The sequence below is a fragment of the Caballeronia sp. AZ1_KS37 genome (genome assembly GCF_023631165.1).
Taxonomy (GTDB): domain Bacteria; phylum Pseudomonadota; class Gammaproteobacteria; order Burkholderiales; family Burkholderiaceae; genus Caballeronia; species Caballeronia zhejiangensis.
Genome location: NZ_JALQDP010000035.1, coordinates 1 through 114,869 on the forward strand (window position 1 = coordinate 1; position 114,869 = coordinate 114,869).

General features: G+C 63.5%; 101 protein-coding genes, 6 pseudogenes and 1 riboswitch (1 of these 108 running past the window's edge). Of the genes and pseudogenes, 43 read left to right on the top strand and 64 right to left on the bottom strand.

What is annotated here, in order from left to right; all coding sequences use genetic code 11:
- The 6 genes and pseudogenes from NCS00_RS23120 to glgX all read right to left on the bottom strand — a co-directional run.
- Positions 1–245, bottom strand: a pseudogene (locus NCS00_RS23120) (hypothetical protein); the annotation flags it as partial.
- Between the two features lie 21 nt (positions 246–266).
- Positions 267–494: pseudogene (locus NCS00_RS33525) on the bottom strand (DUF2950 family protein); the annotation flags it as partial.
- Between the two features lie 88 nt (positions 495–582).
- The gene (locus NCS00_RS23125; RefSeq protein WP_008348510.1) at positions 583–1,254 is read right to left on the bottom strand and encodes a VIT1/CCC1 transporter family protein; all 672 of its coding nucleotides are present in this window, start codon (positions 1,252–1,254) and stop codon (positions 583–585) included.
- A gap of 10 nt (positions 1,255–1,264) precedes the next feature.
- A complete protein-coding gene (locus tag NCS00_RS23130; RefSeq protein ID WP_008348512.1) occupies positions 1,265–2,260 on the bottom strand; it encodes a 2-hydroxyacid dehydrogenase in 996 nt (331 codons plus the stop codon).
- Between the two features lie 42 nt (positions 2,261–2,302).
- A complete protein-coding gene (locus NCS00_RS23135; RefSeq protein ID WP_175981183.1) occupies positions 2,303–3,892 on the bottom strand; it encodes an aspartate-alanine antiporter-like transporter in 1,590 nt (529 codons plus the stop codon).
- An 89-nt stretch (positions 3,893–3,981) separates the two neighbouring features.
- The gene (gene glgX / locus NCS00_RS23140; RefSeq protein WP_250441082.1) at positions 3,982–6,081 is read right to left on the bottom strand and encodes a glycogen debranching protein GlgX; all 2,100 of its coding nucleotides are present in this window, start codon (positions 6,079–6,081) and stop codon (positions 3,982–3,984) included.
- Positions 6,082–6,277: 196 nt separating this feature from the next.
- Here glgX and NCS00_RS23145 point away from each other — a divergent pair, with 196 nt between their 5' ends.
- The gene (locus NCS00_RS23145; RefSeq protein WP_250441083.1) at positions 6,278–8,014 is read left to right on the top strand and encodes a SulP family inorganic anion transporter; all 1,737 of its coding nucleotides are present in this window, start codon (positions 6,278–6,280) and stop codon (positions 8,012–8,014) included.
- Here the strand turns inward: NCS00_RS23145 and NCS00_RS23150 are convergent.
- From NCS00_RS23150 to NCS00_RS23160, 3 genes are all read right to left on the bottom strand, one after another.
- Complete coding sequence (locus tag NCS00_RS23150; protein WP_250441084.1) at positions 7,996–9,672, bottom strand: fatty acid--CoA ligase; 1,677 nt, start codon at positions 9,670–9,672, stop codon at positions 7,996–7,998. The two genes, NCS00_RS23145 and NCS00_RS23150, sit on opposite strands and share 19 nt — an antisense overlap.
- A gap of 16 nt (positions 9,673–9,688) precedes the next feature.
- Positions 9,689–10,813, bottom strand: a complete 1,125-nt coding sequence (locus NCS00_RS23155) for a porin (protein WP_175981191.1) — start codon at positions 10,811–10,813, stop codon at positions 9,689–9,691.
- Between the two features lie 162 nt (positions 10,814–10,975).
- Complete coding sequence (locus tag NCS00_RS23160) at positions 10,976–13,651, bottom strand: winged helix-turn-helix domain-containing protein (RefSeq protein WP_250441085.1); 2,676 nt, start codon at positions 13,649–13,651, stop codon at positions 10,976–10,978.
- Between the two features lie 137 nt (positions 13,652–13,788).
- Between NCS00_RS23160 and NCS00_RS23165 the strand changes: the two genes are divergently transcribed.
- Genes NCS00_RS23165 through NCS00_RS23180 form a run of 4 tightly spaced genes read left to right on the top strand, consistent with a single transcriptional unit; the run spans position 13,789 to position 16,967 of the window.
- Positions 13,789–14,520, top strand: coding sequence for a universal stress protein (locus NCS00_RS23165; RefSeq protein WP_008348524.1), 732 nt, complete (start codon positions 13,789–13,791; stop codon positions 14,518–14,520).
- Positions 14,521–14,558: 38 nt separating this feature from the next.
- Positions 14,559–15,539 carry a quinone oxidoreductase family protein gene (locus tag NCS00_RS23170; protein WP_175981196.1) on the top strand — a complete coding sequence of 327 codons (981 nt, stop codon included), beginning with the start codon at positions 14,559–14,561 and terminating at the stop codon, positions 15,537–15,539.
- 10 nt (positions 15,540–15,549) lie between these two features.
- On the top strand, positions 15,550–16,398 hold the full coding sequence (locus NCS00_RS23175; RefSeq protein ID WP_250441086.1) for a TauD/TfdA dioxygenase family protein: 849 nt from the start codon (positions 15,550–15,552) through the stop codon (positions 16,396–16,398).
- A gap of 11 nt (positions 16,399–16,409) precedes the next feature.
- Positions 16,410–16,967, top strand: coding sequence for an RBBP9/YdeN family alpha/beta hydrolase (locus NCS00_RS23180; RefSeq protein ID WP_175981198.1), 558 nt, complete (start codon positions 16,410–16,412; stop codon positions 16,965–16,967).
- Here NCS00_RS23180 and NCS00_RS23185 read toward each other — a convergent pair.
- Both NCS00_RS23185 and NCS00_RS23190 read right to left on the bottom strand, forming a co-directional pair.
- Positions 16,964–18,195, bottom strand: a pseudogene (locus NCS00_RS23185) (Zn-dependent hydrolase). The gene NCS00_RS23180 and the pseudogene NCS00_RS23185 overlap by 4 nt on opposite strands.
- A 21-nt stretch (positions 18,196–18,216) precedes the next feature.
- A complete protein-coding gene (locus NCS00_RS23190) occupies positions 18,217–19,164 on the bottom strand; it encodes a GlxA family transcriptional regulator (RefSeq protein WP_250436924.1) in 948 nt (315 codons plus the stop codon).
- 118 nt (positions 19,165–19,282) lie between these two features.
- Between NCS00_RS23190 and NCS00_RS23195 the strand changes: the two genes are divergently transcribed.
- Entirely contained in the window at positions 19,283–20,095 is an 813-nt protein-coding gene (locus tag NCS00_RS23195) for an SDR family NAD(P)-dependent oxidoreductase (protein ID WP_008348538.1), read from the top strand.
- Here NCS00_RS23195 and NCS00_RS23200 read toward each other — a convergent pair.
- Both NCS00_RS23200 and garD read right to left on the bottom strand, forming a co-directional pair.
- The gene (locus NCS00_RS23200) at positions 20,081–21,292 is read right to left on the bottom strand and encodes an MFS transporter (protein WP_250441087.1); all 1,212 of its coding nucleotides are present in this window, start codon (positions 21,290–21,292) and stop codon (positions 20,081–20,083) included. The genes NCS00_RS23195 and NCS00_RS23200 overlap by 15 nt on opposite strands.
- Positions 21,293–21,456: 164 nt before the next feature.
- Positions 21,457–23,049 carry a galactarate dehydratase gene (gene garD, locus NCS00_RS23205; RefSeq protein WP_250436816.1) on the bottom strand — a complete coding sequence of 531 codons (1,593 nt, stop codon included), beginning with the start codon at positions 23,047–23,049 and terminating at the stop codon, positions 21,457–21,459.
- Positions 23,050–23,253: 204 nt separating this feature from the next.
- On the opposite strand from garD, the gene kdgD reads away from it, so the two are divergent.
- Together kdgD and NCS00_RS23215 are read left to right on the top strand one after the other, a co-directional pair.
- Positions 23,254–24,171, top strand: a complete 918-nt coding sequence (gene kdgD / locus NCS00_RS23210) for a 5-dehydro-4-deoxyglucarate dehydratase (protein WP_008348545.1) — start codon at positions 23,254–23,256, stop codon at positions 24,169–24,171.
- Between the two features lie 119 nt (positions 24,172–24,290).
- On the top strand, positions 24,291–25,643 hold the full coding sequence (locus NCS00_RS23215; RefSeq protein ID WP_008348547.1) for an MFS transporter: 1,353 nt from the start codon (positions 24,291–24,293) through the stop codon (positions 25,641–25,643).
- A gap of 60 nt (positions 25,644–25,703) precedes the next feature.
- On the opposite strand, the gene NCS00_RS23220 is transcribed toward NCS00_RS23215, so the two are convergent.
- Together NCS00_RS23220 and NCS00_RS23225 are read right to left on the bottom strand one after the other, a co-directional pair.
- The gene (locus tag NCS00_RS23220; protein WP_008348548.1) at positions 25,704–26,036 is read right to left on the bottom strand and encodes a DUF2322 family protein; all 333 of its coding nucleotides are present in this window, start codon (positions 26,034–26,036) and stop codon (positions 25,704–25,706) included.
- An 82-nt stretch (positions 26,037–26,118) separates the two neighbouring features.
- The gene (locus NCS00_RS23225; RefSeq protein ID WP_008348550.1) at positions 26,119–26,565 is read right to left on the bottom strand and encodes an SRPBCC family protein; all 447 of its coding nucleotides are present in this window, start codon (positions 26,563–26,565) and stop codon (positions 26,119–26,121) included.
- 164 nt (positions 26,566–26,729) lie between these two features.
- Between NCS00_RS23225 and NCS00_RS23230 the strand changes: the two genes are divergently transcribed.
- From NCS00_RS23230 to NCS00_RS23255, 6 genes are all read left to right on the top strand, one after another.
- Positions 26,730–28,214, top strand: coding sequence for an MmgE/PrpD family protein (locus NCS00_RS23230; RefSeq protein ID WP_175981210.1), 1,485 nt, complete (start codon positions 26,730–26,732; stop codon positions 28,212–28,214).
- A gap of 214 nt (positions 28,215–28,428) precedes the next feature.
- Positions 28,429–29,304, top strand: coding sequence for a glycine betaine ABC transporter substrate-binding protein (locus NCS00_RS23235; RefSeq protein WP_175981212.1), 876 nt, complete (start codon positions 28,429–28,431; stop codon positions 29,302–29,304).
- Between the two features lie 153 nt (positions 29,305–29,457).
- On the top strand, positions 29,458–30,819 hold the full coding sequence (locus NCS00_RS23240) for an MFS transporter (RefSeq protein ID WP_250441088.1): 1,362 nt from the start codon (positions 29,458–29,460) through the stop codon (positions 30,817–30,819).
- Between the two features lie 13 nt (positions 30,820–30,832).
- Positions 30,833–31,804, top strand: a complete 972-nt coding sequence (locus tag NCS00_RS23245; protein WP_008348557.1) for a dipeptidase — start codon at positions 30,833–30,835, stop codon at positions 31,802–31,804.
- A gap of 75 nt (positions 31,805–31,879) precedes the next feature.
- Complete coding sequence (locus NCS00_RS23250) at positions 31,880–32,440, top strand: PAS and helix-turn-helix domain-containing protein (protein WP_008348559.1); 561 nt, start codon at positions 31,880–31,882, stop codon at positions 32,438–32,440.
- A gap of 201 nt (positions 32,441–32,641) precedes the next feature.
- The gene (locus tag NCS00_RS23255; protein ID WP_008348560.1) at positions 32,642–32,824 is read left to right on the top strand and encodes a hypothetical protein; all 183 of its coding nucleotides are present in this window, start codon (positions 32,642–32,644) and stop codon (positions 32,822–32,824) included.
- A gap of 77 nt (positions 32,825–32,901) precedes the next feature.
- Here NCS00_RS23255 and NCS00_RS23260 read toward each other — a convergent pair whose 3' ends face one another.
- Positions 32,902–34,881, bottom strand: a complete 1,980-nt coding sequence (locus NCS00_RS23260; protein ID WP_250441089.1) for a PhoX family protein — start codon at positions 34,879–34,881, stop codon at positions 32,902–32,904.
- Between the two features lie 163 nt (positions 34,882–35,044).
- Between NCS00_RS23260 and NCS00_RS23265 the strand changes: the two genes are divergently transcribed.
- On the top strand, positions 35,045–35,404 hold the full coding sequence (locus NCS00_RS23265) for a hypothetical protein (RefSeq protein WP_250441090.1): 360 nt from the start codon (positions 35,045–35,047) through the stop codon (positions 35,402–35,404).
- Between the two features lie 109 nt (positions 35,405–35,513).
- On the opposite strand, the gene NCS00_RS23270 is transcribed toward NCS00_RS23265, so the two are convergent.
- Complete coding sequence (locus NCS00_RS23270; RefSeq protein ID WP_250441091.1) at positions 35,514–35,846, bottom strand: double zinc ribbon domain-containing protein; 333 nt, start codon at positions 35,844–35,846, stop codon at positions 35,514–35,516.
- Positions 35,847–35,873: 27 nt separating this feature from the next.
- Entirely contained in the window at positions 35,874–37,937 is a 2,064-nt protein-coding gene (locus NCS00_RS23275) for a heavy metal translocating P-type ATPase (RefSeq protein WP_250441092.1), read from the bottom strand.
- A gap of 202 nt (positions 37,938–38,139) precedes the next feature.
- Here NCS00_RS23275 and cadR point away from each other — a divergent pair, with 202 nt between their 5' ends.
- Entirely contained in the window at positions 38,140–38,571 is a 432-nt protein-coding gene (cadR, locus tag NCS00_RS23280; RefSeq protein WP_008348568.1) for a Cd(II)/Pb(II)-responsive transcriptional regulator, read from the top strand.
- A 20-nt stretch (positions 38,572–38,591) separates the two neighbouring features.
- Here cadR and NCS00_RS23285 read toward each other — a convergent pair whose 3' ends face one another.
- Genes NCS00_RS23285 through NCS00_RS23295 form a run of 3 tightly spaced genes read right to left on the bottom strand, consistent with a single transcriptional unit; the run spans position 38,592 to position 42,521 of the window.
- On the bottom strand, positions 38,592–39,620 hold the full coding sequence (locus tag NCS00_RS23285) for an alpha/beta fold hydrolase (RefSeq protein WP_034472629.1): 1,029 nt from the start codon (positions 39,618–39,620) through the stop codon (positions 38,592–38,594).
- 39 nt (positions 39,621–39,659) lie between these two features.
- Positions 39,660–41,165, bottom strand: coding sequence for a M81 family metallopeptidase (locus NCS00_RS23290; protein WP_250441093.1), 1,506 nt, complete (start codon positions 41,163–41,165; stop codon positions 39,660–39,662).
- A 30-nt stretch (positions 41,166–41,195) separates the two neighbouring features.
- A complete protein-coding gene (locus tag NCS00_RS23295) occupies positions 41,196–42,521 on the bottom strand; it encodes an MFS transporter (RefSeq protein ID WP_250441094.1) in 1,326 nt (441 codons plus the stop codon).
- A 135-nt stretch (positions 42,522–42,656) separates the two neighbouring features.
- Between NCS00_RS23295 and NCS00_RS23300 the strand changes: the two genes are divergently transcribed.
- Complete coding sequence (locus NCS00_RS23300; RefSeq protein ID WP_250441095.1) at positions 42,657–43,616, top strand: LysR family transcriptional regulator; 960 nt, start codon at positions 42,657–42,659, stop codon at positions 43,614–43,616.
- 50 nt (positions 43,617–43,666) lie between these two features.
- On the top strand, positions 43,667–43,924 hold the full coding sequence (locus tag NCS00_RS23305) for a hypothetical protein (protein ID WP_033536295.1): 258 nt from the start codon (positions 43,667–43,669) through the stop codon (positions 43,922–43,924).
- A 5-nt stretch (positions 43,925–43,929) separates the two neighbouring features.
- Here NCS00_RS23305 and NCS00_RS23310 read toward each other — a convergent pair whose 3' ends face one another.
- From NCS00_RS23310 to NCS00_RS23330, 5 genes are all read right to left on the bottom strand, one after another.
- Positions 43,930–44,553 carry a YajG family lipoprotein gene (locus NCS00_RS23310; RefSeq protein ID WP_250441096.1) on the bottom strand — a complete coding sequence of 208 codons (624 nt, stop codon included), beginning with the start codon at positions 44,551–44,553 and terminating at the stop codon, positions 43,930–43,932.
- Between the two features lie 152 nt (positions 44,554–44,705).
- A complete protein-coding gene (locus tag NCS00_RS23315) occupies positions 44,706–46,985 on the bottom strand; it encodes a putative bifunctional diguanylate cyclase/phosphodiesterase (RefSeq protein ID WP_250441097.1) in 2,280 nt (759 codons plus the stop codon).
- 76 nt (positions 46,986–47,061) lie between these two features.
- On the bottom strand, positions 47,062–49,182 hold the full coding sequence (locus tag NCS00_RS23320; protein ID WP_250441098.1) for an ATP-binding protein: 2,121 nt from the start codon (positions 49,180–49,182) through the stop codon (positions 47,062–47,064).
- A gap of 97 nt (positions 49,183–49,279) precedes the next feature.
- Positions 49,280–49,918 carry a Vgb family protein gene (locus tag NCS00_RS23325; protein ID WP_250441099.1) on the bottom strand — a complete coding sequence of 213 codons (639 nt, stop codon included), beginning with the start codon at positions 49,916–49,918 and terminating at the stop codon, positions 49,280–49,282.
- Between the two features lie 36 nt (positions 49,919–49,954).
- Positions 49,955–51,175, bottom strand: a complete 1,221-nt coding sequence (locus NCS00_RS23330) for a helix-turn-helix domain-containing protein (protein ID WP_250441100.1) — start codon at positions 51,173–51,175, stop codon at positions 49,955–49,957.
- A gap of 90 nt (positions 51,176–51,265) precedes the next feature.
- Between NCS00_RS23330 and NCS00_RS23335 the strand changes: the two genes are divergently transcribed.
- Positions 51,266–51,577: a hypothetical protein gene (locus tag NCS00_RS23335; RefSeq protein ID WP_250441101.1), complete on the top strand. Its 312-nt coding sequence runs from the start codon at positions 51,266–51,268 to the stop codon at positions 51,575–51,577.
- Here the strand turns inward: NCS00_RS23335 and NCS00_RS23340 are convergent.
- The gene (locus tag NCS00_RS23340; protein ID WP_175981236.1) at positions 51,519–52,517 is read right to left on the bottom strand and encodes an FUSC family protein; all 999 of its coding nucleotides are present in this window, start codon (positions 52,515–52,517) and stop codon (positions 51,519–51,521) included. The genes NCS00_RS23335 and NCS00_RS23340 overlap by 59 nt on opposite strands.
- A gap of 287 nt (positions 52,518–52,804) precedes the next feature.
- Here NCS00_RS23340 and NCS00_RS23345 point away from each other — a divergent pair, with 287 nt between their 5' ends.
- The 5 genes from NCS00_RS23345 to NCS00_RS23365 all read left to right on the top strand — a co-directional run bounded on the left by NCS00_RS23345 (position 52,805) and on the right by NCS00_RS23365 (position 58,088).
- Positions 52,805–54,361 carry a methyl-accepting chemotaxis protein gene (locus NCS00_RS23345; protein ID WP_284504422.1) on the top strand — a complete coding sequence of 519 codons (1,557 nt, stop codon included), beginning with the start codon at positions 52,805–52,807 and terminating at the stop codon, positions 54,359–54,361.
- 232 nt (positions 54,362–54,593) lie between these two features.
- A complete protein-coding gene (locus NCS00_RS23350) occupies positions 54,594–55,889 on the top strand; it encodes an MFS transporter (RefSeq protein WP_250441103.1) in 1,296 nt (431 codons plus the stop codon).
- 454 nt (positions 55,890–56,343) lie between these two features.
- A complete protein-coding gene (locus NCS00_RS23355; protein WP_250441104.1) occupies positions 56,344–57,150 on the top strand; it encodes a hypothetical protein in 807 nt (268 codons plus the stop codon).
- Positions 57,135–57,515, top strand: coding sequence for a DUF7079 family protein (locus NCS00_RS23360; protein WP_250441105.1), 381 nt, complete (start codon positions 57,135–57,137; stop codon positions 57,513–57,515). Before NCS00_RS23355 ends, NCS00_RS23360 begins: the two co-directional genes overlap by 16 nt.
- A 3-nt stretch (positions 57,516–57,518) precedes the next feature.
- On the top strand, positions 57,519–58,088 hold the full coding sequence (locus tag NCS00_RS23365; RefSeq protein ID WP_250441106.1) for a PAAR domain-containing protein: 570 nt from the start codon (positions 57,519–57,521) through the stop codon (positions 58,086–58,088).
- A 54-nt stretch (positions 58,089–58,142) separates the two neighbouring features.
- On the opposite strand, the gene NCS00_RS23370 is transcribed toward NCS00_RS23365, so the two are convergent.
- Positions 58,143–59,066 carry a LysR family transcriptional regulator gene (locus tag NCS00_RS23370; RefSeq protein WP_008348596.1) on the bottom strand — a complete coding sequence of 308 codons (924 nt, stop codon included), beginning with the start codon at positions 59,064–59,066 and terminating at the stop codon, positions 58,143–58,145.
- 153 nt (positions 59,067–59,219) lie between these two features.
- Here NCS00_RS23370 and NCS00_RS23375 point away from each other — a divergent pair, with 153 nt between their 5' ends.
- From NCS00_RS23375 to NCS00_RS23395, 5 genes are read left to right on the top strand one after another with little or no spacing between them, the layout of a single operon-like run.
- Positions 59,220–60,395: an L-rhamnonate dehydratase gene (locus NCS00_RS23375; RefSeq protein WP_250441107.1), complete on the top strand. Its 1,176-nt coding sequence runs from the start codon at positions 59,220–59,222 to the stop codon at positions 60,393–60,395.
- Between the two features lie 46 nt (positions 60,396–60,441).
- On the top strand, positions 60,442–61,740 hold the full coding sequence (locus NCS00_RS23380) for an MFS transporter (RefSeq protein WP_175981250.1): 1,299 nt from the start codon (positions 60,442–60,444) through the stop codon (positions 61,738–61,740).
- A 24-nt stretch (positions 61,741–61,764) separates the two neighbouring features.
- A complete protein-coding gene (locus tag NCS00_RS23385) occupies positions 61,765–62,766 on the top strand; it encodes a 4-hydroxythreonine-4-phosphate dehydrogenase PdxA (protein ID WP_008348602.1) in 1,002 nt (333 codons plus the stop codon).
- A gap of 4 nt (positions 62,767–62,770) precedes the next feature.
- Positions 62,771–63,727, top strand: coding sequence for an amidohydrolase family protein (locus NCS00_RS23390; protein ID WP_250441108.1), 957 nt, complete (start codon positions 62,771–62,773; stop codon positions 63,725–63,727).
- A 24-nt stretch (positions 63,728–63,751) separates the two neighbouring features.
- Entirely contained in the window at positions 63,752–64,672 is a 921-nt protein-coding gene (locus NCS00_RS23395) for a dihydrodipicolinate synthase family protein (RefSeq protein WP_250441109.1), read from the top strand.
- Here the strand turns inward: NCS00_RS23395 and NCS00_RS23400 are convergent, their stop codons facing one another.
- A complete protein-coding gene (locus tag NCS00_RS23400; RefSeq protein ID WP_250441198.1) occupies positions 64,673–65,584 on the bottom strand; it encodes a LysR family transcriptional regulator in 912 nt (303 codons plus the stop codon).
- A gap of 94 nt (positions 65,585–65,678) precedes the next feature.
- Between NCS00_RS23400 and NCS00_RS23405 the strand changes: the two genes are divergently transcribed.
- Positions 65,679–66,779, top strand: a complete 1,101-nt coding sequence (locus NCS00_RS23405) for an NADH:flavin oxidoreductase/NADH oxidase (protein WP_008348610.1) — start codon at positions 65,679–65,681, stop codon at positions 66,777–66,779.
- A gap of 42 nt (positions 66,780–66,821) precedes the next feature.
- Here NCS00_RS23405 and NCS00_RS23410 read toward each other — a convergent pair whose 3' ends face one another.
- The 16 genes and pseudogenes from NCS00_RS23410 to NCS00_RS23485 all read right to left on the bottom strand — a co-directional run.
- Positions 66,822–67,508, bottom strand: a complete 687-nt coding sequence (locus tag NCS00_RS23410) for a substrate-binding domain-containing protein (RefSeq protein WP_250441110.1) — start codon at positions 67,506–67,508, stop codon at positions 66,822–66,824.
- 5 nt (positions 67,509–67,513) lie between these two features.
- The gene (gene ligK / locus NCS00_RS23415) at positions 67,514–68,197 is read right to left on the bottom strand and encodes a 4-carboxy-4-hydroxy-2-oxoadipate aldolase/oxaloacetate decarboxylase (RefSeq protein ID WP_008348612.1); all 684 of its coding nucleotides are present in this window, start codon (positions 68,195–68,197) and stop codon (positions 67,514–67,516) included.
- 1 nt (position 68,198) lies between these two features.
- On the bottom strand, positions 68,199–69,224 hold the full coding sequence (locus NCS00_RS23420) for an amidohydrolase family protein (protein ID WP_008348613.1): 1,026 nt from the start codon (positions 69,222–69,224) through the stop codon (positions 68,199–68,201).
- 15 nt (positions 69,225–69,239) lie between these two features.
- Complete coding sequence (locus tag NCS00_RS23425) at positions 69,240–70,589, bottom strand: MFS transporter (protein ID WP_034472432.1); 1,350 nt, start codon at positions 70,587–70,589, stop codon at positions 69,240–69,242.
- 74 nt (positions 70,590–70,663) lie between these two features.
- Positions 70,664–71,965 carry a gallate dioxygenase gene (locus NCS00_RS23430; protein WP_008348615.1) on the bottom strand — a complete coding sequence of 434 codons (1,302 nt, stop codon included), beginning with the start codon at positions 71,963–71,965 and terminating at the stop codon, positions 70,664–70,666.
- Positions 71,966–72,243: 278 nt separating this feature from the next.
- On the bottom strand, positions 72,244–73,233 hold the full coding sequence (gene dhaK, locus NCS00_RS23435) for a dihydroxyacetone kinase subunit DhaK (RefSeq protein ID WP_250441111.1): 990 nt from the start codon (positions 73,231–73,233) through the stop codon (positions 72,244–72,246).
- A gap of 14 nt (positions 73,234–73,247) precedes the next feature.
- On the bottom strand, positions 73,248–73,883 hold the full coding sequence (gene dhaL / locus NCS00_RS23440) for a dihydroxyacetone kinase subunit DhaL (RefSeq protein ID WP_008348928.1): 636 nt from the start codon (positions 73,881–73,883) through the stop codon (positions 73,248–73,250).
- A complete protein-coding gene (locus NCS00_RS23445) occupies positions 73,880–74,899 on the bottom strand; it encodes an ABC transporter ATP-binding protein (RefSeq protein WP_250441112.1) in 1,020 nt (339 codons plus the stop codon). The genes dhaL and NCS00_RS23445 overlap by 4 nt, the downstream gene beginning before the upstream one ends.
- The gene (locus NCS00_RS23450; RefSeq protein ID WP_250441113.1) at positions 74,892–76,007 is read right to left on the bottom strand and encodes an ABC transporter ATP-binding protein; all 1,116 of its coding nucleotides are present in this window, start codon (positions 76,005–76,007) and stop codon (positions 74,892–74,894) included. Before NCS00_RS23450 ends, NCS00_RS23445 begins: the two co-directional genes overlap by 8 nt.
- Before the next feature lie 3 nt (positions 76,008–76,010).
- The gene (locus NCS00_RS23455) at positions 76,011–76,205 is read right to left on the bottom strand and encodes a hypothetical protein (protein ID WP_008348936.1); all 195 of its coding nucleotides are present in this window, start codon (positions 76,203–76,205) and stop codon (positions 76,011–76,013) included.
- On the bottom strand, positions 76,202–77,155 hold the full coding sequence (locus NCS00_RS23460) for a carbohydrate ABC transporter permease (RefSeq protein ID WP_008348938.1): 954 nt from the start codon (positions 77,153–77,155) through the stop codon (positions 76,202–76,204). Before NCS00_RS23460 ends, NCS00_RS23455 begins: the two co-directional genes overlap by 4 nt.
- On the bottom strand, positions 77,152–78,108 hold the full coding sequence (locus NCS00_RS23465; RefSeq protein ID WP_008348939.1) for a carbohydrate ABC transporter permease: 957 nt from the start codon (positions 78,106–78,108) through the stop codon (positions 77,152–77,154). Before NCS00_RS23465 ends, NCS00_RS23460 begins: the two co-directional genes overlap by 4 nt.
- Positions 78,109–78,180: 72 nt before the next feature.
- Positions 78,181–79,512 (bottom strand): ABC transporter substrate-binding protein, encoded by a 1,332-nt coding sequence (locus tag NCS00_RS23470; protein ID WP_175982597.1) that lies wholly within the window; start codon positions 79,510–79,512, stop codon positions 78,181–78,183.
- Between the two features lie 114 nt (positions 79,513–79,626).
- Entirely contained in the window at positions 79,627–80,646 is a 1,020-nt protein-coding gene (locus tag NCS00_RS23475; RefSeq protein WP_175982598.1) for a LacI family DNA-binding transcriptional regulator, read from the bottom strand.
- A gap of 254 nt (positions 80,647–80,900) precedes the next feature.
- Complete coding sequence (locus NCS00_RS23480) at positions 80,901–82,046, bottom strand: alpha-hydroxy-acid oxidizing protein (RefSeq protein WP_250441114.1); 1,146 nt, start codon at positions 82,044–82,046, stop codon at positions 80,901–80,903.
- 157 nt (positions 82,047–82,203) lie between these two features.
- Positions 82,204–82,449: pseudogene (locus NCS00_RS23485) on the bottom strand (MFS transporter); the annotation flags it as partial.
- Here NCS00_RS23485 and NCS00_RS23490 point away from each other — a divergent pair.
- The 4 genes and pseudogenes from NCS00_RS23490 to NCS00_RS23505 all read left to right on the top strand — a co-directional run.
- Positions 82,437–83,702: pseudogene (locus NCS00_RS23490) on the top strand (ABC transporter transmembrane domain-containing protein); the annotation flags it as partial. The pseudogenes NCS00_RS23485 and NCS00_RS23490 sit on opposite strands and share 13 nt — an antisense overlap.
- Positions 83,703–83,722: 20 nt before the next feature.
- Positions 83,723–84,481, top strand: coding sequence for a site-specific integrase (locus NCS00_RS33530; RefSeq protein ID WP_250441115.1), 759 nt, complete (start codon positions 83,723–83,725; stop codon positions 84,479–84,481).
- Positions 84,482–85,263: 782 nt separating this feature from the next.
- Positions 85,264–85,395 (top strand): annotated as a pseudogene (locus tag NCS00_RS33715) (RHS repeat-associated core domain-containing protein); the annotation flags it as partial.
- A gap of 348 nt (positions 85,396–85,743) precedes the next feature.
- Positions 85,744–85,896 (top strand): hypothetical protein, encoded by a 153-nt coding sequence (locus NCS00_RS23505; protein ID WP_250441116.1) that lies wholly within the window; start codon positions 85,744–85,746, stop codon positions 85,894–85,896.
- Positions 85,897–86,214: 318 nt separating this feature from the next.
- Here the strand turns inward: NCS00_RS23505 and NCS00_RS23510 are convergent, their stop codons facing one another.
- The gene (locus NCS00_RS23510) at positions 86,215–86,397 is read right to left on the bottom strand and encodes a SymE family type I addiction module toxin (RefSeq protein WP_250441117.1); all 183 of its coding nucleotides are present in this window, start codon (positions 86,395–86,397) and stop codon (positions 86,215–86,217) included.
- A 746-nt stretch (positions 86,398–87,143) separates the two neighbouring features.
- On the opposite strand from NCS00_RS23510, the gene NCS00_RS23515 reads away from it, so the two are divergent.
- A complete protein-coding gene (locus tag NCS00_RS23515) occupies positions 87,144–87,458 on the top strand; it encodes a hypothetical protein (RefSeq protein WP_250441118.1) in 315 nt (104 codons plus the stop codon).
- Positions 87,459–87,474: 16 nt separating this feature from the next.
- The gene (locus NCS00_RS23520) at positions 87,475–87,735 is read left to right on the top strand and encodes a PAAR domain-containing protein (protein ID WP_250441119.1); all 261 of its coding nucleotides are present in this window, start codon (positions 87,475–87,477) and stop codon (positions 87,733–87,735) included.
- A 56-nt stretch (positions 87,736–87,791) separates the two neighbouring features.
- Here the strand turns inward: NCS00_RS23520 and NCS00_RS23525 are convergent, their stop codons facing one another.
- Entirely contained in the window at positions 87,792–88,415 is a 624-nt protein-coding gene (locus NCS00_RS23525) for a LysE family translocator (protein WP_250441120.1), read from the bottom strand.
- Positions 88,416–88,418: 3 nt separating this feature from the next.
- The gene (locus NCS00_RS23530) at positions 88,419–89,045 is read right to left on the bottom strand and encodes an FMN-binding negative transcriptional regulator (protein WP_250437057.1); all 627 of its coding nucleotides are present in this window, start codon (positions 89,043–89,045) and stop codon (positions 88,419–88,421) included.
- Between the two features lie 86 nt (positions 89,046–89,131).
- Between NCS00_RS23530 and pdxR the strand changes: the two genes are divergently transcribed.
- The gene (gene pdxR / locus NCS00_RS23535; protein WP_250441121.1) at positions 89,132–90,589 is read left to right on the top strand and encodes a MocR-like pyridoxine biosynthesis transcription factor PdxR; all 1,458 of its coding nucleotides are present in this window, start codon (positions 89,132–89,134) and stop codon (positions 90,587–90,589) included.
- A gap of 31 nt (positions 90,590–90,620) precedes the next feature.
- Here the strand turns inward: pdxR and alr are convergent, their stop codons facing one another.
- The gene (gene alr / locus NCS00_RS23540) at positions 90,621–91,724 is read right to left on the bottom strand and encodes an alanine racemase (protein ID WP_250441122.1); all 1,104 of its coding nucleotides are present in this window, start codon (positions 91,722–91,724) and stop codon (positions 90,621–90,623) included.
- Positions 91,725–91,898: 174 nt separating this feature from the next.
- On the opposite strand from alr, the gene NCS00_RS23545 reads away from it, so the two are divergent.
- Positions 91,899–92,330 carry a DUF6632 domain-containing protein gene (locus NCS00_RS23545; protein ID WP_250437054.1) on the top strand — a complete coding sequence of 144 codons (432 nt, stop codon included), beginning with the start codon at positions 91,899–91,901 and terminating at the stop codon, positions 92,328–92,330.
- On the opposite strand, the gene mntP is transcribed toward NCS00_RS23545, so the two are convergent.
- Entirely contained in the window at positions 92,296–92,865 is a 570-nt protein-coding gene (gene mntP / locus NCS00_RS23550; protein WP_250441123.1) for a manganese efflux pump MntP, read from the bottom strand. The genes NCS00_RS23545 and mntP overlap by 35 nt on opposite strands.
- A gap of 8 nt (positions 92,866–92,873) precedes the next feature.
- Positions 92,874–93,040: riboswitch (yybP-ykoY riboswitch) on the bottom strand.
- 100 nt (positions 93,041–93,140) lie between these two features.
- Complete coding sequence (locus NCS00_RS23555) at positions 93,141–94,841, bottom strand: outer membrane protein assembly factor BamB family protein (RefSeq protein WP_250441124.1); 1,701 nt, start codon at positions 94,839–94,841, stop codon at positions 93,141–93,143.
- A gap of 128 nt (positions 94,842–94,969) precedes the next feature.
- Here NCS00_RS23555 and NCS00_RS33385 point away from each other — a divergent pair, with 128 nt between their 5' ends.
- Complete coding sequence (locus NCS00_RS33385) at positions 94,970–95,092, top strand: hypothetical protein (protein WP_268811544.1); 123 nt, start codon at positions 94,970–94,972, stop codon at positions 95,090–95,092.
- A 41-nt stretch (positions 95,093–95,133) separates the two neighbouring features.
- Here NCS00_RS33385 and NCS00_RS23560 read toward each other — a convergent pair whose 3' ends face one another.
- From NCS00_RS23560 to NCS00_RS23570, 3 genes are all read right to left on the bottom strand, one after another.
- Positions 95,134–97,635 (bottom strand): glucose/quinate/shikimate family membrane-bound PQQ-dependent dehydrogenase, encoded by a 2,502-nt coding sequence (locus NCS00_RS23560; protein ID WP_250441125.1) that lies wholly within the window; start codon positions 97,633–97,635, stop codon positions 95,134–95,136.
- Positions 97,636–97,793: 158 nt separating this feature from the next.
- Positions 97,794–98,117 (bottom strand): hypothetical protein, encoded by a 324-nt coding sequence (locus tag NCS00_RS23565; RefSeq protein ID WP_175981977.1) that lies wholly within the window; start codon positions 98,115–98,117, stop codon positions 97,794–97,796.
- A gap of 52 nt (positions 98,118–98,169) precedes the next feature.
- Positions 98,170–98,418 (bottom strand): hypothetical protein, encoded by a 249-nt coding sequence (locus NCS00_RS23570; RefSeq protein WP_034472230.1) that lies wholly within the window; start codon positions 98,416–98,418, stop codon positions 98,170–98,172.
- A gap of 121 nt (positions 98,419–98,539) precedes the next feature.
- Between NCS00_RS23570 and NCS00_RS23575 the strand changes: the two genes are divergently transcribed.
- A complete protein-coding gene (locus tag NCS00_RS23575; RefSeq protein WP_250441126.1) occupies positions 98,540–98,911 on the top strand; it encodes a hypothetical protein in 372 nt (123 codons plus the stop codon).
- A 4-nt stretch (positions 98,912–98,915) separates the two neighbouring features.
- Here the strand turns inward: NCS00_RS23575 and NCS00_RS23580 are convergent, their stop codons facing one another.
- Entirely contained in the window at positions 98,916–100,115 is a 1,200-nt protein-coding gene (locus NCS00_RS23580) for an amino acid aminotransferase (RefSeq protein ID WP_250437046.1), read from the bottom strand.
- A gap of 49 nt (positions 100,116–100,164) precedes the next feature.
- Positions 100,165–101,466, bottom strand: coding sequence for an amino acid permease (locus NCS00_RS23585; RefSeq protein ID WP_250441127.1), 1,302 nt, complete (start codon positions 101,464–101,466; stop codon positions 100,165–100,167).
- A gap of 418 nt (positions 101,467–101,884) precedes the next feature.
- Here NCS00_RS23585 and NCS00_RS23590 point away from each other — a divergent pair, with 418 nt between their 5' ends.
- Positions 101,885–102,145, top strand: a complete 261-nt coding sequence (locus NCS00_RS23590) for a hypothetical protein (RefSeq protein ID WP_008347402.1) — start codon at positions 101,885–101,887, stop codon at positions 102,143–102,145.
- A gap of 86 nt (positions 102,146–102,231) precedes the next feature.
- Positions 102,232–102,384, top strand: coding sequence for a hypothetical protein (locus NCS00_RS23595; protein ID WP_162483411.1), 153 nt, complete (start codon positions 102,232–102,234; stop codon positions 102,382–102,384).
- A gap of 50 nt (positions 102,385–102,434) precedes the next feature.
- On the opposite strand, the gene aroQ is transcribed toward NCS00_RS23595, so the two are convergent.
- From aroQ to NCS00_RS23610, 3 genes are all read right to left on the bottom strand, one after another.
- Positions 102,435–102,872: a type II 3-dehydroquinate dehydratase gene (aroQ, locus tag NCS00_RS23600; protein ID WP_250441128.1), complete on the bottom strand. Its 438-nt coding sequence runs from the start codon at positions 102,870–102,872 to the stop codon at positions 102,435–102,437.
- Positions 102,873–102,908: 36 nt separating this feature from the next.
- Positions 102,909–103,967, bottom strand: coding sequence for a Gfo/Idh/MocA family protein (locus tag NCS00_RS23605; RefSeq protein WP_350029729.1), 1,059 nt, complete (start codon positions 103,965–103,967; stop codon positions 102,909–102,911).
- 85 nt (positions 103,968–104,052) lie between these two features.
- On the bottom strand, positions 104,053–105,471 hold the full coding sequence (locus NCS00_RS23610; RefSeq protein ID WP_008347399.1) for an MFS transporter: 1,419 nt from the start codon (positions 105,469–105,471) through the stop codon (positions 104,053–104,055).
- 390 nt (positions 105,472–105,861) lie between these two features.
- Between NCS00_RS23610 and NCS00_RS23615 the strand changes: the two genes are divergently transcribed.
- Positions 105,862–107,430, top strand: coding sequence for a sensor domain-containing diguanylate cyclase (locus NCS00_RS23615; protein WP_063828776.1), 1,569 nt, complete (start codon positions 105,862–105,864; stop codon positions 107,428–107,430).
- A gap of 6 nt (positions 107,431–107,436) precedes the next feature.
- On the opposite strand, the gene NCS00_RS23620 is transcribed toward NCS00_RS23615, so the two are convergent.
- The 5 genes from NCS00_RS23620 to NCS00_RS23640 all read right to left on the bottom strand — a co-directional run.
- A complete protein-coding gene (locus NCS00_RS23620; protein ID WP_250441129.1) occupies positions 107,437–109,779 on the bottom strand; it encodes a bifunctional diguanylate cyclase/phosphodiesterase in 2,343 nt (780 codons plus the stop codon).
- A gap of 13 nt (positions 109,780–109,792) precedes the next feature.
- Positions 109,793–110,383, bottom strand: a complete 591-nt coding sequence (locus tag NCS00_RS23625) for a methylamine utilization protein (RefSeq protein ID WP_250441130.1) — start codon at positions 110,381–110,383, stop codon at positions 109,793–109,795.
- A 2-nt stretch (positions 110,384–110,385) separates the two neighbouring features.
- Positions 110,386–110,805, bottom strand: a complete 420-nt coding sequence (locus tag NCS00_RS23630) for a group I truncated hemoglobin (protein ID WP_250441131.1) — start codon at positions 110,803–110,805, stop codon at positions 110,386–110,388.
- A 2-nt stretch (positions 110,806–110,807) separates the two neighbouring features.
- Complete coding sequence (locus tag NCS00_RS23635) at positions 110,808–111,710, bottom strand: DUF3034 family protein (protein ID WP_250441132.1); 903 nt, start codon at positions 111,708–111,710, stop codon at positions 110,808–110,810.
- A gap of 215 nt (positions 111,711–111,925) precedes the next feature.
- Positions 111,926–114,869, bottom strand: the 3' portion of a protein-coding gene (locus tag NCS00_RS23640; RefSeq protein WP_250441133.1) for a hybrid sensor histidine kinase/response regulator. 272 nt of this gene lie beyond the right edge of the window; the window shows 2,944 of its 3,216 coding nt (coding positions 273–3,216); its start codon lies off the right edge, out of view; its stop codon occupies positions 111,926–111,928.

The following is a 114,869-nucleotide window of genomic DNA, read 5'->3' on the forward strand; positions in this document are numbered from 1 at the left end:
CCGCCGACGCGCTCGCCGCCGCCCACAGCCGGTCCGCCTTGCGGTGGCGGCGCCGCCGATGCCGTCGCCGGGTCGATGCCCGTGTTGCTCTTCGCCCAGCTGTAGCACGCGCCGTCGTCGCTTTGCTGCTTCTGCGCGCTCTGTCCCTTGGCCGGATAAGCGATCGGCTTGCTCTGCGCAATGGCGTCGAGCGCCATCACGGCGATCACGATGGCGCAGCCGGCACGCAATCTCGTTGCATTCATGGCGACTCCTTGCCTGATTTCCAGAGTTGGCGATTCAAGATTCTTTTGATACACGACGCCGTCGTTATTGACAATGAAAGTCATCGCGCCGCTTGCGCCGGATTGCACGCGATAGTCTGCAATACAGACCACACCGGATTCAGGAAGCGAACGCGTGAAGAACCTCTGACCAGAACAGCAAATTTGTATTCTCGTGTTGCCGTTTGTAGCTTGATGCGCGCCGGACGCAGCGCCGCGAAAAACATGCATATTCGAAGATATGCGAACGTCCTGGCGAATTCAAGAATCGCCGCATAGGTGTTTGTTCGCTGATTTGTCGAACGACTCGGGCTTTTAATTACCCGCCTAAAGCGATGATCGCCATCGTCAGAAGCACGCCGAGCGCCATCATCGCGAGACCGGCTTTCCAGCCGCGCCAACCCGCATAACCGCCCAGCGCGAAGCCGCAGCAAAACAGCATCGCGAGCGTGAGCACGCGCGATATGAAGAGCGCGGTCGGAACGTGCTTGACGAGAACAAAAGGCGCGGCGACCGGAAAGGTCGACAGTACGATGATGATGAAGATGCCCAGCGCCGCGAGAAAATCGTCGCGCACGAAGCGCGCGCGTTCCGGCAGGCTGTCGCTCGCGGCGATGCGCTTGCGGATGGATTCGAGATCGTCGTCGGAGATGAACGGATCGAGCGTCGCGGATACTCTCTCGCGCAACATGCGCACGCCCGCCGCCGCGTCGCGCTCGCGCTGGATCGCAAGCGCGAGCGCGTGCCTGCGCGCGCGGTCCGCGATCGTGCGAACGAGATACATGACGGCATCGGCGAGACCCCACGCGAGATTGCAGCCGAGCGCCGTGTAGAGCATCTTGTGTCCCGCCGCCTCGCCGCCCGTCGCCGCCGATACCGTGCCGACAAACGTCAGCGCCATGAAGAGGCCGAAGCACAGCTCCGACACGCGATCGACGGTGTCGAGCACCGGCGCTCGCGTGCGTTTGCCCGGCGAAGTCTCCTCGTGCATGAGCGCGCGGCTATCCGACCTTCACCTCGTTTTCCAGGGGTTGATTGTTCTCGAAAGCCGTGATGCTCTGCAGCGTGGTTTCGCAGATCGTCGTCAACGCTTCGCGCGTCAGATAAGCCTGATGCCCCGTCACGATCACATTCGGAAACGACACGAGCCGCTGGAAAACGTCGTCGGTGATGATTTCGCTCGAGAGATCGCGGAAGAAGAGATCGGCTTCCTGTTCGTAGACGTCGATTGCGAGGCCGCCCAGTTGTCCCGTCTTCAGCGCTTCGATCACCGCTTCGGTGTCGATCAGTCCGCCGCGGCTCGTATTGACGAGCAACGCGCCGTGCTTCGAACGCTTGAGCGATTCCGCGTTGATGATGTGATGCGTCTCTGGCGTCAGCGGGCAAAAGAGCGCGACGATGTCCGCCTTCTCGCCGATCTCGCCGGACGTCGCGTAACGCAACCCGAGCGCCTCGAACTGTTTCGACGGATACGGATCGTAGCCGATCACGTTGCAGCCGAAGCCCTGCATGATCTTCGCGAACACGCAGCCGATCTTGCCCGTTCCCACGACCGCGACGGTTTTGCCGTACAGATCGAAACCGATGAGGCCGTCGAGCGAGAAGTTCGAATCGCGCGTGCGGTTGTATGCGCGATGCACTTTGCGATTGATCGCGAGCAAGAGCGCGACCGCGTGCTCCGCGACCGAGTTCGGCGAATAGTTGACGACGCGAACCACCTTGATGCCGAGCTTCGCGGCGGCCGCGAGATCGACGTTGTTGAAGCCGGTGCAGCGCAGCGCCACGAGACGCGTGCCGCCTTTGTGCAGCGCTTCGAGCACTTCGGCATTCGCCGTATCGTTGACGAAGATGCAGACCGCGCCGTAGCCCGCCGCGAGCTCGACGGTGTCCATGTCGAGCGACATGTCGTGGTACCGGAGCTTGTGGTTTTCCTTCTTGTTCGCCTGGTCGATGTACTGACGCTCGTAAGGGGTCGAACTATAGATCGCCACTTCCATGATGCACTCCTTGAAAATTGTATTGACGGGTCGGTCAAGAGCCTAACCCGCGGCCAGCGATATGGCGATCTGCACGAATAACACCTTGACGATGGTCATCGACGGAAAAATCATCGCGTACATGATGTCCGGCTGATCCGTCGGCGCGACGCGGTTCGCGAACGCGAGGATCGCCGGATTGCCGGTCGCGCCGCAGATCACGCCGATCGACGTGTCGAACGGCAGCCTGAAAATCCACAGGCAGCATATCGCCGTGACCGCCACGAGCACGAATACCGTGATGATGCTGAAGACGAGCAGAATCGGCCCGGCGGTGCCAACGGTGTCGACGAACTTCGGCCCGCACGAAATGCCCACTTGCGCGAGAAAAATCGTGAGGCCGAGATTGCGCAAGACGAGATTCGCGGACAGCGGCATCACCCAGACGAACGGCCCGTTGCGGCGCGCCTTGCCGAGACACAGCGCGACCAGGAGCAGCGCGGCGAGACCCAGACTGAACGCGCCGAGGCCGGGAATCGGCAGCGGAATCGCGCCGGCCAGCAAGCCCAGCGCCGCGCCGATGCCGAGGCAGATGAAGCTCAGGTCCGCCGTGCCCTTGATCGAATCGCCGAAGAACGTCCGCATGGTCGCCTGATGCGCGCGATTGACGAGCAGCCCGACGCGATCGCCCGCTTCGAGGATGAGATCGGGCGTCGAGAGCATGTCCGCGTCGCCGCGCCGCACGTGCGCAATGGCGCAGTTCACGCCATCGGGAAAGCGGATGTCGCCGAGCGCCATGCCGACGACCGCCGGATTCGACGCGAACACGCGCATGTAGTCGAGGTCCTCGCGATGGCTCGTCATGCGGCCCGGCTGCATTTCGCCGCAGAGCGCGGCGGCTTCTTCGAGCAGACGGCGATCGGTGCTCGTGGCGAGCAGCACGTCGTCAGCGCGCAGCGTGAGGTCGGCGGCGGGCAACTGATTGTGATGCGCGCGCCGCACCGCCGCGATCGCCACGCCCGAGGGCAGCCGGCTCGACAGCTCCGACAACCTGAGGCCGATGAGGCCCGCGTTTCGCAGCGCGATTTCGGCCGTTTCGAGTATCTTCGCGGGCGGCTTCTGAATCTTTACCTTCAGCGCAACGTTGAGCAGATAGATGAGCAGGATCGGCCCGGCGACGCCGAACGGATAGGAAATGCTGTAGGCGACGGCCGCATCGTTGCTTTTCATCGATGCGATCGCGACCTGCAGGCTCGCCGTGCTGGTTCCGCTGCCGGCGAACATGCCGAGCGCATCGGCGAGCTTGATGCCGAAGTGGATGAAGCCGCACGCCACGAGGCCCGCGACGATCACGCCGACGCACGCGGCGATGTTCGCCTTCATGCCCTCGCGGCTCGTCAGTCCGCGAAAGAACTGCGCGCCGTACTGAATGCCGATGCCGTATAAAAACAGCAGCAGCCCCAGCGTGCCGAGCAACGGCGGCGGTGCGGACTTCGGCGCGAATGCGCCGATCGCGAGCCCGACGAACAGCACCGCGCCGGAGCCGAGGGCCACGCCTTTGATGTTGATTTCACCGATCAGATAGCCCAGCGCGATCGTCAGAAAAAGCGCGAACAACGACTGATTCTCGAGGAAGGTTCTGACTGCATCCATGCCGCCTCCTGTGGGTGGACAAAGCAACTCGGCAGTACACGAACATTAAAGGCGCTTTGCGTCGCACAGTCCAGCACCGCCGTGCGTATTCAACGGGACTGAAGCACGACGACGCTGCGCGCCTCGACGCGGCACGCACCGCGCTCGACGAGCGCCGTTTCGACATTCGGAACAATGTCGTTCGGCGATTCGGCAGATGTATCGACGACGCGCAGCCAGCTCGAATTGTCCACCGCCGGCAGCGCGGCCTCGCGCGCATCGTCGTTCATGTTGAGGACGATGTGCAGCATCGGCTCGCCCGGCGCGTGGCCCGCGAGCGTGAACGCCACGAAGCGCGCGCCGGGGTCGTGCCACGCGGGCGCATCGAGACGTTCGCCGTGCCATGCGACATCGGGATGCGTTTGTCCGTTCGCCGGACGTCCCGTCAGAAAGCGTCGGCGGCGCAGGCTCGCGTGACGCTTGCGCAGCGCGATCATCTCGCGCGTGAAACGCAACATGTCGCGCGCGTCGTCGGAAAGTTGCCAGTCCATCCACGAAAGCGCGTTGTCCTGACAGAACGCGTTGTTGTTGCCGCGCTGGCTGCGCAGGAGCTCGTCGCCGGCGAGAAGCATCGGCACACCTTGGCTCAGCAGCAGGATCGCGATGAAGTTGCGCGCCTGCCGAAGCCGCAGTTGGATGATCGCGGGATCGTCCGTCTCGCCTTCCGCGCCGCAATTCCACGACAGATTGTCGTTGCTGCCGTCGCGATTGTCCTCGCCGTTCGCCTCGTTGTGCTTCGCGTCGTAGCTGACGAGATCGGCGAGCGTAAAGCCGTCATGGCACGTCACGAAGTTGATGCTGTTCGCGGGCAGCCGGCCATCGTCCTCGTAGAGGTCCGCGCTGCCCGCGATGCGCGTGCACACTTCGCCGACGATGCCCGGCTCGCCGCGCACGAAGCGCCGGATCGCGTCGCGATAACGCCCGTTCCACTCGGACCAGTCCATGCCGGGGAACGTGCCGACGTGATAAAGACCGCCCGCATCCCAGGCTTCGGCGATCAACGGCACGCGCGCGAGGATCGGCGATGCTTCCATCGCCCAGGGTAACGGCGGCGTGCGCAGCAATTCGCCGTGCTCGCCGCGAGCAAAGACGCTCGCGAGATCGAAGCGGAAGCCGTCGACGCCGAGTTCGCGCACCCAGTATTCGAGGCAACGCATGATGAACGCCGACACCAGCGGATGATTGCAATTGACCGTATTGCCGCAGCCCGTGTAATCGAGGTATCGCCGCGAATCGTTCGGGTCGGACTGATAGAAGGCGTCGTTGGCGAAGACCTTGAAGTGGATCAGCGGGCCGTTGTTGCCCGCCTCCGACGTGTGATTGAACACGACATCGAGCAGCACGCGAATGTCCGCCGCGTGCAATGCGTCGACGAGTTCGCGAAATTCCTGCGGCGCCCGCGCGGGCTCGACGCAATAGCGCGGATGCGGGCTATAGAAGCCATATGTGCTGTAGCCCCAATAGTTGCGAAGTCCGCGCTCGGCGGCGAAGGCGGGAAGGTCCTGTTCGTCGAAGGCCATCACGGGAAGCAGTTCGACATGCGTGACGCCGAGCGCCTTCAGATAGGGAATCTTTTCGATGAGACCTGCGAACGTGCCCGGATGACGCACGCCGCTCGACGCATGCCGCGTGAAGCCGCCGACATGCAGTTCGTAGATGATCGCGTCGTCGAGCGTGCGGATGTCCACGTCGTCGACGGGCCGATTCAACGGCTCCGTCACGATGCCTCTGAGCGACGCGTGTTCGGCGGCGTGCACAGCGGCGGCCTGCGCGCGATCGTAGAAGCGGTCGCTCACGCCGCGCGCTTGCGGATCGAGCAGTTCCTTCCGGCTCGCGGCTTCGTCGCTCATCTGGGGCACGTCGAGCGGGCCGTATGCGCGCCACGTATAGCAGCAACGCAGCGGCAGATCTTCGACGAACACATGCCAGAAGAAATACGTGCGGTTCGTTTCGCTCGTGAGCGCGATGACCTGAAACGGTTCGACGCTCTCTTCCGATGCGTACAGCAATAGTTCGACGCGCGTCGCGCGCCGGCAGAACGCGCAGAAGTTGACGCCGCCCGGCATGACCGTCGCGCCGAGCGGGAAGCGCGAGCCGGTCCGCGTGCGATAGCCCGCGTGATCGTGCGCGACTGCAGGAACATCGCTCATGGTCGTCTCCCGCTTCGCTTCGTCACACTGAGCAAGGATATGTGAGGCGTCGCGGATTACAAGTGGACGGCTCGGGCGCGCGTCGCATCCGCGGGTGTTAAGCGTTTCAATATTTCTGTCGGATCGTTTCATCCGCTTGACCCCATTCGGATTCCGGCTACAACGGAATCAGTGCACACGTTGCGTGGAAGCGGTCATGCCATCCGAACAAACGTTACAAGAAGGGTCGAGCGGCGGCGGCGTACAAGGCTGGTCGCGTCATGTGCCGTTGATCGCGTTGCTGCGCGACTATCGCGTGGGGTGGCTGAAGAACGACATCATCGCCGGACTCGTGCTGACGACGATGCTCGTGCCCGTCGGCGTCGCATATGCGCAGGCGTCGGGCGTGCCGGGCGTGTGCGGCCTCTATGCGACGATCGTCCCGCTACTCGCCTACGCGATCTTCGGCCCGAGCCGCATTCTCGTGCTCGGCCCCGATTCCGCGCTCGCCGCGCCCGTGCTCGCGGTCGTCGTGCTGAGCGCATCCGGCGATCCGTCGCGCGCGATCGCCGTCGCGGGCATGATGGCGATCGTCTCCGGTTTGGTGTGCGTCGTTTTCGGCCTGCTCAAGCTCGGCTTCGTCACCGAGTTGCTCTCGAAGCCGATTCGCTACGGCTATATGAACGGCATCGCGCTGACCGTGCTGATCAGCCAGTTGCCGAAGCTCTTTGCGATATCCATCGAAGATCACGGGCCGTTGCGCGATCTCGCGACTCTCGCCAAAGGCATCGCCGCTGGCCAGTCGAACTGGTACAGCTTCGCCGTCGGCGCGGCGAGCCTCGCGCTCATTCTCCTGCTCAAGCGCTTCGAAAAGGTGCCGGGCATTCTCATCGCCGTCGTGCTCGCGACGCTATGCGTGAGCGTGTTCCATCTCGACCAGCGCGGCGTGAAAGTGCTCGGGACCATCCCGCAAGGACTGCCCGCGTTCTCGCTGCCGTGGCTGAGCGATGCCGATTTCGTGCGCATCGTGCTCGGCGGCTGCGCGGTCGCGCTCATCGCTTTCGCCGATACCAGCGTGCTGTCGCGCACCTTCGCGGCGCGCGCCAATACGCGCGTCGATCCGAATCAGGAGATGATCGCGCTAGGCGTCGCCAATCTCGCGACCGGTCTGTTTCAGAGCTTCCCGGTCAGCAGCAGTTCGTCGCGCACGCCTGTCGCGGAAGCGGCGGGCGCGCGCACGCAGGTGACGGGCATCGTCGGCGCGGTGGCGGTGGCGGCCGTGCTGCTCGCCGGGCCGAATCTGCTGCGTCATCTGCCGAGCAGCGCGCTCGCGGCCGTCGTGATTGCCGCGGCCATCGGACTATTCGAGTTCAGGGATCTGAAGCGCATCTATCGCATTCAGCAATGGGAGTTCTGGCTGTCGATCTGCTGCTTCGCCGGCGTGGCGGTGTTCGGTGCGATTCCCGGCATCTGCATCGCCGTGGTGATCGCGGTCATCGAATTCCTTTGGGATGGATGGCGGCCGCATTACGCCGTGCTCGGGCGCGTGGAAGGACTGCGCGGTTATCACGACACGATGCGATACCCGCAAGCGGAACAGGTTCCGGGCCTGCTGCTGTTCCGCTGGGACGCGCCGCTTTTCTTCGCGAACGCCGAGCTGTTCCAGCAGCGCGTGCTCGAAGCGGTGAAGCAGGCGCCGACGCAAGTCAAACGCGTCGTCGTGACGGCCGAGCCGGTCACGAGCGTCGATGTCACGTCCGCCGACATGCTGCGCGAACTGCATCGCGCGTTGCAGGAACGCGGCATCGCGCTGCATTTCGCCGAGATGAAAGACCCGGTTCGCGACAAGCTCAGGCGCTTCGAACTGACGCCGATCTTTCCCGATGCGTGCTTTCATCCGACGATAGGCAGCGCCGTCGACGCCTGGCTCGCCTGTCAGACGCCCGCCGCCTGAATGTCGGCGAAGCGCGCCCGGAGCGTCTTCTTGTCGATCTTGCCGACGCTCGTCTTGCTGATCGCGTCGATGAAGCGCACGTCGCGCGGCACCGCATAGCGCGAGATGCGTCCGGTTTCGGCGATGCCGCGCAGATATCGCGTGATCATTTCCTCCGTGATCGGCGCCGCGCAATCCGGCTTCTGCACGACGAGCGCGAGCGGGCGTTCGCCCCACTTCGCATCGGGCACGCCGATCACCGCGACCTCGGCCACGCCCGGCAACTGCGAGATCAGGCTTTCGACTTCGAGCGACGACACCCATTCCCCGCCCGACTTGATGACGTCCTTCGCGCGATCGGTGATGCGCAGATAGCCGTCGGCATCGACGTTGCCGATGTCCTGCGTATGCAGCGCGCCGCCTTCCCACAACGTCGCGGATGCCTCGTGATTCTTCAGATAGCCTTGCGTGAGCCACGGCGCGCGCGCGACGATCTCGCCGCACGTGCGGCCATCGCGCGGCGCTTCGCGCAGTTCGTCGTCGACGATGCGCAAGTCGACGAGTGGAATCGCGCGGCCCGTCGTGCAACGCAGGCGCACTTGCTCGTCGGCGTCGAGCGTGTCCGCGTGCGGGGGCAATTGCGCGAGACTCAGCAGCGGACCGCTCTCCGACATGCCGTATCCCGAGAACACGTCGATGCCGCGTCCGAGCGCCGCGCGCGCGAGTCCTTCGGTCAGCGCGCCGCCGCCGATCACGACCTTCCATCGGCGCAAATCGACGGCTTCGGCATCCGGGCATGTCAGAAGCATATGCAGGATCGTGCCGACGCAATGCGAGAACGTCACGCCTTCTTCCTCGATCAGGCGCATGATGTTCTGCGGCACATAGCGGCCGGGGTACACCTGTTTCACGCCGAGCATCGTCGCGATGTAGGGCATGCCCCACGCGTGCACATGGAACATCGGCGTGAGCGGCATGTAGACATCGCCGCGATGAAAGCGCTGGCCGCTCGCCGGGCTCGCGAGCGCGGCCATTCCGGCAATCGTATGCAGCACGAGCTGGCGATGCGAAAAGTACACGCCCTTGGGCTTGCCGGTCGTGCCGGTCGTGTAGAACGTCGTGGCGCGCGTGTTCTCGTCGAAATCGGGAAACTCGCGCACGGGATCGGCGGCGGCGAGCATCGCTTCGTATTCACGCGCGAACCCGATGCCGTGCTCCGGAACCGCGACGCCTTGCTCATCGATCCAGATGAAAGTACGCACGGTTTCGAGGCGCGTTCTGATCGCGTCGATCACCGGCAGGAAATCGGTATGCACGATCAGCATGTCCGCGCCCGCATGATTGAGCGTGTACAGAATCTCGTCCTGCGAAAGCCGCACGTTCACCGATTGCAGGACCGCGCCCATCATCGGCACGGCGAAATAGCATTCGAGATAGCGATGGCTGTCCCAGTCCATCATCGCGACGGTGCTGCCATGCTTCGCGCCGAGCGCGTCGAGGGCATTCGCGAGGCGCGCGACGCGCTCCGTCATCGTGCGATACGACTGCCGCACCGCGCCGCGATAGACGATCTCCTGATCCGGCGAATTCGCGAGCGGCGTGTGCAGCAACTGCTTGATGAGCAACGGGTACGAATACGCGTCGGGCGCGGCGTGCGGGTCGAAATACGTGTCTTGCATCCTTGTCTCCAAATATTCAGAAGTTGTGGCGCAGGCCGAGCATGGCCGCGGTCGTCGACTTGCCCGGCGCGGTCGGCTGGCCGTAGGCGATCATCTGGTTCATCGTGCCGTTGTTGTCGACGTGGCCGACTTCGGCATACGCGAGCGTGCGCTTCGACAGGTTGTATTCCGCGCCGATCGCGAATTCCAGTGAGTGATTCGACGACTGGTTCTTGTCCTTGATGTAGTAGACGCCGGTCGTCACGTTGAGATTGGGCGCGAAGCGATAGCCAAGACCGCCCGAGTACATGTCGAAGTTCGCGCGATCCGAATCGGCGGGGTTCTTGCCGTTCGCGTAGGACATCGAGATCGAGAAGCCGTGCGTCGTGTACAGGCCGCCGAAATACATCATGCGATTGTTGTTGAGTCCGGTGGGCACGGAGCCGGGCGCGGGATTCGCGTCGTGGCCGTTGTAGTAGACAGCCGTCAGCGTCAAGCCGAAGTTCGAGTACTTCAGCACCGCCGATTCGCGCGTGCCGCCCTGAAACTGTCCCGCCACGCCGCCGGGAGCATATTCGAGCGATGCCGACAAACCCGCATACGTCGGCGACTGATACACGAGCGCGTTGCTGTCGTAGAGCGCGCCGATCGAGCCGTTGGTGCTCGTGCCGGGCCAGCCGGCCGCCGTGTTCATGCCGAGCCATGCGGTCAGCACGCTGCCGAAATACTGCGCGCGGCGCACGTCGGTGTCGTACATCGCCCAGATCATCGGCACGATCTGGCGGCCCGCGTTGAAGGTGCCGAACGGGCCGGACACGCCGATCGTCGCGTATTGATTGAACATCGCGGTGGCGCCGGGCGTATCGGAGAGGCCGGTCTTGCCGGTGCCCGAATCGAACGAGCCTTGCAGCTTCACGTTGATGAAGTAGCCGCCGCCGAGATCTTCGCTGGCCTTCAGGCCCCAGACGCTCGAATAGATGCCGCCGTCCTTGAAGCGATACACCTTCCCCGTGTCCCGCGCGTTGCGCGCGAAGCTCGCCGCCGACGTGCTCTGATACATGAGGCCGGCGTCGAGCACGCCATAGAGCGTCACGGTGGATTGCGCATGCGCGCCGCCGGCGGCCAGCACGAGCCCTGCGGCAGTGGCGAATCTGAGCTTCATCGAGTCTCCTGATCTTGTTCTGGATGCGCCGCGCACCGATAGGGTCGCGGCGTCAGGAGGCAAGAATACGCATCGGCCAAGTGCCGAACCCCTCTCACGGAGAGAGGGGTAGGGATTGCGAGAGAGGCGGGAAAACCCTGCTGAAAACGCTTGAAAAAGGCGCTATTGCACGCCTTCGAGCAGGCCGAGCGCGATGGCGCGGCGCACCGCGTGCTTGCGCGAACTGGCGTCGAGCTTGCCGAAGAGATTCTTCAGATGCCACTTGACGGTGCCCTCGCCGACCGCCGCCGCGAGCGCGATTTCCTTGTTGCTCAAGGTGCGCGCGAGCAGTTCGAGAATCTCGCGCTCCTTCGGCGTGAGGATCACGCTCGGCAACGCGCGCGGCCCGCCTTCGCCCGAACGCGGCGGCACGCGCACGACATGCGGCGGCACGACCGGGCGCTCGCCGGCATCCACGCCGCCCGCTTCGCTCACGCGCCGCGCCCAGTCGGCGAGACCGGGATGCGCGTCGATCAACACGCGCCCGAGGTGATACGTGCGTGCGAGGTTCAGCGCTTCGAGAAACGGCGCGTGGCCGTCGCCCGTCGCGCGTTCCTGGGCGAACGCGCGCAACGCCATCAGCTCGATGCGCTCGCGTCCGCGCTTCATCGTCGCGGCGATCTGTTCCGCGCGCGCGAGCGGTTCGACCGCAGCCGGCCAGTCCTGACGCGCGAGCGCCGCGCCGCCGTGCGCCATCGTCTGCAGCATCTGCACGGAGCGGCTCCAGATCGGCCCGCGCGTGGCGATGTGTTCATCGACGATCGCGTCGATACGCTCGACGAGCGCATCGCAGGTCTGCGCGCGATAGCGTCCCGCATGCGCGCTCACCTGCTCCGCGAGGCTCGTCACGCAAAGACGCGGCAGATTGCGCGCGACGCCCATCGCGTAAAGCATTTCGAGCAGATCGAGCGCGCGATGCTCGTCGCCGCGCAACGCCGCGATGCGCGCCGCCGTGCGATACGCGAGCACGACGGTCTCCGGCAACGCCGCGCGTTCGAGCACGTCGAGACGGTTGGCGAGCAGCGCGGCGGCCTCGTCGATGCGATCGTCCTCATACGCGATCGACGCGCACGTCGCCGCGAACATGCACGTCAGCGGATGACGCCGCCCGAGGTCTTCTTCGGCGCTCGCGAGCGCGGGCAGCAGGACGCTTTCGGCGAGCTTCACCTGTCCTTCCTGAAGCCACGTCAGGCCGACCATGTGATCGCCCCAGCGCACGACATAGCCGAGCCCCTTGCCGATCTGCGCGCGCGTCACCGCCTGTTGCAGACGCCGCGCCTGCGCCGGCTCGCCGAGCAGCATCGCGCGGGCGGCGAGGCGGTTCGCATGCGACTGCGCGAGCCACGAGTCCTTGGGCGGCGGCGTCTGCGCCCACGGCTCGAAAAGCGTCAGGAAGCGGTCGGGATCGTCGGCGTACCACGCGGCCGCGCTCAGGATCAACGCGCATTCGTAACGCAAGGCGTCGTCCGCACCCGGCGATGCAAGCACGCGCTCGACCTGACGCTGCGCCTCGTGATGACGTTCGCCCAGCGCGAGCGCCCACGCGACCGCCAGACACAGGCGCGGACGCTTTTCCAGTTCCGCTTCCGGCAGACGTTCCAGCCACTCGAGCACGGTGCCGAGCTGGCCTTGCTTCACGGCGTCGTGCAGCGACTGCTCCGCGAGTTCGTACGCATGTTCGCGCTCGCCCGCCGCATGCGCGTGGCGCGCCGCCTGTTCGAGCATGCCGCGCGCGCCGAGCCAGCGCGCCGCGCGCCGATGCAGTTCCGCGCGCGCATCGTCCGCGAGCGCGGCAAAGCGCGTCTGCAGCACGTCGCGCACGAGCGGATGCAGGCGGCACCAGTCGCTCTCCTCCGCCGTCACGAAGACGGGCGTATCGCGCGTGAGACGTGCGAGGCGTTGCGGCGCGTCGGCGTCGCCGGTCAGGGCTTCGCACAAGTCGGGATGCAGCACGTCCACGACGCTGATGTCGACGAGCAGGCGTTCATCGGCGGATGACAGCTCGCTCAACAGCGCCGCGACGAGCGGTTCGCGCAAGCCGCGCGGGCCCGCCGCGAGATTGTCGAGCGCCGTGCGCGGGTCCTGCGCGCGCGCCATCGCGGTGAGCGCGAGTTGCAGGCCGAGCGGCCAGCCGCCGGTGATTTCGAAGAGGCGCGCGGCGGCATCGGCGTCGACGCGCGCGCCGAAACGCTGCGAGACGAGCGCGATGGTTTCATCGACGCGAAAACGCAGCGCGTCCGGCGCGACGAGTTCGGCCTGTCCGTAGGCGAGCAGTTCCGCCGCGGGCTTGTCGAGCCCCTGCCGGCCCGCCGCGACGATGCGCAGATTCTGCGGCGCGTTGTGCATCACGTAATCGAGCAGTTGCGCGCCGGGTTCCGGCAGACGATCGGCTTCGTCGACGATCAGCACGACATCGAGCGATAGCTGCGCAAGCTCCGCCAGCCACGCGGTGGCGAGATCGAACGCGCCGGCGGGCACGCCCGGATTTTCCGCGATGAGACGCCCGAACGAGGGCCGCGCGCAGCATGTCCGGATCGCGTGGACGAGCGCGCGCAGGAAGCGCTCCGCGTCGTCGCGATCGTCGGCGAGCAGCCACGCGACCGCCGCGCCGTGCGCCAGAAACTCGCGCCGCCATTGCGCGAGCAGCGACGTCTTGCCGTAACCCGCGCCGGCCTGCACGAGCACGATCTGGCTGCGTGCGGTGTCGGCGTTCAAACGGGCGCGCGCGAGCAGCCCGGACGGCGCGCGCGGCGCCATCGTCTTCAGAACGAGCTCGGTGGATGGGGAGTCGGTGGGCATCGGTAATTTTTTGTCTTCCATCTAGGATGGTTCGGATCGCGCGCGTGCGTCAAGCCCCTCCCGCCGCGAGAGGGGCGCTCGGCCGCCGCCCGCACTACGATTCGATCAACCGTGCAATTGAAACCCGAAGGATCACCATGTACCGACATCTGCTCGTGCCCGTCGAGCGCAACGACGCCAGCGTCGAGGCGACTGGCCATGCGGCCGAGCTCGCGCGCTCGCTCGGCGCACGCATCACGTTCGTCAGCCTGCATGCGGGCGCGAGCGACGATGCGGCGCAGCATCGCCGGATCGCGGCCGCCCTCGCCCGCGCCGAAGCCGCCGCTCGCGCGCACGGCGTGCCGGCGACGGTGCTCGGCGTGCAGGGCATCGATTCGGCGGCGGCGAACGATTACGACCTCGTGTGCATCGCGCAAGGCAGCGCGGTGCCGCCCTTGCCGGGCGTGGCCGTGCTGATCGCGCCGAGCGACGCGCGCCCGATGGTCACGAAGGCGGCGGGCGCGCTGCTCGCCGTGCATCGGATGCGCTCGGACGCTTACGACGATGCATTGCGCACTTCGCGACCCGATGCGCGGACGATCGAGCGTCTTCGCGAAACACATCACGAAGAAACCGCGCTGACCACGGCATTGCGCGAGCGCACATCGACGCTCGATGCCGAACTCGACGAACTCGCGCGCCTCGCCGAACGCGAAGCGGCGCTGCTCGCGCGCGTCGCGGCATCGATCGCGAATGGCGAGGTCATCGACGACACATTGCTTGCGAGCGCGCGCTTCGCGTGCGAACGCATGGGACGCATCGAAGGCGTCGTGCTGCCGGCCGCGCGCCGCTATCTGCGCGACGCCGACTGGAACGCGCTCGCGCGCTGAACGCCATACAGGAAACAGAGACTCAAGGAGACGAAACAATGGCACATGCAATCCGCTTTCACGAAACCGGCGGTCCGGAAGTGTTGCGCTGGGAAGAAGTCGCCGTGGGCGAACCCGGCCCGTTGGAGGTCCGTCTGCGTCACGAGGCCGTCGGGCTCAATTTCGCGGACACGTATTTCCGCTCGGGCCTCTATCCGGTGCCGCTGCCTTCGGGCATGGGCGTCGAAGCGGCGGGCGTCGTCGAGAAGGTCGGCGCGAACGTCACGCATCTGAAGGAAGGCGATCGCGTGACCTACACTGGTTTCATCAACACGCTCGGCGCGTACAGCACGGAGCGCATCATTTCCGCCGCGCCGCTCGTCAAGCTGCCCGATGCGATCGACTGCACGCGCGCCGCCGCCATGACGATGCGCGGCCTCACCGCCGCCTATCTGATGACGCGCATCCGCCGCTTCGAGCGTGGCGACACGCTGCTTTTGCACGCGGCGGCGGGCGGCGTCGGGCTGATCGTGTCGCAATGGGCGAAGCTGCTCGGCGTGACGGTGATCGGCACGGTATCGAGCGAAGAGAAAGCGCGCGTGGCGCGCGAGCATGGCGTGGCGCACACGATCGACTACAGCCGCGAGGACGTGGCCGCGCGCGTGCGCGAACTGACCGATGGCAAGGGCGTGAACGCGGTATTCGACAGCGTCGGCAAGACCACTTTCAACGCATCGCTCGATTCGCTCGCGCGCCGCGGTCTGATGGTGTGCGTCGGCACCGCATCGGGTCCGATTCCGCCGTTCGATCCGCAATTGCTCGCGATGAAAGGCTCGCTCTATCTGACGCGCCCGGCGCTCGCGGATTACATCGCCGATCCGGCCGAGAAGAATGCGCTCGCCGCCGAACTCTTCGATCACGTCGCGAGCGGGCGCATTCGCATCGAGATCAACCAGCGCTATGCACTGCGCGACGCGGCGGACGCTCATCGCGATCTCGAAGCGCGCAAGACCACGGGTTCGTCCGTGTTCGTCGTCTGAGGAGACATTCATGCGTATCGAACAACTTACTTGCGCGATCGGCGCGGAACTCACCGACGTCAATCTCGCCGACGCCCTTCACGACGACGCCCTCTTCGCCGAAATCCGCGCCGCGTTGCTCGCGCATCGCGTGCTTTTTCTGCGCGATCAGGAAATCACGCGCGCGGAGCACGTCGCGTTCGCGCGGCGCTTCGGCGAACTGGAGGATCATCCGGTCGCGGGAAGCGATCCGGACCATCCGGGGCTCGTGCGTATCTACAAGTCGCCCGATCAGCCGAACGACCGCTACGAAAACGCGTGGCACACGGACGCGACCTGGCGCGTCGCGCCGCCCTTCGGCTGCGTGCTGCGCTGCGTGGAAACGCCGCCCGTCGGCGGCGACACGATGTGGGCGAACATGGTGCTCGCGTATGAGAAGCTGCCCGCGCACGTCAAGGAACAGATCGCGGATTTGCGCGCGCGGCACAGCATCGAGGCGAGTTTCGGTGCGGCGATGCCTATCGAGAAACGCCTCGCGCTGAAGGCGCAGTTTCCCGATGCCGAGCATCCCGTCGTGCGCACGCATCCGGAAACGGGCGAGAAGGTGCTGTTCGTCAACGCCTTCGCGACGCACTTCACCAACTATCACACGCCGGAGCGCGTGCGCTTCGGGCAGGACGCGAATCCCGGCGCGGGGCAGTTGCTCGCGTATCTGCTGAGCCAGGCGTATATCCCGGAATATCAGGTGCGCTGGCGCTGGAAGAAGAACAGCATCGCCATCTGGGACAACCGCAGCACGCAGCATTACGCGGTGATGGACTATCCGCCGTGTCATCGCAAGATGGAGCGCGCGGGGATCATCGGCGACGTGCCCTTCTGATGGATCGACGCATGAACGCACCGACGATACTCATGGTCCCCGGCCTGCGCGATCACGTCGAGGACCACTGGCAGACGCATTACGCCAACGCGCATGACAACGTGCGTACCGTGCCGCCGCTGCAACGCGACAAGCTCGATCGGAGCGCGCGGGTCGCCGCGCTCGACGCGGCGCTCGCGCAGATCGACGGACCGGTCGTGCTCGTCGCGCACAGCGCCGGCGTGATGATTTCCGTGCACTGGGCGCAGCGGCATCGTCGCGAGATTCAGGGCGCGCTCTTCGTCACGCCGCCCGATTTCGATTCGCCGCTGCCGGAAGGCTATCCGTCAGTCGATGAACTCGAGCTGCACGGATGGCTGCCCACGCCGCGCGAACGCCTGCCGTTTCCGTGCGTCGTCGCGGCGAGCCATGACGATCCGCTCGCGCGCTTCGAACGCGTCGCCGGCATGGCGCACGACTGGGGCGCGCGGCTCGCCGATCTCGGCCGCGTCGGGCACATGAATCCGGCGTCGGGATTCGGCCTCTGGCGCGACGCCGGGCGATACATCGCGGAGATCACCGAGCGTTAAGCCGACAAGCTCGCGAGGATATTCGCCGCTGCCCGCGCCGCCACTTCGCAGCCGAGCACGATGTGCGACTCCGCCGTGTCCTCGATGAAATCGTGACTCACTCCGCCGATGCTCGGCACGAACAGCATGCACGCCGGCACATGATGCGCGATCACCTGCGCATCGTGCGACGCGCCGCTCGGCATGCGTTCCCACTGACCCGGCGCGAGCGCTTCGGCGGCCTCCGCGATATGCGCCTGCAAGGCGGCGTCCATCACGACGGGCGCTTCGGGCGGCTCGCTGTCCGTCATCGCGACACCGATTTTCCCTTCGGCATTGAAGTCGCGGATCAGCGCGGCGAGCGCGGCTTCCATCGCGCGCAAACGCTCCGCGCTGGCGTCGCGGAATTGCAGATACATGTCCGCCGCGCCCGGCACCACGCTGAACGAACCCGGATCGAGCTCGATGCGCCCGACGGTCCAGACGGTATCGGCATCGGCGATTGCGCGAAACGCTTCGTCCATGCGCGCGATGAACGCAACGAGCGCCGCGCCCGCATCGCGCCGGATCGACATCGGCGTCGTGCCCGCGTGATTGCGCTGCCCGGTGAAGCGCAGCTTCAGCTCGCGTATGCCGACGATCGTCGTCACCACGCCGATCGACTTGCCGTGCGCCTCCAGCCGTCCGCCCTGCTCGATGTGCGGTTCCAGATACGCCTTGTGCCGCGCCCTGTCGATACGCACGCGCGCCGCGCCGATGAGTCCGGCTTGCGCGAGCGCATCGCCGAGCAGGACGCCCTCGCGATTGCGCGCGTGGCGCAGGGCTTCATCGACGGCATCGCCGACGAAACTGCGGCTGCCGAGAAAGCCCGAGAACGTGCCTTCCTCGTCGATCCACGATGCGACGTCCACCGCGAAATGACGCGTCGTTTCGCATTCGGCGAGCGCCCGCGCGATTTCGAGGCCGTAAATGACGCCGAGCGCGCCGTCGAGCCAGCCGCCGGTCGGTTGCGTGTCGGTGTGCGAGCCGATCAAAAGCGCCGGGCCCGCGTTGCGCGAGCGGCCGAACACGGTGCCGACGCCGTCGATCGTCGCGGCGAGTCCCGCTTCGTTCATGCGGCCCGCGAGCCAGCGGCGCGCGTCCATATCGACCGATGACAGCGAGAGGCGCACGACGCCCGGACCGGTTGCGCCGAACGTGCGCAGATGACGGAGGTCGTCGAGCAGGCGGCGGGATTGATCTTCAGCACTGTTTGTCCTCGATGTAGTCGTTACGTTTGAGTGCGCGCCTCGCGCCGCACTTCCTGCGGCGGCACGCCGAAGCCGCGCATGAATGCTTCGCGCATGTGACGGCGGTCCCTGAAGCCCGTTTCCTGCGCGATCGTTTCGAGCGAATGCCGGCTTTTCTCGATCATCAGACGCGCCGCTTCGAGCCGCAATCCTTCGATGGCTTTCGCCGGCGACTGCCCCGTCTCCAGCGTGAAGACGCGGCTGAACTGACGCGGGCTCAGATGCGCCTCGCCCGCGAGCTCCTCGACCGTCAGCGGCCGGTTCAGATTCTTGCGCGCATAGTTCAGCGCATTCTGGATGCGATCGGACTTCGGCGCGAGATCGAGCATTTCCGAATGCTGCGACTGCCCGCCCGCGCGACGCTGATGCATGACGAGCTTGTGCGCGACCGAACGGGCGATATCGGCGCCGAGATCCTTCTCGACCATCGCGAGCGCGAGATCGAGCCCCGCGGTCATGCCCGCCGACGTCCAGACCGGGCCATCGACAATGAAGATGCGGTCTTCTTCCACTTGCACATCGGGATAAAGCCGCTGCATGTCGCGCGCGTAGGCCCAATGCGTGGTCGCGCGGCGATTCGCGAGCAGGCCCGCTCCGGCCAGCACGAATGCGCCCGTGCAGATGCCCGCGATACGCCGCGTGCGCTTCGCCGCGCGGCGCAGGAACGCGAACACGTCGGCGGGCGGCGCGATCGTGAGCGGCGTGGTGACGCCGACCGCGATCCAGGTGTCCATCTGCGTGCGCGCGGTGATCGCTCGCGTGTCGATCTTCATGCCGAGCGACGAGCGCACTTCGCCGCCCGCCGTCGAATAATTTTCGATGCCGTAGAACGCCTCGCCCGATACGTCGTTCGCCATTTCGAAAACCGTCTGCGAGGCGAGCGCCATGATCTGGAAGCCGTCGCTCAATAAATAGCCGATGCGGTGCATGTCGTTTTCCTGCCGCGCGATGTCACGAATCACTACCCTATACGTCATTTGCGTCACGGTCAAATCCGGCCAGAATTCACTCACGCAATCAACCACTTGTTTTCTGACGGAGTGAAACATGACGCAGACACACCTCGGCACCGCGCTCGTCACGGGCGCGTCTTCCGGAATCGGCGCGGTCTATGCGGAGCGCCTCGCGCGGCGCGGCTACGACCTCATTCTCGTCGCGCGCAATCGCGACAAGCTCGCGGCGCTCGCCGAACGCATCACGAACGAGACGCGCCGCAGCGTCGAGATTCTCGATGCCGATCTGAACGACCGCAGCGCGCTCGCCACTGTCGAAGCGAAGCTGAAGAATGACGCGAGCATCACGCTGCTCGTGAACAACGCGGGCATCGGCACGCATACGCCTTTGCTCGACAGCGACGTCGACGCGATGACGCGCATGATCGATCTCAACGTGACCGCGCTCACGCGCCTCGCTTACGCGGCGGTGCCCGGCTTCGTCGCGCGCGGCCGTGGCGCGATCATCAACATTGCGTCGATCGTCAGCATTGCGCCGGAGATCCTCAACGGCGTGTATGGCGGCACCAAGGCGTTCGTGCTCGCGTTCAGCCAGTCGCTGCATCGAGAACTGGCGGGCAAGGGCGTGCGCGTGCAGGCCGTGCTGCCCGGCGCGACGGCCACCGACTTTTGGGAAACGGGCGGCCTGCCGATCGAGAATCTCGACAAGGCGATCGTGATGTCGGCGGGCGATATGGTCGATGCGGCGCTCGTCGGCTTCGACCGCGATGAGCTCGTGACGATTCCGTCGCTGCACGACGGCGCGAAGTGGGACGCGTACGAAGCGGCGCGGCAGGCGATGGCGCCGGAGTTGTCGGCGAACAAGCCGGCTGCACGGTATGTATCGGGCGCTTCAAGCCTTTCGTGACGCGGAATCCGCTCGCCGTGGCGCGAAGCACATGACGAGCGGTATCAGCGCGAGCGCGGCGCCGGTGTAGAAGGTCGCCGGCGCGCCATGGCGATCCCAGATCCATCCGGCGATCGCGCTCGCCAGCACCATGCAGACGCCGCTCGCGAGATTGAACACGCCGAATGCGGTGCCGCGCAGGGAAGGCGGCGCGGATTCGGCGACCATCGCCGCGAGAATGCCTTGCGTGAAGCCCATGTGCAGTCCCCACAAGGCGACGCCCGCGAACAGCGTGAGCATCGACGATCCCGCGCCGAGCAGCACATCGGCCGCGATCAGCAGCGCCAGGCCGCAGGCGAGCAACGCGCGCCGGTCCCATCGATCGGACAGCACGCCCGCCGGATACGCGCTCGCCGAATACGCGAGGCTCATCACGACCATCACGGCGGGAATCCACGCGATATCGAGTCCTGTCTGCTGCGCGCGCAGTACCAAGAACGCCTCGCTGAAGCGCGCGAGCGTGAAGGTCGCGCCGATCGCGACGACATACCAGTAGCGCCCCGAAAACTCGCGCATCGACCGCCAGTGCAGCGGCGAGCGGAAGCTCTCGCCTCGTGCGGACGCGCTTTCCGGCTCACGCACGCCGAACAGAATGATGATGACGGCGATGAACGCCGGCACCGTCGCGAACCAGAGCACCGTGCGGATGTGATCGGAGAACGCGAGCATCAGCACGATGGCGAGCAACGGCCCGGCGAACGCGCCGATCGTGTCCATCGACTGCCGCAGGCCGAAAGCGGCGCCATGGATTTCCGGCGGCGCGACATCCGCGACCAGCGCATCGCGCGGCGCGCCGCGAATGCCCTTGCCGAAGCGATCGACGAGACGCGCGGCCACGACCAGCGCGGGCGTTTCGGCGAGGGGAAATAGCGGCTTTGTCAATGCCGCGAGGCCGTAGCCGAAGAGCAGCAGGCCCTTGCGGCGTCCGAGCCAGTCGCTCAGCGCGCCCGAAAAGACTTTCACGATCATCGCGGTTGCTTCGGCTGCGCCTTCCAGCGCGCCGAGTGCGGTGACGCTCATGCCCATGGTCGTCACGAGGTAGATCGGTAGAAGCGCATGCACCAGCTCGGAGGACAGGTCCATGAACAGGCTGACGAGGCCGAGCGCCCAGACGGTGCGGGGGATCGGCGGGCGCGGTGTGGCGAAAGGAGATGGCATGGGCTCGATTCGTGTCATCGATTCGATGTCATCGTGCCAAAGAATGGCCCAGCGTGGCGGTCCGATCGCGCATTCCGCTCGCTCATCCGCCTCACACCGCGCCCGCAAAAAAAATCGCCCCGCTCAAAGCGGGGCGATTTCGTTTCCGGCGAGCGCGCATCGAATCACGTCACCGGCGCCGGATTGAACAACACAAGCGCGTTGTGCAGCTTCAACGCCTCGGCCTTCGTCTGCTTCTTCCCGCTCGCGACATCGAGCATCAGCCGGAACAGTTCCCAGCCCACATCGGCGATGGTCGCCTCGCCCGTCGCGATGGTTCCCGCGTTCACGTCCATCAGATCGTGCCAGCGGCGCGCGAGATCGGAGCGCGTCGCGACCTTCAGCACCGGCACTTCGGCGAGGCTGTACGGCGTGCCGCGCCCCGTCGTGAAGACATGAAGGTTGATGCCCGCCGCGAGCTGCAGCGTGCCGCAGATGAAATCGCTCGCAGGCGTCGCTGCGTAAATCAGACCCTTCTGCTTCACCTTCTCGCCCGGCGACAGCACGCCCGAAATCGTCGATGACCCCGACTTGACGATGGAACCCATCGCCTTCTCGACGATGTTCGACAGCCCGCCCTTCTTGTTGCCCGGCGTCGTGTTCGCGCTGCGGTCCGCGCCGCCGCGCTTCAGATAATCGTCGTACCACTGCATCTCGCGGATGATCGCCTGCGCCACCTCACGGTTCGCCGCGCGCGCCGTCAGTTGCGCGACGCCGTCACGCACTTCCGTGACCTCCGAGAACATGACGGTCGCGCCCGCGCGCACCAGCAGATCGGTCGCGAAACCGACCGCCGGATTCGCCGTCAGCCCGGAAAACGCATCGCTGCCGCCGCACTGCACGCCGACGACGAGATCCGCCGCCGAACACGTCTCGCGACGGCGATTGTTGAGGCGCTTCAGATGCGTCTCGGCCATCCGCATGATCGACTCGATCATCGAGCCGAAGCCGACGTGCGCCTCGTCCTGCAACACGACCGTGCCGCCGTTGTCGTCGTGCGTGTTGTCGCCGATATCGGCCACGTCTTCCGTTTCCGCCGATGCCGCCGCGATCGGAATCGTGCCCGGCGGCATCAGGCGTTCCGGCTGGAGCTTCTCGCAGCCGAGCGACACCATCATCACTTCGCCGCCGAAGTTCGGATTCAGCGCGATGTTGCGCACCGTGCGGATCGGCACCATCGCGTCGGGCGCGTCGATGGCCACGCCGCAGCCGTATGTGTGACCGAGGCTCACGACGTCATCGACATTCGGATACCGCGGCAGCAGTTCCGCCTTGATGCGCGTCACCGCGTGCTGCACGACGTCCGCGACGCATTGCACCGTCGTCGTGATCGCGAGGATGTTGCGCGTGCCGACCGAGCCGTCGGCGTTCCGATAACCCTCGAACGTGAAGCCTTCCAGCGGCGATTCGTCCGGCGCCTTGATCGTCGCAATCGGCAGGTCGTGCAGCTCGGGCGGCGTCGGCATGCGCGTGACGTGCTCGTTGATCCAGCTTCCCTTCGGGAGCGCCTTCGTCGCATAGCCGATCACGACGTTGTAGCGGATGACCGCATCGCCTTCCGCGAGATCCTTCAGCGCGACCTTGTGGCCCTGCGGCACGCGTTCGCGCAGCACGAGGCCATCGGCGAACGTGGCGCCTTCGCCGAGACCGCCGTCGTTCACGACGATCGCGACGTTGTCGTCCGGGTGGACGCGAATATAGAGAGGGGACTGATTCATTATGACGAATCCTTGAGCAAACATACCGCGCGGCTGCGGCTTGAGTTATGTCATCCTACAACATAGACAATCACAATTGGTTAGTATTTACCCGTATCCATTGATTTTGCACGCGTAAATAGATTGTCTGACGTCAGTCTATGTTGTACGATGACTTACGAGATCGGCAATCGGCCGGTCGCCGAACATCGAGACTTCATCACCATGACGACACCGCAAGAACTGAAGCAAATCGTTTCCGAAGGCCTGCTCTCCTTCCCCGTGACGGATTTCGACCAACAAGGCAACTTCCGCGCGAACACGTACGCGGAGCGCCTCGAATGGCTGGCTCCTTACGGTGCTTCAGCGCTGTTCGTCGCGGGCGGCACGGGCGAGTTCTTCTCGCTGACGCAACCCGAATATTCGCAGATCGTGAAGACGGCCACCGAAGTGTGCCGCGGCAAGGTGCCGATCCTCGCCGGCGCGGGCGGCCCGACGCGCACGGCCATCGCCTTTGCGCAGGAAGCGGAGAAGCAAGGCGCGCAAGGCGTTCTGCTGATGCCGCACTATCTGACCGAAGCGTCGCAGGAAGGCATCCGCGCGCACGCCGAGGAAGTCTGCCGCGCCGTGCCGAACATGGGCGTCATCATTTACAACCGCGCGAATTCGAAGCTCAACGCCGACATGCTGGAGCAACTCGCGGATAGCTGCCCGAACCTGATCGGCTTCAAGGACGGCGTCGGCGAAATCGAGAACATGGTGACGATCCGCCGTCGCCTCGGCGACCGCTTCTCGTACTTGGGCGGCCTGCCGACGGCCGAAGTCTACGCAGCCGCGTACAAGGCGCTCGGCGTGCCGGTGTACTCGTCGGCGGTGTTCAACTTCATCCCGAAGACCGCGATGGAGTTCTATCGCGCAATCGCCGCCGACGACCACGCGACCACGGGCCGCCTGATCGACGAATTCTTCCTGCCGTACCTGAAGATCCGCAATCGCCGTGCGGGCTATGCGGTGTCGATCGTCAAGGCGGGCGCGAAACTCGTCGGCCACGATGCGGGCCCGGTGCGCGCGCCGCTGACCGATCTGACCGAAGACGAGCTCGAGCAACTCGACGTGCTCATCAAGAAGCTCGGCGCGCAGTAAAGGCACAGGCAGGAGACGGGCGAAGCGAGGACGCACGACGCCGTGTGACGCTTCGCCGATGAGGGCCGCGCGAGCGGCCCTCCGTGCATCTCGCACGTACGGAAAGAAAGGGGAAGTCCATGTCGATGAGCCGCACCGCGAATCCCGCGGACGTCATGAAGCGCACCAAGGTGCGCTATCTCATTCTGTTGCTGATCTTCGTGATCACGACGTTCAACTATGCGGACCGCGCGACCTTGTCGGTGACGGGCTCCGCGATGCGCGCCGAATTCGGTTTCGACGCGATCCGCATGGGCTACATCTTCTCGGCCTTCAGCTGGGCGTATGTGCTCTCGCAAGTGCCCGCGGGCTGGCTGCTGGATCGCTTCGGCGCGCGGCGCGTGTATGCGGCGAGCATTTTCCTGTGGTCGCTGTTCACGTTGCTGCAAAGTTCGATAGGCCTCCTCGGCAGCGCGGCGACCGCCGTGACCGCCCTCTTCGTGCTGCGCTTTGCGATGGGCGCGGCGGAAGCGCCCGCGTTTCCGGCCAATGCGAAGGTCGTCGCGAGCTGGTTCCCGACGAAAGAACGCGGCACGGCATCGGCGATCTTCAACTCGGCGCAGTACTTCGCGGCCGTCGTTTTTACGCCGTTGATGGCGTGGCTCACGCATGCTTTCGGCTGGCATCACGTCTATATCGTGATGGGCGTTGCGGGTCTCGCGCTCGCGCTGACGTGGCTCGCCGTGATGAAGAATCCGGCGGATCATCCGCGCGTGAACCGGCAGGAGCTGGAGTACATCGAGGAAGGCGGCGGTCTCGTGCGCGGTCATCAGCGCGCGGGCGGCGTGGCGCGTGGCACGTCCCACAGCGTGGGCTGGCCCGTCGTCAAGCAGTTGCTGACCAACCGGATGCTGCTCGGCGTGTATCTCGCGCAGTACTGCATCAACGTGTTGACGTACTTCTTCCTGACGTGGTTCCCGATCTATCTCGTGCAGGCGCGTCACATGACGATTCTGCAGGCAGGCTTCGTCGCGTCACTGCCGGCAATCTGCGGCTTCACGGGCGGCGTGCTGGGTGGCGTGATCTCCGATGGCCTCATCCGTCGCGGCAAGTCGCTCACTTTCGCGCGCAAGGTGCCGATCGTCGGCGGCATGCTGCTGTCGTCGTGCATCATCGGCTGCAATTACGTCGACACGGACTGGATCGTCGTCGCGCTGATGTCGCTGGCGTTCTTCGGCAAGGGCATCGGTGCTTTGGGATGGGCCGTGGTCGCGGATACGTCGCCGAAGGAAGCCATCGGGCTTTCGGGATCGATCTTCAACATGTTCGGCAATGTCGCGGGCATCGTGACGCCGATCGTCATCGGCTATCTCGTCGCGCAGTCGGGCTCGTTCAATGGCGCGCTGGCGTTCGTCGGGATCAATGCGCTGATCACGGTGTTCAGCTATCTCGTGATCGTGAAGGACATCAAGCGGGTGGAGTTGAGGGTCTGATCCGCTGCAAGCGATGAATCGGAAAAGCCCGTTCTGCTCATGGCAGAACGGGCTTTTGCTTTACTGCGCCCGAACCACGTCGACCCGCAACGCCTCGCCGCCATCGACGATCGCAATCAGCCGATCCACATTCGGATGCGCGCCCGGGCGATTGCGCGCATCGGCGGTATGTTCGGCGAACACGGCGAGACCATGCTCGGCGGCTTGCGCGTCCAGCGCGCCGAACGCCTGCTTCAGATAGTGATAGACCGCGAGCGAGCCCTGCTTGCCCGGCTTGTTCTCGATGCTCGCGACCACGTCACCTTTGCCATCGACCAGATCGATGCGCTCGATGCCGTCGATGGCGGGCAATTGGGCGAGGTTATCCTTGAATACGTTGCTCGGCTGGATCACGAAAAGCACTCCACGTTATGAATTGAGGTTGCGGGGCGCCGTATCTTATCCGATCAACGAAAGGGCTCGATCGCGCGCATCGTCACTCGGGGATCACAGGCTCGACGAGCCGCGCGAGTTGCTCCAGCGACTCTTGCCAGCCGAGATAGCACATCTCCACCGGAATGACTTCGGGCACGCCCTCCTGAACGATGCTCAACTCGGTCCCGCACACGACCTGCTTCAACGAAACGGTGACCTGCATTTCGCCGGGCAGGTTCGGATCGTCGAAGCGGTCCGTGTAGCGAATCTTCTCGAACGGCACCAGCTCGACGTACTCGCCACCGAACGAGTGACTATTGCCCGTGCCGAAATTGCGGAACGACATCTTGTGCGTGCCGCCCTGGCGCGCATCCATGTGATGGACCTGACATGTGAAGCCGTAAGGCGGAAGCCACTTCGCGATCGCATCGGGTTCGAGGAACGCGCGATAAAGACGCTCGGGCGTCGTACGCAAGACACGGTGAAGGCGGATGGTTCCGGTGGCCATGGTGTGCTCTCCTTTCGCGGAAAAATTGGACACATCTCTACGACGATGCATCGAAGCGTGAATCGACATGCAAGGGAATCGGGAAAACCCTTGGTTCGCCTCGTTGCCGCGGAATGATACTTGCGCGCGGGTTCCCACTTGTGCCATTTCAAGGAAACGACTCCATGCCCAACATCGATCGCCGTAGCTTTCTCATGACCAGCGCAGCAGGCGCTTTCGCATCGGCGGCAGGCACGACAGCGTTCGCGCAGACAAGCAATGCCGCGTCTGCATCCGCTTTCGCATCGGCCAGTGGGGCGAATGGGAAGCCGCCGCGCGTCACGCGCATTCTTGCGGACTTCATCGTAAGAACGGGCTATGGCGATCTGCCCGCGCCGGTGCGCAAGGAAGGCGTCAGGACGTTGATGAACTGGGTCGGCGTCGCGGTCGGCGGATCGCACGACGAGACCGTGAATCGCGCAGTCGCCGCGCTCACGCCGTTCTCCGGTCCGCCGCAAGCGAACCTGCTCGGCCGGACCGAGCGCTTCGACATCATGAACGCGGCGTTCATCAACGGCGTGAGCAGTCATATCTTCGACTACGACGACACGCATCTGAAGACGATCATTCACCCGGCGGGACCGGTCGTGTCGGCGATATTGGCGTACTCGCAATATCGCGCCGTCACGGGCAAGGACTTTCTGAACGCGCTCGTGCTGGGCGTCGAAACCGAGTTGCGAATTGGCAATGCGGTGTATCCGAATCATTACGATGTCGGCTGGCACATCACCGGTACGTGCGGCGTGTTCGGCTCGGCGGCGGCGACGGGCAAGCTGATGGGACTGAGCGTCGAGCAGATGGTCTGGGCGCTCGGTCTCGCCGCCTCGCAGCCGGTCGGCTTGCGCGAGTCGTTCGGCTCGATGAACAAGAGCTTCAATCCCGGCCGCGCCGCCGCGAACGGCATCTTCGCGGCACTGCTCGCGGGCCAGAACTACACGAGCTCGGACGGCATGATCGAAGCCAAACGCGGCTGGGCCAACACGATCAGCACGAAGCAGGATTATCGCGAGATCACGGAGGGCCTCGGTTCGCATTGGGAATCGACGTTGAATACGTATAAGCCTTTCGCGTGCGGCATCGTCATTCATCCGTCGATCGATGCAGCGATCCAGTTGCGCAATCAGGAACACTTGAGCGCGGATCGGATCGCGCGCATCGATCTTCGCGTGCATCCACTCGTGCTCGAACTGACGGGCAAGAAGACGCCGCAGATCGGGCTCGAAGGCAAGTTCAGCATCTATCACGCGGTGGCGATCGCGATCATCGACGGCGCGGCGGGCGAGAAACAGTTCAGCGACGCCAAGGTACGCGACCCGAAGACAATCGAGCTGCGCGACAAGGTGAACGCGATCGTCGATCCGTCCATCAAGCCGGAACAGGTCGACATGACGATCACGCTGAAGGATGGCCGCAAGCTGCACAAGTACATCGAACACGCGATCGGCAGCACGCAAGTGCCGATGACCGACAAGCAGCTCGAAACCAAGTTCTCCGATCTGGCGGACGGCATCCTCACGCCGGAGCAAACGCGCGCGCTGATCGATAAATGCTGGCACGTCGAGCAACTGGACAGCGCGAGCGAAATCGCGACTTCGGCGCTGCCGCGATGATCGTTCATGCGAAGAGCGCCAGCTCGATGTATCGACCTTCCATCCGACGATATAAGCAAAGAACATTGACGTCGCGTTAATGCGCCCGAATACTGCGGGCTGCAGGGCGTCGCCTGCAACTGCTTAATCATCCGTCGCAAATGAATGCGTTATAGATCAGGAGAATCGATCGCGTCGCGTCTTCCATAAAACCTGTCGATGCAAGGAAACGTCAATGAAGAATGCCTTGTCCGTGAGCTTCGCCATGAAAGCTGCCGTTGCAGTCTCCACTGTCACGTTCGCGATGTGCGCGAGCGCCGTCGAGCCGATCAAGATCACGCTAGCCAATTGGGCCGATACGCAAGCGGTCGTCTATACCGCGAAGTACGTTCTCGAAACGAAGCTGCAACAACCCGTTACCCTGACCACGGCGGACCTCGGCATTCAGTTTCAGGGCATCGCGCGCGGCGATGTGGACCTGATGCTCGGCGCGTGGCTTCCGGTCACGCACGCGGCCTACTACGCGCGCTTCAAGAACGACATGGAAGATCTCGGCGTCATCTATTCCGGCGCGAAGATCGGCTGGGCGGTGCCGGATTACGTGCCCGAGAGCGAAGTGGCGTCCATCGGCGATCTGAACAAGCCCGAAGTCAAGAGCAAGTTGAACAGCACGATTCAGGGCATCGAACCGGGCGCGGGCGAGATGGTCGCTTCGGAAAAGGCGCTGAAGGAATACGACCTCGCCGGATATAACCTCATTCGCGCAAGCGAGGCCGGCATGTTGACCGCCGTTGCGCGCGCGTATCAATCGAAGAGCTGGATCGTCGCGACGGTCTGGAGTCCGCACTGGCTCTGGCAGAAGTACAAGATGCGTTATCTGAAAGATCCCAAGGGCGTGCTCGGCGGCGACGAGCAGATTCACGGCTTCTCTTCCAAGCAGTTCGCGACGAAATTTCCGCGCGCGAATGTCTTCATCCGGCACTTCAAGCTGACGCTGGCGGATGTCGAATCGATCGAGCTCGACGGCAACGCATCGAACGACTGGAGCGCGGCGGCGAAGAAGTTCGTCGACAGCCATCCCGAGAAGGTCCAGGCGTGGCTCCAGCAATAGGCGCGAAGCCGCGCCCGGCCTTGCACGCCGGGCGCGGCGGCGTCGTCGGAGCGCCGATTACCTAGGTAATTGGCACGTATGGACCTAAGTAATTTGGGCACTTACGCTCCTTCAATCCGGATCGAATCCGACACGCGAAAGGGGTGAAGCGCCATGCCACATCAAGCAACTCACGAGGTCGATACCAAAACGCTGAGACGTGTCATCGCGGCGGCGTCGATCGGAAACTTTGTCGAATGGTTTGATTTCGCGGCGTACGGCTTTCTCGCGACCATCCTGACGCGCGAGTTCTTTCCCAGTGGCGATCCCACGGTCGGTCTCCTGAAGACGTTCGCGGTCTTCGCGGTCGCCTTCGCATTCCGTCCGCTCGGCGGCCTCTTCTTCGGCGTGGTCGGCGACCGCATCGGCCGCAAGCGCACGCTCGCTTTCACCATCCTGTTGATGGCCGGCGCCACGACGCTGATCGGGCTGCTGCCGACTTATGCGAGCATCGGCTATTGGGCGCCGCTGCTTCTCACGATCATCCGCTGCGTGCAGGGCTTTTCCGCAGGCGGGGAATACGCGGGCGCGTGCGCCTATGTGATGGAGCACGCGCCGCGCCGACGCCGCGCGTTCTTCGGCAGCTTCGTTCCGGTCTCGACGTTCTCTTCGTTCGCATGCGCGGCCGTTGTCGCCTATGCGCTCGAATCGTCGCTTTCGCCCGCGGCGATGGTCGACTGGGGCTGGCGCGTGCCGTTCCTGATCGCGGCGCCGGTCGGTCTCATCGGCGTGTATCTGCGCGTGAATCTGCACGAGACGCCGGCATTCCAGGCGCTCGAAGGCAAGCATGAAGTCGCGCATGCGCCGCTGATGGAAACCCTGCATTCGCAGTCCGGAAACATTCTGAAGCTCGGCGCATTCGTTTCGGTGACGGCGCTTTCGTTCTACATGTTCACGACGTATTTCGCGACCTACATGCAGGTCGCCGGACATCTGACGCGCGGAACATCGCTTCTCGTGACCGTGCTCGCGCTCTTCTTCGCCGCGGCGCTGTGCCCGCTCGCCGGTCTGTTCTCCGACCTCGTGGGCCGCCGCGCGACGATCGCGACGACGTGCATCTTCATCATCGTCTCGGTCTATCCCGCCTTCGCGCTCGGCGGATCGGGAAATCTGTCGCCTTCGCTGCTCGGCGTGGCGCTGCTCGCGGTGGGCGCGGTGCTTTCGGGCGTGGTCACTGCTCCGCTTCTTTCGGAAGTGTTCGCGACGAAGACGCGATACACCGCATCCGCGATCACGTACAACCTCGCGTACACGATCTTCGGCGGCACCGCGCCGCTCGTCGCGACGTGGCTGATCGCGGAAACGGGAACGAATCTGTCGCCGGCGTATTACCTGATCGCCGTATCCATCTTCGCGATGATCGGCGGCCTCTCGCTGCGCGAAACGTCGAAGACCGCGCTCGAAGAAGCAGGTTCGTCGAACAGGAGCGCAAGCAGTGGCCCGGCCGTCGAGCGCGGCATCAAGAGAACCATCTGAACGGATACACGCGATGAATAGCCTTCACGATTCGAGCATCATCATCGACGGACTGAACATCTCGAAGTTCGAGCGCTCCGTATTCGAAGACATGCGAAAGGGCGGCGTCACCGCCGTGAACTGCACCGTGTCGGTGTGGGAAGACTTCCAGAAGACCATCGATAACATCGCGGAAATGAAGCAGCAGATCCGCGAATACAGCGAGATTCTCACACTCGTACGCACGACCGACGACATCCTGCGCGCGAAGAAAGAGAACAAGACCGGCATCATCTTGGGCTTTCAGAACGCGTATGCGTTCGAGGACAACCTCGGCTATATCGAGGTGTTCAAGGAGCTGGGCGTGAATGTGGTCCAGCTTTGCTATAACACGCAGAATCTCGTCGGCACGGGTTCTTATGAACCGGATGGCGGCTTGTCGGGATATGGCCGTGAAGTGATTCAGGAGATGAATCGCGTCGGCATCATGGTCGATCTTTCGCATGTGGGCGCGAAGACTTCTTCCGATGCGATCGCCTGCTCGAAGAAACCCGTCACCTACTCGCACTGCTGCCCTTATACGTTGAAAGAGCATCCGCGCAACAAGACGGATGAGCAATTGAAGGAGATTGCCGAAGCGAACGGTTTCGTCGGCGTGACCATGTTCATGCCCTTCCTGAGACGAGGCGCCGATGCGACCGTCGACGATTATCTCGAAGCTATCGAATACGTCATCGATCTTATCGGTGAAGACAAGGTCGGTATCGGAACGGACTTCACGCAAGGCTATAGCACCGAGTTCTTCGACTGGATCACGCACGACAAGGGCCGTTATCGCCGTCTGACGAACTTCGGCAAGGTCGTGAATCCGGAAGGCATTCGCACGATCGGCGAGTTTCCGAACATCACCGCCGCGATGCAAAAGGCCGGCTGGAGCGAATCTCGCATCAGGAAAGTGATGGGCGAAAACTGGCTGCGCGTATTCGGTGAAGTCTGGAACGGTTGAAGCGAAAGTCCGTGCGAAAAGTGCCGAACCTCGGTGTTACAGTAACTTTTCGCCAGACGCGACAATCTTCCCGACATGACCGATTCGCCCAAGCTCGACTACGAGGACTTGTTCAGGCATTTGCCCGTGGCCGTCATCGTCGCGAGAGAGCGGATCATGGTCGACTGCAATGCACGCGCGCTGGAACTCTTCAGGGCAAAACGCAGCGATATCATCGAGCAGTCGTTCTCGAAGCTCTATCCCGAGCAGAAGGATTTCACCACCACCGGTCATCGTCTGGCGCCGCTGCTTGCAAAGCATGCCGTATTCAGCGATGACCGCATCATGCGGCGCGTCGACGGAAGCTATTTCTGGGTGACGGTCGGCGGCTTCGGCTATAACCCGAAGCGGCCTTTCGAGCTTGCGGTCTGGACGTTCACGGATCTGTCGCAAGGCACGAAGCAATCAGACAACGCAAGCCTGCTGACCGAGCGCGAGCGCGACGTCGCCGCGCTGCTCGTGCATGGCATGACGAGCAAGGAGATCGGCAAGGAGTTGAACATCAGCCCGCGCACGGTCGACATCCATCGTGCAAGCCTGCTGCGCAAATACGGCGCGCGAGCCACACAAGACCTGATCGCGCGGCTCCTGGCCTGAATCGGCGCGAACTGCCGCAATATTCAGACGAAAGCGCTCGCATAAAGAAACATTCTCCGATGCCGATAACCTGAAGCAGAAGGAGCCGGACGCCAGATCGTTCGCGCCTTTTCGACATTCATAACGCGTGTTCCGCAGCCATACGGCGCGGGCCGACGACATCCGGAAGAGAAAGAAGCAATGGTCTTCAGCTACAGGGACATGATGGTCACGCCGGCGGCGGTCCGGCACGGCGACGCGTTTGCCGCGACGGCGCGAATCCAGGATTTGAACGGGATGGAGCGTTCGGTGCGCTTGGCCGGCGAGTTTCCGAACGTGGAAGAAGCGATCCGCTATGCGATTGCGGCCGGCTTCGAATATATCGATTACGAGCAAAGCTGCTGAACTCCGCGAGGCGCGCCGCGTCCGCGACGCACCTCGAAGCTACGCATCGAGGGAAGCGTTGCGCTTCCCCTGGCTCGTCAACTCAGCTTGACCGAGGTTGCATCGGCGGTCAGATAGCCCACCGCCGCGCCGTAGCGATCCTTGTAGTTCGCGCGGATCAGCGGATCGAGCGTCGCCTGCACCTTCGAATGCAGCGGCGTTTCCCAGTCGCCCGCATGCTGGAAGTTGCTCATGATGTAGGTCCAGCCGTTGATCTCGTCGACCGCGTGCAGGCCCGTCGATTCAGCGCCCGACGGCGCCGACAGAATGCGCGACAGCGACTTCGTATCGACGTTGTATGCCCACAGGAAGTTGTTGACGTGCCGGCCGCTGTCTTCCCCGATGAACAACGTGCGCAGCTTCTCGGAGAACTTGAGGTTATCCGGATTCGCGATGCGCTCCGGGTTGCCGATGTTGCCGAGCGCATCGGCGGAAATGTCTTCGCCGACGAGCGCGGCGGGCGCGGCCATGTCGACCGGAACCCATTCGCTGTTGATCGCCGCGCCGGTCAGATCCTTCTGTCCGCCCTTCAGATTGAACGCGTACACCGCGCCGGAGTTGATGGTCTTGTCGACGGCGAATTCGGCCGCGTGCGCGTCGCCCTTGACCATCGACTTGACGATCTGCGACATCGCCGAGTACACGATCTTGTCCTTCGCGTTGACCGTCGTGCCTTCGAGCTTCGTGAAGCACATGCTCGCGCCGCGCAATGCCGCGTAGCGATGCGTCTCCAGAAACGCGGCCGCCTTCTCCATGCCCGGCTTGATGCGAATCCAGTTGAACGCGCCGTTGTAGTTGATGCGCGTATAGCTCGCATCGAGCGTCGCGCCGACGGTCGCATCGCTGACGACATCCATGATGTCGGCGAGCGTCAGCGTGTTGGCGAGGTTCTCGATTTCATCGCTCGTCGCGTGGCCGAGGTTCATCCACGTCAGATTGGCCGAGCCCGCGCCCGCCGATGACGTCATCGCGCATTTCGCGACGTAAAGCGTGCCCGCGGAAAGATCCGCTTCCTTGTCCGCGACGAACATGAAGACGCCGCCGTTGGTCGCGTCGTCGCCCATCATGACGGTGCGCTTGTCGGGCATCACTTGAATCAGCTCGTGCGAGATGCGGCCGAGGCAATAGTGCTTCTTGATCGTGCCGGTGCCGTCCGGGTTGACGGTGACTTCGGGCACATGGCCGTAGTGATACGGACGGGCCTTCGTTTGATCGCCGTAAAGGTTCCGGCTATACGCGAGGAACTGCGCGTCCTTCGAGCCGAGCGCCGCATCCGGCTCGTACTCTTCGCTCGACAAATGCGTGTTCCACGGCGAGAGGCTCGCGCCGCACGTGATCCACAGACCGTTCGCCTTCGAGGTATCGACGTTCGCGTAGCTCACGAGCGTCAGCTTGCCGGTGGCCGGATCCTGATCGAGCGTCAGCACCGCGATCGGCGACGGCAGGCGGCCGTACATGCTCGCGGCATTCTGGTCGCGCGTCGTGTATTCGAACTGCACGACGGCGAACACGGCGTTGCCCTTCACGCCCTTGACGGTCGTCTTGTCGAGCTTGATGAGCGACGTGCCGTCCGGGCAGTCCGAGAAGAACTGGCGCTCCTTGCCCGCCACCGACTTGTCGATGATCGGCTGATTGTCGATATCGAAATAGCCGCCCGCGACGATGGTGCCGCCGGCCGTGTTCGGCACGACATCGCCCGTCACGAAGAACGGCTGATACGCGAGCTTGTACGCGCGATTGCTGCCGTCGCTGAAGTTCACGGTCATGGTCGAGCCGACGGTGGTCTTCGCCATCGCCGCGGGATCGGCGAGCGTCGGCGCGGCCATGCTGCTGAACGTCGCCGTGGTGAACGCAGCCGTCGACGCGGGCGCGGACGCGTTCGTCGCCGCGTTGCTGTCGCTGCCGCCGCATGCGGTGGCGAGCAGCGAAGCGGCGGTCGCGCCGCCGAGCGGCAGCATCGGTGCGCCGGCGAGAATCTTGAGAGCTTTGCGGCGGGAGAGGTCGAGTGGCAGCGCCATGTGTGGTTCGAGTCCTTGATCGTGGGTTTGTACCGGCGATGAATGTCCCTGCTTCGGGCCGTTGCAGCCCGATGTGCCGGTTGACGCGCTACTTTAGGAAAGAAATGTGAAATTTGTTTGACAGGACGCTGTAATCTATTGATTCCTCGACCGGAACGTAGAAATGTCCGCTGAGGCTTTGCCATCGGGCCGCTGGACCGACGGTTCCGATTCCGGCGGCGGCAATTTCAACGCCAACCAGGGCGCGCATTACGTCGTCGGCAATCGGCTGACGCTCGCCAAAGGCACGGGCACCCTCGCCTGCACCAATCTGATGGCCACGTCGCCCGATCGGATCCGACAGCAACGCAAGCGTCACGAAGGACCCGTCTTCGCGGGCGGACAGGTCATGGGCGGCGGCATGAACGTCATGTCGCGACTGATGGGCAACGATGCGACGCATCCTCTCATCGCGATCGTGTCCGCCGCGAAGCTGCCCAACACGGGAGACGTCACCGGCGCCGTCGTGCTGGCGTGCAACTGATCGCCGCGCGACCGTTCTGATCGCATCGCGAAGAAAGGCCACTCATCAGTGGCCTTTTTTTTGGCTTCCAGTCTTGCGAAGGCGGCGCGTTCCCCACACGCTCCGACAATCAAACCACGCGCTTCCCGCAACTGACGCAGTACCGCGCGCCCGCCTGGATCGACGTGCCGCACGTCGGGCATCGGCTGGGATCGAGCGGCGTGTCGCACTGCTTGCAGACGGCCGTGTCCGGCGGATTCGACTTGCGGCATTGCGGGCAGATCACATCGGGCGGCAGCGGCGGAATCGAGCCGGGATGACGGCCCCACGATTCATCGCCGTCGTATTCCTGATAGCCGTCCCGATGACGCCGGTCATGCTCTCTCCGATGGCTGCCGTGCCCGCCGTGCCCGCCATGTCCGCCGAAGTGACCGTTCTCGAACAGCTTCCGCAAGAAACTCATGATTTGCTCCTTTTGCTGGTGAGGTGCTCAGTTGAAGCGCTTGTGCAGAATGCGCAGCCCGTTGCCGACGACAAGCAGGCTTGCGCCGACATCCGCGAACACGGCCATCCACATCGAACCGAGTCCGGCCACGGCGAGCGCGAGAAACACGCCCTTCACGACGAGCGCGAACGCGATGTTCTGCACGAGAATCGCGTGCGTCGCCGACGAAAGACGGATGAACGCGGCGATCTTGCGCAGGTCGTCGTCCATCAGCGCGACGTCGGCGGTTTCGATGGCCGTATCGGTGCCCATCGCGCCCATCGCGAAACCGATGTCCGCGCGCGCCAGCGCAGGCGCGTCGTTGATGCCGTCGCCGGCCATGCCGACCGCGCTGCCGTCCGCGCCGAGACTTTCGATGGTGCGCAGCTTGTCCTCGGGCAACTGGCCCGCCTCGACGCGATCGATGCCGACCGCGCTCGCGATGGCGCGCGCCGTGTGCGGGTTATCGCCCGAGAGCATCGCCGTCTGCACGCCGAGCGCGTGAAGCCGGGCGATCGCGTCGCGGCTCGATTCCTTCACGGTGTCCGCCACGGCGAAAAGCCCGAGGACGTTGTCCGCATCGGCGAGCATCACGACGGTCCTGCCTTCACGCTCCAGCGCTTCAGCCCGGCGCTTCGCATGGCTCGCGCCGCGTCCGATGTCTTCCATCATTCGCTGATTGCCGAGCCAGTAAACACGGCCTTCGACGACACCGCGAACGCCGCGCCCCGGCACCGCTTCGAACGCCTCCACCGCGATGCGCGGCCCGCCGTCCTGGCTCGCGGCCTGCGCGATCGCGAGCGAAACCGGATGATCGGAACGGCCCGCGAGACTCGCCGCGATCGCGCGCACGCGGCCTTCGTCCATGCTCCGGTCGAGCAGCGCGAAATGCGTCTGCACCGGCTTGCCGTGCGTGATCGTGCCGGTCTTGTCGAACGCGAGCCAGCGCAGGCGCCGTCCGCGTTCGAGAAAGGTTCCGCCCTTCACGAGGATGCCGTGCCGCGCCGCCGCGGCGAGTCCGCTGACGATCGTCACCGGCGTCGAGATGACGAGCGCGCACGGACACGCGATGACGAGCAGCACGAGCGCGCGATAGATCCACGCGTACCACAACTCGTCGAACGCGAGCGGCGGCACGACCGCGACCGCTATCGCCACGAGAAGCACGAGCGGCGTATAGATGCGCGCGAAACGATCGACGAAACGTTGCGTCGGCGCCTTCGCACCTTGCGCGCTTTCGATCGCGCGGATGATGCGCGCAAGCGTCGTGTCCTTCGCCGCCGCCGATACGCGAAACTCGAACGAGCCGGTTTCGTTGACGGTGCCCGCGAACACATCGTCGCCCGGCGACTTTTCGACGGGCAGGCTTTCGCCGGTGATCGGCGCCTGGTTGACGGCGGAGCGCCCGGACGTGACGACGCCATCCAGCGCGATGCGCTCGCCCGGCCGCACGCGCACGACGGCGCCGCGCGTGACGGCGCTCGCTTCCATCGCGCGCCACAGGCCGTCGGCTTGCAGAACGGTCGCCGTGTCGGGCGCGAGCTTCATGAGTCCCGCGATCGCGTTGCGCGCCCTTTGCAGCGACTTCGCCTCGATGAGTTCGGCGATCGTGAAAAGCGCCATGACCATCGCGGCTTCCGGCCACTGTCCGATGACCATCGCGCCGGTCACGGCGATGCTCATCAGCGCGTTGATGTTGAGGTTGCCGTTGCTGATGGCGATGAAGCCCTTGCGATACGTCGAGAAGCCGCACGAAGCGATCGCGGCGAGCGCGAGCGCGACGACGAGCCAGGACGGTCCGCCGAACCCGCTCGCAGCCTCCGACGCCGCCGCCGCAACGCACGCGAAGGCGAGCATCCACACCGCGCGCTTGCCTGCGGGCGCGTCGTTGCGGGGTTCGGTGCGCGGCGTGAAGCCCAGTGCGCGCAACGCATCGAGAACGGATGCGAGCGCGTTGGCATCGTGTTCGACGGTCAGCACGCGACGCAGCAGATTGAACTCGACCGATCCGACTCCCGGCATGCCCGCGAGCTTCTTGCGGATCAGCGTCTCTTCGGTCGGACAATCCATCTCGTCGACGACGATCTCCGTCCGAACCGAAGCTTTCGTCTTTATTTCGTATTCCTTTAAATCATTTCGGACACGACGATCAGCCGGCTCAGGCCGGGGCTTGCCGATGCTCTCGGGACGTAACATACTGGCTCCTTTTCTTGACTTTTCCCGAATTGAACACCTTGGAGCCACTCCAGGGTCAAGAAAAAAGGATGCCGAAATGAAGATAGGGGAACTGGCGCGCATAGCGAATTGCACGCCCGATACGATCCGCTTCTACGAAAAGGAAGGGCTGATTCCGCCGCCTGCAAGGACGGACGCGAATTACCGGACTTACGACAAGACGCATGTCGAACGCCTGCGCCTTATCCGCAATTGCCGCGAGCTCGACATGACGCACGACGAAGTGCGCGCCCTGCTCTACGCATTGCAGGCGCGCTCGCCGGATTGCCGCGAAATCGATGCGCTCGTCGATGAGCATATCGGCCACGTAAGCGCGCGCATCGACGAATTGATGAGGCTGCGCGACCGGCTCACCGCATTGCGCGAGACATGCCGCGGCGAGCACGCCGTCGATTCGTGCGGGATCGTGCACGAACTGACATCGCAGAAGACGCCGGGACGCAGAACGAAGAAGTCACACGTCGGCTAGCGCTTCGTCCTGCATGCGCGTTACATGCGGCTTGCGTCGATGACCGCATCGGCGAATGCTTTCGGCGCTTCTTGCGGCAGATTGTGGCCGATGCCGCCCGCGACGTTCCGATGCTCATACTTGCCCGTGAACTTCTTGGCATACGCCGACGGATCGGGATGCGGCGCGCCGTTGGCATCGCCTTCCATCGTGATCGTGGGCACGCCGATCGTCGGCGCGCTCGCGAGACGCTGTTCGAGCGCGTCGTATTGCGCTTCGCCCTGCACGAGCCCGAGACGCCATCGATAGTTGTGAATCACCACGGCGACGTGATCGGGGTTATCGAACGATTTCGCGGAACGGTCATACGTCGCGTCGTCGAAGTTCCATTTCGGCGATGCGAGTTGCCAGATCAGCTTGTTGAAAGCATGACGGTTCGCCTCGTAGCCCGCCTGGCCGCGCTCGGTCGCGAAGTAGAACTGATACCACCATGCGAGCTCGGCTTTCGGCGGCAGCGGCGCGCGATTCGCCTGCTGGCTGCCGATCAGATAGCCGCTCACCGAGACCATCGCCTTCACGCGTTCCGGCCACAGCGCCGCGATGATGTTCGCGGTGCGCGCGCCCCAGTCGAACGCGCCGAGCGTGGCCTGCTGAATCTTGAGCGCATCCATCAACGCGATGATGTCCACCGCGACCACCGCCTGCTGTCCGTTGCGCGGCGTGTCGGCGGAAAGAAAGCGCGTGGAGCCGTACCCGCGCAGATACGGCACGATCACGCGATAACCCTGCGCCGCGAGCATCGGCGTGACTTCCGCGAATGCGTGGATGTCGTAGGGCCAGCCGTGCAGCAGGATCACCACGGGACCGTTCGCCGGACCCGCTTCCGCATAGCCGATGTTGAGCGCGCCCGCGTCGATCTGGCGAATGCCGGCGAAGCCCGCACTCGACGATGCGCGCGGCGCGGTCTGCGCGCGCACGAGGTCGCTGAAACCGAGCTGCATCGCGCCTACACTCGCGACCGCCGTGCCGAGCAAGCGTCGGCGCCGCGCGTTGATCTGATCGTCCGGCATCTTTTGATTCTCCTTGTCCATGTAGTCGATGAAAAACGTTCACGCAGCCGATGCGCGCAGTTCGGCGAGCGTCGGCCCGAGCGGTCGCACACGCATGCGCGAATCGAGATTGCGCCAGGGCAGATCGGCCGGATCGGCGGCCATCGGGCCGGGCGCTTTCGCGACGAGCACGCGCTCGGCGATCGGCTCGAAATCGGCGCGGAAATGCACCGAGCTCTTGTTCACCAGAATCTTCATGCGCTCGGGCTCGATGCCCGCAACGCGAAAGAGATTGCGGTCGAAGACCTGCATCTTGATGCTGCTCACCGCGATACGCACGCCGCCGATACGCAGGCAAGCGGTCGGTCCCAGTTCGCCCGACATGCCATTGAGCATCGGGCCGTCGAAGCGAAAGCGGCCATCCGACAAATACTCGACTTCGAACTCGCCTTCAAGCGGCGCGTCGCCGGGCACGTTCGAGCCGCCGCCCAGCGCTATCCTGATGCGCGCGCCGACGCCCGCGCGATGCGCCGCATGCGCCGCCTTCTCGTCCCAGATAACGCCTACCGCAGCGTCGCGCGCGTCGTGGCGCAGCAGTGCGCGGACCATGCCCATCGTGTTCGAATCGCCGCCGACGCCCGGATTGTCCTGCGTATCCGCGATGATGACGGGCTTGCCCGCATCGCGGCTCGCGTCGATCGCTTCACGCGCGGCTTCATCGGGAGAGAGGAACGGCACGTTCCAGCGCGCTTCTTCGTCCACGAGTTGCGTGTATAGCTTGTCGACCGCGAAGTCCGCCGCCTCGCCGTCGAGCGCGTAGCCCCAGAACACCGGACCGCATTCGTCGAAATCCGATGCCGGAAAGCCCGGCGCGAACGACAGCGACACGACATCCTTCTCCAATGTCTCGAGCATGGCGTACATGCCGCGCGCCGGTTCGACGAGCGTGCACATGCCGTTCACCGGAATCAGAAACGGGATGCGCCGCATCGCGCGCGCGAACGGCTTCCCGTGTTCGATGCGCTTTGCCAGCAGATGCGCCGCGCGCAAGCCCGTTTCGGCCATATCGACGTGCGGATACGTGCGATACGCGACGAGTGCATCCGCGAGTTCGACCATGCGCGCCGTGACGTTCGCATGCAGGTCGAGCGAAACGACGAGCGGCATCGCATCGCCGACGATGCTGCGCACGCGCGCCAGCAGTTCGCCTTCGCCATCGTCGAGATGTTCGGCGACCATCGCGCCGTGCAGATCGAGATAGATCGCATCGAAGCCGCCTGCCTGCACGCGATCGACGATCGCGCCCGCGATGCGCTCGTATGCGTCCTGCGTCACATGCGCCGATGCGCTCGCGCCCGCCCAGATCACCGGAATCGGCTCGTGCCCTTGCGCCTCGGCCCATTGAATGAAACCGCCGATCGGCACGTTCACGTCGCGCAGCTCGAGGACATCGTCGCCGTGCGCCATCGGCGGAAAGCCTTCGCCCTGGATGAAGCTCTGGTAGCTCGCCTTCGTCGGCGCGAAGGTGTTCGTTTCGTGCTGGAATCCTGCGATCAGAATCTTCATGACCTTGTCCTTTCGAGTATCGATTGATGTTCAGGCCGCGCGTGCCGTGGCCGCGGCAGCCGTGCGCCTGTTCGCGAGAATCAGCACGCAGGACAGCGCCGCCATGCACGCCATCACGACGAGGCCGCCGTTCGTGCTGCCGGTCGCGGACTTGACCCAGCCGATCATCGCGGGGCCCCAGAATCCGCCCGACAAGCCGATCGTGTTGATGAGCGCGATGCCGCCCGCCGCCGCGGGGCCGGAAATCGTTTCGGAAGGAATCGCCCAGAACACCGTGTAGGCCATCCACATGCAGGCGGTGGCGAGCGTGAGCAGCGCGAGCGTCGCGACGACGTTGCCGTTCGCATACGGCGTCATCACGAGCAGCGCGGCGGCGGCGAGCGCGGGCACTGCGCTGTGATAGCGGCGCTCGCCGACCTTGTCGGAACGGCGGCCCGCTGCGTACATCGCGACGGCCGCGGCGACATACGGAATCGCGACGTACCAGCCGAGGCGGATCGTGTCGTGCATGGAGCCGCTGAGACCCTGCTCCTTGATGAGCGTCGGCAGCCAGAAGCTGATCGCGTAGATCGGAAAGATGATGCAGAAGTACGCGATCGCCAGCAGATAGATGCGCGGGTTCTTCGCGATCTCCGCGAACGATTCGATGCGATGCGACGCGCCGCCGTGATGACCGACTTCCGCCTCGACGAGCCGCTGTTCGTCCTGCGTGAGCCAGCGCGCATCGGCGGGACGATTGGCGAGCACGCGCCACACGAGCGCGCCGAGCGCGATGCACGGCAGGCCTTCGACGAGGAACATCCACTGCCAGCCCGCGAGTCCGCCGACGCCGCCGAGCGACGCAATCAGCCACGCCGACAGCGGCCCGCCGACGACACCGCCGAGCGGCCCCGCGACGAACACGAGCGCGATCGCGCGCGCCATGCGCTTCGGGCCGTACCAGTTCGAGAGGTAATAGATCATGCCTGGCGCGAAACCCGCTTCGAAGACGCCAAGCAGGAAGCGCATCGCGTAGAACGCGGGCACGTTGCGCACGAAGAGCATGCACGCCGACGTGATGCCCCACAGCACGAGAATGCGGCTGAAGGTGAGACGCGCGCCGATCTTCGGCAACATCAGGTTGCTCGGAATCTCGAACAGCACATAGCCGATGAAGAAAATCCCCGCGCCGACGCCGTACGCTGCATCGGAGAAGCCGAGATCGTTTTGCATCTGAAGTTTCGCGAAGCCCACGTTCACGCGGTCCAGATACGCGAACATGTAGCACGCGATGAGGAGCGGCAGCAGCCGCCAGTTGATTCTGCTGTAGAGCGCCGAAACGGCATCGCCGCTGCGCAGGGTCTGGATCGTCGACATCCGCGTCTCCTTGTCTCGTCTTCCCTTTCTCGGGTAAGGCGATGTTGAGCGCGTGCGACCGTGCGAGCAAGAGCAACAAAGTTCACGTATCGTTGCTCTGCGAGCAACGCATTCCTTCCCATACGGACGACGACCATGCGCGAAATCAATCAGCAACGTCTGCGCTATTTCCACGAAGTGCTCACGCACGGCACGATTCGCGGCGCGGCGGATCATCTGAACACGTCGCCGTCGGTGATCGCGCGGCAGATCAAATTGCTGGAAAACGAACTCGACACGACGCTCTTCGAGCGCGAGCCGCGCGGCGTGCGGCCGACCGAAGCGGCGTTCCATCTGCTCGAATTCTGGCGCGGCTATCGTTCGCAGCAGGAGAAGTTCGAGGATCAGCTGCATGCGCTCAAAGGCCTGCAGCAAGGGCAGATTCGTCTCGCGGTGAGCGAAGGCTATGTCGATACGCTCGTCGACGATGTGCTCGCGCCGTTCTGCGCGCGCTATCCGCGCCTCGAAATCGACGTGCAGATGCTCGCGGTCGACGATCTGCTCGAAGAAGTCGCGCAGAGCCGCGCGCATATCGGGCTCGCGTACAACCCGCCGCCGCACGAGCGCATCGAGATTCGGGCAAGCTCGCCGCAGCCGGTCGTGCTGCTCGCGCGGCGCGATCATCCGCTGGCGGTGCGCGGCGGCGTCGCGCGGATTCGCGATCTGCTCGAGTATCCGCTCGCGCTGATGCCGCCCACGTTCGGCATCGGCCATGTCGTGAAGATGCTCGAAACCACCGACGCTCTCGCGATCCGCCCGACGCTCACGACGAACTCGCTCGGCGCGCTGAAGCGCTTCGTGGCCGCGGAAAATTTCATGACGCTGATCGGCGAATTCGCCGCGTATCGCGAGCTCGCGAGCGGCGAGCTGACGACGATACCGGTCGCGCATCCGCTTTTCGAGAGCGCGCAGGCGAAGCTGCTCGTGAAAGCCGGACGTCCGCTCGCGGCCGGGCCGCAGGAACTGCTCGACTGGATTCTGACCCGCATGCCGATGTTCGCGCATGCGGGCGCCGCGCCCGTCAGACGAACGCGCGCTCGGGCACGTCGCAAGTGATCGCGGAACGGGGCTTGCTGCGTTACCGAAAACATCTTCAGGAGAATGCGATGAACCGCGAACCGTCAGATCCCGTGCAGCGCGCCGACGAACGCCGCGAGGCGCTCGGCGAGGGCGACGTCAAAGAAAAGAGCGATGGCACGATCGAGCAGCGCGAGCACGGCAATATCGATCCGACGCTCGTTCCAAAGGGCAAGGATCATCCCGAGCAAGGGCCGTACACGCCCGAGCACGATCTGAAGGATCCCGACACCTCGCCGGACGCAAGCGCCGACCATCCGAAAGGCAAGCGCGACTCGGAGGCGTGAAACGCCTATTGCCCGCCGTCGAGCTTCGCCTTCTCCGCCGCGATCTGATCGGCGATCTTCGCGGCGAGCGCATCGAGCGAGGCAATCGACTGAACCTCGTTGATGACGAAGCGCGCCGCGGCGCCGTAGGGCTTCGGCGCGGCCGCCGATTTCTGCCCTTTCAGTTCGCCGCTCGTGTCGATCTGCGCCGGCGCGGCGTCCGGGCTCGCCGCAAGATTGGCGAGCTGCACGGTGACATGCGTGTTGGGCGTCTTGTCGGATGAACCCATCGACGGCAACGCGGAGCCGAATCCGCTCGACAGCGTTTCGTCGAACTCCCCGCTGACGAGCCAGCCCGATGCCGGCGGCGGCGAATCCGCCGTCACATGGCAAGCGGCGAGACCTTTCCCGTTCAGCGCCTTGACGATGCCATCCGCCAGCGCCGATGCGTTCTGACCCACTTTCACCGCATTGCGCGCCGACCGCAATCGCGAGCCGAGCACATGCGACGCGCCGCTTTCACGGCTGACGGCCGTGAAGTCGCGTACCTGTATCAGTTGGCCGGCCGCGGGCGGGCACTGCGGCGCGGACTGGGCGCATGCAAGCGAGCCGATCGCGGCCAGCGCAACGCCCAGGCAAAAGGTCTTCATCGGTGCTCTCCGTCGGAGAACGATCGTCGTCAACCGCCGCAGCAACACGCCCAACGCGAAGATCAGGTGGCTCATTGCGTCCATCCTCCGTTTCCGGCCCGCATCCGCGAATGCCGCGATGATAACGCCGGGCGGCCCGCGCGGGCACGCGTTTAACGCACGGTCGCGGCGTCCTCTGCGTCTGTCCGCATCATCAGGCTCGCGAGCAGGACGGGGCGGCTCAACAGAAAACCCTGCACCTTGTCGCAGCGCACGTCGCGCAGCGTGTCGAGCTGCTCCTGCGTCTCGACGCCTTCCGCGACCACCGTCACGCCGAGCTTGTGCGCGAGATCGATCACGCCTTCGACGACCGTGCGCACCATCGCGTCGGTGGCGATGTTGTCGACGAAGGATTTGTCGAGCTTCAGCACGTCCGGCCGGAAGCGCGCGAGATAGCTGAGACTCGAATAGCCGGTGCCGAAATCGTCGATGGCGATGCGTACGCCCATCGCGCGAACGTTCGACAGCACGACCTGCGCATCATCGACGTTGTCGATCAGCGCGGATTCGGTGATCTCGAGCGTGATGCGGTTCGAATCGATGCCGGCGCGCCTGATCGCGTGCCGCAGAACCGACACGAGGCGCGGATCGCGGAACTGTTTCGGCGACACGTTGAGCGCGACCGAGCAAGCCTGCGGCAGCGCGAGCGCGAGTTGCGACCCGGCCTGCACGGCCTCGCGAATGACCCAGTGCCCCGCCTCGACGATCAGCGCGCTCTCTTCGAGCACCGGCACGAACGCGCCCGGACCGAGCAGCCCGAGCTGCGGATGATTCCAGCGCAACAGCGCCTCGACACCGACAAGCGCACCCGAATCGACGCGATATTGCGGCTGATAATGCAGCACGAACTCGTTCTCGCGGATCGCGCCGTGCAGTTGCGCTTCGAGATGCGCGCGCGCGAGATCGTCCTTCTCGCGATCGCCGAACACGCGAAACGTGTTGCGGCCCGCGCGCTTCGCGGCGTACATCGCCATGTCGGCGCTGATGAAAAGCGCTTCGGGCGTGCGTCCGTGTTCGGGATAGAGCGCGACGCCGATCGAGCACGTCATCGTCACGCTCTTGCAGTCGATCTCGATCGGACGATGGCACGCGAGCGAGAGCTTGCGGCACGCGCGCTCGATGCTTTCCTGATCGAAGCTGCCGGGCAGGATCACGGTGAACTCGTCGCCGCCCGGCCGCGCGGCCACGGCGCCATCGGGCAGCGTTTCCGCGATGCGTCGCGCGATGGTGCGCAGCACCGCATCGCCGGCGATATGACCGGCCGTGTCGTTGATCGACTTGAAGCGATCGATGTCGATGAAGAGATACGCGAACGGCGCGACCGCTTCACAGCGCTTCACGAGCGCGTCCATCATCGCGTTGCGATTGGCGAGTCCGGTGAGGCTGTCGGTGTTCGCGAGCCGATGCAGTTCCTGAAGGCGCTCGCGCTCGTCGGTGGCATCGACGCACACGCTCACGACGCGCGACACCGCGCCGTCCTCGATGACCGGATAAATATCTGCGCGCACCCAGCGCGTGCGACCGTGCGGCAGGCAGAGACGAAAATAGCTCTGCGTGGCCGCGCCCGTGTTCACGGCGGTACGCATTTCGTCGCGCAGCGCGGGCAGGTCTTCGGGATGCACGCTTTGCGACCAGGCGGTCTGATCGGCTTCGAGCGCGGACATCGGCATTTCCCACATGCGTTCGAACGCGGAGCTCACATGCAGAAGCTCGCGGAAATCGCGCGTCGCGGTCCAGAAGACGGCATCGACGTGATCTTCCATGTCCTTTTGCACGCGCGCGTTGCCGCGCAATTCGTCGATGAGATTGCGCTCCGCCGTGATGTCGCGCGACTTGCACAGCACCGCGCTCACCCGTCCGTGCTCGCCGTAGACGGGCGCGAAGGTCGACGTCCACCATTTCAGCGTGCCGTTCATCGTGCGGCAGGCTCCGGAGAACGACGTCGATTCACCCGCTTTCGCGCGTTCGAAGGCACGCCGCGCGTCGGGGCCGTCCCAGAGCGCGAGCCAGTCGACGCCGATGAGATCGTCTGCGTGATCCGCTTCGATGAGCTGCCCGCCGACCTCCGAAATGCACATGATGCGGCCTTCGAGCGACAGCAGCTTGAGACAGTCCTCGGCGATGGCGAGCAGCCCATGCGCGACCTGACGTGCGACGAAGATCTTGCGATTCGCTTCGTGCATGCGATGCACGACGAACGCCGCGCCGAAGACGAGCACGCCGAGCAACACGTTCCACGGCAGCGGCACGAAGATGGTTCCGCACGCGGCGGCGAGCACGCCGAGCGGCGCGGGACCGAGCGCACCGAAACGGCGTGCGCGTTCGATGTAAGGCCGGTTCCTGGCGATGGTCTCGCCGATGGTCCCGAGGAAATCGTTGGCGCCTCTCTGCACCGTTCTGGCCCTGTTCTATTGATGGGTTTGATCGGTGTTTATCGGCGCGGAGAAGAAAGTCTTGAGAAAGGAACCGCTACGCCGCGGCCTGCAGCGCCCCCGCGATTTCCTTCGCCAGCGCCTCCGCGCGATACGGCTTGCCAAGCAAGGTCACGTTCGGCCGCAGCACGCCATCGCGCGAGATGATGTCGCGCGTATAGCCGGAGACGTAGATCACCGGGACGGGCCGCTCCTGCGAAAACGCCCATTCCGCGAGATCGGCGCACTTCACTTTGCCGGGCATCACGACGTCGGTGAGAATGAGGTCGACGTTCACGCCGCTTTCGAGCACGCTCATCGCGGCATCGCCGTTAGCGGCGCGCAGCACCGTGTAATGCATCGCTTCGAGTATCGCGACCGTCGACATCAGCACGGCGGGATCGTCATCGACGACGAGCACCGTCGCGCCGCCCGTGTGCCCCGTCATCGCATCGACGCGCAGTTGCGCGGTTTCATCGTCGAAGCTGCGCGGAAAGAACATCTCGACCGTCGTGCCCACATCGACCGAACTCGACACCGCGATATGCCCGCCCGACTGCTTGACGAAGCCGAACACCATCGAGAGGCCGAGACCCGTGCCGTGCCCTTCCGGCTTCGTCGTGAAGAACGGCTCGAATGCGCGTTCGAGCACGTCGGGCGCCATGCCCGCGCCGGTGTCCGATGCGGACAGCTTCACGTATTCGCCCGGATGCAGATCCTTGCCCTCGCACGCCGCGGCATCGAGCGCTTCGTTCGAGCAGACGAGCGTGAGCTTGCCGTCGCCGCGCATGGCATCGCGCGCGTTGATCGCGAGATTCAGCAGCGCGTTTTCCAGTTGATTGCGGTCGACGCAGAAGTTCCATGCGTGCTCCGCGAGCAACGTGTTGATGCATACCGACGGTCCCACTGCATGCCGCAAGAGCTCGCGCATCTCTTTGAACAGGCGCTGCGGATTGATCACGACCGGCGACTGCGGTTGCCGCCGCGCGAACGACAGCAATTGCGAAGCGAGCTTCGCGCCGCGCTGCACGGCTTCCATCGCGGCGTGTACGCGCTCGGGCACGCGGCTGTCCGTCGGCGGCAAATACTGCAGCAATTGCAGGTTGCCGCTGATCGCCTGCAGCGTGTTGTTGAAGTCGTGCGCGACGCCGCCCGTCATCGCGCCGAGCGCTTCCATTTTCAGGCTCTGACGCAATTGCGCCTCCACCGCGATGCGCGCGGCCACGGCTTCGGAGATCTTGTCTTCGAGACCGCGCGTCAGTTCCCGCAAGGTCTCTTCGGCGATCCTGCGATCGTGAATGTCGATGATGACGCCGGGAAAGCGCATTGGTCTGCCGGTTTCGTCGTGGTCGCAGCGGCCGGTGGCGAGAATCCAGGTCCATCGCGCATCGCCTGAAAGGATGCGGTATTCGGCGCGAAACGGCTCGCCGTGCTGCAGCGTGCGCACGATAAGCCCCCTGACGCGTTCCAGATCCTCGGGATGGATCTTCGCGAACGCCGCCTCGATCGGCATGCCGCGCGCCACTTCGTCGAGCGAAAACGAAAACGTGCGCGCGAAGCGCTCATCGCCTTTCACGCGATTGTCGGGAATGTCCCACACGAACGTGCCGAGCACCGCGCCGGAATTGAGCGCGAGCTGCAAGCGCTCATCGGCTTCGCGAAACGCGCGTTCGGCTTCGGCGCGCGTGCGTTCGAGCAGCACGCGCCCGGTCGTTTCGACGACGATCGCGAGCACGCCGACGGGCACGCCTTCGTTCGACGCGACCGGGCTGTAATGCAGATCGAGCCACACTTGCGCATCGCGACCGTCGCGCGGCAACGTAAAGCTCATGTCGCGATACGAAAGCGATTCTCCGCGCAGTCCCGTATCGAGCACATTGCGATTGAACTCGGCCGCCTCGGGCCACGCTGCTTCGATCGGCATGCCGAGAATGCGCGGATGACGCCCGCCCGAAAAATGCGCGTATGCGTCGTTATAGAGCAGCGTGCCTTCGTCGCCCCATAGCACGGCCATCGGCAACGCGTTGCGCAGCATCATCTGCACGACGGAGCGCAACACTTGCGGCCATGCATCGATGGGACCGAGCGGCGTCGCGCGCCAGTCGTAGTCGCGAATGGCGCGCGCTGTTTCGCCGACCCAGGAATCGAGCTGACGGTGATCGGAGATATTCGAAGTCAAAACCGGCCTTAACTGTCTGAAGAATCGCGTGGTCGTTCGCGAATTCGACAGCATAAAGGCTATTCGTTTAGACCTGAAGCGCTACCCGCCATGCCTCTTATCCGCGCTTCGGTTTGCGCACCGCGCGCACCTTGCCCGTGCGCCCGCCGCCGCAGAAAAAGCGGTCGCGTCCATCCGATTCGAGTCCCGACACGCCCACGCCTTCGGGCATGTCGAGCCGCTCGATGACTTCGCCCGATTGCGCATCGATGTGCCGCAACTCGCTTTCGTCGCCTTCCCACGTCGCGTGCCACAGTTCGCCGTCGATCCACGTCACGCCCGTCACGAAGCGATTCGACTCGATCGTGCGCAGGATCGCGCCATCGTCCGGATCGATCTGATGAATCTTGCGTTCGTTGTACTGCCCGACCCAGAGCGTGCCCTCAGCCCACGCGAGCCCCGAGTCCGCGCCGCCGCCCGGCGCGGGAATCGTCGACACGACGCGACCGGTTCGCGGATCGATCTTCTGGATGCGGTCCTCGGCGATCTGAAACAGATGCTCGCCGTCGAACGCGGTGCCCGCATGCGCCGCGACTTCGAGCGTTCGCGCCTTCTCGCCGCTTTCGGGATCGAAGGCGTTGAGCGTATCGCCGGCGGCGAACCACACATGCTCGCCGTCATACGTGACGCCATGCACGCCGTCGATATCCGGAAAAGGCCCATATTCGCGGATGATTTCCGCCTTCGCGCGTTTCATCGCCGTCCTCCTGATGATTGATTCGATGGCTTCATGCTAATCACTCGCGAGATCGACGGGGAGTAACAAGGCCGTCGCGAATCCGGGCATCGGCGGCGTGGTCCAGCGGCGCGCACGGCCGCGACCGAATGATTGCACCTTGCCGCTCGCGGCGAGCGCATCGAGCGATCGCTGCACCGTGCGCTGACTCGCGCCAAGCGCAATGGCGAGCGCGGAGCTGGACCACGATTCGCCATCGGCGAGAAACGCGAGCAGCGGCGCATGTTCGTCTTCGACGGGCAACGCGAGCACCGCAACGTCGCGCGCGTGACGCGGCTTCAGCACGAAGCCGCGCGGCGTCGCATCGATGTTCGCGTGTGCGCGCAGCATCGTGCGCAGCCGGCCCATCTCGACGCGCAAGCGCGCGCGATGCGTTTCGTCCGCTTCACGAATGCGAAACGCGCGCAGGATCAGCGCGTCGCGAGGCACATCGCCGGGCCACGCTTGCGCGAGCATGCGCGCGAGCGTGAAGAGCACGGGGCGCGTCGCGAGCGACATCGACGTGCCGTTTTCGCGCACGCAAAGACGGCACGCATCGACGACGAAGGCATTCGATGCGAACAGCGCTTCGACTTCATCGAGCCGGAGCAGCCGCTCTTCGCCCTGCGCGATGAGACGCGCGGCGGGCGCGTTGAGGATGCGCCACGCGCTGTCGACTTCGGCGGCGAGCGCGGGAATCGCAGCCTCACGCGCGGCGAGCGTCGCGCGTTCCAGCGCCGCGCGCGCCGCGTCGGTCTGCAGACGGCGCATCGCGATGCCCGCATCGATGAGTTCATGCGCGGCCCGCGATGCAGCGGGCAGCGTCGCATGATCCAACTCGACGAGCATGCGTTGCGCATCGTCGATCCGTCCGATGAGAAGCGCGCGCCGCACTTCGAGGTAGCGCGCGTGCGCGGCGTTGACGTGATCGCCGTGCGCTTCGAGAATCGCGCGCGCCTGATCGAGCGCCTTCGCGGGCCACGCGAGATCGCGCGATGCGAGCGCGATTTCCGCTTCCGCAACGATGCAGCGCGAACGCGCCAGCGCCTCTTTCGCGCCGAACGCGCACGCCGCGCTTTTGACGAGCGTGCGCGCCCGAACGAAGTCGCCGAGCTGCGCCATCGCGATGCCGCGCAACGCGAGCGCATTCGCATCCTCGCGCAACGCGATGCGATTCAGCGCGCCGAGCGGATCACCCGCCGCGAGCGCGCGCGCCGCCGCCGTGATCAGCGAATCCATGCGAATCCCGACACACTTGTCACTCCTTTGCCGTGCACGCCCGCGACTAATCTAACACCGTACTCGACGTGCCTTGGCAGGAAGGACATCATGAACATCGAACGAGAGAGCAGCCGCTTCGTCGCGATCATCGCGCTCGTCGTCGTGGCGAGCGTGATCGCGATTCATGCGATGCACATGCCGATGTCACCGATGAGCGAGTGGCCGATGCCCGGCGGCTGGATGTCATCGCCCGCCTTCACGCCGATGTGCCGCCGCGCATGGTTGCGCGCGATGGCGGCGTTCATCGGCATGTGGCTCGCGATCGTGAAGGCGACGCGCTTCGTCTTCGATCCGCGGACATTCAACGCGACATGCGACGCGCCAGCACATGCGCGCCCAGCACGCACACGATGCCGATGACTCCGCCCGCGAGCACATGCGTGAGCCGCTCGAACGCATCGGCGGCGGACTGATTCGCCAGCATGATTGCAAGCGCAACGAACATGCAGCGAAAGAAGTATCCGACGATATAGCGCTGAAATGCGACGAGCGTGAGGAACGCGGCGAGCGTCGCGAGCGTGACGGCCATGCCCGAATGCGGCACGACGAAGCGCCCGAGCACGATGCCGATCGGCACGCCCGCGATCACGCCCCACGCGCGGTTCCGCAGCTTCGTGCGCGCCGTATCGACCGAACCGGTGACGATGCTCGCCGCGCCCCAGATCACCCAGTTCGCGTGATCCATGTGCGCGTACACGACCATCATCGCGGCAATGCCGACGCTTGCGAGCATCGCCGCGAGGTCTTCGCCGAAGGGCGCGCGTTCGCCGAAATCATCGAGATTGGACCAGCGTGACGCGGGCTTGCCACGCGAGCGCATATGCGCCGACAACATCGCTGGCACGAGCGCGGCAAGGAGATAAGGCAACCAGGCGGGCGCGGCGTGCAACAACGCATCGACGGTGCGTCCGCCGTGCAGTTCGTTCGCGAGAATGAGCACAGGAATGAAAGTCCAGTTGCCGACCGTGCGAAGTTTCGACCCGCGCGATGCCAGCAGAATCACGCACGCCGCGAGCGTCATGCACGCAACGACGAAGAACGCCGGCACGAGTTCGGCAAGCAGCAGCAGATACGTCCCGGCGATGACCGCGAGTCCGTGCGCGACGACGCCAGGCGGTCTCAACGCGAGCTGGTCTTGCGCGATGGTCGTGGCGATCGCGAGCAGCGACGCCTTCATCCATAGCGCGTTGCCGGTGGCGAGCGCAAGCGCGACGAAAGGCAGCAGCGCGATCGTCGCGTGCGCGAGCGGCCAGAGCTTGATCTCGCTGGCGATACGAAGATGCGGTGCATCGGCGGACATGCGCTGTGGCCTCTTCGTGAGTTCGCATGAAGTTTAGTCGTCGGTCCGGGCCGATGTGAACAATCGCTCGCAATGCGCCGTCGATTCCCGGTTCGATCCGGCAAAACCCTTGAAACAAGGCTTTTTCGCATGACCGTGCTAAAACATCATTTAAACGTTTTCTAAAGGACTTTGCGCTGCGGTCGTTATACAGATCAGCCGATGCACTCATCGGCGGCGCGGCAGACGAAGCATCGCCGTCACCGCTCGCGCACGCGCCCTTGCGATGCAGCCACCTTGAGAGAGCTATGTTTTCCACAATCAAAGGCCGACTGGCCTTGGCCATGATGCTTCTGAGCGCACTTCTGATCGCGGTCGGCATGGTCGGACTGATCGGCATGACTCAGTCCAACACGGTCACGCACGACCTCTTCACGAATGAAATGCCGAGCGCGGTATCGGTCGGCAATGCGGAAATGTTCGTGGCGCGCGAGCGTCTCTCCTTCGATCGGGCGGCGCTGAACGTGGGCACGCCCGCGGCGGAAGAAGCGATCGGACGCGGCGCGTTGATGCGCAAGTCTTCCGACGAAGCCTGGACGAAGTACTCCGGATTGCCGCAGGGCCCGGAAGAGAAAGTGCTCGCCGAGAAGTTCGGCGCGCAGCGTCTCGCAGTGCAGAAGCTGCTCGACGAAGGCTATGCCGATATACGCGCGCAGGATCAGGCGAAGATCGTCGCCGATGCGAACGCGATGCAGGTCTCGTTCAACGAGCTGGCGAAGACGGGCATCTCGCTGCGCAAGCTGCAATTCGATCAGGCGAAAGCCGCCTATGACAACGGCCAGCAAGTCTTCGGCATGTTCCGCATGGCGTCGATCATCGCGATCCTCGTGGGCATCGCCGCTTCGTTCTATTCGTGGGTGTCGCTGCGCCGTCGCATTTCGCGTCCGCTCGATGTGGCGCTTGCGCAGTTCGATGCGATCGCGAGCGGCGATTTGCGCAGCAACGTGAAAGTGACGTCGAACGACGAAATGGGCCAGTTGTTGCGCGGTCTCGCGACGATGCAATCGAGCCTCATCGATACGGTGCGCACTGTGCGCGGCGGCAGTGAGTCGATTGCGTCCGCAACCAAGCAGATCGCGGCGGGCAATGTGGATCTTTCGTCGCGCACCGAAGAACAGGCGTCGGCGCTTCAGGAAACCGCGTCGAGCATGGATCAGCTGACCGGCACGGTCAAGCAGAACGCCGACAACGCGCGCCAGGCGAGCGTGCTTGCTGCGAATGCGTCGGAGATCGCGGGCAAGGGCAGCCATGTCGTGTCGCAGGTTGTGACGACGATGGGCGAGATCAACCATAGCTCGTCGAAGATCGCGGACATCATCACGATCATCGAAGGCATTGCGTTCCAGACGAACATTCTCGCGTTGAACGCAGCCGTCGAAGCGGCGCGCGCCGGTGAAGAAGGCCGCGGCTTCGCGGTCGTCGCTGGGGAAGTGCGCTCGCTCGCACAGCGTTCGTCGGCGGCGGCGAAAGAGATCAAGGAGCTGATCGACAACTCCGTCGAGCGCGTGCAATCGGGCGCCGCGCTCGTCGATGAAGCCGGCCGCACGATGACGGAGATCAGCACGGCGGTGCAGCGTGTGACCGACATCATGGGCGAGATCGCGGCGGCGTCGGAAGAGCAAAGCAGCGGCATCGAGCAAGTGGCGCGCGCCGTCACGCAGATGGATGAAGTGACGCAACAGAACGCGGCGCTCGTCGAGGAAGCGGCGGCGGCTGCGCAATCGCTGGAAGATCAGGCGGGCGCATTGCGCACGGCGGTGGAGACCTTCCGTCTTCACGATGAAGGCATGCGCGCGACGGCCTGACGCCCTTTCGCGTCTCGATGATGCACGGCTCGCGATCCTTCGGGACGCGAGCCGTTTGTCTTTTGCCGAGCCATAACCGCCGGTAATCACCTCATGAGGCGAATTCAATAGACGGCTATCGCTGTTTTCGCGAGACTGCGGAGCGTCGGATCGACATGCGGTCCGTCCTCGATAAAAGAGCGCGCGCAACGAATCAGCCAGCGCGCAACAAGCCTCGGAGGAGACATAGAAGATGCTGCATCGACCCAGAGTCACCCGCTCCGTGCTCGCGCTGATGTGCGCGATGTCGTTCATCATGTACCTCGATCGCGTGAACCTGTCCGCTGCGGCGGGCCTCATACGCGACGATCTTCATCTCACCAATACCGATGTCGGCCTCGTGTTCGGCGCGTTCGCCTATACGTATGCGATCTGCCAGGTGATCGGCGGATGGTTCAGCGATCGATTCGGCGCGAAGACGACGCTCGTGCTGTGCGCGTCGATCTGGATCGTCGCGACGATCGCGACGGGTTTCGCGGGCGGCGTCGCGTCGCTGTTCTGCGCGCGCATGTTGCTCGGCGTCGGCGAAGGCGCGGCGCTGCCGGCGCAGGCGCGCGCGCTCGTCAAGTGGTATCCGGCGAGCAAGCGCGGCTTCGTGCAGGGGCTCACGCATTCGTTCTCGCGTCTTGGCAACGCGCTTACGCCGCCGTTGATCGCGTTGCTGGTCGCGTTCGCTTCGTGGCGTGCGTCCTTCGTGCTCGTCGGCGCGCTGACGGCCGTGTGGGTGATCGTTTATGCGTGGTACTTCGCGGACAATCCGCGCAAGCATCGGCATATGACGGCGGAGGAAGAAGCGGAGTTGCCGCCGGAGAACAAGGTCGCCGTCGACAAGACGCGCGAACCGACGCCGTGGGGACGCCTGCTCAAGCGCATCTCGCCGACGATGCTCGTCTACTTCTGCTATGGCTGGACCGGCTGGCTCTTCTTCACGTGGCTGCCGACGTTCTTCATGCATGGACGCGGGCTCGATCTGAAGAGTTCGGCGTTGTTTTCGGCGGGCGTGTTCTTGTCGGGCGTCGTCGGGAATACGGCGGGCGGCGTGATCTCCGATCGCATTCTGAAGCGCACGGGCAGCGTGGTTTCGGCGCGGCGCAACATGATCATCGTCGCGTTTCTCGGGGCGCTCGTGTTTCTCGCTCCGGTGATGTTCGTGAAGTCGCTGCCGGTCATGGCTGCTTCGATGAGCCTGTCGTTCTTCTTTCTCGAGATGACGATTGGCCCGATCTGGGCCGTGCCGATGGACATCACGCCGAAACATGTCGGGATTGCCAGCGGGCTGGTGAATGCGGGGTCCGCTATCGCGGGGATTTTCTCGCCGATCGTGTTCGGGTTTGTCGTCGATCGGACCGGGAGTTGGACTTTGCCGTTCGCTGGATCGTTGGGGTTGCTCGCGGTTGGCATCGTGATGACGTTTTTTATGCGGCCGGATATTGCGTTGGATAGCGCTGGTGCGGCGGCTTCTGGGAGGGAGTTGGGGTTTGCGGAGTAGCGGGTTTGAGGGCGAATTGGTTGAAACTTTGATACCGTCGTGCCTGCGATAGAACGACGGTAATTTTTCGTGTGAATTCCCACTGGGCGTCATATCGACCTCAATCAGGAAAGCTTCGCATATTTCGCTAGATTGTCCCTTTGACGTCCCCGGCGCTCGCGACCAATGCAAACGAGGCAGATGGCCTTCGTGAACGAGCATCACGTCGCCCGTTCTTTTTCGACGCGCCGGTACTCTACTCCTGCATCACGTCCCCGCCTTTTTCCGCACAGAATTCTGATTTTTGTTCGTTTCCGTTTCGCGTCCTTCGGGCTCAAGGGTTATCCCTAGTACATCCCGAAATGCTTCTTCTTTAAGTTTTCGCCCGTCGAGTTCAAGCCCAAAAGCTTGCCCGTTCGACCTGCGTAGGCGCTAGATCGGGTTACTGCACCGACTCACCAATACATGTTGTCTAATGAGCATTCAAACGCAATCCGCAGAACCACCAATCGCCTTTTCGGGACCCTTTGCAACCCAGAACGAGCATGCGATAGACGCAAGCGAATACTTGAGGAAAGCGGAGGAGGCGTTGGCAAGCACTGCGGCAACCTTCGCAAACGAAGCGATCTCCGACGCTCGCGTTAGGCAACGCTACGCAGCAGGAATCCAGCGGGTCAGTCACATGATTCAACAGGAGGTCGAGGCGGGACGAATGTCGGCAATCGATGGCGCAACCTACTGCAACCGCTTGCGCAATCAGATACTCATTGAGACTCGAAAAGTGTCTTCGACTGTCGGCCGGGCTTACGCAACAAAGATGAAACCGGTCGGCCCGACTCTGCAAGAAACGCTAGACCGATACTCACGGCGGCTCTATCAGAAGTCCTTTTTGGCACTCACCGACGTGGAGAAAAGCAATGTTGCGTACTCTGTTATTCAGTCGGCCGGAAGAAACGATGTCCGCGTGACTGCGGCAACCGGGAAGCTGGCACTGGCGGGTCGCGTCGCTATATTGGTTACAGCGACGCTCGCGGTAGTTGCCATAGCATCATCAGAAGACAAGATTACCGAAACATCGAAACAGGGCACCGTCATCATGGGTGGTATGCTCGGGGCCTTTCTCGCCGGACTCGGGACATCCTTCGTCTGTGGCCCGGCCGAACCAATATGTGCTTTGGGTTTCGCGCTTGTCGGCATGGGCGCGGGCACCGCGCTCACCGAGCTGGCTTTCGACGCCTACATTGACGAAATTAGAGAGTTCGAATCATGGGGTCTCCGATAAAAGATGAAGACAGAGAGATTCTTTGGGAATATCTCTCTGAATTCTTCACGTCCTTTCCGGTGGAGCTACTAACAAAGGGGTTGCAGATCGCCGCACGGTATCCGCTTGGCGAAGTTGAAGAACTCTTTTTCGATGAAATTGCGCCAGCGTGCTCGTTCAACCTAACAATAACCACGCCAGCTCTCGAAGAGGGTTTCGATCGCGAATGGATAATTGAGAAGATCAGACAGGGGATGACATACAAAAAAATGTCTCGCCCTAGCTTAGCAATCCGCAGGCTCTACTATCGTTGCATTGCTGGCGGCGTATGGAAAGAGGTCGAGAGCGCCATTCGGCGCCAGCGGCAAGCGAACGAAGAGAGTTGACCAATGCGAAAAGCAGCAGTTCGGGACGACGACTACACGAGCACGGGCGGGCGCGTTCTAGCAAGAAGTACGGGCACGATCTTCGACAACGGTAAGCGAGTCGCCTTGGATCGCAGCCTGGCAACCTGCGGCAAGTGCGAGGGAAGGCATCTGATATTCGGTACAGGGAGCGACCTATTCGACAGCGGCACGAAAATCGTTCTCGACGGGGATTTGGTCGGATGTCCGTGTAGGGTGAACCGGGTACTAGCAGGCTCTGACGCAGGGTACTATTTCGGCGCAGCGCAATGCAGCTCGAAATCGTCGGATCCTGCGCAGCAAAACCTGGCGTCGTCTACTTTGCGCGATCATTGGATTAGCTTCACGCTAGGCGAGAGCAACTACAACGGCTTGTCATGCGTGGCGCACTTTGCGGACGGCTCCACAGAACACGGAACGGTCGACATGAAAAATGTCATTCGATTCAATCGATCGAATTCGAGCGCATGCCTCCAATTCGAGTTCGTCACCCGCGAAAGCGACACAAGCGACCGCTCCGTAACAGAATCGTTACTATCTTTGATATGCGGTTAAGGCCGCGTGGCCCGTCCCTTACGGGCCCTCCCCTCCCGCATACTCACCAAACCCTCAAGCCTTCCGAATAGCCTCAATCACCAACTGCGTGGCAGGACTAATCCGCCTGTTCTTCCTGAGAATCAACCCATAAGGCGCGAGACGCCCCCGCAACGGGGTGGGCAAAGAAGCGATGGTATCGAGCGCAGCATAATAATCCGCGACCGAGCTAGGCAACACAGCCAGCATGTCCGAATCCCGCAACAGCGACAACGTGGTCAGAATCGAAGAAGTCTCCACGGTACTCACCGGCGGCGCCACACGCGACTCACGAAACGTCTGGTCGATGATCTGCCGCATCGGACTCGGATGCGGCTGCACGATCCACGGATACTTCGCGAGATCGGCGAGCTTCGGCTTGCCCGCAATACCAACAGAAGGATGATCCGGCCGCGCAACGATCGCGAGCGCCTCTTCCGACAAGGTCTCGAACGTCAGATCCAGCGCTGAGAAGCCATAAGGAATGCGCCCGACGACAATATCCAACTGATCCTGCTGCAAGGCCTGCACGAGCACATCGCTCGTATCGATCTGCACGCTGATCTGCAAGCGCGGATGCGCTTCCTTCAACTCCACGATCACCTTCGTCAGCAAGTCAGGCGCAGGCGCCATCACCGCGCCGATCCGCACCTTGCCGATATCGCCCGCCTCGATCGCCGCGAGCTCATCGCGCAATTCATCGAGGTCCTCGAACACGACGCGCGCATAGCGCATCACCGCTTCGCCGTAGATCGTCGGCTCCATGCCTCGCGCATGACGCACGAACAGCGACGCGCCGATCGTGTCTTCCAGTTCCTTCAACGCCTTCGTCGCGGCAGGCTGCGTCATCGCGAGTTCGTCGGCGGCGCTTCTGAGCGATTCGGTTTCCGAAAGCGCCATCATCAATTGCAGATGACGCAGGCGCAGACGTTTGCGGATGGTCGAAGCGGGCGCGATCATGCGAGTGATAACTCCAGGAAATAGCCTGATTCAAATTATTCAATGGTCAGTTATCGCGGAGTTTCGCACACTAGCGCTACCCGAAACAGCCGCGCAAACCCTCGCATCATGCAGTGCGCGCGGCATCAATCGAACCACACGGAGACACCGAAGATGAAGATCAAGCATGTCCGCGCGCGCGTTTTCGAATGGAAAGGCAAGGTCGTTCCGCCGCAATCGCACTTCTGTACGAACGCCGTCGATATCCTCTACGAGCGCGGCGATGCAATGGGCTCGTTCCGCTTTCACGGCTGGCTCGTCGTCGAGGTCGAATGCGACGACGGCACCATCGGCATCGGCAATTGCGCGCTCGCGCCGCGCGTCGCGAAGCAGATCGTCGATGAATATCTCGCGCCTATCGCCATCGGCGAAGATCCGTTCGATCACGAATACATCTGGCAGAAGATGTATCGGCGCACGCTCGCCTGGGGCCGCAAGGGCATCGGCATGGCGGCGATCTCGGCGATGGATATCGCGCTGTGGGACATCATGGGCAAGGCCGTGAAGAAGCCCGTCTTCAAGCTGCTCGGCGGCCGAACGAAAGAGAAGATCTGGTGTTATGCATCGAAGCTCTATAACAACGACGATCGCGACGCGTTTCTCGCCGAAGCGCAAGGTTATCTCGATCAAGGTTTCACCGCGATGAAAATGCGCTTCGGCTATGGCCCGAAAGACGGTCCGAAAGGCATGGCGAAGAATCTCGAACAAGTGCGCCTGTTGCGCGAGCTTGCCGGCGATGACGTCGACATCATGCTCGAATGCTATATGGGCTGGACGCTGGAGTACGCGCGCCGCATGTTGCCGCGCCTTGCCGAATTCAATCCGCGCTGGCTCGAAGAACCGGTGATCGGCGACGACGTCGAAGGCTATCAGGAACTCAAGAAGATGAACATCGTGCCGATCTCCGGCGGCGAGCACGAGTTCACGAGTTATGGCTTCAAGGATCTGCTCGAACGCCGGGCCGTCGATGTCATTCAATACGACACGAATCGCGTCGGCGGCATCACGGCGGCGCGCAAGATCAACGCCATGGCCGAAGCGTGGTCCGTGCCGGTCATTCCGCACGCGGGCCAGATGCACAACTATCACCTGACGATGTCGAGCACCGCGAGCCCGATGTCCGAGTTCTTCCCGGTGTTCGATGTCGAAGTCGGCAACGAGCTTTTCTATTACATCTTCGACGGCGAACCGCAGCCGGAGAACGGCTATCTGCAACTCTCCGATGAAACGCCGGGCCTCGGCATCACGCTGTCCGACAAGCATCTGAGCGACTTCAACATCATCGAATGACGATGCGACCACGGGACCATGCAGCCCGAGGCGACAGGAGACGAACATGGAAAGCAGAATCGAAGCACACACGGCGCACGACGCCGCCTCGTCCACACACGCGACGAGCGTGCGCTGGCGCATCTTCGGCGTGGTGTTCCTCATCACGCTGATCAATCTCGTCGACCGCATCTCGCTTTCCATCGCGATGCCCACCATCGCCAAGGAGTTCGCGCTCTCGCCCGCGATGCAAGGGCTCGTGCTGTCGAGCTTCTTCTGGTCATACGCGCTGTTGCAGATTCCGGGCGGCTGGCTCATCGACAAACTCGGCCCGCGCAAAGTAGTTGCAGGTGCAACTGTCTTGTGGGGTCTCTTCCAGACGCTGATGGGCGCAGCCACCGGCGGCATGTCGATGTTGCTATTGCGCGTGGGTCTCGGCGGCGCCGAAGCACCGCTCTTTCCCGCCGGCAGCAAGCTCAACGCGCTGTGGCTGTCGCGCAAGGAACGCGCGCGCGGCGCGGTGCTGATGGATGCCGGATCGCCGCTCGGCGCCGCGATTGGCGGTCTCGCGATCTCGAACCTGATCCTCATGTTCGGCTCGTGGCGCACCGCGTTCGTCGTCGCGGGGCTTGCGACCATCGCATGCGGATGGCTCGCATGGCGCTATCTGCGCGACGATCCCGCGAAACATCCCGGCGTCAATGGCGCGGAACTGGCGCATATCCACGACGGCGCGCCGCCCGCATCGAAGGCGATGCACGCAAGCCAGGACGATGCGCCGCTGCCGCTGCGCTCGACCATCGCGATGTGCGTCGGCCGCATGAGCTGGGCGATGATCTTCTTCGGCTTGCTCACGTGGGGCCCGAGCTATCTGACGCAGGCGCGCGGTCTGAGCCTTTCGCAGATCGGCGCGGCGACCTTCTTCATCTTCCTCGCGGGCGCGCTCGGTTCGCTTTCCGGTGGCTTCCTGTGCGATGCCTTGTGCGGGATGAATCTGTCGCGCGGTAAAGTCGTGAAGACGATGATCGCGGTCTCGGGCATCGCAACGCTCGCCGTATTCGCCGCGCTGCCGACGATCACTTCGCCCGTCGTCGCGGTCGCCGTGCTGTGCGGCGCATCGTTCCTGCTGATGTGGGGCAGTCTCTACTGGAGCCTGCCTTCGCTGCTCGCAAGCCCGGGACGCGTGGGCCTGCTCGGTGCATGCATGAACTGCGCGGGCAGCGTCGGCGGCATTTCGATTCCGCTCATCACCGGCTTCATTCTTCAGCGCACCGGCTCTTTCGATGCGGTGCTGCACTTTTACGGCGCGTGCGCGCTGGTGTATATCTTCGGTTCGATCGCAATCGATCTGCGCCGCACGCGTTAATAACCGACAACGGACCATACAGACATGAAACCTCGCATCGCAGTGCTTCTCGGCGATCCCGCCGGCATCGGTCCCGAACTGATCGCGCGTCTCATCGCGAAGCCCGAGAATCGCGCGCGCGCCGATCTGCTCATCATCGGTGACAAGCGTGAACTCGATCAAGGCATGGAGATCGCGCAGCAACGCTTCGAGTATGGAGTCATCGACAACGAAGCGGCCGCCGCGCGCGATACCGGCGTGCCCTCGCTCATCGATTTCCGCCTGCCCGACGATGCGCCTTACGAGCGCGCCGTATCGACGGAACGCGGCGGCCGTTATAGCCTCGAAGCCTTCAAACAAGCGCTTGCGATGACGCGCGCAAACCGCACGCAAGCGATGCTGTTCGCGCCCGTCAACAAGACTTCGCTGCACATGGCCGGCATGGAAACGAACGACGAGATGGAATGGTTCGCGCGTCAGCTCGACTATAGCGGCGCGTTCTGCGAGTTCAACGTGCTCGACGAATTGTGGACCTCGCGCGTGACCTCGCATATCGCGCTGAAGGACGTGAGCGCGAAGCTCACGCCCGAGCGCATCGTCGGCGCGGTGCAACTGATTCACGATGGTCTGAAGCGCGCGGGCGTGGACAAGCCGCGCATCGCGGTGTGCGGCTTCAATCCGCATAACGGCGACAACGGCGCGTTCGGCCGCGAGGAAATCGACGTGATCGCGCCGGCCGTCGAAGAAGCGCGTGCGCGAGGCTATGACGCGCAAGGCCCCTTCCCCGCCGACACCATCTTCGTGCGCGCGCGCGATCAGAAGGTCTTCGATGGCGTGGTCACGATGTATCACGATCAAGGCCAGATAGCGATGAAACTCATGGGCTTCTGGCGCGGTGTCACGGTGCACGGCGGCCTGCCCGTTCCGATCACGACGCCCGCGCACGGCACCGCGTTCGATATCCACGGCCAGGGCCGCGCCGATGCCGGCGCCACGCAAAAGGCCTTCGACATCGCCGTGCGCATGGCGCAAGACCGCGTGAGCTGACGCCATGATGCAAGAACGCATCGAAGCATTGCGCGAACGCTTTCTGCAAAGCGGCGACGACGCCGATCTGCCCATCGTCGACGCGCATCATCACTTCTGGGACGTGTCGCGCAACTATCATCCGTGGCTGCGCGATCTGTGGCGCATCGCGTTTCGTTACGGCGATTACGCGTCGATCTGCAAGAACTTTCTGCCCGACGACTACTTCGCGCAGGCGGGCAATCATCGCATCGTGAAGACGGTGATGATGGAAGGCGAATGGGATCCGCGCGACGTGCTCGGCGAAGCGCGCTGGGCGACGGCGCTGCACGAACGCACCGGCTTGCCGAACGCGATGGCCGCGCAGATCTGGCTCGATCGCGACGATGTCGCCGATGTCATCGACGCCTATCGCGAGATGCCGCTCGTGCGCAGCGTGCGTCATAAACCGAAGACCGTGCCCCGCGCGGAACATCGCGCGGATTTCGCCGCGCCCGGCTCGATGCGTTGCGAACGCTGGCGGCGCGGTTATGCGTTGCTCGCGCAAAGTGGCCTGATGTTCGAACTGCAGGCGCCGTGGTGGCACTTCGAGGAAGCCGCAGAACTCGCGCGCGACTTTCCGCAGATGAAAATCATCGTGAACCATGCCGGCCTGCCCGCCGATCGTAGCGAGGAAGCGCTGACGGCTTGGCGCGCCGCGCTCGATGCGCTCGCGCGATCGCCGAACGTATGGCTCAAGATATCGGGGATCGGCGAACCTGGCGTAAGCTGGCGTGTCGAGCGCAACGGACGCATCGTGCGCAATGCGATCGAAAGCTTCGGCGTCGCGCGATGCCTCTTCGCGAGTAACTTTCCGGTCGATAGCCTCGTCGTCACGCTCGATGATCTTTTTACCGGCTTCAAGACGATCGTCGCAGCGCGCTCGCGCGAAGAACGTCTCGCGCTATTCTTCGACAACGCGTGCGCGCTGTACCGGATCTAGACCAACCAAAGGAGACTTACTTCAATGGCTGCACCTGTTTATCGCGGCGTCTTTCCCGTCGCTCCGACCATCTTCGACGATCAGGGCCGCCTCGATCTCGAGGGCCAGAAGCGCGCGATCGATTTCATGATCGATGCCGGCTCGCACGGCGTATGCATACTCGCGAACTTTTCCGAGCAGTTCGCGCTATCCGATGCGGAACGCGACACCGTTCAGCGCACCGTGCTCGAACATGTGGCGGGCCGCGTGCCGGTGATCGTCACGACGACGCATTTCAGCTCGCGCATCTGTGCGGAGCGCAGCCGCGCCGCGCAGGACGCGGGCGCCGCAATGGTCATGATCATGCCGCCTTATCACGGCGCGACGATTCGCGTGGGCGAGCGCGGCATCCTCGAGTTCTATCGCGAAGTATCGAACGCGATCGACATTCCGATCATGATTCAGGACGCGCCTGTCGCTGGCACGCCGCTCTCCGCGTCGTTTCTCGCGAAGCTCGCGCGCGACGTCGAGCATGTGTCGTACTTCAAGATCGAAACGGCGCAGGCTGCATCGAAGCTGCGCGAGCTGATCGAACTCGGCGGCGATGCGATCGTCGGTCCGTGGGACGGCGAAGAGGCGATCACGCTGATGCCCGACTTCGACGCGGGCGCGACCGGCGCGATGACGGGCGGCGGCTACCCCGACGGCATCCGCAAGATCGTCGATGCCTACTTCGCGGGCGATTCCGACAAAGCCGCCGAGCTGTATCAGCAATGGCTTCCGCTCATCAACTACGAGAACCGTCAGTGCGGTCTCGCGGCGTGCAAGACGCTGATGAAGGAAGGCGGCGTGATTCGCTCGGATGCAGTGCGTCACCCGCTCGCGCCGATGCATCCTGCCGTGCGCGAAGGCTTGCTGAAAGTCGCGCGCAAGCTCGATCCGCTCGTGCTGCGCTGGGGACATTGACTAGCGCCGACGCTTCTTCTTCGAATCGGCCTTGATTGTGGGAACGCCCACACGTTCCCGCAAATACTCCACGGTCCGCGCGCAACGCGCGGGCAGCGGCCATTCCGCGCGGCGGATGAGCCACAGCGTATCGATCACCGGCGCGCCGCATTCGACCACGCCGATCGCTTCCGGCTGGCCGAACGCGATGCGCGCATAACGCGGTATCACCGTGAAGCCGAGTCCGCGCGCGACGAACTCCAGTATGAGGCTGATCTGATTGCTGAAGCCTTGCCGGCGCAAGCTCGCGACGCCTGGATTGCCCGGGAAGCGGCGGCTCAGCAGACGGCTCGCGGTCATGTGCGCTTCCGGATAGTCGATGAAGCCGAGCCGTTCGAGATCGCTCCATTCGTGTACGTCTTCGTTCGCGGGCACGACGAGTTCGAGCGGCTCCTCGATGAACTTGCTCGCCGCGAGACGCGGATCGTCGGGCTTCAACGCGACGATGCCGAGGTCGTAGCGGCTCTCCAGCACGGCTTCGAGCACTTCCGAATCGGGCGCGAAGCGATGACGCATCTTCCATTCCGGACGCTGCTGCTGCAAATCGAGCAGCAGCGGAAACAGCACGAGCCCGATGCTGCCCGGCGTGATGAGGCCGATTTCGCCAGCTTCGCTTTCGCTATCCGACAGCCGGGACGCGAGACGCTTGCCCGCCAGTTCCATCTCGTTGCAATAGTCGATCAACGCCCTGCCCGCCGGCGTGAGTTCGATGCCGCGCGGACGGCGGATCACGAGCAGGCCCAGTTCGTCTTCCAGATGACGAAGATGCTGGCTCACGGCGGCCTGCGTCAGATCGAGCCGCTCGGCGGCGCGCGTGAAGTTGCCGAGGTCGACGAGCGCGAGAAAGGTGCGCAGCCATTGCGGATTGAGCATCACGAAATTTTATCGAACCGATAATCTGCAGATAGTTTTCATTATGACACTGAACGGTTAATCTGAACGCCTTCATTGATACAGAGAACCACAGATGTCAGCACTCTTCACTCCTTTCAAACTGAAGGACGTCACGCTGCGCAACCGCATCGCCATTCCGCCAATGTGCCAGTACAGCGCCATCGACGGCTTCGTCAACGACTGGCACCTGAGCCATTACGCGAGCCTTGCGCGCGGCGGCGCGGGCCTCGTGATCGTCGAGGCGACGGGTGTATCGCCGGAAGGCCGCATCACGCCGGGATGCACGGGTCTTTGGGACGACGCGCACATCGAAGGCATGAAGAACATCGCGGCGGCGATCAAGGCGGCGGGCGCGGTGCCCGGCATCCAGATCGCGCATGCGGGCCGCAAGGCGAGCGCGAATCGTCCGTGGGAAGGCGACGATCATATCCCGTCCGACGATGCACGCGGCTGGGACACGCTCGCGCCATCGGCGGTCGCATTCGGCGGCGGGCTGCCGAAAGTGCCCAAGGCGATGACGCTCGACGACATCGCGCGCGTGAAGGCCGACTTCGCGGCGGCCGCACGTCGCGCACGCGAAGCGGGTTTCGAATGGCTGGAACTGCACTTCGCGCACGGCTATCTCGCCCAAAGCTTCTTCTCCGTCGATGCCAACCAGCGCGACGATCAATACGGCGGCGATCTCGCGGGACGCAGCCGCTTCATCGTCGAGACCTTCGACGCGGTGCGCGAAGTGTGGCCCGAGAACCTGCCGCTGACGGCGCGTTTCGGCGTCATCGAATACGACGGCCGCGATGAAGCCACGCTGAACGAATCCATCGAACTGACGAAGACGCTGCGTCGCAAAGGACTCGATCTGATGAGCGTGAGCGTCGGCTTCTCGACGCCCGATGCGCGCATTCCATGGGGACCGGCGTTCCTCGGCCCGATCGCGGAACGCGTGCGCCGAGAAGCGGAGATACCGGTTGCGTCGGCGTGGGGCTTCGATTCGCCGCCGAACGCGGAACACGCGGTCGAATCCGGTCAACTCGATCTCGTGATGATCGGCCGCGCGCATCTGTCGAATCCGCATTGGCCGTATCAGGCAGCCAAGCAGTTGAAGGTCGAGAAGCCGTCGTGGGCATTGCCCGCGCCTTATGCGCATTGGCTCGAACGTTACGCCGTCGCTGAATGACGTCGTGAAATGAAAAAAGCGCGCAATGGTTGCGCGCTTTTTTTAGTTGACCGGCTCCATGCCGTGTTCGATTTTGGTCGCGTCGGTATCGCTCGAACCGAGAAACGCCAGGAACGCGCGAGCATCTTTCGATGCGCTTGCGTTCGCACCGATCGCGCCTTCGAATACCGTCAGCGTTTGAATCGCCGGCGGCAACATACCGAGCACGTCGATGCCTTCGACGCCGATCATCTCGCTCAACTGCTGGAAGCCGAGTTCGACTTCGCCACGCGCGATGAGCGCGCCGACAGCGACACCCGGCGGCGCCTGCACGATGCGCGATGCGATGCGTTGAGCGATGCCCCAACGCTCGAACAGACGCGTCAGATAGACACCGCTCGGCCCCGTCGAATAACCGATGGTGCGCGCCGCGAGCACGGCTTCGCGCACGGCGGCTTCATCGTCGATGGCAGGACGCCGCGCGCCCGCTTTCACCGCGATCGCAACGCCCGAACGCGCGATCCGCACGCGACTCGCTGCATCGACGTGTCCTGATGCCGCGAGCCGATCGATCGCATCCGAAGCGAGCACGACAATATCGAACGCTTCGCCCGCTTCGATACGCCTGACCGCCGCGACGCCGCCCACCGATACGATCGCAACGCGCTGGCCCGACTGCGCTTCATACGCGCAAGCGAGATCGTTCAGCACTTGGCGCGTGGCCATCGAAGAGATACCGGTGATGCTCATGCGCGTCAGTCGATATAGCGCAGGCCCGCTTTTTCCAGCGGTCCGCGCATCTTGTACATGTCGAGACCGAGCACGCCGCTTGCGAGCTTCGCGCGTTTTTCTTCCTCGAGCGCCTCGCGCGCAGTGGCTTTATCGAGCACCTGTTGCGCCGATGCGGACGGCACGACCACGACGCCATCGTCATCCGCGACGATCACATCGCCCGGCGTGACCCATGCGCCCGCGCACACGACCGGAATGTTCACCGAGCCGAGCGTCGCCTTCACCGTGCCCTTCGAGGAAATCGCGCGGCTCCATACGGGGAAGTTCATCTCCGTCAGCACGCGCACATCGCGCACGCCGCCGTCGATGATGAGCGCACGCGCGCCGCGCGCCTTGAAGCTCGTCGCGAGCAGATCGCCGAAGAAGCCGTCGGTATTGTCCGTCGTGCATGCGGCCACGACGATATCGCCAGGCTGAATCTGCTCGGCCGCGACGTGCATCATCCAGTTGTCGCCCGGTTGCAGCAACACGGTCACGGCCGTGCCGCTCACTTGCGCGCCCGCATAGATCGGCCGCATGTAGGTCTTCATCAGGCCGACACGGCCCATCGCTTCGTGCACGGTCGCCGAGCCGAGTGCGCCGAGCCTGGCGGCCGCATCCGCATTCGCGCGATTGATGTTGCGATACACCACACCCAGTTCGTACATATCAACGTCCCTTTGCTTTGAGCGCCGCATCGAGGCGCGGATACACGCGGCGCGCGTTGCCTTCGTAAATCTTGTAGCGCGCTTCCGGCTCGATCTGCGCGGCTTCGACGTAGCGCTTCGTATCGTCGAAATAGTGTCCCGTTTCAGGATCGATGCCGCGCACCGCGCCGATCATTTCGCTTGCAAACAAAATGTTGTCGACGGGAATCACGCGCGTCAGCAGATCGATGCCCGGCTGATGATAGACGCAGGTATCGAAGAACACGTTGTTGAGCAAATGATCCTTCAACAAAGGCTTTTTCAGCTCCTGCGCGAGTCCGCGGAAACGCCCCCAGTGATACGGCACCGCGCCGCCGCCATGCGGAATCACGAACTTGAGCGTCGGAAAATCGCGGAACAGATCGGACGTGAGGCACTGCATGAACGCGGTCGTGTCGGCGTTCAGGTAATGCGCGCCCGTCGTGTGAAAGCACGCGTTGCAGCTCGTGCTCACATGAATCATCGCAGGGATGTCGTACTCGACCATCTTCTCGTAGATCGGATACCACGAGCGATCCGAAAGCGGCGGGCTCGTCCAGTGCCCGCCCGACGGATCCGGATTCAGGTTGATCGCGACATTGCCGTATTGCTCGACGCACTTCACGAGCTCGGGAATGCACGTCGATACGTCGACGCCCGGGCTCTGCGGCAACATCGCCGCCGGAATAAAGCTATCGGGAAACAGTTCGCTCACGCGATAGCACAGCTCGTTGCAGATCGCGGCCCACGTGCTCGACACTTCGAAGTCGCCGATGTGATGCGCCATGAAACTCGCGCGCGGACTGAACACGGTGAGATCGAGGCCGCGTTCGCGCATCAGGCGCAATTGATTGCTTTCGATCGATTCGCGCAGTTCGTCGTCGCTGATATGCAACTCCGAAGCAGCCGGCATCTCCGATGGATTACTGATGCCGGCGATCTGCCGGTTGCGCCACCCTTCGAGCGCTTTTGGCGCGGTCGTGTAGTGGCCGTGAATGTCGATGATCATCCCTTACTCCAGGTACTAGTGTGCTGCAGTCGTTTGTGCGTGTGCTTCGTCGGCACGCGTGCGTTGTGCGACGAGAATCGATATTGCCGCGAGCGTCGCGGGCACGGCGAGCATCGCGAGGATCGCGCCGAACTCCCAACCGAGGCCGAGCAACGCGCCGCCGAATGCGGAACCGAAGATGCTGCCGAAGCGGCCCATGCCGAGCATCCAGCTCACGCCGGTTGCACGCGCGACGGTCGGATAACGTCCCGGCGCGAAGGCGTTGAGACCGGTTTGCGCGCCGCTCATGCAAAAGCCCGCTGCGAACACGAGCACCGCGAGCGACGACGACAGCGCGCCGATCCACGCCAGTCCGAGCACGCACACCGCGCCGCCGAGATACGCCGCGCTGATGACGGGCGCCGGACGCGCCTTGTCCATGATCCATCCGACGATGATCGCGCCGATCGTGCCGCCGATCTGGAACATCGCCGTGACGTTCGCCGCTGCGGAAACGGTGAGGCCCGCGTCCTTCATGAGCGTCGGCAGCCAGCCGGTCAGCAGGTAGATCACGAGCAGGCCCATGAAATACGTGACCCACAGCGCTGCCGTCATCAAACCGTAGCCGTGCGAGAACAACACGCCGATGGGCTTCTTCGTCGGCAGCGGAGGCTCGTTCGATACGAACGTTTCGCTACCATCGAAACGCGCGCCGCACACGCGGCCGAGCACCTTGCCGATGCGTTGCGAGGTCGCGCCGCGCACCGCGAGCAGACGCGCGGATTCAGGCAGCAGCCAGATTTGCAGCGGGATCAGCAAGAGCGGCAGCGCGCCGCCGAAGATCAGCACCGAGCGCCAGCCGTGCACCGGAATCAGCCAGCCCGCGACGAAGCCGATCAGCGCGGAGCCGAGATTGAAGCCGGTGAACATGATCGTGATGAGCAGCGCGCGCTTGCGTTGCGGCGCGTATTCGGAGAGCAGCGTCGTCGTGTTGGGCATCGCCGCGCCGAGACCGATGCCGGTCAGTACGCGCAAAAGCGCCATGCTGGAAGGCGAATTCGTGAACGCGGTCGCGATCGTGAAGACGCCGAAGAGGAATACCGAGGTGATCAGAACCCACTTGCGCCCGATGCGATCCGATGCCGGTCCCGCCGCCAGTGCGCCGATCACGAGACCGATGGGCGCCGCGCTCATCACGAGGCCGAACGCGGGCCGCGAGATATGCCAGTCCGCGATGATCGATGGCGCGACGAAGCCCATGATCGCCACGTCCATGCCGTCGGCCGTCACGATGAGAAAGCACAGCGCCACCAGCAGCCACTGGTAGGCGGAAATCGGGCGTTCGTCGATGAAGCCCTTGATGTCGATGGTTTTACCGCTAGTCATGTTTGTCTCCTGTCCCCTGTTGGCCGGAGTCGGTGCTTCTGCGCTTACTCCGGTCCCATGCAACGCGTTCGTGTTTAGCTTCTGGCCTTTTCCGCTTTGTCCCAGTCGAGCTTCTCCGAGCCTTTGCCCGCGACCGAATACAACGCGCCCGGTGCGTTGCGCGTCTTTTGAAACGCTTCGAGCGTTTCGCCGCGCATCGCGGCGTAGATATGCAGATTCGATATGCCCGTCACCGCGCCGAGCTTTTCGAGCATGAAGAAGATCACGCCGTAATGAAGCAGGCCGCGCCAATCGCGCCGGCGAATGAGATCGCGTTCCTGCTCGGAAAGGCCCGCTGCTTCGAAGCTCGCTTCTTCATCGGCCTTGAATGCCTCGCGATGCGCGGGCTCGACCATGCGATGCAGATAATCGTTGATGCGATACGCGCGCACTGCCGTTTCAATCGAGAACGGATACGTGCCTTCGAGCTTCTCGACATCGGTGAGCTGAACGGCCATCTTCTGACGATGACGCTCGACGATCGCGGGCTTGGTCTCGCTGTCCTCGCCTTCGTAGATCGCGGTGGCGATGCCTGCCATCGACGGAAGGTAATAGCTGCGATGCTTGCACACGACGTTCGACGAAAGCGCACCGCGCATCGTCAGCCACATGATGACTTCGGCGCCTTCGTAGCCGCCGAGCGCCGCATATTCCGCGATGGTCATGTTCGCGAGCTGCTCGGGATCGCGCTCGAAGAGATCGAGGAAGCGCGCGTCCCATTCGGTGTTGTTGAAGCCCGAGCGCTCGCCGTGAACCTGATGCGAAAGACCGCCCGTCGCGAGAATCGCGACCTTGATGTCTTCCGGATAACTTTCGATCGCGCGGCGCAGCGCCTGCCCGAGCTTGTAGAAGCGGCGCGCGCTCGGCACGGGCAATTGCAGCACGCCCATCTGCAGCGGCACGAGCTTGACCGGCCATTCGGGCTTGTGCGGGCACAGCATCGAAAGCGGCGAGAAGCAGCCGTGATCGAGCGCCTTGTTCTGGAAGAACGACATGTCGAATTCATCGGTCATCAGCGAAGTGCCGATGTGCGCGGCGAGTGCGGGATGACCTTTGATCGGCGGCAGATCGCGCGCGCCGCCGCCTTCGTCCGCGACGCGCCATTCGGGACCGACGCCCAGCGCGAAGGCCGAATAGTGATCGAAAAAGAACGACGTGACGTGGTCGTTGTAGATCGTGACGATGACGTCGGGCTGCTTTTCCGCGAGCCAGTTCGCGAGCGGCGCGAAGTTCTCGAAGATCGGCGCCCAGACGGGATCGTCGCGCTTGTTCTTGTCGAACGCGAAACCGATGGTCGGCGTGTGCGAGGCGGCGATGCCTCCGATGATCCGTGCCATGTGCGCTACTCCTTCAGAATGCGTGGCCGAGCGGGCTTGCTTTAGGGAAACTGAAGCCGAAGGGTAGCGAGGAAGGAGGCAGGCAGGGTACTACGCGTAAACCAGAACTTTGCCTTTACGCATGGGGTTTTAGAGGCGCGGAAGGCCGCTGGGACGCGGCGCGCGGCGAAGCGCGCAAGGGCCGCGTCGCCGATATGCCGATAAACAAAACTGATGGCTCGTGAAAGAGGACGCAATTCCGGCCGAGCGACCGGACGATTGCAAACGTTCCGGCGAATCTACATTCCCCACCTGAGCGATGGCGTATGCACGGGGCTGTCCCAATGCCGCTTCATTTCATCGTCCAGCACGCACAAGGTGATCGACGCACCGGCCATTTCCAGCGACGTCGTGAGCGATCCGACCTGCACGCGCGTGACCGCGAGACCGCGCTGCTGCAGCCACGAGCGTGTGGAATTGAACAGCAGATACAGTTCGCCGAGCGGCGTGCCGCCCAGCCCATTGATCAAGACCAGCAGCTCCGAGCCGTTCCCCGGTTTCAGATCGGCGACGATCGCCGTCAGCAGCTCTGCCGCGATCGCGTCGGCGGCGGCAAAGCGCGTTCGCCGCCGCCCTGGCTCGCCATGAATGCCGACGCCGACCTCCATTTCATCGTCGCCGATCTTGAACGTCAGCGTGCCCGCTGCGGGCACGGTGCAACTCGAAAACGCGACGCCCATCGACGCCGTATGCTTGTTGATCCGGTCGCCGAACGCCTTGCATTGTTCGAGATCGGCGCCGCTCTCGGCGAGACTGCCCACCAGCTTCTCGACGATCACCGCCCCCGCCACGCCCCGCCGGCCCGTCGTATAACTGGAGTTTTCGACCGCGACATCGTCGTTGATCAGCACCATCGCATTCGCCAACTCCGACATTTCGGATGCCATTTCGAAGTTCATCAGATCGCCGGAATAGTTCTTCACGATGAAGAGCGTGCCCGCGCCCGTATCGACGGCCTTGGCGGCTGCCATCATCTGATCGGGCGTCGGCGAAGTAAACACCTGGCCAGGGCACGCGGCGTCCAGCATTCCGTACCCGACGAAGCCGCTATGCAAGGGCTCGTGTCCCGATCCGCCGCCCGAGACCAGCGCGACCTTGCCCGGCTTCAACGTCTTGCGCCGCACGAACACAGGTTCGTGATTGAGCACGACGAGATCGTCATGCGCGGCGGCGAATCCGGCAAGGCTCTCAGTCAGAAAGTCGTCGACATGGTTGATGAACTTTTTCATGGCCTGCGCTCCTTTCACTCTCTGTATTGCGCGAGCCGCGCGCATACCGCACCGATCATCAACTGGCTCGACCGTGCGCCGGGATCGATGTGCCCGCGCGCGCGCTCGCCGAGAAACGACGCGCGCCCCTTGGTCGCGAGCATGTCGCGCGTCGCGAGCATGCCTTCTTCAGCCGTCCGCGGCAGCGCATCGAGCACGGCTTCGCGCGGCGCACTGCGCTCGGCCAGTTCCATGAAGCGCGATGCGACAGGGATAAGCACGTCCATCATCGTCTTGCTGCCGGTGCCTGCCTTGCCGCGCTGGGCAACGGCATCGACGCCCGCGGCGAAGATCCGCGCCGCGTCCGCCACACTCAGGGTGTCCGCGTTCTGCGCGGCCTTCGCCATGCCATGCAGCAACGAAAAGAACAGCGGCCCCGACGAACCGCCCACCGTCGACAGCAATTTGGAGGCGGCCTGGTCCAGCGCGGGCGCAAACGCCTCGGCCTCGATAGCGGCGCGCATCGCAAACAGCGCATCCATGCCCCGCAACAGGTTGAAGATATGATCGCCGTCGCCAATCTGCTGATCGAGCGCGGCGATCTCGTCCGTATGTTCCTTGAGCGTCGCGTGCGCGGCTTCAATGCACGCCATGACCGTTTTCCCGTTCATGCCGGAATCCTCCTGCCGTCGGAGCGGAAATAGAGAAGACTGCGCAGAGGTAGCGACACGCCGACTGTCTGCCCCGGCGTGAAATTGCGCTCGGTCATGGTTGTCGCGACGATGGCGGTGCCGTCGCGCTCCATGATCAACAGATGCCGCAGCGGAGAATATTCGAGCACGCGAAGATTGAGCCCGTCGCGCGTATCGTGCGCGTGCAGCACGATGTCTTCAGGACGGATCGCGACCGTCGAGGTGCCTGCGGGCATCGTGGCAGGATCGAACAACACGGGCGGCAGCAAGTTGATGGGCGGTGAGCCGAGACGTTGCGCGGCGCCTAGCGAAGCCGGATTGCCATATACGTCGCGCGGCGCGCCCACCTGCACGATGCGCCCGTGTTCGAGAATGCCGATGCGGTCCGCGAGCGTGGTCGCTTCGACCTGATCGTGCGTCACGTAGATGATCGTGGCGCCGATCGTGCGATGCAGCCGCTTCAGTTCTATCCGCAGTTCCTCGCGCAACTTCGCGTCGAGCGACGACAGCGGCTCGTCCATCAGAAACACCTTGGGCTGACGCACGAGCGCGCGTCCGATGGCCACGCGCTGCATCTCGCCGCCCGACAGACGCGTCGCCAGATTGCCGAGCTTCGACTCGATATGCAACATCTGCGCGACCGACTGCACGCGCGCGGTGACTTCCGCCTCGCTCACGCGCCGCCGCGGGGAGCGCAGCGGAAACGCCAGGTTGCCGAACACCGTCAGATGCGGATACAGCGAATACTGCTGAAAGATGAAGGCGACGTCGCGGTCCGCCGGATGCATGTCCGTCGCGGCGGCGCCGTCGATGAATATCTCGCCATCGTCGGGCCGCTCGAGACCTGCGATGAGCCGCAACGTAGTGGTCTTGCCCGCGCCGCTCGGACCGAGCAACACGACGAACTCGCCCTCCTTCACGTCGAGCGACACATCATCTACCGCGACGATATCGCCGAATCGCTTCGTCACGCCATGCAAGCGAATTTCAGACATAAGCGCCTCCGTTGCCGCTTCCGTTGACGGCCATCTGCCGCGCGGCGCCGGGCAGCAGCTTGCCGCTCGATGCGTCGTAGAGGAGCGTGCGCTCCTTGGCGAACGACATCCCGACCTGCGACCCCGCCACCAGTCCTTCGTCCTTGCCGACCCGCACGCGCATCACGCCGAGTGCCGTTTCGACGACGAGAATCTGATGCGAGCCGAGATATTCATCCGCGATCACGCGTCCACGCAACGCACCGCGCTCGTCGATCACGACATGCTCTGGCCGCACGCCGAGCAGCGCTTTCGCCGCGGACGTAGCCGTGCGCGGCACGGACACGGCGACGCCGGAGAGCGAGACCGATTCCGCGCCCGCTTCGACGCCGCCATCCACCGCCAGGAAATTCATCGGCGGGCTGCCGATGAAGCTGCCGACAAACACGGTCGCTGGAAAGTGATAGACCTCATGCGGCGACGCCGATTGCAGCACCTCGCCGCCGCTCATCACGACGATGTCGTCGGCCATCGCCATCGCTTCGCGCTGGTCGTGCGTCACGTAGACCGTCGTCGCGTTGAGCGCGTTATGCAGCTTGCGCAACTCGAGGCACATCAGTTCGCGGAAATCCGCATCGAGCGTGCCGAGCGGCTCGTCCATCAGGAAAGCCTTCGGGTGCCGGACGATCGCGCGGCCCAGGGCGACGCGTTGCCGATCGCCGCCCGACAGCCCGCCCGTCTTTCGGTCGAGCAGACTTTCGATGCGAAGCATATGCGCGGCCGCATCGACGCGCGCGGCAATCTCGCGGCGCGCAATACCCTCGTTCTTCAGCGGAAAAGCGATGTTGTTACGTACCGTCATATGCGGATACAGCGCGAACATCTGGAACACGAATGCAATATCGCGCTGACGCGCACGCAGCCCCGTGACATCTTCGCCGTCGATCAGAATCTGGCCCGAAGTCGGCAGTTCAAGCCCGGCGATCATGCGCAACGTCGTCGTCTTGCCGCAACCGGAGGGTCCGAGCAGCACCACGAAGCGGCCGTTGCTCACGGTGAGATTCGTATCCTGCACGGCAGTGAAGTCACCGAAGCGCTTATGAAGGTTGGATAGAACGATCGTCGACATGGCTCACTCCGGGAAGTGACTCGTCACGACGAATGCCAGCGCACCCGCCAGAATCACAGGGAACGACCAGGTGTAGAGATCGACCGTGAACGGCTGGACGAGCATCGCAATGCCGAGGCCGATCAGCACGGTCGATGCGCCCTCGCCGTAGCGCCTGCGGAACAGACGGCGGCGCGGCATGACGGGCTGGGCTTTCATTTGCGTACCGCTCCGAAGGTGATCCCGCGCAACAGATGCTTGCGCAGCACAACGGTGAAGATCAGGATGGGCAGCACGAACAGCGTCGTCGCGGCCGCGACCGCTGGCCAGTCCTGCCCGCCCTCGCCGATGATGAACGGAATGAACGGCGGCATCGTCTGCGCGTCGCCGCTCGTCAGCAGCAATGCGAACGCGTACTCGTTCCACGCAAAGATCAGACAGAAGATCGCCGTCGCAGCAATGCCGGTGATCGCCTGCGGCAGCACGACCTTCACGAAGGCCTGCAACCGCGTGTATCCGTCGACAAGCGCCGCTTCCTCATATTCGCGAGGGATTTCGTCGATGAATCCTTTGAGTAGCCACACCGCCAGCGACACGTTCACGGCCGTATAGAGCACGATCATGCCGAGGTAGCTGTCGGCGAGGCCGAGCGTGCGATACATGAGATAGATGGGAATCGCCACTGCGATGGGCGGCATCATTCGCGTGGACAGTATGAAGAACAGCAGATCGTCGGCGAGCGGCACCTTGAAGCGCGAAAACGCATAGGCGGCCAACGTGCCGAGAAACACCGCAAGAAAGGTCGAGCCGAACCCGATCACGAGCGAATTGACGAAGCGCGGCAGGACCTTCGACGGCCCTGCAATCACCATGTTGCGCTTTCGGACATCGCGGTCGTACCAGGTCTCTGCGGGCGGCAAACTCGCGATGAACTCCGGCGTCTGCCGCGAGCGGATCGTGAAAAGATTCACGTAACCTTCCATCGACGGATGAAACACGACGACGGGCGGATACGCGATCGCATCCTCCTGCGTCTTGAAGCTCGTCATGATGATCCAGACGATCGGCAGCGTCGCGATGAGCGCATACGCGATCACGACGACTGCGGCAAACGTCTTGCTGCGCGGCGATGCAGCCACCACCGACTGTTGAAGGGCGAGGTCTGTCATCGCTGTTTCACCCGGTTGAGCGCCTTCACATAGATGTTCGCCGCACCGAACACGACAACGAACAGAATGATCGCGAGCGCGGACGAATAACCCGTCCTCCACTTCTCGAAGGCTGCGCGCTTGAGCGTGATCGACACGGTTTCCGTCACGGAGCCCGGCCCGCCCGATGTCAGCAGATTCACCATGTCGAACATCTTGAAGTTCTCGATCCCGCGAAAAAGGATCGCGAGCATCAGGAACGGCAGCGTCATCGGCAGTGTGATCGACCAGAACTGACGCCATGGCGAAGCGCGATCGACTTCGGCCGCTTCATAGATGTAGTCCGGAATCGAACGCAATCCCGCCAGGCAGATCAGCATCACGTAGGGCGTCCACATCCATGCATCGACCATGACGATCGTCCACGGTGCGAGCGGCACATCGCCGATCATCTGGAACGAGTTCGGCGGAATGCCCGTGAAAAAGCCGACGATGTCGTTGAAAAGACCCGTTTGCGGTTGCAGCAAAAAGGTCCAGAAGTTGCCGACGACAGCGGGCGAAAGCATCATCGGCAGCAGAATCAGCGTGGTCCAGAAACTATGGCCGCGAAACTGCCGGTTGATCAGCAGTGCGAGCCCGAAGCCGAGCAGCACTTCGAGTCCGACCGACCAGAAAACGAAGCGCGCCGTCACCTGCATCGCGTACCAGATGTCTTCGTCGGTGAGTATGTCCGTGTAATTGTCGATGCCGACATTGCGCGCGGGCACGCTCGGCATATTCGACTTGAAGTTCGTGAATGAGAGCCGCAATGCCCAGATCAACGGAAAGATGTTGATGGCGAGCAGCAGCACGATAGTCGGAAGAATGAACAGCCACGCGATGGTTCGGTCAGACAGTCCGCGCAAGCGCGCGGCCGCGCGCGTCTGCGCTTTGGTCTGCAACCCTTCCGGAGGAAAAGGCTTGTTTGCCAACATGCCTGACTCCTTGTTGTCGCGGACCGGCGAGATCGATCGGCTCGCCGGCCCGCGCGTTCATGTGCGGTAACGCTAGTTCTTCCCTTCCGCCTTGAATACTTTGTTCCAGTCCTTGACGAGCAGATCGAGCGCTTCTTTCGCCGTGCCCTTATCCGCAACCACATAGTCGTGCACGCGCTTTTGCATGTCGAGCAACAACTCGGCATAAGTAGGCTCGGCCCAGAAGTCTTTCACTATCGACATCGACTTCAGGAATGCAGGCGCAAATGGCGCGCTCTTCGGAAAGTCCGGCGCGTCCACCACCGACTTCGCCGCGGAGTAGCCGCCGAGTTGCCACCACTTCTTCTGCACATCGGCTTGTGCGAACCACTTGATGTATTCGAGCGCGTCGGCCTTGTGATCCGAGTACGACACGACGGATATGCCTTGACCGCCAAGCTGCGTGAACTGTTTCGTTTCCTTCGGATTGACGAAGAAGCCGATCTTGTCGCCGCCGACATTCGGATCCTTGTACAGGCCGGGGAAGAAGGCGAACCAGTTCATCTGCATCGCGACCTGCCCCGACTTGAACGCATCGAGCCCTTCCTGCATGTAGGCGTTCGTCATGCCGGGCGCCGTGCAGCACTTGTAAAGCGCCTTATAGAATTCGAGTCCCTTTATCGCGCCTGGCGAATTCACGAAGCCCTCCAGGTGATACGGCTTCTTCGGGTCCTGGTATTCGAAGCCGAAGTTATAGAGCATGTTGGTCACGCCCATTGTGATCCCTTCCGAGCCGCGCTCCGTGAAGATATACACGCCATACACGGTTTTGCCGTCGATCTTTCGTCCCTGAAAGAACTCGGCTGTCTGCTTGAGTTCGTCCATTGTCGTGGGCGGCTCGAGTTCGCGCTTGTACTTTTGCTTGAACTCCGCGCGCAGTTCGGGCCGCGCAAACCAGTCTTTGCGGTAGGTCCAGCCCACGGCGTCCGCCATCGCGGGCAGCGCCCAGTAATTCGGCGTGTTCTTCGGCCACTCTGCGTAGCCGACGACGGTCGCCGGCACGAAGTCGTCCATCGAGATTTTGTTCTTGTCGAAGAAATCATTGAGCTTGACGTAGTGTCCATTGACCGCGGCACCGCCAATCCACTGACTATCTCCGATGATGAGATCGCACAGCTTTCCATGCGAATTCAGTTCGTTGAGGAAGCGGTCCGCATAACTCGTCCACGGCACGAACTCGAACTTCATTGCAATGCCGGTTTTCGCCGTGAAGTCTTTCGATAATTCGACGAGCGCATTGGCGGGGTCCCATGCGGCCCAACATAGCGTCAACTGCTTGCCCTGCGCATGCGCCGCCGATCCGAAGCTCAGTCCCAGCGACGCGACGAGCGCCGCTAATACCCTTGATGACGTAAGACGTAACATGTGTCTTCTCCTTGTCTCTGTCGGGTCTCAAACTGATGACAGACAGCGCCCATGCGCCGGACGCTGCATATGAGCTCTGGCGGACCGAAGCTAACTGTCCGCGTGTCGCGAGCTTCAGGCATGCGCATTCTCACGAAGATAGATACGGGTTTCGGGCGTCGGGATGGAAGGCACGCCGCGCACGTCGTTCAGGAAGTTGAGAGCGGCGAGACCGGCCCAATGGACAATGCCGCGCACGTCCTGATCGAGGATCACGTCGATCGCCCGCTCCGACAGCAGCGCCCGCGTATCGGCCGTGCACTCGTGGCCGATCAGTACGACGCGCGCCTTGTCGCCCGATTCCTGCAGCGTCGACGCGATGCCGGAAATGCCGCCGCACGTCACATACACGCCGACCAGATCCGGATGTCCCGCCGTCAGTCCTTGCACGGCGAGTCCGGCGCTGTCGTCGTCTTCGGCGAAATCGGGCTCCGTGAGCCAGCGCAGGTTGCGAAAGTCCTCTTCGAGCACCTGGGAAAAACCCGTCCGGCGCTCGAGCTGATCGTGCAGACGCGACGACGCCGACAGCACGGCGACCGTGCCGATGCGCGAACCGACGAAGCGGCCCATCAGCAGACCCGCCGTTCGTCCGGCCATGCGGTTATCGACACCCACGTACGTGGCGCGCGCACTCGACGGCAAATCTGAAAAGACCGTAACGACGGGCACGTTGGCATCCATCATGTCCTGAATCATCCGCTCGACCCATGGGTAATCGAGCGGCACGAGCACGAGCGCGTCGTAGTCGATCAATTGCTGTGCGAGTGAGATCGCGTCGCGCTGGCTGGACAGGTCGCAACGGTAAAACGACGAGACAAGACGATGCTCGCGAAAGAAGCTGGCGGACAGCGCGATATCGCGTTCGACTTGATCGAGAAAGCGGGAATTGATTTGCGGTAAGACGAAGGCGACCCGGAACGATGTGGTTTTCGCAGGCCTGCCGCGGCTTGCGCGTTCGTCGCGCAGCGTGGCCAGCGCGAGATGTACACGTTCGGCCGTTTCGGGGCGCACCCCCTGGTCTTCGCGCAGCACACGATCGACCGTTGCCACGCTCACCCCGGCGCGGCGCGCAATCATCATACGTGTAGCTGGCATGGGTCTCCTCCGGTGCCAGGCGAAGAATCGTTTTATGAACTCAAGATAGTTTTCTGCGCGGAGAATGCAAGCTTTTTTCACGCGTTAAATGCATCATTTTTGCCAGCATGCACCGTTGGATTTTTTCTCTATGTGCTTAATGTCGGCGCTTGCCTCGGCGTTGGATTCGCATCTGTGTGCCGATCAGAACGGATCTGTCATTAGTCATCCTTATAACGTCAAGAAAAGGGTGAACCGATGGCTGCCCCCCTCCGCTACAAAGGCCGCCGAGCGACACAACTCCGATTGACTTCCATTATCGAACTGGACCCGATGAGGGCGAGGGTCCGGTCGATTTCCTCTTTGATCATCGCGATGACATCGGACACACCGGCCTCGCCTTTCGCGGAGAGCCCGTACAAAGTGGCGCGCCCAAGCATCACGGCCGTCGCGCCCAATGCGACCGCCTTCACCACATCGGCCCCTCTTCGGATACCACTGTCCAGAATGAGATCGGTGGTCGGCGTCGCATCGGAGATGCCCGGCAATGCATCGATCGGCGCAGGAAGATCCGCGAGCTGTCGTCCGCCATGATTCGAGACTATGACACCGTCGGCGCCGATTTCCACGCATCGCGCGGCATCTTCAGCCGTCACGACCCCCTTGACGAGCAGCTTTCCGGGCCAGTCGTCGCGCAAGCGACGGAGGTCGTCCCAGCTAAAGCTCGCGTCCATTTCCCGCCGCAGCACCGCAGCCTGGGAGGCGGTATCAGAAGCGTCATCGGTCGCGAAGTTCTTCAACTGCGGCATACCATTCGTCAGGTAGGACCACAGCCAACGGGGATGCGAAATGCCATCGAGAGCGCCTCGTGGAGTGACTTTGAATGGCATAGCAAACCCGTTTCGCAGATCGCGCTGCCGGAATCCATTTACCGCGACGTCCGTGGTCAGGATCAACGTCGAATAACGAGCCTCTCGCGCTCTCGAGACCAAGCTCTTCGCCACATTCCGGTGTACTACGTATAACTGGAACCACAAGTCTCCGTCCGCTCCCCTTGATACCTCCTCGATCGACATGTTCGACGCGGTAGAGAGTGCGAACGGGATTCCAGCCTTGCTTGCAGCGCGTGCAAGCGCAAGATCTCCGTCGGGCCAGAACGCACTATTCAGACCTGTCGGCGCGATCACGAGCGGCGACGAAATTTGTCTCCCCAGAAGCTCGGTAGACTGCACACGCTCGCTCACATCGACAAGACGCCGGGGACGCAATTCCCACTTGTCAAAGGCGGCACGATTGTGCGTCAGGCCGGACTCGTCGTCGGCCCCGCCTTCGAGATAGTCGAATACCATCCTCGGCAACCGACGCCGAGCCGCGGAACGATAGTCACCGACGGAGAAGATATGGGGAAACGCTCTTGCCATGATTGTGTCTTGCTTGACCGAACTGGAAACGTGGGGAAGAAAGCAATTTCTTGGCGTGTGTCACGGGCCGTCGAGCGACGACAGAGGAAGACCAACCGCAGTTGCGACTGGCAGACGGAGCGAGAAAGCGCCGCTCATGCCAGCCGCCGACCTCGCGCTACTCAGTGACGACTTGCGTGACCAGCCGCTTCTGACGAAGCGCCGGGATATGGTTTCTGACCTGCGACAGCGAGATCAGTACCAACAGCATGGCGACCCCGAGCATCGCGAGATAGAGGGACGCTCCGCCCACGGTGATGACGACGGCGCCGGCGAATGCGCTGAGGATCGCACCGAGTCGTCCAAACGCGAGCGCCGAAGCGAGGCCGGTTGCTCTCACGCGAGTCGGATACCTTCGCAAGCATTTTCGTTTTTGGCGCGTTGAGCGAATACGTGCAGAAGTACCTCACCGAATTGATCTTCAATCTGGTCCAAATCAACTCGACGGAAGGACTCATCGGGCATCTTCTGCGCAATCCGATGCCATGGTTCGAGAAGCGGCACGTCGGCGATGTATTCGCGCGCGTGAAGGCGCAGGACGAGATCACCGGCTACGCGACGCGCTCCATCGTCTCGTTGTGCATCGACGTGGCGGTAGGAACGCTCGCGCTCATACTCATGCTGATCCAAAGCCGGCAACTGACGCTCATTGCACTCGTGGTATTCGCCGCGTACGTGGCGCTGGCGTTGAGCATGTATCCCGCGATGCGCGACAATCACGCGCTGGTCACGGAAACGTCGGCCCGTTGCGATGACGCGCTTATCGAGACCATCCGCGCGGCGTCGCTGCTCAAGCTTGCACAGGGCGAGACTCGACGCACGTCGATCTACATGACGATCTTCAAGGCGTATGCCGTGGCAGCGCTCGCGAAGAGCCGATTGAACTGCACGCGCGACAGCCTGCTCAAACTCGTCAACTACGCGGACACGGTGGTTATCACATACATGGCGGCACGGCTCATGCTCGGCGGCGTCGTTTCGGTCGGCGTGTTCTATTCGTTCCTGATCTACAAGTCGTTGATGTCGGAGCGTTTTGCCAACGCCATCAACGCGATGTTTCAGTACTTCATGTTGAGCGTGCCGGTCGCGCGGGTCGACGATATCGTCGAAGCACAGACTGAAACTTACACGCCATTGAGCGCGAGCGAACGGGCGACGGAGATACGCGATTTCTCGAGTATCGAAATGCGCAACGTGACGTTCAGCTACGGCGTATCCGATAAACCCGTGCTGGCCGATCTCAATCTTTCGATTCGCAAAGGCGACAAGATCGTCATCACCGGTCCTTCGGGGAGCGGCAAGTCCACGGTATTCAAGCTCTTATCGGCGGCCGAGCCGCTGCGGGAAGGGCATATCGAACTCAACGGAATCGCGTGGCCGAATCTTGCCGTCGATGAAATTCGGCGCCACATGGCTCATATGCGCCAGGGCGACATCATCCTTCACGGCTCGATTGCCGACAATATCACCTTGTTTGCGGCGAATCCCGACGACGACCGCATACACAGGCTGCTTTCCGACGTGGGCCTTCTCGACGATGTCATGCGTCTGCCGATGCGCACGCGAACCGTCATCAGCGACACGATTGCCAACATCTCTGCGGGGCAGCCGCGCCGGCGTTGGAGATCGCGTGTGAGGTGAGCGAAGCGGAGATCGTGTTTGCGTTGGGCGCGGTGCGTTATCGGGTGCGCGGATTCGATGCGAAAGCGGCGGGCGTGCTGAAGGTGACGCTCTCGGATATCGAGGCGGCGAACCGGATCGTGCATGAGGTGTTGGGGCGCAGTCTGGACGAGCTGCCGCCGGTGACGCGGCGCGTCTTGGATCAGATCGTTGAGGCGGTGAAGGCCAGTCCGTTGCCGCGCGAGTCGGTGAGGTTTAGCAGGCGTGAGGTTCGGTCGTGGACGCTCGATAACGCGCTGATGATCTATGTGCGCTTGTATGTGGAATGGCTGGAGGCGACGGGTCGCACGGAACAAACGGTAAAAGGCCGCGCGGTGCGGCTTGAGCGGTTCGTTGGATGGTGCGAGGTGCGCGGTCTGAGTCAGCCCGAAGAGATCACGCGGGCGGTGCTGGAGGCGTATCAACGGTATCTGTACCTGTATCGGAAGAAGGATGGCAAGCCGCTGTCGATCCGCACGCAGGAGACGATGCTCACGCCGCTGCGCGGGTGGTGCAAGTGGCTGGCACGCGAGCGGTACGTGCAGTACAACGCGGCCTCCGAGCTGGTGTTGCCGCGTGCGCCGAAGCTGCTGCCGCGCGTGGTGCTGTCGGTGGTGCAGGTGGAGCGGCTGGCGATCGGCAAGCTCAAGGAGATTCACGCGGCCACGCATCCGGCGAAGCTGACCGCTTCTCTCTTAGCTGCCATTGATGCCGAGGCGGACGAGGACGCGCAGTAAAAAGTGAAGGACGAAGAACCGGCGTCATCGACGGGACTGCGTGAGTGATGCGCCGAATAAAAGTGAAGAACGAGAAAGGCGCATCCAGAGAAGAAGAACCGGCGGCGTCGACGCGGTGTCGTGAGTGAAGCCAAAGAAGGAAGTGCGGCCCTGCGGGCCGGAGCGCACGAAGGGCCGGGGGTAAATGCGCTGCGCGCATTTAACATAACGCAAAGGCGTATTAGCGCATTCTGGCGGGCTGGTCTAGCAGCAAGGAACGCTTGCCACTGCCCAGCCCGCCAGAATGCGCTAATACGCGCTATGTCTTGCGCCCCCGGCCCTGCCGGGTGCGCGCTGCGCACAAGAATATTCCAGTGGCCGCGTCGCGGCCAAATCTGTTGAGCACGAACAAAACATAGTCAGCGCGCACGCGCGAGTGTGTACAGCCCCGCCGGCGTAGCCTTCGGCCACGCGGGCACCCCCAAGGGGACCAGCGCCGCTCACGCGGCGAAATCAAAAGCAAATCCAAGTCAAAAGCGAGCGGCTAAAGAGGTAGCGGGCGATGCGCCTGCGCAAAAGTGGAGCGTCGGTCTGCGAGCGCCCTGTTCCGCCGCGTCTGCCGTCTGTCGGCGGCCTACGAGCAAGCTCTACTCGGAGAAGTCGCATAGTTCGGTCTACCGATGAGCGGCTAGAATCACGTCTAGGAAAAAAATTCTGTTGGCGAGCGCGCTTCTGGCTGTAGAGGCAAGCCATATAAGGGATAGCGCCCCGCGTGCGCGGGGCGCGTGTCCTGGCGGTTTGTTTACAATCGTTATAGATACTACGATTCGAGTTCGGGCCGCTATATTACGCAAGACCCCATCGGGTTTGCAGGCGGCGTTAATCTGTATCAATATGCGCCCAATCCGATTGGGTGGATCGATCCGCTTGGGTTGACTGCGGCTGGTAGTCTCCATACGTCAGGTACTGCGAGACCACCACTTACAGGTGCGGCACCAAATTCGATTTACACGAAGAGCAACGCGACAGGAACTGTCGCAGTGCAGAATTCGGTCTACGATCACAATGGTGACCTAATTGGGCAAGTGGATTTTAAAAACCACGGTGGATGTGCATGCTTTGGCCATGGCCATTTAATTCATCCGCCAGGCAGTGCGGCGAGTGTGGCTCCGGCGCATGGTCCCGGTGCTCCTCATATTCCACCAGCCGATGTCCCTGCTGAATGGAAGGCAATTCCGCTGGGTATGACACCGGCGACACCTATTGGACAGTAGGAGGCCAAGATGTCTGAAGAAGAATTGAAAAAATTGCTGCATGACTATCACAACTTCGACGATGGTCTTGTAGTGTCGTTTGGTTTCTTTTATCCGGTAGGCGAGCCACCAGCAGCTCAAGCTATTTTTTTACCCGAAGAACCATTCGGCTCCCGGCGATAGATGGGACACCGTTAAAATCGTCGTCAAAGATGTTGCGGAATTCAACGCGCAGTGGAAAGGGAATCAGCCGAACTCGATTTGCACGGGTGTGCACCTGGTGAAGTTCGATGACTTATGGTGCTTGGATGTTGACGGTGTATACGGAGATGTCGAGGATCCGAAATCAATTGAAGAGGTTCGGCGGATTGGTGACTGCTATGTGATTGGTCGTGATATTCACGTGTATATCAAAGATGATAGACAAGTTGACTTATACGCGAACTTGATAACACTCTAATTACGTAAGGAAAAGGGCCACATACGCGGCCTTTTGTGCGTCTACTCGGCGGTAATGGTGAGTCGCCCGTGTTCAACATTGATTCTCACGCGCTGCCCTGCTGCGAACCCGGCCTGCTCGATCCATCGCCCGGCGAGTTTGAGCCGCGGAAAACACGGCAGCTCGGTTCGCTGCCAGTAGGGTTTGGTCGAGCGGCTCTCGCGCTGCGACTGCTGAACGGTCACGAAGCGTTCCGTATCGTGTGGACGTGCTTTAAGATTCGCGAGCTTCGCGGAACTGCGCCATCCGCGCGCCAAGAGCGACGAAAAACGAGCGTGGTGAACCGATGACCGTCAAGACCAAGCCCTTCGGGCGCTGCGCGGCCTTGACGGATTCGGGCGCGGTGGGCGAAGACTTGCGCGAACGTGGCGCATCGGTGTGCTTCGGCCAAGTTCCGCCGCGTCTGCGGTCGGCCTGCGGCCGCCGTCAGCCACTGCGGGTAACGAGCAAGCGTTACTCGGACGAGTCGCATAGTTCGGGCTACCGATGAGCGTCTAGAATCGCGTCTACAAAAAAAATTCTTTCGTGCATGAGCTCGTCGAGCTGGACGGCTTGCTGGATAAGGGACTGCGGCCTGCTCGCGAGGAGTTTGTGTCCAGGCGAAGTCAGACGGGGCTTCATTACAACCGGCATCGGTACGATGATCCGGCGACGGGCAGATTGATATCGAAGGACCTGATTGGCCTTACGGGCGGACTCAACGCCGTTGCCGCCGATCGGGATATTCAAGTCAAGGTAGACGAATCGAATCGTCGCAATCGAAGAATCATCGAAGGCCGCTAGAGAGGCTCGACAATGGAACATGCCAGAAGGACGGAGCGTCCGTAAGATACATGTCTGCCCGGTGGTCTTGCCGTGGGTGAACATGTCGTTAGCGTCGAGCAAAAGCTACGGGCCTTCTTGAGACGACGATGAACAAAGGAGTTGATCGATGGATATTGATCTCAAGAAGGCGTACGAGATTCATGTTGGTCAAGGCATCGACCAGCAAAGGCTACTCGACGCCATCGCCGCTGAACTTGGCGCTCGCGGTATCAGGCGTGATTCCTACCGCTTAGGTGACGACCCGCATATCGGGTTTGGAGAGTTGCGCCTGTCCGAGGAAGATGGTTACTGGGTCGTATGCGTCGACGAGCGAGGCGCCTCGTTCAATCCTTGCATATTCACCAACTATTTCGACGCGGTGAAATTCTTCATCTTCGAATTGTCCGGCGCAAGCGCTGAACCGATCTGGAAAAACCTCTAACCGCACGATAACGAAAATGACCTCAATCGCATGCATAGGCGACGCAACGACCCACGGCGGCCGCATCATCACGGGCTCCGACACGATGGACATCAAGGGCCGCGGGGTCGCGAGAATGGGCGACTTGGTGACATGCCCCGAACACGGCACGAACCCGATCATTCAGTGTTCCGATATGTTGATCGACACGAACGGCAATGGCGTCGCGCTGGATGGGCATCTGACCGCCTGCGGCAGCCGTGTGCTTGCCGTCGAAAGTCACGGCAGTATTGATTAGAAGCCCTCTTCAGGGAAGGTCATGCGAAGAACAGATAATCGCGTGAGGCCGGTTCCCTAATTCGGGATCGCCCTCCGCGCAAACGCGAGATATCCACCCAATGCCAGCATGACGACGCCCGAGGTCCGCGTGAGCATCCTCGCGCGCGCGACGCGTGCGGCGCTCGACTTCAGCAGACGCGAAGCGGCGAGCACCGCGCCCACGTCGACAAGCGTATTAAGCACGACGCAAATGCTCCCGAGCATCGCCAGTTGCGGAATCAGCGCATGCCCCGGCGAAACGAACTGCGGAAGAAAGGCGAGAAAAAACAGCGCCGTCTTGACGTTGAGCGCTTCGACCAGGACGCCTTCGCGAAACGCACGCCGCGCACCGTGCGATGCCACCGGCGCGACGCCGCCCGCTTCGCCTTCGCGAAACAGAAGCCGAACGCCCAGATAAATCAGATACGCCGCGCCGACGTACTTCACGACGCTAAAGAGCGTCGCCGAGCGCGCGATCAACAGGGATAGCCCGAGCGCCGCCGCGGCCACATGGACGAGACCGCCCACCGCCGTGCCGAGACACGACGCCATGCCTTCGGAACGACCACCAGCGACAGTGCGAGCCACGACATACGCGAGGCCCGGACCGGGCGTAATGGCGAGAACGATCGCCGCGATCAGAAAAGCAATAAAAGCCATGAACTAGTCTCCCGCCCGCACCATCACCCGCGCCAGCTCCCCTTTCCCCCGCGCGTCGAGCGCATCCGCGGCGCCGATCCGATCGCGCGTTTCCTTGTTCTGACTCAGCTTCGACTTGCCGACAAGCGACGTCACCGCGATTTCGATGCCCACGATATTCCGCAGCATCCCATCGATGAATTCGCGCTCGGAATCGCCCATCTTCCACGGCTTCGGCTCGTTCGCCTCGTGCCGCCGCGTCAGACGCGCGACGAGACCGCGCACGAACTGCTCGTCGTCGCGCACGGTGAGCACGCCGTGCGCGTGCACGACTTCGTAGTTCCACGTCGGCACTTGCCGATGCGTCTCATGCTTGCTCGGATACCAGTTCGGCGAGACATAACCCTCCGCGCCGCGAAAAATCACCATGACGGGCGTGCCGCCCGGGCAACGCTGCCACACGTCGTTGGCGCGCGCGACGTGCGCCGTCAGCAAGCCATGCTCGCCCTGCGCCGGATCGAACTCGAACGGAATGTGATTGGCGTCGAGACCGGCTGCGTCGTGCGTCACCAGCATTCCGAGCGGATGCGCACGAATGATCCGATGCAACTCTTCAGGGCGAGTCTCGGCGAAATGCGGCGGAATATACATCCTGGATGCCTGATGGAAAGTGGCGGAGCCCCGTCACTATCGCCCGAAACAGGCACAATAAGAAGATCCAGTTTCGAGCAATTTTCATGGTCCAGTTGAAAGACGCCATCGGCACCGGACGGCGCATTTACGATCTGCTGCGCGCCCAGATCGCCGATGGCACCTTGCCCGCCGGCGCTCCCGCACCTTCGACGCGCGCGCTGGCGGCCGATCTCGGCGTCTCGCGCACGACCGTCACGGCAGCGTACGAACAGCTCGCGGCGGAGGGCTTTCTCGTCACGTCGGCGGGACGCGTCGCGCGAGTCGCCACGCCGCCGATGCCGCTCGCGCCGCCGAATCCCGCGCGCGCCGAACGCACCGCGCCCGCGCTTTCCGCCTATGGCCGGCGCGTTTCCACACTGCCGATGCCCGTTCTCGCGCAAGTGACGAAAGGCAGCATCAACTTCCTGTACGGCGCAGTGTCCGCGCGCGACTTTCCTTCGTTGATCTGGAAACGCGCGTATCAGGCCGAACTGCTGCATCAAGCGGACAGCCTCTATTACGTCGCGCCCGAAGGCGACGCGTCGCTCAGGCGCGCGTTGCAGGCGTATCTCGGCCGCGCGCGCGGGCTCGTCTGCGATAGCGATCAGATCGTCGTCGTGAACGGCACGCAGCAGGCGCTCGATCTTTGCGCGCGCCTGCTGCTCGATCCCGGCGACGCCTTCGCATTCGAAGATCCCGGCTATCTGATCGCGCGGCATTGCTTCGAGGCATCGGGCGGCGTGGCGCTGCCGGTGCCCGTCGACGAACACGGTCTCGATACGCGCCGCCTTCCCGCCGATGGACGCGCGCGGCTCGCGTACGTGACGCCATCGCACCAGTTTCCGCTGGGCGGCGTGCTGCCGATCGGCCGCCGTCTCGAATTGCTCGAATGGGCGCAACGGCACGACGCGTGGATCATCGAAGACGACTACGACGGCGAGTTCCGATACGGCCAGCGCCCGATCGACGCCTTGCAATCGATCGATACGAATGGCCGCGTGATCTACATCGGCACGTTTTCGAAGGCGCTTTCGCCGCATCTGCGGCTCGGCTACATGATCCTGCCGCACCATCTGTTGCCGGCGTTCCGTCAGGCGAAGCGGCTCGCGGATCGTCATTCGGCCGTCATCGATCAGCGCGTGCTCGCGGCGCTAATCGAAAGCGGCGCGTATGAGCGTCACGTGCGGCGCGTGCGGCGCGAATACGAACGGCGGCGCGCGGCCTTGCTCGACGCCATCGCCGATCTTCTTCCGAAGCGCGCGCACGCGACGGGCACGGCTGCCGGATTGCACGTCACGCTGTGGCTGCCCTTCATCGACGCGGCGCACGAAGCCGCGCTCGTCGCCGCCGCGCATGCGAAGGGCGTGGGCGTCTATCCGGTGTCGCCGCTTCATGTCGCGCCGTGCGGCGGCACGTCGAACCGGACGGCCGGGCTCATCCTCGGCTATGCGAGCGTGCCGGTCGAGCAGATCCGCAAAGGCATCGAAATCCTCGCCGATGTGATCGCGCATTTTCGAACGTAAGCACTGCCTTCGAGACGCGTCATCGTGAGCGTCATGCCGAATGCGCTTCTGCCCGATTCGAAACGCCCGCGTCGATCGCGACGGGCACGCGCCGCGCGAGCGCGCACATCAACTCGTAGCCGATCGTGCCGGACGGTTCGGCCACTTCATCGACCCGGACGCGTTCGCCCCATAGTTCCACCGGCGATCCGATGCCCGCAGCCGGACACGGCGCGAGATCGACGGTGAGCATGTCCATCGACACGCGTCCGACGATGCGCGTACGCACGCCATCGACGATGACGGGCGTGCCCGTCGGCGCGTGACGCGGATAGCCGTCCGCGTAGCCGCATGCGACCACGCCGATCTTCATCGCGCGATCCGCGGTGAAAGTGCGGCCATAGCCGATCGTCTCGCCCGCCGCGAGCGTCTGCACGCCGATGATGCGGCTCTCGAGCGTCATCGCCGCGCGCAACGGGAAATGCTCGATGTGGCGCGCGCAGCCCGTCGGCGAGGCGCCGTAGAGGATGGTGCCCGGCCGCACCCAGTCGCGATGCGCGCGCGGATGCCACAGCACCGCCGCCGAATTCGACAGCGAGCGCGTGCCGGGAAGATCGCGCGTGGCCGCTTCGAATTCGTCTATCTGCCAGTCGATCGCGCCTTCGTCGGCGTTCGCGAAGTGACTCATCAGGCCGATCGAGCCGATCGCCGCGATATCCGACGCCCTTTTCCAAGCCTCGACGAATTCTCCCGGCCGATAGCCGAGCCGGTTCATGCCCGAGTTCATCTTCAACTGTATGTCGATGCGCTCGTTCGGCCGCGCCGCCTTCAGCAACGCAAGCTGCTCGTCGCAATGCACCGTGACCGTGAGCCGGTGACGATCCGCCGTTTCGACATCGGCGGGCTCGAAAACGCCTTCGAGCAAAAGAATCGGCTTTTTCCAGCCGAGCTCGCGCACGCGCACGGCTTCATCGAGATCGAGCAGCGCGATGCCGTCGGCTTCAGCGAGCGCCGGATAAATGCGCTCGATGCCGTGACCATAAGCATTCGCCTTGATGACGGACCACACGCGCGACGACGGCGCCGTGCGTTTGACAAGTTGAAGATTCTGTCGGATGGCGTCGAGATGGATGCGCGCGGAAATCGGACGTGGCATGACGTGCTGGATTTGTGGTTGAAGGCAGTGGAATGATGAATCGTATCGGCCTAATGGCAGTCGTTGTTATTTTATTTGCGCCGATTTTTGGTGGAAACGCCTGCCGCCATCGATGGCTTTCGCGGTGCGCTTCGCGGTATCTTGTCGCTCATGTCGCGCCGCCAAGGAGCCGCCATGAACGACGCCCGTCGCCTCGCCTGCCTGCGCATCGTGCTCGCCGTCGTCGGGCTGATCGCGCTCTTCGCCTTCTATCCGCTCATGCTGCTCTGGCCTTCTGGATGGGCGTGGGATGCCGGCCACGAAGGCCATTCGGAATACGCGATGATGATCGTCGGCATCTACGCGACGCTCGGCGTTTTCCTGCTGATCGCATCGCGCGAGCCGATGAGGCATCTGAGCCTCATCTGGTTCACGGTGTGGTCGAGCGTCGTGCACGGCGCGATCATGGCCGTGCAGTCGTTCGGCGGCGCGGGGCGCCACCTCGGTCATCTGGCGGGCGACGTGCCCGCGCTTTTCATCGTCGCCGCCGTGCTCGCGATTCTCACGCCGCGCGGCGGCAAGGCGCGCATCCTCAGCCGAGATGGCCGAGATGCTCGGCCAGAATGACGCTGCCGACGCCGATCAGAACCAGCCCGCCGACGATTTCCGCCCGCTTGCCGATCGTCGCGCCGACGAGCCGGCCGACCATCACGCCGACCGTCACCATCAGCATCGTCGCGAAACCGATGGTCGCGGCCGTCGAGAAGATATCGACATCGATGAACGCGAGGCCCGCGCCGACCGCCATCGCGTCGATGCTGGTCGCGAAACCGGTGAGCGCCAACACCCAGAACGAATGCGAATTGGGCTTTTCCGCTTCGTGGCTCACGCTGCTGAAACCTTCGCGGATCATGCGCGCGCCGAGCAGGAAGAGCAGGCCGAACGCGATCCAGTGATCCCACGCGGTGACATACTGCGCGGCCGCCCTGCCGAGCGCCCAGCCGACGAGCGGCGTCAGGGCTTCGATCACGCCAAAGATCACGCCGGTCTTCAACGCTTCCGCGATGCGCGGCTTGTGCAGGGTCGCGCCCTTGCCGACGGCTGCGGCGAACGCGTCGGTGGACATGGCGAAGGCTAGAAAAATTGTGGAGGCGAGATTCATCGAGTAGCGCTCTGGTCGGGCAAGATGGAACGACAGAACGCGCGCCCGACCGGTCGCGAATTCTGTCGATGGTCTTGCCAACCTTTGATGGCTGCTCATGCCACGGCCTGAACGACCGAGCGTGTTGACATGAGCGCTTTCCCTGTGCAGGAAAGCCGGCTACTCCCCAGCGAAGAACCGAGAGCTTAACATGACTTCGCGACCGTTCCACGGCGTTTCGGCTAGTTGCGGCGCGCTCGCGGCGTCACGCCCGGCGCCGCGTTCGCGCGCCGATCCTATTTCGACAACAGCCCGAACACGGCGACGCCGTTCTTCGTGCCGACATACACCTTGCCGTTCGCGATCATCGGCGTGATGAACTTGTTGCCCGCACCGAACTGGTCGCGCGTGCCGGCGTCGTTGCTGCTGTAGAGCTGGCGCGCGAGATTGGCCGCGTCGTAGGCGCGCAGCGCGCCTGTCGCGCCGTTCTCCGCCGCCCACAGAATGCCGTTCGCCGTGCCGTTCGCGGAAATGCTCGGCGTCGCGCCGGGGAAGCCGAACGCATTCGACGTCTGACTCGTCGACGTCGCCGAAAGCAACGCGTTGCTGACCGCGAACGCCCGAATGCTGTCGCCGACCGCGCCGAAATAGACCGTGTTGTTGAAATACGCGGGCGCGCCGAACATCGCCCCACGAATCTGGCCGACGAGTTCCTGATAGATGTGGTCCGCGTTCGAATCGAACTTGCCCATCGAGAAGCGGTTCACGACGTAGATCGTCGAGTTCTTGCCCGCGCCGATCGCCAGATGCCGGACCGTGCCGCCCGCATCGGTGAAGTCCGGCAGCACCATCGCGCCGCCGGAACCGAGATCTTCGTCCTCGTTCGACTCCTGCACCGTGTTCGACGGCTCGAAATAGTCCTGCACCCTGAGCGGCGACGTTTCCAGCCGCAAAAAACCGTTGCCGAAGTTGCCGTTGATCGGCATCTCCTGCGCGTTTTGGGTCGGATCGAAGGTGCCGTTGGCGTCGAGGAAAAAGATCGCCTGGCCGTCCGATGCAAGGCCCGCGCCGCTCATCCAGATCGAGCCCATCTGGCCGTTCGGCGTGAGGTTCAGCACGCTCGCCTGTTGCAGGGTCGCGGCGTCGTAGCCCATGACCCAGCCGGTGTACGGCATGAAGTCGCAATGCGAAGTCCACGCCGTGTAGACGACGCCGTTCAGCAGCAGCAACGCCGCGCGCTCGGCGTACTGGCCGGGATCGAACGTCAGCGTGCCGTTCTGGCTGCCCGCGCCGTTGCCCGGATACGTCGCCCGGATTTCGGTGGGGCCGTTGAAGAGCTCGGCGCCCGTCGCGACATCGAGCGCGTGAATGCGCTGGTGATACGCGCCCGACGCATCCTTCGACATGCCGACGACATACATCGCGCCGTTCGGGCCGCGCGTCCGGTCGATGACCGGCGTCGCCGTGACACCGATGGTCGGCGTGATCTGATGACAGTTGTGGTCGTCGCTCGGCGACTCGCCGCTGCCGAGCGTCGAGACTTTCCACAGCACCGCGCCGCTGTCGGCGTCGAAAGCGTAGACGCTGGCGTTTTCTGTCGCGACGTAGAGCACGTTGCGCGTACCGCCCGCGATCGGTACGCCCGCCAGAAAGAGCGGCTGCGCGTCGACGGCGCCATCGACGGAAAAGAGCGCGAGCTTGCCGAAAGTACGCTGATTGACGTTCGCCGGCGTGAGGACGGTTTCCGCGAGTTGCTGTCCGGTGCGCGCGATGTCGTTGTGCCAGGTGACGACATCTTTCGACACCGCAGCCAGAGGCGCCGATGCCCCCGCCGGGCTCGATGCCCCCGACGGGCTCGATGCCGCCGGCGGCGCGCCGCCGCTCGCCGCAGACGAAGTGGCGCTATCGCCGGAACCGCCACTGCACGCGACGACGATCGCCGCGATGAGCACAACGGCGCCGATCGCCGCGATACGAGCCGGAAAGTGCGTCTTCATGTGGATGCTCCTTCAGAGCGTTTCGCCTTTGCGTACGGTCAATTCCCCGAAAGATATTTGTTGCAATGCGTCATAATGTGCTAACCTAGGGTTATTACCTAGTTAGTTACCCCAGTACGGAGTTCATCATGGGAATCATCGCTGCCACGCCGATCGCCCTCGTTTCCTTCATCGTCGCCGCCGTCCGCAATGCGCTGAGCGCGCGCGCGAAGGTCAGCGCGCTCATGGCCGAGGCTTATCGCCGGACGTAACGTGCAGGCGCGGGAGAAAATTCCCGCGCTTTTTTTCGCATTCACTGCAACGTATAGGCAATTACATAATCGCCCGCCTTCGTGCCGAGCGAGCCATGACCGCCCGCCGTCACGAGCACATATTGCTTGCCGCTTGCATCGGCGTAGCTCATCGGCGTGGCCTGACCGCCCGCCGGCAGACGCGCCTCCCACAGCTTCTTGCCGTCGCGCACGTCGTAGGCGCGCACGTATTGATCGAGCGTGCCCGTCAGGAACGCCACGCCGCCCGCCGTCACGATCGTCCCGCCGAGGCTCGGCACGCCGAGCGGCATCGGAATCGGCAGCGGCGCGCTGTCGACGATGGTGCCGTTCTTGTGCATCCACGCAATCTTCTGCGTGCGCAGATCGACGCCCGCGATGTAGCCCCACGGCGGCGCCTGGCACGGAATCCCGAGCGGTGAAAGAAACGCGCTGATCTCAAAGCCGAACGGCGTACCGCGCGCGAGCTTGATGCCGCTCGTTTCGCTGCCTTTCTTCTCGCCGTTGTCCTCGGGAATCTTGTCACGCGGAATCAGCTTCGACGTGAACGCCATGTAGTCCGGATTCGCGATCAGAATCTGCCGCACCGGATCGACGGAAATCCCGCCCCAGTCGAATACGCCGAAGTTACCCGGAAACACGAGCGATCCCTGCTCCGACGGCGGCGTGTACGGCCCGTCGTAGCGCAGGCTCCTGAACTTGATGCGGCACCAAAGCTGATCGAACGGCGTCGTGCCCCACATGTCCGCCTCCGTCACGCGCGGCGGGTTGAAGTTGAGCGCGGAAACGGCCTGCGTCGGCGCGGTGTGATCGCCTTTCGCCGCGCCGCCCGGCACGGCGACTTCGCTGATCGGCACGATCGGCTGGCCGGTTTCGCGATTCAGCACGTAGATGCTGCCCTGCTTCGTCGATGCGATCAGCGCCGGCTGCGTGCCCTGCGCCGTCTGCAGATCGACGAGCGTCGGCTGCCCGCCCACATCCATATCCCACAGATCGTGATGCGTGAACTGATAGTTCCAGCGCAGCTTGCCCGTCGCGGCATCGAGCGCGACGACGCCCGCGCCGAACTTCTCGGCCTGTGGCGTGCGCTCGCCGCCCCACTGATCGGGCGTCTGGTTGCCCATCGGCAGAAAAATCATGCCGCGCTTTTCGTCGACGCTGAACATCGACCACATGTTCGGCGAATTGCGCACATAAGTGCCGCCCGCCGCGATCGGTTCGGTGGCGTCCGGATTGCCTGGATCCCAGTTCCAGACGAGATGGCCGTCATTGACGTCGAACGCGCGGATCACGCCCGACGGCTCGTTGTTCGATTCGTTGTCGGTCACATGACCGCCGACGATCACGAGATTGCGGAACACCGCCGGCGGCGAGGTCGAGTAATAGCCGCCCGGCGTGAACGGCCCGATATTCGCGCGCAAATCGATTGCACCGTTCTTTCCGAAGCTCGCGCACGGCTTGCCGGTGTCCGCGTCGAGCGCGATCAGGCGGGCGTCGGCGGTCGGAAGGAACAGGCGATGCGGACATTCGGCCTGCGCCGTGGTTTGCGCGGGCGTCTGCACGGGCGCGGAGGCTTCCGTGGGGGCGGATGCGTCGGCAGGCGCGGAGGCCGCATCGGCTTCGGCGGGCGCGCTGGCTTCGGGCGCGGCGGCAGCGGGCATCGGATGCATCGACGCATCGTAATAAGCGACGCCCCGGCAAGTCATGTGCTCCCAATGCTTGAACCCGATCGGACTCTGAATCCGCGGATCGAAACGCCACTTTTCCTTGCCGCTCGCGGCATCGAGCGCGATCGCCTTGCTATGCGGCGTGCACAGGAAAATCGTGTCGCCGACCTTGAGCGGCGTGTTCTCGTCGGTGGTTTCGGTCGGATCGTCGGGGCCGGGCATGTCGCCGGTGCGATACGTCCACGCCACCTTTAGCCGATGCGCGTTATCCGGCGTGATCCGGGCGAGCGGCGCGTAACGCTGCGCGAGCGGCGAGCCGCCATAGTCGACCCAGTCGCCCGCCGCGCGGCCGGTCGCGGCGTTGGCATCGGGCTGATTGGCGTCGGCGGCGACGTTCACGTCGATGCGCCCCGGCCGGTCGTGCGGATGATTGAACCAGGTGCCGACGCCGAGCAGCAGCGTGAGGATGATCGCGGCGGCGAGCGGCGTGCGCGCGGCGCGCGATGTCGAAGGCGGCCCGAACAACGCGCCGCGATGCACGAACGGAATCAGCAGCCAGATCGCGAGCAGCAGCCAGATCCACAGGCGCGGCATCAGTTGCCAGAAATCGAAACGCACTTCGACGACGGCCCAGATCGTCGAGGCGAACAGGAACAGCGCGAAAAGCAGCAATGCGGAGCGCCGCCGGATCAACAACAAGAGCCCGGTCAGCACGATGGCCGCACCCGCGATCACGTAGTACCACGATCCTTTGAGCGCAACGAGATACGCTCCGCCCGCCGCCAGCAACACGCCGATGACGATAAACACAATGGCCGTAAAGAACGTGAGCGGACTGAGTCTGCCGTTGCCAGCCATGCTGAATCCTCCGTGACGATGAAAGGCGGAACACGGCCGTCGCGCGGTCGTGGTTCGGACGCTGTCGCGTGGAGGAACGGAGCAATCGCTGTGCCGTTCGGCGGGGAACGGGCGCGTGCGAGGCGTGCTTACGGATGACTTGCCGAATGAAGCTTAGATCACAGCGCCCGCGGCCAGAGCCCGCCGTGCGCGCTCGCGGGCATGACGCCTGCGACGAACGCGGCCTTCAGATCGGCGCGTTCGGAGAAACGCGGCGCATCGAACCACGCGAGGAAATCGTCGCGCCAGACGCCCCAGGCGTTTTCGTCGAAATCGAAGTCTTCGTCGAGGCGGCCGTTGTCGCGCAAATAGGCGCCGACCACTTGCGTGCCGTTCCAGTACGCGACGGCGACATCGCTGAGATCGGCCGTCACGCCGCGCGGCAGATCGCGCAGCATCATCGCGACGTGCGCCTTGAACGATTTGAATTCGGTCGGTCTCATCGCCTGCTCCGCTTCAAAAAAGTGCGTGAAAAAACTGCGTGCGCGTGCCCGTTCATTTGAACACGCCCTTGTTCAAGTCTTTTTCGAACGCGGCAGTCCATTGCGTGCCGTGTCCGATGCGATATTCGCGTTCCTTCAACGTGGAACGTCGCGTAATGGTGACGACGCCCTGCAACGGATAAACATCGTCCACGACATCGGACGCGCCGCCTTCGTGCACCAGAAAATCGCTCTCGTCGAGCCGATGGCGCGCGAGAATCGCGAGGAAATCCGCTCTTTCGTCCGGCGCGATCACAGTCATGTCGCCCTCCATGATCGAATGCTGCTTCCATTCAAAGTAGCACACGCGCGGAGGAACGTCGGCGCGTATCTTGCGAGGAGCGCGGGACGGCGCACGCGCTTTTTCCGGGAGTCGATAGCCGATGAATCGCAAAACGATGTTTCTATGCGCAGCGGCGCTGGCCGTCTGCACGCACGCACGCGCCGACGACGCCGTCTGCGGCACGCTCGAAAGCGCCACGAACGGGCAGGACGGCATGATCGCGCTGCGCGAAGGGGAAAGCGTGAATTTCTGGCGGGGCGGCGCCGTGCGGCACGGCGCGCTGCATGTGTACAAGGACGGCGAGGTGTATCGCGTGTACTGGCAGCCCGAAGGAAGCGGCGATGTCTACGTGCTCGCGAACGAAGGCACGAGTGCCGTGCGGCTCATTCTGACGCCGCCGCGCGGCACGAAAGTCGATACGGGACCGGGCAGCCTTCCGCCGCAGAAAGTGCTGTCCTGTCCCGCGATGTAGCGATTTACTTCGCCGCCAGCACCTTGCCGATGGCATCGGCGACGATCTGCACGTTGCTGTCGTTCAGGCCCGCGACGCACATGCGGCCCGAGCGCAGGATGTACACGCCGAATTCCTCCTTGAGCCGGTCGGCCTGATCCGCGACCAGACCCGTGTACGTGAACATGCCGCGCTGCTTGATATACCGCGTGAGCATCTCGCCGCGAACGTGGTCCTTCAGTCCGTCGTGGATCGCCTGACGCATGCGCGCGATGCGCTGGCACATCGACGCGAGTTCCTTTTCCCACGACTGTTTAAGTTCGGGCGTGTTCAGCACATGCGTGACGATCTTCGCGCCGTGCGTCGGCGGATTGCTGTAGTTCGCGCGTACCGCGCTCGTCAGCTGGCCGAGCACGCGATCGGCTTCGGCGGCATCGTCGCAAATGACGTGCAGGCCGCCGCAGCGCTCGCCGTACAGCGAGAAATTCTTCGAGAACGAATTGGCGATGAACGCCGGCACGCCACGGCGCGCGAGTTCGCGCACGGCGAACGCGTCGTCGTCGAGACCGGAACCGAAGCCCTGATACGCCATATCGACGAACGGCAGCAGATCGCGCTTTTGCAGCACGTCGATGATCTTCACCCATTGCGCCTGATCGAGATCGACGCCCGTCGGGTTATGACAGCACGCGTGCAGCAGCACGACGCTCTTCGCGGGCAGCTTGTCGATGGCGTCGAGCATCGCATCGAAGCGCAGTCCGCCGGTGGCTTCGTCGTAATACGGATACGTGTTCACTTCGAAACCCGCGCGCTCGAAGATGAAACGATGGTTCTCCCACGTCGGATCGCTCACCCACACTTGCGACTTCGGAAAGTAGCGCTTGATGAAATCCGCGCCGACCTTCAGCGCGCCCGATCCGCCGAGCGTCTGCACGCTCGCGATGCGGCCATCGGCGCGCGCCGGGCTGTCGTTGCCGAACACGAGCGCCTGCACGGCGTCGCGATAATGCGCGAAACCGGCCATCGGCAAATACGGTTTCGGGCCGAGGTCTTTCAGGATCGACAGTTCCGCCTCGCGCACGGCCTGCATCACGGGCAAACGGCCTTCGTCGTCAAAGTAAATGCCGATGCTCAGGTTGACCTTATTGGTGCGCGGATCTTTCTGGAAGTTTTCGTTCAGCGACAGGATCGGGTCGCCGGGGTAAGCATCGATATGTTCGAACATGGTGACTTATAGGACGAGAGAGGACGAGAGATCAGCAAGCGCGGCCGCGTCAGTCTCCGCGCGCGGCCCGAGTTTTGAGATAGTAGCCGATTCCGAGAACGGCCAGCCAGACCGGAATCAGGTACACGGACAGGCGCAGATCCGGAATCTCGTACATCACCCAGACGATGCCCGCGAGAAACGCGAGCACGACGTAGTTCGTGAACGGATGCAGAAAGCTCGGAAACGAGGTCGCTTCGGCGTTCGCGCGCTTCTGCCGGCGGAACATGAGATGGATGATGCTGATCATCGCCCAGTTGATGACGAGCGCCGACACCGCGAGTCCCATCAAGAGGCCGAACGCGCGCCCCGGAATCACATAGTTGATGACGACGCACGCCGCCGTCACCAGCGCCGACACCGCCAGCGCCGCGAGCGGAATGCCGCGTCCGCTCACGTTGAGCAGCGCGCGCGGCGCGTTGCCTTGCTGCGCGAGGCCGTACAGCATGCGGCTGTTCGCATAGACGCCGCTGTTGTACACGGAGAGCGCGGCCGTCAGCACGATCACGTTGAGCACGTTCGCGACGACCGTGCTGTTCATCTCGCGGAAAATCAGCACGAACGGACTGCCGCCGGTCGCGACCTTGTCCCACGGATAAAGCGACAGCAGCACGCCGAGCGCGCCGACATAAAAAATCAGGATGCGATAGATGACCTGATTGGTCGCGCGCGGAATGCTGCGCGACGGGTCTTCCGCTTCCGCCGCCGTAATGCCGACGAGCTCCAGCCCGCCGAACGAGAACATGATGACGGCCATCGACATGACGAGCCCGTGCACGCCGTTCGGAAAGAAGCCGCCGAGCCGCCAAAGATTCGCGACGCTCGCTTCCGGCCCCGCCTTGCCCGACGCGAGCAGCCAGCCGCCGAACAGGATCATGCCGACGATCGCCGCCACTTTGACGATCGCGAACCAGAACTCCGTCTCGCCGTAGGACTTCACGCTCGTCAGATTGATCGCGTTGACGATCACGAAGCACGCGAGCGCCGATATCCACATCGGCAATCCCGGCCACCAGTACTGCATGTAGATGCCCACGGCCGACAGCTCCGCCATGCTCACCAGAATGTAAATGGCCCAGTAGTTCCAGCCGGAGATGAAACCGGCGGCGTGGCCCCAGTATTTATCGGCGAAATGGCTGAAGGAACCGGCGACCGGCTCGTCGACGATCATCTCGCCGAGCTGACGCATGATGAAGAACGCCATCAGCCCGGCGATCGCGTAGCCGAGCAGCACGGATGGCCCGGCGAGCTTGATCGTCTGCGCGACGCCGAGAAAAAGCCCGGTGCCGATCGCGCCGCCGAGCGCGATCAACTGGATGTGGCGACTCTTGAGTCCGCGCTTGGAGTGTGTGCGGCGAGGGTGTTTCGTTCGTCGTGGGTGAAGCCATGTCGATGTCTGTTGCACTGCAAAAATTACTGCGTTCATGGATCGAACGATCGCGCGTATCGTTTGATCCGACCTTTTAGTCTGCTTTTTGGTAAGAAACTGTTGTTTTTTCGTGCGGATGACCCCACAAGCCGCTGCAAAAAAGGCCGATTATCAGCGGACGGATCTGCGATTTTACCGCCCGGCGGCCGCAAAGCCTTGATGGGCGGGCGTATAGCAGCCGTGCTCCGAATCGCGGAAACGGACATCAAACGAATTGAGGCCGGAATCAGGGCTTGTTCGGAGGATTACTCGAGGCGTCGCGGCGTGAGAATCGCATCATCCACTCACGACGGGGGTCGCCATGTATCAGACGATGGAAGGAAACGCCAGGCCGCATCGAACGGCGCAGCGTTTTGGCGAAGGATCGCAGGACAGCGCGGCGACACAAGCGGAATTGCTGAGCGCGCTGCAGTCGGTGTCGGACAACATCATGCGTCTCGCCGGGAAGCTGCACGGCGATCCGAACGCCACCGACGACGATGCAGAGACCATTACCGAGCAGCATGCGTTCGCGCAAGAGCTGATCGGACGTTTGCTGGCGCTGCCCGCGTCGCAAACGTAACGGACCAACAGGGCCAACAGAAGGCGGGCAGCGGTGACGGCAAAGCCGCCCGCGCTCGGAGCATCGGGGAGAAGGATATGAGCTACTTGACGATCATCGCGGTGGTCTGGGCTGTTTGCGCGGTGGGTGCGGTGTTGTTCATCCGCGGCGCGGCGCAACGCAATCACGAACCGCTGCGCAAGCAGAGCGAACGCGAGCCGGTCGCGCCCGCGTCGAAGGATTTCAGTCGCCCGGCCTGACCCGATGACACGGCGAAGCGCCCACACGCTTCGCCGTGAAGGCATCGGCCTTATCTGATCGCGGCGACTGCTGCGCGCAAGCCCAGCAAGTAGCTATCGACGCCGAAACCGGAAATTTGCCCTCGCGCGATTTCCGCGAACACCGATTTGTGGCGGAACTCCTCCCGCGCGTGCACGTGCGACATGTGCACTTCGATGATCGGCGCCTTCAGGATCGCGAGCGCATCGCGGATCGCGTAGCTGTAGTGCGTCCACGCACCCGCGTTGATGACGATCGCATCGACGTTTTCTTCGAACGCGCGATGAATGCGCGAGCACATCTCACCTTCGATATTCGTCTGGTAGCACTCCACCTCGACGCCGAGTTCCTTGCCGAGCGCGGCCATCTGCTCGTCGATTTGCGCGAGCGTCGCCGTGCCGTACTGCTTCGGGTCGCGCTTGCCGAACATGTTGAGGTTGACGCCGTGCAGCGTCAGGATCTTTGCCATGTGATTTCCTTGAACTGGAAGGGGAATTGAAAAGATTCAGGCGGTCTCGACGATCCTGCCGCTCGTGGCGGCAAGAACGATGGCCTCGGTGATCCGCAGATTCTGCAGTCCGTCGCGCGCGCTGACAATAGGTTCGGCTTCCCCGCGCGCCACGCGCCCGAAATGTTCCATCTGATGCGCGAGCGGATCGTCGCGCTGCATCGCCACGACGTCTTCGTCGAACGGCTTCCACCATGATCGATCTTCGGCCTTCGCGTAGGACTTGAGACGCATCGTCGGCACGGAAAGCGAGCCGAACGTGCCCGCGATCACGTAGCAGTCTTCGTCGGGATACGTGGAATACGCCTTGTTCTCCTGCGACGTCTGCTCCCAGCTTCGCGGGCACGCGGCGGTGTCGGACAGCATGAACGTGCCGAGCGCGCCGCTCGCGAAACGCAGATTGATCGCGACCGTATCTTCGACGGGAAAGCCGCGCGTCGCGTGCGATGCGAACGCCTGCACCGCGACGATATCGCCGCACAGCATCCGCAAGTTGTGCACCTCGTGGATCATGTTGAGCAGGATCGGCCCGCCGCCCGGCTCGCGTCGCCACGGCGCGCTGGCGTAATACTCGTCGGGCTTGAAGAACACCGCGCTGCCCATCACCGCGACGAGCTTGCCGAGCCGCCCTTCGTCGATGACCTGCTTCGCGCGCGCCATGATCGGGCTGTGCGCGCGATGATGGCCGATCAGCACTTTCGCGCCGGAACGCTCCACTTCAGCGACGAGCATCCGCGCTTCCTCGACCGTCGGCGCGATCGGCTTCTCCAGCAGGATCGGCACGCCCGCCGCGATGCACACGCGCGCATGTTCGACGTGCAATTGATTCGGCGTCGCGAGCACGATGCCGTCCGGGCGATCCTTCGCGAGCAGTTCGTCGAGCGTTTTGTAGAGCGGCACGCCCGCCTTCTGCGCGATGTCGACGGCGGCGGGCGCCGGATCGACGATGGCCGAGAGCGTGCACGTCGTGCTCGCCTGCGCGACGCCCATGTGCGCCTGACCGATATAGCCCGCGCCCGCCACCGCGATACGCGTCTTGCCTGAGTCTGTATTCACTTCGATTTCACCGTGTTGAAAAAGCGCGAGTTCACCCCGGCGGCGCTGTCGCGCGCCGCCTGAGCAAGGAAAGAGGACATGAGCTTCAGGAAGTGCGCGCGTTCGCGACCGATTCCGCGCGCAGGCGGTCGTACTCGGACTTCTCGACCGGCCGCGCGTCCGGCTCGCCGAGCTGGTTGAGCGGAATCCGGTACGTCTCCCGCGCGCTCCACGCGGCGATCGCCGAGATGATCGTGACGGCGAGCGTGATCGAACCGATCATGACCGGAATGTTCGTCGATCCGGGCGGCGCGACGCTCGCGAACAGCGCGGGCAACAGCGCCGTGATGGTCGTGCCGATGTTCTGCGAGATCGCCATCGCGGAGACGCGCGTGCGCGTCGGGAAGAGTTCGGGATAGAAGCTCGGGAAGATCGCGTTGTAGCCCTGATAGACGATGCCCCACATCAAGAGCGACGCGACGATCGCCATGCCGACGTTGTGAATGCTGATCGCGTAGAGATACAGATACGACAGCAGCCCCGAGGCGATCGCCCCGACGATGATCGGCGGCCTGCGCCCGATCTTGTCGGAGAGATTGCCGACGATCGGAATCACGATGACGGCGAGAATATTGCCGACGACCGGAATCCACAGATACACGCTCTTGTGAAAGCCGATGCCGTACGCCGCCTGCACCGCATACGCCGCGCCGAAGATCGTCGCGACCACGGGAATCACGTTCATCAGCGCCATGCAGACGACGCGGATCATGTCGGGCAGGTTGTACTTGAAGGCGTCGACGATTGGCGAGCGCGGCACCGCGCCCTTCTCGCCTTCCTTCTCGAACGCGGGCGTCTCGTGCACTTCGCGCCGGATGATGTAGCCGGCAACCAGCACGAACGCCGAAAGCAGGAACGGAATGCGCCAGCCCCATGAATTGAACGCGTCCTCGGGCATGTAGTACGCGAGCGGCAGGAACACGGCGGCGGCGAGAATCTGTCCGGCCTGCACGCCTTGCAGCGTGAAGCTCGCGAAGAAACCGCGGCGTCCGAATGGCGCGTGTTCGAGAATCATCGAGCTCGCGCCGGAGATTTCGCCCGCGACCGCGAAGCCCTGGACGAGCCGCAGGATCACGAGCAGCGTCGGCGCGAGCATGCCGACGCTGTGATACGTCGGCAAAAGTCCGACGGCCATCGTCGAGAAGCCCATCAGGAACATGCACAGCACGAGCACGGTCTTGCGGCCGTGCGTATCGCCCCAATGACCGAGCACGAATGCGCCGATCGGACGCGCCACGTAACCGACGCCGTAGGTCGCGAGCGACGCGACGATCGCCACTTTCGGATTGCCCGAAGGAAAGAAGAGTTGCGGAAAGATCAGCGCGGCGGCTTGCGCGTAGATGAAGAAGTCGTAGTACTCGAGCGCGGAGCCGATCCAGCCGCTCGCGGTCGCCTTCTTCGTCTGCTTGTGGTGCTCGGCGTGCGACCCGCCTTTTGCACCGGGTGAGAGAGAGTTCGTGTCCATGACGTCTCCTTTTATGAATCGCCCGACGGTTTCTGTGGCCATCTTTCCGCGAAACTGCTTCTTTCATCCTCACCGACGACGCCTTCGCGGCATGGCGCGCAGGACATCAAACATGATCGTCTCTGAAACGAAAGCTTTCGATGAGGCAAAACCCGGCGTCAGGCCAAGTTGAAAGACTTGAGCCCTAAATTACTATGTCCGCGCGAAAACATAATCCGGCTCGAAGGAAAGTCAGAATGCACTCTCAGCGAATAATCGACGCTCACCACGCCTGAGCCGCCGCTAAGTCCTGCCTAAAGAACACGCAGACGCCGCCGTATACACGATTACCGGCGGTGATCGCATCACCGCCGCCTTCGTATTCATCCTCTCGCCGGCCCGGTCTTGCGTATGTCAGGCAATCCGTCCTTGATCGATTCGATTCTGGCCACGCCGGCGACCGCGGACGGACGGATCACGCCTGCCGTTCGCGCATCGCTGCTGTCGACGCTTGTCGAAGACATCCGCCCGCTGCTGCTGTCCGGCATCTCCGGCGCGTTCGTCGCGATGATCGCGCTCGGACGCCAGCCGTCCCTCTGGACGATGCTCTGGCTCGCCGCCGACGCGCTTCTGCTCGCCACCCGCCTTTCGATCGTCGGCCGATATCGCGCGTTGAGGCGCACGGACGCGCCGCAGCCCGGCCGGTGGGCCGCGCGCTATGCGCCGTTCGGGCTGCTGGCCTGTCTCGTGACGGGCCTCGGCGCGATGGGCTGCGTGATCTCGGGCGACGCCGTGCTCGCGTCGCTCGCGATCATGGTGACGGCCGGCCTGCTCGGCGGCGTCGCGTCGCGCAACGCGGGCACGCCGCATCTGGCGATCGCGCAGGTGTGCCTCGGCGCGCTGCCGATCGGCGTCGGCGGGCTGTTCGGGCCGTCCGGCTACTGGATTCTCGTGCCGCCGCTCGTCCTCTATATCGCCGCGATGTGCGCGGTCGTGCAGCGGCACTATCGCGGCCTCGTCGCGCTGATGACCGCCAAGGAAAGCCACGCCGAAATCGCCACGCGCTTCGACGCGGCGCTCGCGCACATGCCGCACGGCCTCTGCACCGTGGATGCGTCGGGCAGGGTGGTGATCGCGAATCGCAAGGCGGCGGAGCTGTTCGGCGCGACCATCGACATGCTGCGGCTGAACGTGTCGCTGCCGGAGTTCATCGGCTATGCCGCGCTCGCGAAATTCGGCGAGACGCCGCGCGCGCAGCTTGCCGAGCGATGCGCGCAATGGCTCGAAAGCGGCCATCCGACGCTCGACCTGCCCTTGCGCGACGGACGGCATCTCGAACTGAGCCGCAATCCGGTGCCCGACGGCAGCGCGGTCATCATCATCGAGGACGTGACGGAGCGCCGCAAAGCCGAAGCGAAAATCCTGCAATGGGCGCATCACGATTCGCTGACGGGCCTGCCGAACCGGCGCTATCTCGGCGACCAGGCCGGGCGTCTGATGGCGGGCGGCGCGGGCCGCGAGAAAGTGACGGTGATGTACGTCGATCTCGACGGCTTCAAGCACGTCAACGACACGCACGGCCACAATGCCGGCGACGAACTGCTGAAGCTCGTCGCCGACCGCCTGCGCAACGCGATGCGCCGCGGCGAGCTGGTCGCGCGTCTGGGCGGCGACGAGTTCGCGATCGTCGCCACGTATATCGCGCACGCGGCCAACGTGGTTTTCGCGCGCAAGATCATCGGCGAGCTGTCGGCGCCGTACACGCTCGAATCCGGGCAGACGGTGCGCGTGGGCGTGAGCGTCGGCATCGCGCTGGCGCGTCCGGCGGAGTCGTTCGAAAGCGCATTGAAGCGCGCCGATGCCGCGCTGTACGAAGCGAAATCGGAGGAACGCGGCACCTATCGCTTCGCCGATCGCGACGGCGACTCCATCGCGAGCGACGAACAAGCCGTCGCGAACGACCGCGGCCGCGCCTGGTAAGCGAGCCTACGCCTCTTCCGGCCCGGCGATCAGCGCTTGCTCGTTCGACTCGCGCCACGCGTCGAGCCACGCTTCGAGCTTCGCGGGGGGCAGCGGCCGGCTCAGGTGATAGCCCTGCGCCAGATCGCAGCGCAGCGCCTTCAGCCGCTCCAGCATCTCTTCGGTTTCGACGCCTTCCGCGACGACCTTCAGTCCCATGTTGTGCCCGAGATCGATTGTCGAGCGCACGATGGTTTCATCGTCCTTGTGCTGGAACATGCCCATCACGAACGATTTGTCGATCTTCAGCTCATCGACGGGCATGCGCTTCAGATACGACAGCGACGAATACCCAGTGCCGAAATCGTCGATGGACAGGCGAATGCCGAGCGCGTGCAGCCGGTCGAGCGTCTCGATCGCGTGATTCGGGTCGTCCATGATCGCGCTCTCGGTGATCTCGATCCAGATCGAATCCGGCGCGACGCCGTGCTTGTCGAGCAGTCCCTGGAAGATTTCGGGCAGCGTCGACTGGATCAGCTCGCGCGCCGACACGTTCACCGACACGGCCAGCTCGATGCCCTGCCTGCGCCACGCGGCGCATTGCGCGATGGCCTTGTCGGCGACCCAGCGCGAAATCGTCTTGATGTAGCCGGTCTGCTCCGCGAACGGGATGAACTGGTCGGGCGAGACGAAGCCGCGCGTCGGATGATCCCAGCGCACGAGCGCCTCGACATATTTCACGCGATGCGTCGCGAGATCGACCTTCGGCTGATAGTAGAGCGTCAATTGATCGTGCTCGACGGCCTGCCGCAGCTCGCTCATCAGCGAAAGACGCTCGGCGTTGTTCTGGTCGTGACGTTCGTCGTAGAGCGCGTAGCCGAGATTCGAGCGCTTCGCCACGTACATCGCGATATCGGCGCGGCGCAGCAGCACGTTCATGTCCGTGCCGTTCTGCGGAAACGTGACGATGCCGATGCTCGCGCCCACATCGACGAGTTGCCCTTCGATCGTGATCGGCTCTTCGAGCGCGTTCAGCATGCGCGTGGCGAGAAGACGCGCGGACGCCAGATCGTCGGTCGGCAGAAGGACGGCGAATTCGTCGCCGCCCAGACGCGCGACCGTATCGGTCTTGCGATGCAGCGCCGCGCGCAGGCGCTTCGCCACTTCGCACAGCAGCATGTCGCCGATCGGATGCCCGAGCGTGTCGTTCACGTACTTGAAGCGGTCGAGGTCCATCATCATCACCGCGAGCGGGCGCTTGCTCCGCGTCGCCGCGCCGATCGCCTGCTGCAGGCGGTCGTTGAAGAGCGCGCGATTCGGCAGGCCGGTGAGCCGATCCATGTACGCGAGCTCGGTGATGCGTTTCTCGCGCTCCGAAATGCCGTCGCGCATCTGATTGAACGCGCGCGCCAGCTCGCCGATCTCGTCGTTCTGGCGAATCTCGATGGGCGCGGCGTAATCGCCCTGCCCGATGCGCTTCGAAAACTGCGTGAGCGCCGCGATCGGCCGCGTGACCGAGCGCGCCATCAGCACGCTGCCGACGATCGACACGAGCACGCCGAGCAGCGTAATGAGCAGCAGCGTCGTCTGCAGGCGCTTGAAGGGCGCGAGCGCCTCGTTGAGCGAGCGTTCGAGCAGCACGGCGACCGTGCGCCCTTCGGAGTGCAGCCGCATGACGCGCGTCGCGTAGCCGTTCGCGGCGAGTTGCGCCTGATCCGTCAGCGCGTCGCGTGCGTCGTGGGGGAGCGAGCTTGCGAGCACGCCCCATTTACCGTCGTCGCCGACGGTGAGAAACGACACATCGAGCGACGTGAGCGAGCTCAGATCGCGTGCGAGCGCATCGTCGACCGCGAAGCCCATCACCACCCACGCGATCGCGATGGGCGCTTTCACCGGCACCGCGACGAGCTGATACGCGCGCGGCCCGATCATGCCGAACGACGACGCATCGCCCTTCGTCGCGACGGTCCTGATGAGCTTCGGGAACGGAAACGCCATGCCTTCGCGCCCGACGCCGCCGCTATCGGCGATCAGCTTGCCGTCGAGATCGACGAGCATCACGACGTCCGCATGAACGCGGTCGCCGTGATTGCGCAGCGCGGACGCGACCGTCTTGCTGTCGTGCGTCGCGACCGCTTCGCGAAAGCCGAAGTCGAGCGCGACCACGCTCGCCGCCTGCGTCAACTGTTCGCTATTGCCGCGCAAAATCTGCGCGAATACGCGCTCGGCCACCGACAGTTGCTCTTCGGCGTTGCGATGCGCGTTCTTCAGAATCACCGAGTTGATGACGAGAAACGCCGCCGCCTGCGCGACGAGCATCAGCACGACGAAGACGAGCGCGATTCGCGCGCGCAGGCTGTGAAAGAGCATCGTGACGGGCGTCCTATTCGGCGGGGCGCAGTTGCAGCGCGAATTTCGCCGCGCCGTCCGCGTTGACCTTCTGCGTCGGCTGCGCGTTCGGATCGCTCTGGCGGAAATGCCACGCGATCACCTTGTACGCATCGGCGGGCAGATTGTCGATGGTCGCGGCGCCGTGCGCGTCGGTCTTCGCGAACCACGGCGTATCGACGATCAGCAGATACGCGACCATCGAATCGTGGATGTTGCAGCCCATCACGACGAGGCCGGGCTTGTCGAACACGACCGGATTCGCGGGAATGCCGTGATACAGATTCAGCTCGAAGCGCTTGGGCGGCGAGAACGAATAGACGTCGTGCTCGATGTTGTCCTTGTTCGGGAACGCCACCGACGCGCCCGTCTGCACGACGGAGACCATCGGCACGAAGCGCCGCTTGATCTGATCGATGACCGCGCTGGCGGGCTTCGTCGCGGGCGGCTTGCCGTTGACGGGCAGCGCATAGACGATGGCGTCGGGCACGGGCGCGCCAGCCTGATCGACCACTTGCACGCGCACGCTCCCGGCGTGGGCAATCGTCGCGCCGAACGCCAGCAACGTGATGAGAAATTTGAGCATGTTCATTCGCGGTCTTGCACGTCGCGGTACATCGGCGCGAGCTTCGCCAGGAGTTTGTTTTGCGCGTGGAACGGCACGCCGTTCTTGTCCATCGCGGCCTGCAAGTCTTCGACGAGCGCGTTGAACGCGGCCCGGTCGATGTTCTGTCCTTCGTGCGTGCGGCGCATCGGGCGGCCGGTGTAGACGCACGGGCCGTCGAGCAGCACGCAGAACTGCTCGACGAGCTTCTGCTTGATGCGCTTGACGGGCGCGTTGTCGAAATACGGCGCGGTGCGCGGATCGGCGAGCACGTTGTCGTACATGTCGTCGACGATCTTCGTCAGCCCTGCTCGCTCGCCGAACTGTTCGTAGAGCGCGTCGTCGGCGTGCGCGTTCGCGCAGGCGAGCGTGAGAGCCAGCATTGCGGCGTGGCGGATTTTCATCGTCAGAACCCCGCCTGCATCGAAACGTAGAGGCCGCGCTGATTCTTCACCGTCGCGATGTCGCCGAGCGCGACATACGCCGCCGTCAGCGAGACGTGCTTGTTCGGCGCCCACGCGACGAACGCGTCGTACGCGTCCTGCTCGCGCGCGAACGAGAGATTGTTCGGCTTCATCCGATATTCCCCGCCGATCGCGACGTTCTTCGTCAGCAGATACGCCACCGACGACTCGAATTCCGGGTGATACGCGTTCGACTTGTCGCCGCCGAACCCCAACAGGCCGAACTGGTTCGCCTTCGTCAAGCGCAGCGTGCCGTTCAAGAGGAGGCTTTGCGCGAGCAGCAGCTTCGTCGCGGACAGATAGAAATCGGTGCCGGAATTGCTCGCCGCGCCGACCGCCTTCACGATATCGCCCTGTTCGTTGTGCTTGAACTGCAGCCCCGCGGCGATTTGCGGTATCCACGTGTCCTGATCGAGCACCGCGTCGCCGAGCAGCCGCACCTTCACGCCGAAGATGTTCTGATTGAACTTGAAGTTCTCGCCGAGGCCGAGTTTCGCGCCGACATCGCGCGTATCGAAACTTTGACGCGCGAGCGACAGCTCGACGCGATTCGCGACGCCGACGGTCAGGCCCCACGTGCCGAGCGCGTAATCCTGCGTGCGGATGTAGGTGCCGTGCGCGTTCGCGCCGAGTTGGCGCGCGGTGCCGTATCCGCCGATGACGGCCCACGGCGTGAGGCCGCCGCCCGCCGCGCCTTCGACTTCCGAGACGCCGCCCGTCAGCAGCAGCTTGCCGCCGGTGAGCGGCACGGCGGGCGGATCGTCGGCGAAAGCGGACGACGAGAACGAAACGAGCGACGCCACGGCCAGACTGGCGAGGCGCATCTTTGAGTAAATCTGACGCATGCGGGAGACATCGAGCGGTTGTCGGGGTTGCCGTCGCCGCCTCGGGGTGCCGCGCGACGCGTCGCGGCGAGCCAGGCGCTCTGGGAAGGTCACTCGCCAGGTAGGCGGCGCCTTTTCATATGCGTGTAAACGGCCGCTGACGGTCGAACTTGACGGCCGTTCGTCAGTTTTTGCGGGCCGAATGTTTGCAATCCGGGATGGGTCAGCGCGTCGGCCTAACCGTGGATCGTGTCGCGATGCAGGTCGCGCAGTTCGAGAAGGTCCGAGCGAATCAGCGAGACGTATGTCTCGACGTCCTCGACCCAGTTGCCCGCCTCTCTAAGCGTCGCGCGCAATTCCTCGCACTGATCGAAAAGCATGGACGGGCCGAGCACCGACAGCCCGCCCGCAAGCTTGTGCGCCCAGCGGCGCAGCGCCGGCGCGTCGCGCTGCGAGCAGATCGCGTCGAGCGCGGCGATGTCTTCGCCGATCTGCTGGACGAAGGCGGCGACATACGGCGCCGGCACCGTCGGCAATCGTGGCGGCGACGCATCATCGGCCGATGCGTTTCCTTCATCGACGGCTAACGTGCGCAACACGTCAGCGAGCACGGAGAGCGCAACCGGCTTTGTCAGATAGTCGGTGAAACCGGCGTCGCGACCACGTTGAACATCGGTCGCGCTCGCACTCGCGCTCACCGCATAGACACGCATCGACGGATCGAGGGCACGCGCGGCCGCCAGGAGTTGCGCGCCGTTCATCTTCGGCATGTCCATGTCGGTCAGCACGAGGTCCACGCGGTTCTTGCGCAGCAGATCGAGCGCTTCCTCGCCGTCGGCTGCTTCGATCACGGATGCGCCGAGCGTCAGCAACTGGTCGCGCAACAAACCTCGGTTGAGGCGATTGTCCTCGGCGATCAGCACTGTCGCGCCGGGATTCGCCGAAGCGGGTTGCAGAGGCGCCGACCGAATGGGCGACGCGGAGATCGCGTGATGCCTCCCGTCTCTGACAATCTGCACCGCTTCCCGGAACTCCTTGGCCGCGAAGATGCTGACGGCTATTTCGCCGTTCTCTCTCGCCACCGGCACGAGCGGGCCGTCCTGCGTCACGCGGATGACGCGCGCGCGATCTGTCCATCGCGCATCGATCTCGTCATCCGAGATTTCGTCGGTCGCGATGAGATAGTCGCAACCCTCCACGTTCGCCGCCGCGCCCTCGTTCGTGATGTACGTGATCGAACTGCGCTCTGCATCGAAGAGTGCGTCGAACCACTCGCGATGCTCGTTCGCCCGATACAGGATGGCGGGCCGGCCGACGAGCAAGGCATCGGCTTCGTCCGGCGACGACTCAGCCACTTGCAACGGCAGCGTGACGGTGATGCGCGTGCCGACGCCCTCCGTGCTTTCAAGCGCGATGCGCCCTTTCATCAGCCGGCACAGATGCTCGCAGATCGAGAGCCCGAGCCCGGTGCCGCGCGCTTGAGTCAGCCGGTGCGCGTCGCCCTGGACAAACGGCTGAAAGAGCATCTGACGCTGCGCTTCCGGAATGCCAATGCCCGAATCGGCCACACTCAGTGCGAGCGCGCCGTCGACCCAGCGCGCACGCACGACGACCTTGCCCGAATACGTGAACTTGAGCGCGTTGCCAAGGAGGTTGTTGAGTATCTGCGCGACGCGAATCGGATCGAGCCATAAGCGTGACGGGCACTCGCGGTCGATCACGGCGAACAAACGCAAGCCCTGGCGATTCGCGATGGGCGAATGACCGACCATCACGCGTATGACGATGTCGCGTATCGACGCCGGCTCTTCGCTGAGACGCATTTCCCCGACGTCCATCTTCGAGAAATCGAGAACATCGTTGACGACCTGCAGCAGCGCGCCCGCCGACGCCTGCATCGCACCGACGCGGGCTTCCTGTTCCGCCGCCAGCGGGCCCCTGGCGACGAGTTCGAGATTGCCGACGAGCGACGACAGCGGCGTTCTGATCTCGTGGCTCATCGAAGCGAAGAAATTCAGCTTGGCCTTGGCGGCGGCGTCGCTGGTTTCCTTCGCTTCGCGCAGCAGGCGTTCGGCTTCGTGATGCTCCGTGATGTCGGCAATGGCGCAGAACAGCACATCGGTCTTGTTGACGACCGCCGACGTGTAGGAAATCTTCAGGTGACGCGACGACTGGTCCGCTTTCTCCAGCGTGCATTCGAATTGCCAGATCACGGCGGCGTCGCCTTTTGCGGGCAAGGTCATGCCGTGTTGATGGAAGGCCACACATAGCGCGGCGGGCAGATGCATCGCGCTGGCATCGAGGTCGAGCAGGTTACGCGCGACCTGATTCGCGGCAATGGCGCTGAAATCGCTACGCAGCGCAATGCACAAACCGACCGGCGTCACCTGCACCTGCAGATGATTTAGAATCTCGCCTTCCACCGCGCGGCAAGCCTGCTCATAGGTACGCGTCAGGAAGCGGTAGTTCCAGTATCGGTATAACGCCACGAGCATAGTTGAGAGCGCCGCTTCCACCAGAACGATAACCGACACTTCCGTACGCTTGACAGCGAGATTGGTCGCCGTCGGCAAGGAAACGACGATGTGGCCGACGCCGAGCGCAAGCGGTTCCATTCGCGCGCCCCATCCGTGTCCCATGATCCAGTGGGATACGCCAGGCGGCCCCTTCTCGAGATGTTTGTCGACGAATCGCGCGTCTCCCGATGCATCGCCCGCCAGCACCGTGCCATCGTCGCTAAAGATCGTTATTTCCGAATTGAGGGCGGCGGGCCGGACCAATTTCAGCACACGCTCGACATCGACCTTCGTGAAGACAAACGCAACGGGTCGATCGTTCTTCTCGACCACCATGAACATAACGATCGTCGAACTCTCGAAACCCAGCAGGGCCGGTGCACGGAACCATAGAACGCTATGTTCTCGTGCGACGCTTACGGGATCGAGGCCGCGAGAACTCATGGTGGCCTTGGCGGTATCGACGAGTGAGCGCAATCGTTCGGTGCCGGGTCCCTCATCGGCGTCGCGCTTGGTGAAAAATTCAAAACCATACGACGCGCTTCCGTCGAACCGTGCGAATTGCAGGGAGAACGGCAAGCTCCCGTCGGGAATAGCACGCAGTGCCGCGCTGCAAATCCGGCTCATCGATGCGTCTTCGCTGTCCGAAGGTAAGGGCGCGCAC

Excerpts from the sequence above, each read along its gene's own strand:
- NCS00_RS23125 (WP_008348510.1), bottom strand. The coding sequence starts at position 1,254 with ATGCACGAGGAGACTTCGCCGGGCAAACGCACGCGAGCGCCGGTGCTC.
- NCS00_RS23130 (WP_008348512.1), bottom strand. The coding sequence starts at position 2,260 with ATGGAAGTGGCGATCTATAGTTCGACCCCTTACGAGCGTCAGTACATC.
- NCS00_RS23135 (WP_175981183.1), bottom strand. The coding sequence starts at position 3,892 with ATGGATGCAGTCAGAACCTTCCTCGAGAATCAGTCGTTGTTCGCGCTT.
- glgX (WP_250441082.1), bottom strand. The coding sequence starts at position 6,081 with ATGAGCGATGTTCCTGCAGTCGCGCACGATCACGCGGGCTATCGCACG.
- NCS00_RS23145 (WP_250441083.1), top strand. The coding sequence starts at position 6,278 with ATGCCATCCGAACAAACGTTACAAGAAGGGTCGAGCGGCGGCGGCGTA.
- NCS00_RS23150 (WP_250441084.1), bottom strand. The coding sequence starts at position 9,672 with ATGCAAGACACGTATTTCGACCCGCACGCCGCGCCCGACGCGTATTCG.
- NCS00_RS23155 (WP_175981191.1), bottom strand. The coding sequence starts at position 10,813 with ATGAAGCTCAGATTCGCCACTGCCGCAGGGCTCGTGCTGGCCGCCGGC.
- NCS00_RS23160 (WP_250441085.1), bottom strand. The coding sequence starts at position 13,651 with ATGCCCACCGACTCCCCATCCACCGAGCTCGTTCTGAAGACGATGGCG.
- NCS00_RS23165 (WP_008348524.1), top strand. The coding sequence starts at position 13,789 with ATGTACCGACATCTGCTCGTGCCCGTCGAGCGCAACGACGCCAGCGTC.
- NCS00_RS23170 (WP_175981196.1), top strand. The coding sequence starts at position 14,559 with ATGGCACATGCAATCCGCTTTCACGAAACCGGCGGTCCGGAAGTGTTG.
- NCS00_RS23175 (WP_250441086.1), top strand. The coding sequence starts at position 15,550 with ATGCGTATCGAACAACTTACTTGCGCGATCGGCGCGGAACTCACCGAC.
- NCS00_RS23180 (WP_175981198.1), top strand. The coding sequence starts at position 16,410 with ATGAACGCACCGACGATACTCATGGTCCCCGGCCTGCGCGATCACGTC.
- NCS00_RS23190 (WP_250436924.1), bottom strand. The coding sequence starts at position 19,164 with ATGCACCGCATCGGCTATTTATTGAGCGACGGCTTCCAGATCATGGCG.
- NCS00_RS23195 (WP_008348538.1), top strand. The coding sequence starts at position 19,283 with ATGACGCAGACACACCTCGGCACCGCGCTCGTCACGGGCGCGTCTTCC.
- NCS00_RS23200 (WP_250441087.1), bottom strand. The coding sequence starts at position 21,292 with ATGCCATCTCCTTTCGCCACACCGCGCCCGCCGATCCCCCGCACCGTC.
- garD (WP_250436816.1), bottom strand. The coding sequence starts at position 23,049 with ATGAATCAGTCCCCTCTCTATATTCGCGTCCACCCGGACGACAACGTC.
- kdgD (WP_008348545.1), top strand. The coding sequence starts at position 23,254 with ATGACGACACCGCAAGAACTGAAGCAAATCGTTTCCGAAGGCCTGCTC.
- NCS00_RS23215 (WP_008348547.1), top strand. The coding sequence starts at position 24,291 with ATGTCGATGAGCCGCACCGCGAATCCCGCGGACGTCATGAAGCGCACC.
- NCS00_RS23225 (WP_008348550.1), bottom strand. The coding sequence starts at position 26,565 with ATGGCCACCGGAACCATCCGCCTTCACCGTGTCTTGCGTACGACGCCC.
- NCS00_RS23230 (WP_175981210.1), top strand. The coding sequence starts at position 26,730 with ATGCCCAACATCGATCGCCGTAGCTTTCTCATGACCAGCGCAGCAGGC.
- NCS00_RS23235 (WP_175981212.1), top strand. The coding sequence starts at position 28,429 with ATGAAGAATGCCTTGTCCGTGAGCTTCGCCATGAAAGCTGCCGTTGCA.
- NCS00_RS23240 (WP_250441088.1), top strand. The coding sequence starts at position 29,458 with ATGCCACATCAAGCAACTCACGAGGTCGATACCAAAACGCTGAGACGT.
- NCS00_RS23245 (WP_008348557.1), top strand. The coding sequence starts at position 30,833 with ATGAATAGCCTTCACGATTCGAGCATCATCATCGACGGACTGAACATC.
- NCS00_RS23250 (WP_008348559.1), top strand. The coding sequence starts at position 31,880 with ATGACCGATTCGCCCAAGCTCGACTACGAGGACTTGTTCAGGCATTTG.
- NCS00_RS23255 (WP_008348560.1), top strand. The coding sequence starts at position 32,642 with ATGATGGTCACGCCGGCGGCGGTCCGGCACGGCGACGCGTTTGCCGCG.
- NCS00_RS23260 (WP_250441089.1), bottom strand. The coding sequence starts at position 34,881 with ATGGCGCTGCCACTCGACCTCTCCCGCCGCAAAGCTCTCAAGATTCTC.
- NCS00_RS23265 (WP_250441090.1), top strand. The coding sequence starts at position 35,045 with ATGTCCGCTGAGGCTTTGCCATCGGGCCGCTGGACCGACGGTTCCGAT.
- NCS00_RS23270 (WP_250441091.1), bottom strand. The coding sequence starts at position 35,846 with ATGAGTTTCTTGCGGAAGCTGTTCGAGAACGGTCACTTCGGCGGACAT.
- NCS00_RS23275 (WP_250441092.1), bottom strand. The coding sequence starts at position 37,937 with ATGGATTGTCCGACCGAAGAGACGCTGATCCGCAAGAAGCTCGCGGGC.
- cadR (WP_008348568.1), top strand. The coding sequence starts at position 38,140 with ATGAAGATAGGGGAACTGGCGCGCATAGCGAATTGCACGCCCGATACG.
- NCS00_RS23285 (WP_034472629.1), bottom strand. The coding sequence starts at position 39,620 with ATGCCGGACGATCAGATCAACGCGCGGCGCCGACGCTTGCTCGGCACG.
- NCS00_RS23290 (WP_250441093.1), bottom strand. The coding sequence starts at position 41,165 with ATGAAGATTCTGATCGCAGGATTCCAGCACGAAACGAACACCTTCGCG.
- NCS00_RS23295 (WP_250441094.1), bottom strand. The coding sequence starts at position 42,521 with ATGTCGACGATCCAGACCCTGCGCAGCGGCGATGCCGTTTCGGCGCTC.
- NCS00_RS23300 (WP_250441095.1), top strand. The coding sequence starts at position 42,657 with ATGCGCGAAATCAATCAGCAACGTCTGCGCTATTTCCACGAAGTGCTC.
- NCS00_RS23305 (WP_033536295.1), top strand. The coding sequence starts at position 43,667 with ATGAACCGCGAACCGTCAGATCCCGTGCAGCGCGCCGACGAACGCCGC.
- NCS00_RS23310 (WP_250441096.1), bottom strand. The coding sequence starts at position 44,553 with ATGAAGACCTTTTGCCTGGGCGTTGCGCTGGCCGCGATCGGCTCGCTT.
- NCS00_RS23325 (WP_250441099.1), bottom strand. The coding sequence starts at position 49,918 with ATGAAACGCGCGAAGGCGGAAATCATCCGCGAATATGGGCCTTTTCCG.
- NCS00_RS23330 (WP_250441100.1), bottom strand. The coding sequence starts at position 51,175 with ATGGATTCGCTGATCACGGCGGCGGCGCGCGCGCTCGCGGCGGGTGAT.
- NCS00_RS23335 (WP_250441101.1), top strand. The coding sequence starts at position 51,266 with ATGAACATCGAACGAGAGAGCAGCCGCTTCGTCGCGATCATCGCGCTC.
- NCS00_RS23340 (WP_175981236.1), bottom strand. The coding sequence starts at position 52,517 with ATGTCCGCCGATGCACCGCATCTTCGTATCGCCAGCGAGATCAAGCTC.
- NCS00_RS23345 (WP_284504422.1), top strand. The coding sequence starts at position 52,805 with ATGTTTTCCACAATCAAAGGCCGACTGGCCTTGGCCATGATGCTTCTG.
- NCS00_RS23350 (WP_250441103.1), top strand. The coding sequence starts at position 54,594 with ATGCTGCATCGACCCAGAGTCACCCGCTCCGTGCTCGCGCTGATGTGC.
- NCS00_RS23355 (WP_250441104.1), top strand. The coding sequence starts at position 56,344 with ATGAGCATTCAAACGCAATCCGCAGAACCACCAATCGCCTTTTCGGGA.
- NCS00_RS23360 (WP_250441105.1), top strand. The coding sequence starts at position 57,135 with ATGGGGTCTCCGATAAAAGATGAAGACAGAGAGATTCTTTGGGAATAT.
- NCS00_RS23365 (WP_250441106.1), top strand. The coding sequence starts at position 57,519 with ATGCGAAAAGCAGCAGTTCGGGACGACGACTACACGAGCACGGGCGGG.
- NCS00_RS23370 (WP_008348596.1), bottom strand. The coding sequence starts at position 59,066 with ATGATCGCGCCCGCTTCGACCATCCGCAAACGTCTGCGCCTGCGTCAT.
- NCS00_RS23375 (WP_250441107.1), top strand. The coding sequence starts at position 59,220 with ATGAAGATCAAGCATGTCCGCGCGCGCGTTTTCGAATGGAAAGGCAAG.
- NCS00_RS23380 (WP_175981250.1), top strand. The coding sequence starts at position 60,442 with ATGGAAAGCAGAATCGAAGCACACACGGCGCACGACGCCGCCTCGTCC.
- NCS00_RS23385 (WP_008348602.1), top strand. The coding sequence starts at position 61,765 with ATGAAACCTCGCATCGCAGTGCTTCTCGGCGATCCCGCCGGCATCGGT.
- NCS00_RS23390 (WP_250441108.1), top strand. The coding sequence starts at position 62,771 with ATGATGCAAGAACGCATCGAAGCATTGCGCGAACGCTTTCTGCAAAGC.
- NCS00_RS23395 (WP_250441109.1), top strand. The coding sequence starts at position 63,752 with ATGGCTGCACCTGTTTATCGCGGCGTCTTTCCCGTCGCTCCGACCATC.
- NCS00_RS23400 (WP_250441198.1), bottom strand. The coding sequence starts at position 65,584 with ATGCTCAATCCGCAATGGCTGCGCACCTTTCTCGCGCTCGTCGACCTC.
- NCS00_RS23405 (WP_008348610.1), top strand. The coding sequence starts at position 65,679 with ATGTCAGCACTCTTCACTCCTTTCAAACTGAAGGACGTCACGCTGCGC.
- NCS00_RS23410 (WP_250441110.1), bottom strand. The coding sequence starts at position 67,508 with ATGAGCATCACCGGTATCTCTTCGATGGCCACGCGCCAAGTGCTGAAC.
- ligK (WP_008348612.1), bottom strand. The coding sequence starts at position 68,197 with ATGTACGAACTGGGTGTGGTGTATCGCAACATCAATCGCGCGAATGCG.
- NCS00_RS23420 (WP_008348613.1), bottom strand. The coding sequence starts at position 69,224 with ATGATCATCGACATTCACGGCCACTACACGACCGCGCCAAAAGCGCTC.
- NCS00_RS23425 (WP_034472432.1), bottom strand. The coding sequence starts at position 70,589 with ATGACTAGCGGTAAAACCATCGACATCAAGGGCTTCATCGACGAACGC.
- NCS00_RS23430 (WP_008348615.1), bottom strand. The coding sequence starts at position 71,965 with ATGGCACGGATCATCGGAGGCATCGCCGCCTCGCACACGCCGACCATC.
- dhaK (WP_250441111.1), bottom strand. The coding sequence starts at position 73,233 with ATGAAAAAGTTCATCAACCATGTCGACGACTTTCTGACTGAGAGCCTT.
- dhaL (WP_008348928.1), bottom strand. The coding sequence starts at position 73,883 with ATGAACGGGAAAACGGTCATGGCGTGCATTGAAGCCGCGCACGCGACG.
- NCS00_RS23445 (WP_250441112.1), bottom strand. The coding sequence starts at position 74,899 with ATGTCTGAAATTCGCTTGCATGGCGTGACGAAGCGATTCGGCGATATC.
- NCS00_RS23450 (WP_250441113.1), bottom strand. The coding sequence starts at position 76,007 with ATGTCGACGATCGTTCTATCCAACCTTCATAAGCGCTTCGGTGACTTC.
- NCS00_RS23455 (WP_008348936.1), bottom strand. The coding sequence starts at position 76,205 with ATGAAAGCCCAGCCCGTCATGCCGCGCCGCCGTCTGTTCCGCAGGCGC.
- NCS00_RS23460 (WP_008348938.1), bottom strand. The coding sequence starts at position 77,155 with ATGACAGACCTCGCCCTTCAACAGTCGGTGGTGGCTGCATCGCCGCGC.
- NCS00_RS23465 (WP_008348939.1), bottom strand. The coding sequence starts at position 78,108 with ATGTTGGCAAACAAGCCTTTTCCTCCGGAAGGGTTGCAGACCAAAGCG.
- NCS00_RS23470 (WP_175982597.1), bottom strand. The coding sequence starts at position 79,512 with ATGTTACGTCTTACGTCATCAAGGGTATTAGCGGCGCTCGTCGCGTCG.
- NCS00_RS23475 (WP_175982598.1), bottom strand. The coding sequence starts at position 80,646 with ATGCCAGCTACACGTATGATGATTGCGCGCCGCGCCGGGGTGAGCGTG.
- NCS00_RS23480 (WP_250441114.1), bottom strand. The coding sequence starts at position 82,046 with ATGGCAAGAGCGTTTCCCCATATCTTCTCCGTCGGTGACTATCGTTCC.
- NCS00_RS23505 (WP_250441116.1), top strand. The coding sequence starts at position 85,744 with ATGTCTGAAGAAGAATTGAAAAAATTGCTGCATGACTATCACAACTTC.
- NCS00_RS23515 (WP_250441118.1), top strand. The coding sequence starts at position 87,144 with ATGGATATTGATCTCAAGAAGGCGTACGAGATTCATGTTGGTCAAGGC.
- NCS00_RS23520 (WP_250441119.1), top strand. The coding sequence starts at position 87,475 with ATGACCTCAATCGCATGCATAGGCGACGCAACGACCCACGGCGGCCGC.
- NCS00_RS23525 (WP_250441120.1), bottom strand. The coding sequence starts at position 88,415 with ATGGCTTTTATTGCTTTTCTGATCGCGGCGATCGTTCTCGCCATTACG.
- NCS00_RS23530 (WP_250437057.1), bottom strand. The coding sequence starts at position 89,045 with ATGTATATTCCGCCGCATTTCGCCGAGACTCGCCCTGAAGAGTTGCAT.
- pdxR (WP_250441121.1), top strand. The coding sequence starts at position 89,132 with ATGGTCCAGTTGAAAGACGCCATCGGCACCGGACGGCGCATTTACGAT.
- alr (WP_250441122.1), bottom strand. The coding sequence starts at position 91,724 with ATGCCACGTCCGATTTCCGCGCGCATCCATCTCGACGCCATCCGACAG.
- NCS00_RS23545 (WP_250437054.1), top strand. The coding sequence starts at position 91,899 with ATGAACGACGCCCGTCGCCTCGCCTGCCTGCGCATCGTGCTCGCCGTC.
- mntP (WP_250441123.1), bottom strand. The coding sequence starts at position 92,865 with ATGAATCTCGCCTCCACAATTTTTCTAGCCTTCGCCATGTCCACCGAC.
- NCS00_RS23555 (WP_250441124.1), bottom strand. The coding sequence starts at position 94,841 with ATGAAGACGCACTTTCCGGCTCGTATCGCGGCGATCGGCGCCGTTGTG.
- NCS00_RS33385 (WP_268811544.1), top strand. The coding sequence starts at position 94,970 with ATGGGAATCATCGCTGCCACGCCGATCGCCCTCGTTTCCTTCATCGTC.
- NCS00_RS23560 (WP_250441125.1), bottom strand. The coding sequence starts at position 97,635 with ATGGCTGGCAACGGCAGACTCAGTCCGCTCACGTTCTTTACGGCCATT.
- NCS00_RS23565 (WP_175981977.1), bottom strand. The coding sequence starts at position 98,117 with ATGAGACCGACCGAATTCAAATCGTTCAAGGCGCACGTCGCGATGATG.
- NCS00_RS23570 (WP_034472230.1), bottom strand. The coding sequence starts at position 98,418 with ATGACTGTGATCGCGCCGGACGAAAGAGCGGATTTCCTCGCGATTCTC.
- NCS00_RS23575 (WP_250441126.1), top strand. The coding sequence starts at position 98,540 with ATGAATCGCAAAACGATGTTTCTATGCGCAGCGGCGCTGGCCGTCTGC.
- NCS00_RS23580 (WP_250437046.1), bottom strand. The coding sequence starts at position 100,115 with ATGTTCGAACATATCGATGCTTACCCCGGCGACCCGATCCTGTCGCTG.
- NCS00_RS23590 (WP_008347402.1), top strand. The coding sequence starts at position 101,885 with ATGTATCAGACGATGGAAGGAAACGCCAGGCCGCATCGAACGGCGCAG.
- aroQ (WP_250441128.1), bottom strand. The coding sequence starts at position 102,872 with ATGGCAAAGATCCTGACGCTGCACGGCGTCAACCTCAACATGTTCGGC.
- NCS00_RS23610 (WP_008347399.1), bottom strand. The coding sequence starts at position 105,471 with ATGGACACGAACTCTCTCTCACCCGGTGCAAAAGGCGGGTCGCACGCC.
- NCS00_RS23615 (WP_063828776.1), top strand. The coding sequence starts at position 105,862 with ATGTCAGGCAATCCGTCCTTGATCGATTCGATTCTGGCCACGCCGGCG.
- NCS00_RS23620 (WP_250441129.1), bottom strand. The coding sequence starts at position 109,779 with ATGCTCTTTCACAGCCTGCGCGCGCGAATCGCGCTCGTCTTCGTCGTG.
- NCS00_RS23625 (WP_250441130.1), bottom strand. The coding sequence starts at position 110,383 with ATGCTCAAATTTCTCATCACGTTGCTGGCGTTCGGCGCGACGATTGCC.
- NCS00_RS23630 (WP_250441131.1), bottom strand. The coding sequence starts at position 110,805 with ATGAAAATCCGCCACGCCGCAATGCTGGCTCTCACGCTCGCCTGCGCG.
- NCS00_RS23635 (WP_250441132.1), bottom strand. The coding sequence starts at position 111,710 with ATGCGTCAGATTTACTCAAAGATGCGCCTCGCCAGTCTGGCCGTGGCG.